The organism is Marinobacter sp. MDS2 (assembly GCF_030718085.1).
GTDB lineage: Bacteria > Pseudomonadota > Gammaproteobacteria > Pseudomonadales > Oleiphilaceae > Marinobacter.
In genome coordinates this window covers 230,686-346,028 of record NZ_JAVAJF010000002.1, presented here as the reverse complement: position 1 = coordinate 346,028, position 115,343 = coordinate 230,686, and the positions used below count along the sequence as shown (strand labels likewise).

At 54.6% G+C, this 115,343-nt stretch carries 107 protein-coding genes (2 of these 107 only partly in view); 43 read left to right on the top strand and 64 right to left on the bottom strand.

The window, feature by feature from the left end:
- Positions 1-740 carry the 3' end of a dihydroxy-acid dehydratase gene (gene ilvD, locus Q9245_RS12405; protein ID WP_305897485.1) on the top strand. The gene continues 937 nt to the left of window position 1, outside the view, so 740 of the gene's 1,677 nt are visible here — the last part of the coding sequence; the start codon falls outside the window, past its left edge; it ends in the stop codon at positions 738-740.
- Between the two features lie 49 nt (positions 741-789).
- Here the strand turns inward: ilvD and Q9245_RS12400 are convergent, their stop codons facing one another.
- From Q9245_RS12400 to Q9245_RS12390, 3 genes are all read right to left on the bottom strand, one after another.
- Positions 790-1,968 carry an acetyl-CoA C-acyltransferase gene (locus Q9245_RS12400; protein WP_305897484.1) on the bottom strand — a complete coding sequence of 393 codons (1,179 nt, stop codon included), beginning with the start codon at positions 1,966-1,968 and terminating at the stop codon, positions 790-792.
- 409 nt (positions 1,969-2,377) lie between these two features.
- A complete protein-coding gene (locus tag Q9245_RS12395; RefSeq protein ID WP_305897483.1) occupies positions 2,378-3,526 on the bottom strand; it encodes an acyl-CoA dehydrogenase family protein in 1,149 nt (382 codons plus the stop codon).
- Between the two features lie 23 nt (positions 3,527-3,549).
- Positions 3,550-4,311: an SDR family NAD(P)-dependent oxidoreductase gene (locus Q9245_RS12390; protein WP_305897482.1), complete on the bottom strand. Its 762-nt coding sequence runs from the start codon at positions 4,309-4,311 to the stop codon at positions 3,550-3,552.
- A gap of 309 nt (positions 4,312-4,620) precedes the next feature.
- On the opposite strand from Q9245_RS12390, the gene Q9245_RS12385 reads away from it, so the two are divergent.
- From Q9245_RS12385 to Q9245_RS12345, 9 genes are all read left to right on the top strand, one after another.
- Positions 4,621-5,520, top strand: a complete 900-nt coding sequence (locus Q9245_RS12385; RefSeq protein WP_305897481.1) for an AMP-binding protein — start codon at positions 4,621-4,623, stop codon at positions 5,518-5,520.
- 171 nt (positions 5,521-5,691) lie between these two features.
- Positions 5,692-6,144 (top strand): MerR family DNA-binding transcriptional regulator, encoded by a 453-nt coding sequence (locus Q9245_RS12380; protein ID WP_305897480.1) that lies wholly within the window; start codon positions 5,692-5,694, stop codon positions 6,142-6,144.
- Between the two features lie 36 nt (positions 6,145-6,180).
- Positions 6,181-7,347 (top strand): isovaleryl-CoA dehydrogenase, encoded by a 1,167-nt coding sequence (locus Q9245_RS12375; protein ID WP_305897479.1) that lies wholly within the window; start codon positions 6,181-6,183, stop codon positions 7,345-7,347.
- A 169-nt stretch (positions 7,348-7,516) separates the two neighbouring features.
- Positions 7,517-9,124: a carboxyl transferase domain-containing protein gene (locus Q9245_RS12370; RefSeq protein WP_305897478.1), complete on the top strand. Its 1,608-nt coding sequence runs from the start codon at positions 7,517-7,519 to the stop codon at positions 9,122-9,124.
- Positions 9,125-9,137: 13 nt separating this feature from the next.
- Positions 9,138-9,944: an enoyl-CoA hydratase/isomerase family protein gene (locus Q9245_RS12365; protein ID WP_305897477.1), complete on the top strand. Its 807-nt coding sequence runs from the start codon at positions 9,138-9,140 to the stop codon at positions 9,942-9,944.
- Positions 9,944-11,932, top strand: coding sequence for an acetyl/propionyl/methylcrotonyl-CoA carboxylase subunit alpha (locus Q9245_RS12360; protein ID WP_305897476.1), 1,989 nt, complete (start codon positions 9,944-9,946; stop codon positions 11,930-11,932). Before Q9245_RS12365 ends, Q9245_RS12360 begins: the two co-directional genes overlap by 1 nt.
- Positions 11,932-12,840 carry a hydroxymethylglutaryl-CoA lyase gene (locus Q9245_RS12355; RefSeq protein ID WP_305897475.1) on the top strand — a complete coding sequence of 303 codons (909 nt, stop codon included), beginning with the start codon at positions 11,932-11,934 and terminating at the stop codon, positions 12,838-12,840. The genes Q9245_RS12360 and Q9245_RS12355 overlap by 1 nt, the downstream gene beginning before the upstream one ends.
- On the top strand, positions 12,837-13,415 hold the full coding sequence (locus tag Q9245_RS12350) for a peroxidase-related enzyme (RefSeq protein WP_305897474.1): 579 nt from the start codon (positions 12,837-12,839) through the stop codon (positions 13,413-13,415). Before Q9245_RS12355 ends, Q9245_RS12350 begins: the two co-directional genes overlap by 4 nt.
- A gap of 57 nt (positions 13,416-13,472) precedes the next feature.
- Positions 13,473-15,155: an AMP-binding protein gene (locus Q9245_RS12345; protein ID WP_305897623.1), complete on the top strand. Its 1,683-nt coding sequence runs from the start codon at positions 13,473-13,475 to the stop codon at positions 15,153-15,155.
- A 54-nt stretch (positions 15,156-15,209) separates the two neighbouring features.
- Here Q9245_RS12345 and Q9245_RS12340 read toward each other — a convergent pair whose 3' ends face one another.
- On the bottom strand, positions 15,210-16,118 hold the full coding sequence (locus Q9245_RS12340; protein ID WP_305897473.1) for a bestrophin family protein: 909 nt from the start codon (positions 16,116-16,118) through the stop codon (positions 15,210-15,212).
- A gap of 163 nt (positions 16,119-16,281) precedes the next feature.
- Here Q9245_RS12340 and Q9245_RS12335 point away from each other — a divergent pair, with 163 nt between their 5' ends.
- Positions 16,282-16,995 (top strand): SGNH/GDSL hydrolase family protein, encoded by a 714-nt coding sequence (locus tag Q9245_RS12335; protein ID WP_305897472.1) that lies wholly within the window; start codon positions 16,282-16,284, stop codon positions 16,993-16,995.
- A gap of 107 nt (positions 16,996-17,102) precedes the next feature.
- Positions 17,103-18,410: a short-chain fatty acid transporter gene (locus tag Q9245_RS12330; protein WP_305897471.1), complete on the top strand. Its 1,308-nt coding sequence runs from the start codon at positions 17,103-17,105 to the stop codon at positions 18,408-18,410.
- Positions 18,411-18,560: 150 nt separating this feature from the next.
- On the opposite strand, the gene Q9245_RS12325 is transcribed toward Q9245_RS12330, so the two are convergent.
- The 16 genes from Q9245_RS12325 to Q9245_RS12250 form a co-directional block, all read right to left on the bottom strand.
- Complete coding sequence (locus Q9245_RS12325) at positions 18,561-19,184, bottom strand: class I SAM-dependent methyltransferase (protein ID WP_305897470.1); 624 nt, start codon at positions 19,182-19,184, stop codon at positions 18,561-18,563.
- 135 nt (positions 19,185-19,319) lie between these two features.
- Positions 19,320-20,045, bottom strand: coding sequence for an ABC transporter substrate-binding protein (locus tag Q9245_RS12320; RefSeq protein ID WP_305897469.1), 726 nt, complete (start codon positions 20,043-20,045; stop codon positions 19,320-19,322).
- Positions 20,046-20,143: 98 nt separating this feature from the next.
- Complete coding sequence (locus Q9245_RS12315; RefSeq protein ID WP_305897468.1) at positions 20,144-20,491, bottom strand: DUF1428 domain-containing protein; 348 nt, start codon at positions 20,489-20,491, stop codon at positions 20,144-20,146.
- 86 nt (positions 20,492-20,577) lie between these two features.
- Entirely contained in the window at positions 20,578-21,111 is a 534-nt protein-coding gene (locus tag Q9245_RS12310) for a GNAT family N-acetyltransferase (protein WP_305897467.1), read from the bottom strand.
- A 394-nt stretch (positions 21,112-21,505) separates the two neighbouring features.
- Positions 21,506-22,501: a branched-chain amino acid ABC transporter permease gene (locus tag Q9245_RS12305; protein ID WP_305897466.1), complete on the bottom strand. Its 996-nt coding sequence runs from the start codon at positions 22,499-22,501 to the stop codon at positions 21,506-21,508.
- A gap of 2 nt (positions 22,502-22,503) precedes the next feature.
- Entirely contained in the window at positions 22,504-23,391 is an 888-nt protein-coding gene (locus tag Q9245_RS12300) for a branched-chain amino acid ABC transporter permease (protein WP_133006144.1), read from the bottom strand.
- 105 nt (positions 23,392-23,496) lie between these two features.
- Positions 23,497-24,708 carry an ABC transporter substrate-binding protein gene (locus tag Q9245_RS12295; RefSeq protein WP_305897465.1) on the bottom strand — a complete coding sequence of 404 codons (1,212 nt, stop codon included), beginning with the start codon at positions 24,706-24,708 and terminating at the stop codon, positions 23,497-23,499.
- A 72-nt stretch (positions 24,709-24,780) separates the two neighbouring features.
- The gene (locus tag Q9245_RS12290; protein WP_305897464.1) at positions 24,781-25,491 is read right to left on the bottom strand and encodes an ABC transporter ATP-binding protein; all 711 of its coding nucleotides are present in this window, start codon (positions 25,489-25,491) and stop codon (positions 24,781-24,783) included.
- Complete coding sequence (locus Q9245_RS12285) at positions 25,488-26,294, bottom strand: ABC transporter ATP-binding protein (protein WP_305897463.1); 807 nt, start codon at positions 26,292-26,294, stop codon at positions 25,488-25,490. The genes Q9245_RS12290 and Q9245_RS12285 overlap by 4 nt, the downstream gene beginning before the upstream one ends.
- 76 nt (positions 26,295-26,370) lie before the next feature.
- Positions 26,371-26,796 (bottom strand): PaaI family thioesterase, encoded by a 426-nt coding sequence (locus Q9245_RS12280; RefSeq protein WP_305897462.1) that lies wholly within the window; start codon positions 26,794-26,796, stop codon positions 26,371-26,373.
- Positions 26,793-28,442 (bottom strand): AMP-binding protein, encoded by a 1,650-nt coding sequence (locus tag Q9245_RS12275; RefSeq protein ID WP_305897461.1) that lies wholly within the window; start codon positions 28,440-28,442, stop codon positions 26,793-26,795. Before Q9245_RS12275 ends, Q9245_RS12280 begins: the two co-directional genes overlap by 4 nt.
- Positions 28,443-28,568: 126 nt before the next feature.
- A complete protein-coding gene (mmsB, locus tag Q9245_RS12270) occupies positions 28,569-29,456 on the bottom strand; it encodes a 3-hydroxyisobutyrate dehydrogenase (RefSeq protein WP_305897460.1) in 888 nt (295 codons plus the stop codon).
- 39 nt (positions 29,457-29,495) lie between these two features.
- Positions 29,496-30,578, bottom strand: coding sequence for an enoyl-CoA hydratase/isomerase family protein (locus tag Q9245_RS12265; RefSeq protein WP_305897459.1), 1,083 nt, complete (start codon positions 30,576-30,578; stop codon positions 29,496-29,498).
- Between the two features lie 11 nt (positions 30,579-30,589).
- Positions 30,590-31,369 carry an enoyl-CoA hydratase gene (locus Q9245_RS12260; RefSeq protein ID WP_305897458.1) on the bottom strand — a complete coding sequence of 260 codons (780 nt, stop codon included), beginning with the start codon at positions 31,367-31,369 and terminating at the stop codon, positions 30,590-30,592.
- A gap of 30 nt (positions 31,370-31,399) precedes the next feature.
- Positions 31,400-32,566, bottom strand: coding sequence for an acyl-CoA dehydrogenase family protein (locus Q9245_RS12255; RefSeq protein ID WP_305897457.1), 1,167 nt, complete (start codon positions 32,564-32,566; stop codon positions 31,400-31,402).
- Positions 32,567-32,588: 22 nt separating this feature from the next.
- Positions 32,589-34,082 carry a CoA-acylating methylmalonate-semialdehyde dehydrogenase gene (locus tag Q9245_RS12250; RefSeq protein WP_305897456.1) on the bottom strand — a complete coding sequence of 498 codons (1,494 nt, stop codon included), beginning with the start codon at positions 34,080-34,082 and terminating at the stop codon, positions 32,589-32,591.
- Positions 34,083-34,225: 143 nt separating this feature from the next.
- Between Q9245_RS12250 and Q9245_RS12245 the strand changes: the two genes are divergently transcribed.
- Positions 34,226-35,128: an AraC family transcriptional regulator gene (locus Q9245_RS12245; RefSeq protein WP_305897455.1), complete on the top strand. Its 903-nt coding sequence runs from the start codon at positions 34,226-34,228 to the stop codon at positions 35,126-35,128.
- A gap of 100 nt (positions 35,129-35,228) precedes the next feature.
- Positions 35,229-36,218 carry an XdhC family protein gene (locus Q9245_RS12240; RefSeq protein ID WP_305897454.1) on the top strand — a complete coding sequence of 330 codons (990 nt, stop codon included), beginning with the start codon at positions 35,229-35,231 and terminating at the stop codon, positions 36,216-36,218.
- Here Q9245_RS12240 and Q9245_RS12235 read toward each other — a convergent pair.
- The 16 genes from Q9245_RS12235 to Q9245_RS12160 form a co-directional block, all read right to left on the bottom strand.
- Positions 36,190-38,229: a CocE/NonD family hydrolase gene (locus Q9245_RS12235; RefSeq protein WP_305897453.1), complete on the bottom strand. Its 2,040-nt coding sequence runs from the start codon at positions 38,227-38,229 to the stop codon at positions 36,190-36,192. The genes Q9245_RS12240 and Q9245_RS12235 overlap by 29 nt on opposite strands.
- Before the next feature lie 259 nt (positions 38,230-38,488).
- A complete protein-coding gene (locus tag Q9245_RS12230) occupies positions 38,489-38,857 on the bottom strand; it encodes an STAS domain-containing protein (RefSeq protein WP_305897452.1) in 369 nt (122 codons plus the stop codon).
- Positions 38,848-39,276: an ATP-binding protein gene (locus Q9245_RS12225; RefSeq protein WP_305897451.1), complete on the bottom strand. Its 429-nt coding sequence runs from the start codon at positions 39,274-39,276 to the stop codon at positions 38,848-38,850. Before Q9245_RS12225 ends, Q9245_RS12230 begins: the two co-directional genes overlap by 10 nt.
- Entirely contained in the window at positions 39,273-41,597 is a 2,325-nt protein-coding gene (locus Q9245_RS12220) for a GAF domain-containing SpoIIE family protein phosphatase (RefSeq protein ID WP_305897450.1), read from the bottom strand. The genes Q9245_RS12225 and Q9245_RS12220 overlap by 4 nt, the downstream gene beginning before the upstream one ends.
- 6 nt (positions 41,598-41,603) lie before the next feature.
- On the bottom strand, positions 41,604-42,806 hold the full coding sequence (locus Q9245_RS12215; protein ID WP_305897449.1) for a peptidoglycan-binding protein: 1,203 nt from the start codon (positions 42,804-42,806) through the stop codon (positions 41,604-41,606).
- Positions 42,807-42,883: 77 nt separating this feature from the next.
- Positions 42,884-44,683, bottom strand: a complete 1,800-nt coding sequence (locus Q9245_RS12210) for a pilus assembly protein TadG-related protein (RefSeq protein WP_305897448.1) — start codon at positions 44,681-44,683, stop codon at positions 42,884-42,886.
- Positions 44,676-44,948, bottom strand: coding sequence for a hypothetical protein (locus Q9245_RS12205; protein WP_305897447.1), 273 nt, complete (start codon positions 44,946-44,948; stop codon positions 44,676-44,678). The genes Q9245_RS12210 and Q9245_RS12205 overlap by 8 nt, the downstream gene beginning before the upstream one ends.
- Entirely contained in the window at positions 44,948-45,646 is a 699-nt protein-coding gene (locus tag Q9245_RS12200; protein ID WP_305897446.1) for a M48 family metallopeptidase, read from the bottom strand. The genes Q9245_RS12205 and Q9245_RS12200 overlap by 1 nt, the downstream gene beginning before the upstream one ends.
- Before the next feature lie 58 nt (positions 45,647-45,704).
- The gene (locus tag Q9245_RS12195; protein ID WP_305897445.1) at positions 45,705-46,577 is read right to left on the bottom strand and encodes a type II secretion system F family protein; all 873 of its coding nucleotides are present in this window, start codon (positions 46,575-46,577) and stop codon (positions 45,705-45,707) included.
- A complete protein-coding gene (locus Q9245_RS12190) occupies positions 46,570-47,487 on the bottom strand; it encodes a type II secretion system F family protein (protein ID WP_305897444.1) in 918 nt (305 codons plus the stop codon). The genes Q9245_RS12195 and Q9245_RS12190 overlap by 8 nt, the downstream gene beginning before the upstream one ends.
- Complete coding sequence (locus Q9245_RS12185) at positions 47,484-48,677, bottom strand: CpaF family protein (RefSeq protein WP_305897443.1); 1,194 nt, start codon at positions 48,675-48,677, stop codon at positions 47,484-47,486. The genes Q9245_RS12190 and Q9245_RS12185 overlap by 4 nt, the downstream gene beginning before the upstream one ends.
- 14 nt (positions 48,678-48,691) lie before the next feature.
- Positions 48,692-49,867: a response regulator receiver-like protein gene (locus Q9245_RS12180; RefSeq protein ID WP_305897442.1), complete on the bottom strand. Its 1,176-nt coding sequence runs from the start codon at positions 49,865-49,867 to the stop codon at positions 48,692-48,694.
- 13 nt (positions 49,868-49,880) lie between these two features.
- A complete protein-coding gene (locus tag Q9245_RS12175) occupies positions 49,881-51,068 on the bottom strand; it encodes a type II and III secretion system protein family protein (protein WP_305897441.1) in 1,188 nt (395 codons plus the stop codon).
- A complete protein-coding gene (gene cpaB, locus Q9245_RS12170) occupies positions 51,058-51,999 on the bottom strand; it encodes a Flp pilus assembly protein CpaB (RefSeq protein WP_305897440.1) in 942 nt (313 codons plus the stop codon). The genes Q9245_RS12175 and cpaB overlap by 11 nt, the downstream gene beginning before the upstream one ends.
- 52 nt (positions 52,000-52,051) lie before the next feature.
- The gene (locus Q9245_RS12165; protein WP_305897439.1) at positions 52,052-52,516 is read right to left on the bottom strand and encodes a TadE/TadG family type IV pilus assembly protein; all 465 of its coding nucleotides are present in this window, start codon (positions 52,514-52,516) and stop codon (positions 52,052-52,054) included.
- Positions 52,517-52,567: 51 nt separating this feature from the next.
- Entirely contained in the window at positions 52,568-52,786 is a 219-nt protein-coding gene (locus Q9245_RS12160; protein WP_305897438.1) for a hypothetical protein, read from the bottom strand.
- Positions 52,787-53,413: 627 nt separating this feature from the next.
- Between Q9245_RS12160 and Q9245_RS12155 the strand changes: the two genes are divergently transcribed.
- Together Q9245_RS12155 and Q9245_RS12150 are read left to right on the top strand one after the other, a co-directional pair.
- The gene (locus Q9245_RS12155; RefSeq protein ID WP_305897437.1) at positions 53,414-54,508 is read left to right on the top strand and encodes an OmpA family protein; all 1,095 of its coding nucleotides are present in this window, start codon (positions 53,414-53,416) and stop codon (positions 54,506-54,508) included.
- Positions 54,509-54,548: 40 nt separating this feature from the next.
- The gene (locus Q9245_RS12150) at positions 54,549-55,970 is read left to right on the top strand and encodes a thrombospondin type 3 repeat-containing protein (RefSeq protein WP_305897436.1); all 1,422 of its coding nucleotides are present in this window, start codon (positions 54,549-54,551) and stop codon (positions 55,968-55,970) included.
- Between the two features lie 64 nt (positions 55,971-56,034).
- On the opposite strand, the gene Q9245_RS12145 is transcribed toward Q9245_RS12150, so the two are convergent.
- The 5 genes from Q9245_RS12145 to Q9245_RS12125 form a co-directional block, all read right to left on the bottom strand.
- Complete coding sequence (locus tag Q9245_RS12145; RefSeq protein ID WP_305897435.1) at positions 56,035-59,028, bottom strand: parallel beta-helix domain-containing protein; 2,994 nt, start codon at positions 59,026-59,028, stop codon at positions 56,035-56,037.
- 45 nt (positions 59,029-59,073) lie between these two features.
- Complete coding sequence (locus Q9245_RS12140; protein ID WP_305897434.1) at positions 59,074-61,557, bottom strand: hypothetical protein; 2,484 nt, start codon at positions 61,555-61,557, stop codon at positions 59,074-59,076.
- A 315-nt stretch (positions 61,558-61,872) separates the two neighbouring features.
- Positions 61,873-62,976, bottom strand: a complete 1,104-nt coding sequence (locus tag Q9245_RS12135; protein ID WP_305897433.1) for an AI-2E family transporter — start codon at positions 62,974-62,976, stop codon at positions 61,873-61,875.
- A 286-nt stretch (positions 62,977-63,262) separates the two neighbouring features.
- Positions 63,263-64,168: a DNA-binding response regulator gene (locus Q9245_RS12130; RefSeq protein ID WP_305897432.1), complete on the bottom strand. Its 906-nt coding sequence runs from the start codon at positions 64,166-64,168 to the stop codon at positions 63,263-63,265.
- Positions 64,155-67,538, bottom strand: coding sequence for an ATP-binding protein (locus Q9245_RS12125; protein ID WP_305897431.1), 3,384 nt, complete (start codon positions 67,536-67,538; stop codon positions 64,155-64,157). Before Q9245_RS12125 ends, Q9245_RS12130 begins: the two co-directional genes overlap by 14 nt.
- Positions 67,539-67,917: 379 nt before the next feature.
- Between Q9245_RS12125 and urtA the strand changes: the two genes are divergently transcribed.
- The 10 genes from urtA to Q9245_RS12075 all read left to right on the top strand — a co-directional run bounded on the left by urtA (position 67,918) and on the right by Q9245_RS12075 (position 77,121).
- Positions 67,918-69,096, top strand: coding sequence for an urea ABC transporter substrate-binding protein (gene urtA, locus Q9245_RS12120; RefSeq protein ID WP_305897622.1), 1,179 nt, complete (start codon positions 67,918-67,920; stop codon positions 69,094-69,096).
- Between the two features lie 84 nt (positions 69,097-69,180).
- Positions 69,181-70,107 carry an urea ABC transporter permease subunit UrtB gene (gene urtB, locus Q9245_RS12115; protein WP_305897430.1) on the top strand — a complete coding sequence of 309 codons (927 nt, stop codon included), beginning with the start codon at positions 69,181-69,183 and terminating at the stop codon, positions 70,105-70,107.
- Positions 70,108-70,116: 9 nt separating this feature from the next.
- Positions 70,117-71,304: an urea ABC transporter permease subunit UrtC gene (gene urtC / locus Q9245_RS12110; RefSeq protein WP_305897429.1), complete on the top strand. Its 1,188-nt coding sequence runs from the start codon at positions 70,117-70,119 to the stop codon at positions 71,302-71,304.
- Positions 71,301-72,062 (top strand): urea ABC transporter ATP-binding protein UrtD, encoded by a 762-nt coding sequence (gene urtD / locus Q9245_RS12105; protein WP_371824815.1) that lies wholly within the window; start codon positions 71,301-71,303, stop codon positions 72,060-72,062. The genes urtC and urtD overlap by 4 nt, the downstream gene beginning before the upstream one ends.
- Before the next feature lie 2 nt (positions 72,063-72,064).
- Positions 72,065-72,754: an urea ABC transporter ATP-binding subunit UrtE gene (gene urtE, locus Q9245_RS12100; protein ID WP_305897428.1), complete on the top strand. Its 690-nt coding sequence runs from the start codon at positions 72,065-72,067 to the stop codon at positions 72,752-72,754.
- Positions 72,755-72,811: 57 nt separating this feature from the next.
- Positions 72,812-73,858 (top strand): aliphatic amidase, encoded by a 1,047-nt coding sequence (locus Q9245_RS12095; protein WP_305897427.1) that lies wholly within the window; start codon positions 72,812-72,814, stop codon positions 73,856-73,858.
- A gap of 15 nt (positions 73,859-73,873) precedes the next feature.
- Positions 73,874-74,917, top strand: coding sequence for an AAA family ATPase (locus tag Q9245_RS12090; protein ID WP_305897426.1), 1,044 nt, complete (start codon positions 73,874-73,876; stop codon positions 74,915-74,917).
- Between the two features lie 136 nt (positions 74,918-75,053).
- The gene (gene fmdA, locus Q9245_RS12085; RefSeq protein WP_305897425.1) at positions 75,054-76,286 is read left to right on the top strand and encodes a formamidase; all 1,233 of its coding nucleotides are present in this window, start codon (positions 75,054-75,056) and stop codon (positions 76,284-76,286) included.
- Positions 76,287-76,292: 6 nt separating this feature from the next.
- A complete protein-coding gene (locus tag Q9245_RS12080; protein ID WP_305897424.1) occupies positions 76,293-76,646 on the top strand; it encodes a zinc ribbon domain-containing protein in 354 nt (117 codons plus the stop codon).
- A gap of 112 nt (positions 76,647-76,758) precedes the next feature.
- Positions 76,759-77,121 carry a DUF3592 domain-containing protein gene (locus tag Q9245_RS12075; RefSeq protein ID WP_305897423.1) on the top strand — a complete coding sequence of 121 codons (363 nt, stop codon included), beginning with the start codon at positions 76,759-76,761 and terminating at the stop codon, positions 77,119-77,121.
- Here Q9245_RS12075 and Q9245_RS12070 read toward each other — a convergent pair.
- Positions 77,118-79,046, bottom strand: coding sequence for a type VI secretion system Vgr family protein (locus Q9245_RS12070; protein ID WP_305897422.1), 1,929 nt, complete (start codon positions 79,044-79,046; stop codon positions 77,118-77,120). The two genes, Q9245_RS12075 and Q9245_RS12070, sit on opposite strands and share 4 nt — an antisense overlap.
- Before the next feature lie 167 nt (positions 79,047-79,213).
- Between Q9245_RS12070 and Q9245_RS12065 the strand changes: the two genes are divergently transcribed.
- From Q9245_RS12065 to Q9245_RS12040, 6 genes are all read left to right on the top strand, one after another.
- Positions 79,214-79,642: an SRPBCC family protein gene (locus Q9245_RS12065; protein ID WP_305897421.1), complete on the top strand. Its 429-nt coding sequence runs from the start codon at positions 79,214-79,216 to the stop codon at positions 79,640-79,642.
- Between the two features lie 69 nt (positions 79,643-79,711).
- Entirely contained in the window at positions 79,712-80,437 is a 726-nt protein-coding gene (locus Q9245_RS12060; RefSeq protein ID WP_305897420.1) for a YebC/PmpR family DNA-binding transcriptional regulator, read from the top strand.
- A gap of 56 nt (positions 80,438-80,493) precedes the next feature.
- The gene (locus Q9245_RS12055; RefSeq protein ID WP_305897419.1) at positions 80,494-81,219 is read left to right on the top strand and encodes a glutamine amidotransferase; all 726 of its coding nucleotides are present in this window, start codon (positions 80,494-80,496) and stop codon (positions 81,217-81,219) included.
- Between the two features lie 40 nt (positions 81,220-81,259).
- On the top strand, positions 81,260-82,705 hold the full coding sequence (locus Q9245_RS12050) for a phospholipase D family protein (RefSeq protein WP_305897418.1): 1,446 nt from the start codon (positions 81,260-81,262) through the stop codon (positions 82,703-82,705).
- Between the two features lie 96 nt (positions 82,706-82,801).
- Positions 82,802-83,203, top strand: coding sequence for a PA2779 family protein (locus Q9245_RS12045; protein WP_305897417.1), 402 nt, complete (start codon positions 82,802-82,804; stop codon positions 83,201-83,203).
- Positions 83,191-84,210 (top strand): PA2778 family cysteine peptidase, encoded by a 1,020-nt coding sequence (locus Q9245_RS12040; protein WP_305897416.1) that lies wholly within the window; start codon positions 83,191-83,193, stop codon positions 84,208-84,210. The genes Q9245_RS12045 and Q9245_RS12040 overlap by 13 nt, the downstream gene beginning before the upstream one ends.
- 10 nt (positions 84,211-84,220) lie before the next feature.
- Here Q9245_RS12040 and Q9245_RS12035 read toward each other — a convergent pair whose 3' ends face one another.
- Complete coding sequence (locus Q9245_RS12035) at positions 84,221-84,760, bottom strand: class I SAM-dependent methyltransferase (RefSeq protein WP_305897620.1); 540 nt, start codon at positions 84,758-84,760, stop codon at positions 84,221-84,223.
- 285 nt (positions 84,761-85,045) lie between these two features.
- On the opposite strand from Q9245_RS12035, the gene Q9245_RS12030 reads away from it, so the two are divergent.
- The 3 genes from Q9245_RS12030 to Q9245_RS12020 all read left to right on the top strand — a co-directional run bounded on the left by Q9245_RS12030 (position 85,046) and on the right by Q9245_RS12020 (position 89,103).
- Positions 85,046-86,095, top strand: a complete 1,050-nt coding sequence (locus Q9245_RS12030; protein ID WP_305897415.1) for an AraC family transcriptional regulator — start codon at positions 85,046-85,048, stop codon at positions 86,093-86,095.
- 242 nt (positions 86,096-86,337) lie between these two features.
- Positions 86,338-88,158 (top strand): choice-of-anchor D domain-containing protein, encoded by a 1,821-nt coding sequence (locus tag Q9245_RS12025; RefSeq protein ID WP_305897414.1) that lies wholly within the window; start codon positions 86,338-86,340, stop codon positions 88,156-88,158.
- A 99-nt stretch (positions 88,159-88,257) separates the two neighbouring features.
- Positions 88,258-89,103, top strand: a complete 846-nt coding sequence (locus Q9245_RS12020) for a DUF6160 family protein (RefSeq protein WP_305897413.1) — start codon at positions 88,258-88,260, stop codon at positions 89,101-89,103.
- A gap of 36 nt (positions 89,104-89,139) precedes the next feature.
- Here Q9245_RS12020 and thpR read toward each other — a convergent pair whose 3' ends face one another.
- Positions 89,140-89,673 carry an RNA 2',3'-cyclic phosphodiesterase gene (gene thpR, locus Q9245_RS12015; RefSeq protein WP_305897412.1) on the bottom strand — a complete coding sequence of 178 codons (534 nt, stop codon included), beginning with the start codon at positions 89,671-89,673 and terminating at the stop codon, positions 89,140-89,142.
- A gap of 124 nt (positions 89,674-89,797) precedes the next feature.
- Here thpR and Q9245_RS12010 point away from each other — a divergent pair, with 124 nt between their 5' ends.
- Positions 89,798-90,853 (top strand): alpha/beta hydrolase, encoded by a 1,056-nt coding sequence (locus Q9245_RS12010; protein WP_305897411.1) that lies wholly within the window; start codon positions 89,798-89,800, stop codon positions 90,851-90,853.
- Between the two features lie 25 nt (positions 90,854-90,878).
- Here Q9245_RS12010 and Q9245_RS12005 read toward each other — a convergent pair whose 3' ends face one another.
- From Q9245_RS12005 to Q9245_RS11990, 4 genes are all read right to left on the bottom strand, one after another.
- The gene (locus Q9245_RS12005) at positions 90,879-91,364 is read right to left on the bottom strand and encodes a DUF4442 domain-containing protein (RefSeq protein ID WP_305897410.1); all 486 of its coding nucleotides are present in this window, start codon (positions 91,362-91,364) and stop codon (positions 90,879-90,881) included.
- A 101-nt stretch (positions 91,365-91,465) separates the two neighbouring features.
- Positions 91,466-92,074: a LysE/ArgO family amino acid transporter gene (locus tag Q9245_RS12000; RefSeq protein WP_305897409.1), complete on the bottom strand. Its 609-nt coding sequence runs from the start codon at positions 92,072-92,074 to the stop codon at positions 91,466-91,468.
- 34 nt (positions 92,075-92,108) lie between these two features.
- Positions 92,109-92,693 carry a CPBP family intramembrane glutamic endopeptidase gene (locus Q9245_RS11995; RefSeq protein ID WP_305897408.1) on the bottom strand — a complete coding sequence of 195 codons (585 nt, stop codon included), beginning with the start codon at positions 92,691-92,693 and terminating at the stop codon, positions 92,109-92,111.
- Positions 92,694-92,696: 3 nt separating this feature from the next.
- Positions 92,697-93,551, bottom strand: coding sequence for a crotonase/enoyl-CoA hydratase family protein (locus tag Q9245_RS11990; protein WP_305897407.1), 855 nt, complete (start codon positions 93,549-93,551; stop codon positions 92,697-92,699).
- 190 nt (positions 93,552-93,741) lie between these two features.
- Between Q9245_RS11990 and Q9245_RS11985 the strand changes: the two genes are divergently transcribed.
- Positions 93,742-94,161, top strand: a complete 420-nt coding sequence (locus Q9245_RS11985; protein ID WP_305897406.1) for a universal stress protein — start codon at positions 93,742-93,744, stop codon at positions 94,159-94,161.
- 4 nt (positions 94,162-94,165) lie between these two features.
- On the opposite strand, the gene Q9245_RS11980 is transcribed toward Q9245_RS11985, so the two are convergent.
- Entirely contained in the window at positions 94,166-94,393 is a 228-nt protein-coding gene (locus Q9245_RS11980) for a hypothetical protein (RefSeq protein WP_072677829.1), read from the bottom strand.
- A gap of 24 nt (positions 94,394-94,417) precedes the next feature.
- Between Q9245_RS11980 and Q9245_RS11975 the strand changes: the two genes are divergently transcribed.
- Complete coding sequence (locus Q9245_RS11975) at positions 94,418-96,604, top strand: OsmC domain/YcaO domain-containing protein (RefSeq protein ID WP_305897405.1); 2,187 nt, start codon at positions 94,418-94,420, stop codon at positions 96,602-96,604.
- 37 nt (positions 96,605-96,641) lie between these two features.
- On the opposite strand, the gene Q9245_RS11970 is transcribed toward Q9245_RS11975, so the two are convergent.
- Positions 96,642-97,526: a diacylglycerol kinase family protein gene (locus Q9245_RS11970; RefSeq protein WP_305897404.1), complete on the bottom strand. Its 885-nt coding sequence runs from the start codon at positions 97,524-97,526 to the stop codon at positions 96,642-96,644.
- Between the two features lie 80 nt (positions 97,527-97,606).
- Between Q9245_RS11970 and Q9245_RS11965 the strand changes: the two genes are divergently transcribed.
- The gene (locus Q9245_RS11965; protein ID WP_305897403.1) at positions 97,607-97,906 is read left to right on the top strand and encodes a SelT/SelW/SelH family protein; all 300 of its coding nucleotides are present in this window, start codon (positions 97,607-97,609) and stop codon (positions 97,904-97,906) included.
- 20 nt (positions 97,907-97,926) lie between these two features.
- Here the strand turns inward: Q9245_RS11965 and Q9245_RS11960 are convergent, their stop codons facing one another.
- The 5 genes from Q9245_RS11960 to Q9245_RS11940 form a co-directional block, all read right to left on the bottom strand.
- Complete coding sequence (locus Q9245_RS11960) at positions 97,927-98,445, bottom strand: copper chaperone PCu(A)C (protein WP_305897402.1); 519 nt, start codon at positions 98,443-98,445, stop codon at positions 97,927-97,929.
- 110 nt (positions 98,446-98,555) lie between these two features.
- The gene (locus tag Q9245_RS11955; protein ID WP_305897401.1) at positions 98,556-99,680 is read right to left on the bottom strand and encodes a dihydrolipoamide acetyltransferase family protein; all 1,125 of its coding nucleotides are present in this window, start codon (positions 99,678-99,680) and stop codon (positions 98,556-98,558) included.
- Positions 99,681-99,691: 11 nt separating this feature from the next.
- The gene (locus Q9245_RS11950) at positions 99,692-100,684 is read right to left on the bottom strand and encodes an alpha-ketoacid dehydrogenase subunit beta (RefSeq protein ID WP_305897400.1); all 993 of its coding nucleotides are present in this window, start codon (positions 100,682-100,684) and stop codon (positions 99,692-99,694) included.
- Positions 100,681-101,760 carry a pyruvate dehydrogenase (acetyl-transferring) E1 component subunit alpha gene (gene pdhA, locus Q9245_RS11945; protein WP_305897399.1) on the bottom strand — a complete coding sequence of 360 codons (1,080 nt, stop codon included), beginning with the start codon at positions 101,758-101,760 and terminating at the stop codon, positions 100,681-100,683. Before pdhA ends, Q9245_RS11950 begins: the two co-directional genes overlap by 4 nt.
- A 189-nt stretch (positions 101,761-101,949) precedes the next feature.
- A complete protein-coding gene (locus Q9245_RS11940) occupies positions 101,950-102,288 on the bottom strand; it encodes a zinc ribbon domain-containing protein YjdM (RefSeq protein ID WP_305897398.1) in 339 nt (112 codons plus the stop codon).
- Between the two features lie 119 nt (positions 102,289-102,407).
- On the opposite strand from Q9245_RS11940, the gene Q9245_RS11935 reads away from it, so the two are divergent.
- Positions 102,408-102,863 (top strand): YaiI/YqxD family protein, encoded by a 456-nt coding sequence (locus Q9245_RS11935; RefSeq protein WP_305897397.1) that lies wholly within the window; start codon positions 102,408-102,410, stop codon positions 102,861-102,863.
- A gap of 179 nt (positions 102,864-103,042) precedes the next feature.
- Here the strand turns inward: Q9245_RS11935 and Q9245_RS11930 are convergent, their stop codons facing one another.
- A complete protein-coding gene (locus Q9245_RS11930) occupies positions 103,043-103,456 on the bottom strand; it encodes a GFA family protein (RefSeq protein ID WP_305897396.1) in 414 nt (137 codons plus the stop codon).
- 90 nt (positions 103,457-103,546) lie between these two features.
- A complete protein-coding gene (locus tag Q9245_RS11925; protein WP_305897395.1) occupies positions 103,547-104,317 on the bottom strand; it encodes a glutathione S-transferase N-terminal domain-containing protein in 771 nt (256 codons plus the stop codon).
- 250 nt (positions 104,318-104,567) lie between these two features.
- Here Q9245_RS11925 and dacB point away from each other — a divergent pair, with 250 nt between their 5' ends.
- A complete protein-coding gene (gene dacB / locus Q9245_RS11920; protein ID WP_305897394.1) occupies positions 104,568-106,136 on the top strand; it encodes a D-alanyl-D-alanine carboxypeptidase/D-alanyl-D-alanine-endopeptidase in 1,569 nt (522 codons plus the stop codon).
- Between the two features lie 72 nt (positions 106,137-106,208).
- On the opposite strand, the gene Q9245_RS11915 is transcribed toward dacB, so the two are convergent.
- The 6 genes from Q9245_RS11915 to Q9245_RS11890 all read right to left on the bottom strand — a co-directional run bounded on the left by Q9245_RS11915 (position 106,209) and on the right by Q9245_RS11890 (position 112,675).
- A complete protein-coding gene (locus tag Q9245_RS11915) occupies positions 106,209-107,618 on the bottom strand; it encodes a DUF4397 domain-containing protein (protein ID WP_305897393.1) in 1,410 nt (469 codons plus the stop codon).
- A 243-nt stretch (positions 107,619-107,861) separates the two neighbouring features.
- Positions 107,862-108,632, bottom strand: coding sequence for an SDR family oxidoreductase (locus Q9245_RS11910; protein ID WP_305897392.1), 771 nt, complete (start codon positions 108,630-108,632; stop codon positions 107,862-107,864).
- Between the two features lie 15 nt (positions 108,633-108,647).
- Positions 108,648-109,337 carry a histidine phosphatase family protein gene (locus Q9245_RS11905; RefSeq protein ID WP_305897391.1) on the bottom strand — a complete coding sequence of 230 codons (690 nt, stop codon included), beginning with the start codon at positions 109,335-109,337 and terminating at the stop codon, positions 108,648-108,650.
- A complete protein-coding gene (locus tag Q9245_RS11900; protein WP_305897390.1) occupies positions 109,337-110,401 on the bottom strand; it encodes a phosphotransferase family protein in 1,065 nt (354 codons plus the stop codon). The genes Q9245_RS11905 and Q9245_RS11900 overlap by 1 nt, the downstream gene beginning before the upstream one ends.
- 37 nt (positions 110,402-110,438) lie before the next feature.
- Entirely contained in the window at positions 110,439-111,260 is an 822-nt protein-coding gene (locus Q9245_RS11895; RefSeq protein WP_305897389.1) for an SDR family oxidoreductase, read from the bottom strand.
- A 203-nt stretch (positions 111,261-111,463) separates the two neighbouring features.
- A complete protein-coding gene (locus tag Q9245_RS11890) occupies positions 111,464-112,675 on the bottom strand; it encodes an acyl-CoA dehydrogenase family protein (protein ID WP_305897388.1) in 1,212 nt (403 codons plus the stop codon).
- 150 nt (positions 112,676-112,825) lie between these two features.
- Here Q9245_RS11890 and Q9245_RS11885 point away from each other — a divergent pair, with 150 nt between their 5' ends.
- Positions 112,826-113,725: a LysR family transcriptional regulator gene (locus tag Q9245_RS11885; protein WP_305897387.1), complete on the top strand. Its 900-nt coding sequence runs from the start codon at positions 112,826-112,828 to the stop codon at positions 113,723-113,725.
- Here Q9245_RS11885 and Q9245_RS11880 read toward each other — a convergent pair.
- Positions 113,722-114,078: a hypothetical protein gene (locus Q9245_RS11880; RefSeq protein ID WP_305897386.1), complete on the bottom strand. Its 357-nt coding sequence runs from the start codon at positions 114,076-114,078 to the stop codon at positions 113,722-113,724. The genes Q9245_RS11885 and Q9245_RS11880 overlap by 4 nt on opposite strands.
- Positions 114,079-114,265: 187 nt before the next feature.
- On the opposite strand from Q9245_RS11880, the gene Q9245_RS11875 reads away from it, so the two are divergent.
- Positions 114,266-115,343 carry the 5' portion of an isocitrate/isopropylmalate dehydrogenase family protein gene (locus tag Q9245_RS11875; protein ID WP_305897385.1) on the top strand. It continues 77 nt past the right edge of the window, so only the first 1,078 of its 1,155 coding nucleotides appear in the window; the start codon lies at positions 114,266-114,268; its stop codon lies beyond the right edge, outside the window.

The window sequence follows — 115,343 nt, the reverse complement described above, 5'->3', positions numbered from 1 at the left end:
ACATGATGTCTGAGCTGGTGGCCATTGGCGGTATTCAGCCGCTCATGAAGATGCTGTTGGATCGCGGTATGCTGCACGGCGATTGCATGACGGTGACGGGGAAAACACTGGCGGAGAACCTGGCAAGCGTCACACCTTACCCCGAAGATCAGCAGATTATCCGGGCCTTCGAGAATCCGGTGAAAGCCGACAGCCATCTGCGCATTTTGTATGGCAACCTGGCACCGGAAGGCTCGGTGGCGAAAATCACCGGTAAAGAAGGCACGCACTTCTCAGGCCGGGCGCGGGTGTTTCATTCCGAAGAGGAAGCCCAAGAACGCATTCTGGATGGCAGCGTCGTTGCCGGGGATGTGCTGGTTATCCGTTACGAAGGCCCCAAAGGCGGCCCGGGTATGCGTGAAATGCTAAGCCCCACTTCGGCCATTATGGGCCGCGGTTTGGGCAGTGATGTGGCGTTGATTACCGATGGTCGCTTTTCAGGTGGTAGCCACGGTTTCGTGGTCGGGCACATCACTCCGGAAGCCGCGGTCGGTGGCCCAATCGCATTGGTGGAGGAAGGCGACACCATCACCATTGATGCGGTAAACAACTCCATTGTTCTGGAGATCCCTGAAGAAGAAATGGAGAAACGGCGCAAGGCCTGGAAGGCGCCAGAGCCCAGAGTCACTCGCGGTGTGTTGGCGAAATACGCCCGGACGGTGAGTTCAGCGTCTACCGGCGCAGTCACTGACCTGCCGTAACCCTGCACGGCTAAATGGCCGGACGTGTCCTGCGTCCGGCCACTCTTCTTTAAATCAGCTCAACCGCTACGGCCGTTCCTTCGCCACCACCAATACACAGTGATGCCACACCACGCTTGAGGCCACGCTGTTTCAGTGCATTGATCAAGGTGATCAGAATGCGGGAACCGGAAGACCCAATCGGATGCCCCAGTGCACAAGCGCCGCCGTGAACGTTGACCTTTTCGGCCGGCAGATTCAGCTCGTTGATCGCCGCCAGCGTAACCACCGCAAAGGCTTCGTTGATTTCAAATAGATCAACGTCGTCTACGCTCCAGCCTGCTTTCGCCAGCACCTTTTCGATAGAACCAATCGGCGCCAAGGTAAATTCAGCGGGCAACCGCGCATGGGTTGCATGGGCGACAATCCGGGCTTGAGGTGTCAGGCCACGTGCCTCGGCTTCAGCCGACGAAGCCAGCACCAACGCAGACGCACCGTCACTGATAGAACTGGAATTCGCTGCCGTTACCGAGCCATCTTTGGCAAACGCAGGCTTCAGATGGGGAATTTTCTCCGGCTTGGCATTACCGGGCTGTTCATCCGTATCCACTTCGGTATCACCGCCGCGGCCAGAGACAGTAACCGACGTAATCTCATCGCGGAACCAGCCATTCTCAATTGCGGCCAACGCTTTCTGCAGTGACCCGATCGCAAACGCGTCCATGTTTTCGCGAGTGATGTTGAACTTATCGGCCGTGCGCTGGGCGAATACGCCCATCAGACCACCTTCATAGGCGTCTTCCAGACCATCCAGGAACATGCTGTCCATCACCTGACCATGCCCCATGCGCATACCTGCGCGGGCTTTGGGCAACAGGTATGGTGCCTGGCTCATGTTCTCCATGCCGCCAGCAATCATGAAGTTGTTGGTGCCGGCTTTGATTTGGTCGTGAGCCATGATCACGGCCTGCATACCTGAGCCGCACATTTTGTTGATGGTGGTGCAGCCCGAGCTATCCGGAATGCCAGAAGCACGAGAAGCCTGGCGCGCAGGAGCCTGCCCCAACCCACCCGGCAGCACGCACCCCATGATCACTTCCTGAATATCGGCCGGCTGCAATCCGGACCGTTCAATGGCCGCCTTGATGGAGATAGCGCCCAGTTCAGGGGAACGTACTGAGCTCAAAGAGCCCATCATGCCGCCCATCGGTGTTCGAGCCGAGCCTGCTATTACGACATCGTTGTTCATGAGTGTTGTTCTCCTTAGTAATGAATAAAATTCGGCTAACAAAACCTGATCAATAGCTCATTCATTGTTCGTCAGGCCCGATTTCCGCTCCCAGACTTCCTGTTGTGCGGGCGGGCTTGCGCGCTGGCCTTTTCATTTTTTTTGAAAAAGAACTCGCTTCGCTCAGACATCATTTTCTGGCAAAAAATGAAAAGACCACCCCGCGCCGACGGGCATTGGCGGGTTCACCGGAAAATTTACTATTCCTGTGCTGCCCGTCGGTAGGGGGGGTGTGGGGTGCTTTTCTGGCAGGGAAAAAGATGTCTGAGCGAAGCGAGTTATTTTTCCCAGAAGAAAAACACCCCATACCCCGCGTACCCGCCCGCACACCTCAAAGGCTAGGAGCCCAAACCCAACCAACAGAACGCCCTCAGCGCCCCAGCACCGAACGGGCAATAATCTCTTTCATTACCTCAGATGTGCCGCCATAAATACGCTGCACCCGCGCATCAATAAAGTTCCGCGAAATCGGATACTCAGTGGTGTAACCGTAACCGCCAAACAGCTGCAAACAGCCGTCTGCCACGCGACACTGCATTTCCGTAGCGCTGTACTTCGCCATGGAAGCAGTAGGCGCATCCAGCTCGCCGGCCTCGTACTGGCGAATGCACTGATCCACGAAGGCCTTGTTGATGCGATAATCGGTTTCCATCCGGGCAATTTCGAAACGGGTGTTCTGAAGCTGGCTCAGCTTCTGGCCGAACAGCTCCCGTTCCTGAGTGTATTGGATGGTCATATCCAACGAACCGCGAGCAGCGGCAACACCCAATGCACCGATTACCAGGCGCTCACGGGGCAATTCACGCATCAGGTAGGCAAACCCCTTGCCTTCCTCACCTAGCAAAGCGGAAGCGGGAATGCGCATATCCGAGAAGAACAGCTCGGACGTGTCGCCCGAATGTTGGCCGATCTTGTCGATGTTCTGGCCACGGCTGAATCCCGGTAACGCGGTATCGACCAGAAACAGGCTAATACCCTTGGCACCGGCGCTGGGATCGGTTTTCGCAGCAACGATCACCATGTCGGCGTGTTGGCCATTGGTGATGAAGGTCTTGGAGCCGTTCAGCACGTACTCGTCGCCCTCTTTGGCCGCACTGGTGCGAATCGCCTGCAAGTCGCTGCCTGCGCCGGGTTCGGTCATGGCGATGGCACCCACAGCTTCACCGGACACCATCTTGGGTAGCCACTGCTGCTTTTGCTCGTCGTTGCCGATGTGAGAAAGGTACGGCGCTACGATGTCGGAATGCACCATCACGTTGGTGGAAAGCGCACCAAAGCCCAACCGAGCCAGCTCTTCGCCGACGACCACGGAATATTGAAAAGGCGCACCGCAACCGCCACAGTCTTCGGGCACATCAACACACAACATGCCGGCTTGGCCCAAGGTGTTCCACAACTCCCGCGGCACAATGCCATTCTTTTCCCAAGCTTCGTAATGCGGCGCAACTTCGGTTTCCAGCGCTTTGATCACCGAGTCCCGGAACAGGTTCAGCTCTTCTTGATCAACAGGGTTCGTCATACTTGTCACCTGTGGTTATTGTTTTATCGCGGCGCCATACGCAAAGCGCAGTCCAACCGAACAACTTCACCGTTCAGCAACGGGTTTCGTACCATTTGATCGACCATCATGCCGAACTCTTCGGGCTTGCCCAGACGTTTCGGGAACGGCAGCGTTGCCGCGAGGCTGTCCTGAACTTCCTGCGGCATGCCCGCCAGCATGGGTGTCATGAACAAGCCCGGTGCAATGGTGTTCACCCGGACACCTTCCCGCGCCAGTTCGCGAGCGGATTGCAGCGTCAACGCCACCACGCCACCTTTGGATGCGCTGTAGGCCGCCTGGCCAATCTGTCCTTCATATGCAGCAACCGACGCGGTATTGATGATCACCCCGCGCTCGCCATCGGCGTTAGGCTCGCGCTGCGCCATATCGGCTGCGGCCAACCGAAGAATGTTGAAGGTGCCGATCAGGTTCACCTGGATTACCCGATTAAAGTTTTCCAGCGGCATCACGCCTTCGCGGCCCAGAATTTTTTCAGCGGGGCCAATACCGGCACAGCTGATCGCAACACCGCAGGGGCCATGGGCTTCACGGGCCGCGTTGACGGCCGCTTCAGCACTATCCGAGGAGGAAACATCGCAGTGCAGAAAGATCCCACCAATCTCGGCAGCCACTTTTTCACCCTGCTCTTTGTTCACATCCAGAATGGCCACTTTGCAGCCCGCCGCTGCCAGTGCGCGAGCCGCGCCCTCACCCAAGCCGGAGGCTCCGCCGGTCACGATTGCCGGAACGTTTTTGAATTCCATAACCTGCTTTCCTGTTTATTTTGTTTAGTCACGTTGCGCCCTGTGCATTGAAACGCTCGGGGCACGCTTGCTTTTAAGTTTACGTTAACGTAAACATTAACCCGAATCCAGCGCCGGAAACAACTCCCGCTTTAGTCCTAACACAACCAATAACGTAAGGAGCTGGAATGACTTTTCTCGCAGAAACAACAATAAACAAAAGAGGTGGAACATGGATGACTCCGTAAACAGCCGGACCAACGGCAGCCAAACCGACGACCATGGAGTGATCGCTGCCTCGCGGCTTTACCGCTTTACCATTCAGCACAAATGCATGTGTTCATGATGCCCATGCTCCTGACCGGCGGTTACACGCGGCTGATCGACACCCCGACACCAGACGCCATTGTGTCCATGCTGATCAACGAGCAGCTGAACGCCTCCTTCGCGCCACCGACCGTCTGGATTGCGTTGCTGCAGTCTCCACTTTTTGACTCAGCAAAACTCCAGCACCTGTACAAGATCTACTACGGCGCATCCATCATGCCGGAGAAAATCGTCCGCGACCTCGCGGAACAATTGCCTAAGGCGGGGCTTTATAATTGCTACGGTCAGAGTGAAATCGCACCATTGGCAACCGTCCTGCTACCTCATGAACACGCAGATCGCCCCACCTCTGCCGGGCGCCCCCTGCAAACCGTCCGGACCCGCATCGTGGATCCGGTAACAGGGCGGGAGTGCCAGCCCGGGGAGCAAGGCGAAATTGTGCATCGATCCCCCCAACTGATGATCGGTTACTGGGATAAACCCGAAGCCACTGCAGAAGCATTTAAAGATGGCTGGTTCCACTCGGGCGACCTCGGCTACCAAGACGACGCCGGCTACCTCTACATCGTCGATCGCATCAAAGATGTGGTGAACACCGGCGGTGTCCTGGTGGCCAGCCGGGACGTTGAGGAAGCCCTTTACCAACACCCGTCTGTGGCGGAAGTAGCAGTTATTGGCGTGCCCGACGAGAAGTGGATCGAAGCCATCTGTGCCATCACGGTGCTTCGGGACGGCGCCCCTCGAGATGCCGACTCACTTCTGGCGCATGCCAAAACCCAACTGGCCGGATTCAAAATCCCCAAACACATACATTTTGTGGACGAGTTACCCAAAAACAGCGCGGGTAAACTGCTTAAGCGCAAATTGAGAGAGCAGTTTCTGAACCCATCCAGCGAAGCCTGAATCACACTTGGCACCCGGCAACGGGTGCCATCTCCTCTCCTCGCCCACCCAAACCAAGTACAATCCAAACCAATCAATGGCTTATCTCTTAAATCCAGCTTTAGCCCGAGAACACACTTTACGTTAACGTAAACTTCAACTAACCTAAGAAAAAATCTCACGAGAATGACCATGAGCGACAAACGAACCTTCAGCATCAGCGAGCTCTCTCAAGAGTTCGACATCACAACCCGGAGCATCCGCTTCTATGAAGACCAAGGCCTGCTGAAGCCTTCGCGGCGCGGCCAGACCCGTATCTTCAGTACCAAAGACAGGGTCCGCTTAAAGCTGATTCTACGCGGCAAACGCATGGGGTTTTCTCTGGGCCAGACCAAAGAGCTGTTTGACCTCTGGGACGAAACCCTCACTGGCAACGAGAAGCAGCTACTGAAAATGCTGGAAATCCTGGCCGATCGGCGAGCACATCTGGAGCAACAAAAAGCCGACCTCGCCATGGCCGAAATGGAAATAGACAACGCGGAAGCCAGGTGCCGAGAGGCGCTTGCAGACGTCAAGAAAAAGAAAGAAGCCCACGATCAGGGCGAACAAGTACTTGAGGATGCTGCCGCCGATAGCGGCAGATAACCGAAACCCAATATCAAAACAAAAAGGTAGCCGACCATGAAATCACAATACTCAGAGCTTAATTTCGGCCTTGGCGAAACCCTCGACATGCTGCGCGAACAGATCAACGGCTTCGCTGCTGCGGAAATTGCTCCACGAGCCGAAGAAATCGACCGCAACAACGAATTCCCCATGGATCTGTGGCGGAAAATGGGCGACATGGGCTTGCTGGGTATTACCGTCAAAGAAGAATACGGCGGGTCCGACATGGGCTACCTGGCGCACGTGATCGCCATGGAAGAAATCAGCCGTGCGTCCGCCTCTGTGGGCTTGTCCTACGGTGCCCACTCCAACTTGTGCGTGAACCAGATTCACCGTAACGGCACCGAAGAACAAAAACAGAAATACCTGCCCAAACTCGTCAGCGGCGAACACGTCGGTGCCCTCGCCATGTCTGAACCCAACGCCGGCTCCGACGTAATCTCAATGAAACTCCACGCCCGGGACGAAGGCAACCACTACGTCCTCAACGGCAACAAAATGTGGATCACCAACGGCCCGGACGCAAGCACCTACGTTATCTACGCCAAAACCGATCCGAAGGGCGGCTCCAAAGGCGTAACCGCCTTCATCGTAGAACGCGACTACCCTGGCTTTAGCCGCCATCAAAAACTCGACAAACTCGGCATGCGTGGTTCCAACACCTGTGAACTGGTGTTCCAGGACTGCAAAGTTCCGAAAGAAAACGTACTCGGCGGTGTCGGCAACGGCGCCAAAGTACTGATGAGCGGCCTCGACTACGAACGCCTCGTGCTATCGGGCGGCCCGCTGGGCATCATGCAAGCGGCCATGGACGTAACCGTGCCTTACATCCGCGAGCGCAAACAGTTCGGCCAGGCCATCGGCGAGTTCGAACTGGTACAGGGCAAAGTGGCCGACATGTACACCTGGATGAACAGCGCAAAATCTTACGTCTACATGGTCGCCATGTCCGCCGACCGCGGTGAAACCACCCGCAAAGACGCCGCCGGCGCCATCCTCTACTCCGCCGAGATGGCCACGAAACTGGCACTGGATTCCATCCAGCTGCTCGGCGGCAACGGCTACATCAACGAATACCCCACTGGCCGACTGCTGCGGGATGCCAAGCTGTACGAAATCGGAGCGGGTACGTCTGAAATCCGCCGCATGCTAATCGGCAGAGAGCTGTTCCTGAACAAGTAAAACCCAAAGACTCCAGCTCCCAATGTACGACAAGGGGCTGGAGGGGCGGCGTTCCGAAAATGTCGTAGGCCATGGATGGCCGAAGAGAAGCGCACACGGACGTGCTTGTAGCGGTTTTCGGAACGCCGCCCCTCCAGCCCTGCGCCCCCAACGCGAGGGACCACGACAAATGACAATTCTCCAAAACAAAATAAATCCAAGATCGGACGAATTCCTGGCCAATCAAGAGGCTATGCAACAAGCTGTCGCCGACCTCCGGAACAAAGTCGATAAAATCCACCAGGGCGGCGGGCCAGATTACCAAAAACGCCACACAGACCGAGGCAAACTCCTGCCCCGCGAGCGCATTAACCGCCTACTGGACGACGGCTCGCCCTTCCTCGAAATCGGCCAGTTCGCCGCCTACAACGTCTACGACGAAGAAGTCCCCGCCGCAGGCGTTGTTGCAGGCATCGGACGCGTATCCGGCACCGAATGCATGATCATCGCCAACGACGCCACCGTCAAAGGCGGCAGCTACTACCCGCTAACCGTCAAAAAACACCTGCGGGCACAAGAAATCGCCATGGAAAACCGCCTGCCCTGCATCTACCTGGTAGATTCCGGCGGCGCCAACCTGCCAAGGCAAGACGAAGTCTTCCCGGACCGCGACCATTTCGGCCGCATCTTCTACAACCAGGCCAGAATGTCCGCCGACGACATTCCCCAGATTGCCGTTGTTATGGGCCTGTGCACCGCAGGCGGCGCCTACGTGCCCGCCATGGCCGACGAATCCATCATCGTACGCAATCAAGGCACCATCTTTCTGGCCGGCCCACCACTGGTGAAAGCTGCCACCGGTGAAGTCGTCAGCGCCGAAGACCTCGGCGGAGCCGACGTCCACTGCAAAATCTCCGGTGTTGCCGACCACTACGCGGAAAACGATGCCCACGCACTGGAAATCGCGCGCCGCTGCGTTGCTAACCTGAACCGCCGCAAGCCTGTGCCGGTTGAGGTGCAAAAGCCCAAAGCACCGCTGTACGACCAAAACGAAATATACGGCATCGTCGGCACCGATTTGCGCAAACAGTTTGACGTACGAGACGTGATCTCCCGCATCGTAGACGGCTCAGAATTCGACGAATTCAAACGCTACTACGGTTCCACCCTAGTCACCGGCTTTGCTCACATACATGGCTACCCTGTAGGCATCATCGCCAACAACGGCATCCTGTTCAGCGAATCCGCTCAAAAAGGCGCCCACTTCGTCGAGCTCTGCTGCCAGCGCAATATTCCGCTGCTGTTCCTGCAAAACATCACCGGCTTTATGGTCGGGCAAAAACACGAAGCCGAAGGCATTGCCAAACACGGCGCCAAAATGGTGATGGCCGTGGCCTGCGCCAACGTACCCAAAATCACCGTCCTGATCGGTGGCAGCTACGGTGCCGGCAACTACGGCATGTGTGGCCGAGCCTACAGCCCGGACTTCCTGTGGATGTGGCCCAACGCCCGTATCTCCGTGATGGGCGGTGAACAGGCCGCTGGTGTACTGGCCCAGGTTCGTAGAGAAGGCATGGAGCGCAAAGGCCAGAGCTGGAGCGCCCAAGAAGAAGCCGAATTCAAAAAGCCGATCACCGAAACCTACGAGCACCAAGGCCACCCCTACTACGCCAGTGCGCGCCTGTGGGATGACGGCGTCATCGACCCGGCCCAGACACGCGAAGTGGTCGCCCTGAGCCTGTCAGCCACCCTCAACCGACCCGCCAAGCCCACGCGCTTTGGCGTGTTCCGCATGTAAAAGGAGCGCCGACATGTCACAACAACACTCAGCGGTTCTGATGCACCAGCGGGATAACGGTATCTCCGAAATCGTGCTCAACCGACCGGACAAACGCAATGCGTTCGACGATGCCATCATTCAACAGCTCATCCACGCTTTTGAATACGTTGACCGCGATCCGGAAACCCAGATTGTCATCCTGCGTTCCGAAGGCAAACACTTCTCCGCCGGCGCGGATTTAGGCTGGATGCGCCGCATGGCCGACAACACCCGTCAGGAAAACCTGGACGACTCCCGGGAACTGGCTCGGCTGATGAACACGCTTAACCACTTGTCCAAGCCGGTGATCGGTCTGGTGCAAGGCGCAGCCTTCGGCGGTGCGGTAGGCCTCGCAGCCTGTTGCGATATTGTGCTGGCCACCCAGTCCGCCAGCTTCTGCCTGAGCGAAGTCAAACTCGGCCTTATCCCCGCCGCCATCAGCCCATACGTAGTGCGGGCGATTGGCGAGCGACATGCACGGCGTTATTTCCTGTCGGCCGAAGTGTTCAGCGCGAGCGAAGCACAACAGTTCGGGCTGGTACACATTGTTTGCGACGACGAACAAGCCCTGCAGACCCGGTGCACCGAACTACTGAAACACATGGCCAATAACGGCCCCGAAGCCATGAAAGCCGCCAAGGACCTGGTCTTTGCCGTTAGCCACAAGCCCATCACCGCAGAATTGATCGACGACACCGCACAGCGCATCGCCGATATCCGCGTGGGTGAAGAAGGTCAGGAAGGGCTCAGCGCCTTCCTGAACAAACGAAAGGCCAGTTGGATTCCGGAGACACAATAATGTTTAACAAGATCCTGATTGCCAACCGGGGCGAAATCGCCTGCCGGATTATCCAAACCGCCCACCGCATGGGCATCCGATGTGTGGCTGTGTATTCCGAAGCGGATGCCCATGCACGGCACGTTGCCATGGCAGACGAAGCCTTTTTGATTGGCCCCGCCGCCAGTTCCGAGAGTTATCTGAAAGCCGACAAGATCATCGAGGTCGCTAAAGAAAGCGGCGCGCAGGCGGTCCATCCGGGCTATGGTTTCTTGTCTGAGAACACCGATTTCGCCGAAGCCTGCGAAGCCAACGGCATTGCCTTCATTGGCCCTCCGTCTTCCGCCATTGCCGCCATGGGCTCCAAGTCAGCTGCCAAGGCGATCATGGAAAAAGCCGGTGTGCCGCTGGTGCCGGGTTATCACGGCAGCGACCAAACCCCGGAGCTGCTGCGAGAAGAAGCCGAAAAGTGCGGCTTCCCGTTGCTGCTGAAAGCCGTCGCGGGTGGTGGCGGTAAAGGCATGCGAGTGGTCGAAAACATGGGTGAGTTTGACGACGCTCTGGCGGCTGCCAAGCGTGAGGCCAAGAACGCCTTCGGCAACCCCGACATGCTGATCGAACGCTACCTGACCCAGCCTCGGCACGTCGAGATTCAGGTGTTCTGCGACCAGCACGGTAACGGCATTTATCTGGCAGAGCGGGATTGCTCCGTACAGCGCCGGCACCAGAAAGTACTGGAAGAAGCCCCGGCCCCAGGCCTGAGCGAAGAAACCCGAAAAGCCATGGGTGACGCTGCCGTGCGGGCCGCCCAAGCTATCAACTATGTGGGTGCGGGCACCGTCGAATTTCTGTACGACGTGGACGGTTCGTTCTTCTTCATGGAAATGAACACCCGCCTGCAGGTAGAGCACCCGGTCACTGAAATGGTCACCGGGCAAGATCTGGTGGAATGGCAGCTAAAAGTAGCCTGGGGCGACGCCCTGCCCTTGGTTCAGGAACAGGTAAAAACCCGCGGCCACGCCATTGAAGCGCGTATCTATGCCGAAGATCCGGATCAGGACTTCCTGCCCGCTACAGGCACGCTTCGCTACCTGAGTACCCCGGCCGAATCCGCTCACGTGCGCGTGGATACCGGCGTAACCGAAGGCGACGAGATCAGCATCCATTACGACCCGATGATCGCCAAGCTGATCGTTTGGGACGAAACCCGGGATCAGGCGGTCAACCGCATGGTCCAGGCGCTGGAGCATTACCGCATTGCCGGTTTGAAAACCAACATCCGGTTTCTGCACGCAACCGTGGACAGCCAGCCTTTCCGTCAGGCTGATCTGACCACCAATTTTATTGCCACACACGAGTCGTTGCTGTTTCCGAAGCCCAAGCTGGATCTGGACAAGGCATTGGTGCTGGCAGCCGGCTTCATTCTGGAACACCGGAAATCCGTCGAACCGGTCACCGCTGACCCCTGGTCGCCGTTTGGCCGCAAGAACAGCTGGCGCATGAACTCAGAGTTCGCCCAACCTCTGTCCCTGCAGGTGGGCAATGACATTCACGAGCTGAAAATTCTGGAGCGGGACGACCGTTATCAGGTACTCGTCGATGATAGCGTCTATCACTTGAACGCCCGTCTGGATGAAGACTACCTGCAAGCAGTCCTCAACGGCCACCGGCTAAGTGTGCATGGCAACCTGCACAACCACGAACTGGTGCTGTTTTACGAGGGTGACACCTTCAAATGCACCGTTTATCAAGAGTCTTACGGCCTTGAAGACGTAGCTGGCGAAGGCAGTCTGGCCGCCCCCATGAACGGCGCCATTGTGGCCGTGCAAGCCAAAGTCGGCGACAAGGTAACCGCGGGGCAAAGCCTGGTGATCATGGAAGCCATGAAAATGGAGCACGCCATTAAAGCACCGGCCGATGGCGTGGTGAGCGACATTTTCTACGCCGAAGGGGATCAGGTTGCCGAGGGTGCGGAGTTGATTGCCATCGACACCGGGGAGGCAGAGTAATGGCCTTCCCGACACAGGTGCGGCTGGTGGAAATGAGCCCCCGGGACGGTCTTCAGAACGAACCCGGCGAGGTGATTGCCACCGCCATCAAAACAGGGTTGATTGACCGCTTGGCCGACTGCGGCTTAACCCACATTGAAGCCGCCAGCTTTGTGTCACCCAAATGGGTGCCGCAAATGGCGGATGCGGCCGACGTTATGGCACTCATCAACCGCAAAAACGGCGTTCGTTACTCGGCCCTCACCCCGAACCTGAAAGGGTTCGAAGGCGCACTGGCTGCAAAGGCCGATGAAGTGGCGGTATTCGGTGCCGCTTCAGAGTCGTTCACCCAAAAGAACATCAACTGCAGCATTGCCGAAAGTCTGGAACGGTTTGCCCCGGTTGTTGAAGAAGCCCGCAAACACGGCATCCCTGTACGCGGCTATGTATCAACGGTTATGGGCTGCCCATACGAAGGCGACATTGCGCCCGAAAAAGTCGCCACCGTGGCCAAAGCACTGTACGACATGGGCTGCCACGAGATTTCATTGGGTGACACCATCGGTGTCGGCACACCGCTGAAAGCCAAACGCATGCTGGAAGCGGTCGCAGCTGTCGTCCCAATGGACAAGCTGGCGGCTCACTTCCACGACACCTACGGACAGGCACTGGCCAATCTTTACGCCGTGCTCGAAGAAGGCGTCAGCGTGATCGATTCTTCGGTTGCAGGGTTAGGCGGCTGCCCCTACGCCAAAGGCGCATCCGGCAACGTCGCTACCGAAGACGTGCTATATCTTCTGAACGGATTGGGCATAGATACCGGCGTTGACCTGAACAAACTGGTTGCCACCGGAGACTGGATCAGCCAGCAACTAAACCGCCATAACGGCTCGAAAGTCGGTCAGGCATTAGGAGGACACTGCCAATGAACCAAAATAACAATGTGGTTGCTCTGGACCTGCCGATCCCCGAGATCAGCGATCTGCCCGAAGATACCAAAAAGTACTTTGAAATCTGCCAGGAAAAGCTGGGCATGGTTCCCAACGTGCTGACCGCCTACAGTCAAAACTTGCCCCAATTAGAAGGTTTCACCCGCCTGTACAACGAATTAATGTTGGGCGAAGGCGAACTCTCCAAGCTGGAGCGGGAAATGGTCGCGGTTGTGGTCTCTTCCGAAAACAAATGCTTTTACTGCTTGGTCGCCCACGGTGCCGCGGTGCGCGTACTCAGCGGTGACCCAACACTCGGCGAGCATCTGGTTATGAACTACCGCAGTGCCAAACTGGACCCGCGGCAGCGAGCGATGCTCGATTTCGCGTCCCATCTCACCCGCTCACCAGCCACAGTTGCTGAGCAGGAAATTCAAGCACTGCGAGATGCCGGTTTCAGCGATCGTGCCATTTGGGACCTTAGCAATCTGGTGGGTTTCTACAACATGTCTAACCGGGTTGCGATCGCCAGCGATATGCAGCCCAACCCTGAATATCACAGCCAGAGCCGCTAGCAAGCACGCAACTTGCCAGCCCTCGACTACAAAAACAATGGAGGCAGTGAGATGAGCATGACTCTTCCAAGTTACACCAGCGGCGTCGCCGAAAAGCCCCTTCTGGGCATGACCATCGGCGACATGCTGGACCGAACCGCCCAACAGTATCCAAACAACGAAGCCTTGGTGTGCCTGCATCAGGACATTCGCTGGACCTATCAAGAATTTGTCGACAAGGTAAACGAAGCCGCCCGCGCCTTCCTTGCCATTGGCGTGCAAAAAGGCGACCGGGTTGGTATCTGGTCACCCAACCGTTATGAGTGGACCGTCACCCAATTCGCCACCGCCAAAGTGGGCGCGATTCTGGTCAACATCAACCCCTCGTACGGGGTGCATGAACTGCAGTATGCCCTGAATCTAGCCGGCATCAGCGTGCTGGTGACCGCGGATAGCTTTAAAACATCCAATTACCGGGAAATGCTGTATCAGCTGGCGCCGGAACTGAAGCAAAGCGAACCCGGCAAACTGAACGCCAAAGACGTGCCGGATCTAAGGGCCGTGATCAACGTTCACGACGACAAACAGACCGGCATGTGGACTTGGCAGGAATTTCTCGGCTTTGCGGGCCAGGCATCGGCAGCAGACCTGGAAAAGCGCCAGAACCAACTTCAGTTCGATGACCCCATCAACATCCAGTTCACCTCCGGCACCACCGGCAATCCCAAAGGTGCCACCCTCACCCACCACAACATTCTGAACAACGGCTACTTCGTGGGTGAAAGCCAGCGCCTGACCGAGAAAGACCGCTTGGTGATCCCGGTGCCTCTGTATCACTGCTTCGGCATGGTCATGGGCAACCTTGGCTGCATCACCCACGGCAGCGCCATGATTTACCCGGGCGAAGGATTCGACCCCAAGACCGTCCTGCAAGCGGTACATCAGGAAAAAGCCACCGCACTCTACGGTGTGCCCACCATGTTCATCGCCGAGCTGGCAGAGCCGGATTTCGACAGCTACGACCTGTCCACGCTGCGCACCGGCATTATGGCCGGGTCCATCTGCCCGGCCGAGGTGATGAAGAAGGTCAACGGCAAAATGAACATGAAAGAAGTTCAGATTGCCTACGGCATGACAGAAACCAGCCCGGTGTCCACGCAGACCAGCTCCCTCGACCCGTTCGAAAAGCAGGTCACGACGGTAGGCCGTACTCAGCCTCACCTGGAAACCAAAATTGTCGATCCGGGCAACGGTCATGTCGTACCGCGGGGCGAAATCGGTGAACTGTGTACCCGCGGCTACAGCGTCATGCTGAAGTACTGGAACAACGAAGAGAAAACCCGCGAGGCCATCGACGAAAACGGCTGGATGCACACCGGCGATTTGGCCACCATGGACGACGAAGGCTACGTTCAGATTGTCGGCCGCATCAAGGACATGGTGATTCGAGGCGGTGAAAACATTTACCCGAAGGAAATCGAAGAGTTCTTCTACACCCATCCTGCCATCGAGGAAGTCCAGGTTACCGGCATTCCCGATGACAAGTACGGTGAAGAGCTGATCGCTTGGGTGAAGTTCCGGCCCGATGCCGAACCGGTCAGTGCCGACGACCTCCAGGCCTTCTGCAAGGGCAAAATCGCGCACTTCAAGATTCCACGCAACTACAAGTTTGTGGATGAATTCCCGATGACGGTCACCGGGAAAATCCAGAAATTCAAAATGCGGGAAGTGTCGATCGAAGAGTTGGGGCTGAAAAAATAGTCCGCCCACTCCCTGATGAAAATCAAAGGCCTCCGGAATGTCCGGGGGCCTTTTTTATTGCAGCTGAAACTCGACCGGCTGCAGCGGCTCGGGTGACGGTTCACCGAGCGCTTCGGCAATGCTGATTTCATGTATCCGGCAAATGGCATCCAATGGCAAGTCGTTCGCGTGGCGGCCAAACGGAAACTCCAACTGCTCTGACAGGCGGTCCAACCCAAAGAACGTATACGCCACAATCGCGGTGAACACCGGCGTAAACCAACCGGCAACTCCCACCAAGCCAAACGGCAGCATGTAGCAATACACGTAAGCCGTGCGGTGAGCCAACAAGGTATAGGCGAACGGTAAAGGCGTATGAGCAATCCGTTCCGAAGCCGCCTGAATACCCGCCAACTCATGCAGGTGCCGGTCTATGGCCGCAGCGCCGATCGAATCCAGATCTCCCGCTTGCAGCGCCTCCGCCACAACCTCTCCCGCCTTCTGCAGCATGAAAGCCGCTGGATTCTGCGTACGCAATGCCGCGTCTACTAATTCCTTTGACAGTGACGAGGGTAATTCCAAACGAACGTCTTCACTTCGCAGTTGCCCTCGCAGTAAATGCGTGTGCGCCAGGCTTCGCATCAGCAGTTCTCTGCGCCTTTCCGGGTTCAGGTAAATACCGCCGACCCTCGCCAGACTACGAATCTCGTAAACCATATGCCCCCAATGCTTACGGGCTTCCCACCAACGGTCGTACGTTGCAGTGTTGCGCACACTTAAAAAGATAGACAGCGCGATGCCCATGATGGTGAACGGCAGAAGGCTGTAGTCCACAATGCCATCCAGATAATGATGACGAGACACCCAGGTAACCCCGGCCGCAAACAGCCCTGCCAGCAGAATGTGAGGAAGGATATGAGGTACCACTGAGCCCTTCCACGCCAGCATTAATCGGAGGGCGCCCGGGCGATTACGTACAATCATTCAGCAAGTCTCCAATACGGGCCGAGACCCTATCGATAAGGCCAGAATTACACCACATCGCCGACGACAGCAGCAAAGCCTTTCACAAGTATGGGCAACGACTATCCCCTCACGACAGGCTTCGCGCTATGATGATTCCTCCCATCGTTTAGAAGGACTCCACATGCACGCACCGTTCTGGCTGACCACCGCCCTGCTGTCTCCGATATTGCTGTATCAAGGCAAACGAGCCCAGCGAGTCACCCCCAGGTTGCCAGAAGCAAGCGGAGCAAAGAGCGGCCAGTATGGCGAAGGGACGCCCGAGTTTCGCTTGCTGGTAATTGGTGAATCAACGGCTGCCGGAGTTGGGGTTGCCACCCACAGCGATGGCCTTGCCAGCCAGTTGGCCCTCCGGCTTAACCAGCGCACAGGCAAAACGATTGGCTGGCAAACCTTCGGCGTGAACGGTATTCGCCTCGGCAATCTTCTGCAAACCCTTGCCTCAGAAAACCTGCCACCCGCGGATTCGATCGTGTTGAGTATGGGCGTTAACGATACCACCGGCTTCACCACTCGAGCGCAATTCCGGCAGCATCTAAAAACATTACGCAGCGCAATCGCGCCACTCTCTCAGGCACCGATCACGTTGCTCAGCGTGCCACCCATGGAGAAATTCAGCACGCTGCCGTCACCGCTTCGACACGTTATGGGCTGGAGAGCACGACAGCTAGACAGAATTTACCAAGAACTTGCCCTACAAACGCCCGCCGATTTCCGCTACCTGAACTACCCGACCGTCGAAGATCCTTCCCTGCTTGCCAGCGATGGTTACCATCCCAGCCAACGGGGTTATCAGTTCATTGCAGAGGCTCTCGCGACGCGCGACTGGGGCGTTTAGCCCCGCTTTTAAGATCAGCGATTCCGATATTGGCCTTTGGTCGACGATACGCTCTCCTTGTTGCTTGCTAACATAGGCAAGTTAAAAAAATAACAATGGAGAACAGTATGTTAGAGCGCGCATCAAAACCCATGGTAAGTCTGGTGGAGAGGTATCTTCCAGACCCTTACCTGTTCGTGATTATCCTCACCCTGCTCACGTTTGTGTCGGCCATCCTCTTCGAAGGCCATGGCCCCATGGCGGTTGTCGAAATGTGGGGCAACAGCTTCTGGAACCTGCTGACGTTTTCCATGCAGATGCTGCTGGTACTGGTCACTGGCTTCATGATGGCCAGTACGCCTCTGGTTCGCGGAATTCTGAATCGCATTGCCAGTCTGGCAAAAACCCCGGGGCAAGCCATCGTTCTGGTGACCTTTGTTGCTTTGGTGGCAAGCTGGATTAACTGGGGTTTTGGCCTAGTGGTCGGCGCACTGTTCGCGAAGGCTCTGGCCCGCCAGATCCGGGTTCACTACCCGCTGCTGGTTGCCAGTGCTTACTCCGGCTTCATCGTGTGGCACGGTGGCCTGGCCGGCTCGATCCCTCTGACCATCGCCACTGATGGCCATTTCAGCGCAAGCGCGATCGGCATCATTGATACCAGCGAAACCATCTTCGCGTTCTTCAACTTGGCCATCGTTGTTGCGCTGTTCATCGTGGTACCGCTGGTGAATCGCCTGATGCTGCCGGCAGAGAGCGACAGCATTTATGTGGACCCCAAACTGCTGGATGACGAGCCCGATACGGCGGTGGTCATTAACCGCCCCGCCGACCATCTGGAGAACAGCCGGATACTGGCGTGGTTAATCGGCTTCAGCGGCCTGGCCTTCATCTTTCAGTATTTTCTGGATAACGGCGGCCTGAACCTGAACATCGTGAACTTCATGTTCCTGTTCATTGCGATCATCCTGCACCAAACGCCAAAGCGCTTGCTGGCTAGCCTGAATGAAGGTGTTAAAGGTGGAGCCGGTATTGTTATCCAGTTCCCCTTCTATGCCGGCATCATGGGTGTGATGACCGCATCCGGCCTGGCGGCCAGCATTTCTGCAGGCTTTGTTTCCTTCGCAACGGCAGAGAGCCTGCCGTTCTGGAGCTTTATCAGTGCGGGGCTGGTGAACATCTTCGTACCATCCGGTGGTGGCCAGTGGGCCGTGCAAGCGCCGGTGATGTTGCCAGTTGCTCAGGAACTCGGCGTGGAGATTCCCAGAGTCGCCATGGCCGTAGCCTGGGGTGATGCCTGGACCAACCTGCTGCAACCCTTCTGGGCGCTGCCGGTTCTGGCCATTGCCGGGCTAAAAGCCAAAGACATCATGGGCTACTGCCTGATGCTGTTGATCATTACCGGGGTCATCATCAGTGCCGGTCTGACTTGGCTCTGATAGGCCTTGCGTAGACAAAAACCGGGAGCCGTGGCTCCCGGTTTTTGTTGGTTCAACGTTTCTCGGGCTTTATCCCCGGCTCCAGAACCCAGCAACGGTCATTGTGCTTATACCCGATAGGTCCGTAGTAAGAATTCGCCGCGGGTGCTGTTATGCAGACTTTGCCACCAACATCTCAGTGGCGCCTTTTTGAAAACGATAGCTGACAGGCTGCAACGAAACAGCAACTCCATCTACAGATAATGCCGAGATAACGGAATCCAGGTGCTTTGAGGCTTTTCCGTCCAGCGAGGCAACAGGAAAGACGCGAACCTCCGAGGCAACTCTGCACAACTCCCGCATTGATGCGAGGTGGGTTTCCGCGTCCACATGGTCACTGTAGAGAAAAAGAAAGTGAGAGCAGAGTGCCAGATCAAACTCCGCGTCCGCGAATGGCAGCGTAGGCAAGGACGCTGATACGTAACGCCCTTGTCGGTAACCATCATCAAAATCAGACAGGAACCTCGACATAGCGTTCATCCGAACTTGGCCAAGCTGCTCAACGCTATCGAGCTCGTCCCAAATATATCCGTCTTCGGCTTGTTGCATCTTGGCCATGATTTCCGGGTACACTTGGTCGATTCGGCGACGCACTTCCTCAACTTTGAATTGATAGACCGGGTCACATGAGATGACTTCGCAGCCTTGCGCTGTCGCCTCAGCATTGAAGCTGGCCGGGCCATCGCCGCAACCTAGAATTCTCGTGTTCAAGTCATCATTCGATAGCTCAAACATCGCCCTATATTCCTTTAGCGATCGCCCCCACGGCACAACATTAGCTAACTCCAAAATGACCCTCCTTAGTCTGCGTTGCCTCAGTCGGCTTTACTCTATTGTTAAGTTCAACCGACATGAAATCCATTCACTACCCTACTTGTTCAACTGAATCAAAATGGGCCGATCTGGCGGTGGCAGTGTGGGCAACATGGCCTCCACGTCGATCTTGTGGTTCGCGAAGAAAGCTTCAGCAGCTTCAATCAGAGCCGCTTCGGTTTTCAGGATACCAAGATAGACCGGCCATTCAGCGTCTACCAAGTCCGTGGTGTAGAGTGTTTCATCGAAATTTCCCTGCAGCGCCAGAAACCGGAACTCCATTTCATTCATCACAACGTAATCACAACGTTTGAGCAGAAACATGCGAAGCATATGCTGGACATTGTTTGCGTTAAGGCGCACCAGGTCGGTACCGATCCTTCGGTCTAGTTGGTCACTGTAGACAAACCATTTCCGCAGACAAATGCGCCCCTGAAGATCATCGAATGAATTTGGCTGCAGGCCGGGTTGCGCGTACACACGGTCACGCCAGGTTAACACTGGCCCAACGGCGTGCATTCGTTCGGGCGCTGGCATCCATCGTGGGTTAGCGAAAACAGCATTGGCAAGCCCTTGTTCCAAGGCCCAGGCTTGGCGTTTACGGGCCATCACACGAAATTCGGCCGAAATGCCCGTCTTCGAGGCAAATTCGTTCATCGCCTCAACAAAAATGCCTTTGTTTAGATCTTTACCATAGTAAAACGGCAGAAAACCATCGTCTGCGCCCATAATCCGTAGCGATTGGGACGCTGCTGAAAGGGTCCACAAAGCTAAAATGATCATCAAGCCTATTCTCATTGGCCCCCCGTCAATGATGCAGCGCAGGCACGTTCACCAACAGCCACTGGTTATAGGATGGTAGCTCAATCTGGCAGTCACCCCTATTGGTCCACTATTATCTCGAAGCCGCCGTAAATCAACCGGCTTCCATCAAATGGCATGGGGTTATCCTGCATTCTCGGGTCTTCTTGAAGTGCTTTCATGCCAGCGTCCCTAACTTGTCTTGAGGGCCAGGTTACCCATGAAAAAACCACGGTTTCGTCCTCACGGCATTGGACTGCTTTGGGAAACGAAGTCTGCTCTCCTGGCGGTATGTCATCACCCCAACATTCGACCAAACGAATTGCGCCATGTTCTTTAAATAGCTGCGCTGCTTCGGTTGCGTGGCGGATGTATTCATCTTTATTTTTCGTGGGCACTGCGGCAACGAATCCTTCTACATACTCCATTGTTGTTCTCCTTTTTTCCTCATACCAACAAGCTAAGCGGCCGCCCGACAGGGGCATCCGGTGGAGCACCAGCTGGCCAGAACGCACTACAACAATATGTTATGCCGTGCCCAGTCGTCGCACGACATTCGATACACCCGCACAGGTCGGGCATGGAACTCTCGAATCGTATAATCTTCGAACCCGACCTTCTCCGTGACCCTGACCGAAGCTGTATGCTCCGGCTCGATAATAACAATTACCGACTCGCAGTGTTTTTGGTCGAAAGCATACTGGAGAACACCTTTTACAGCTTCTGTTGCATACCCCTGATGCCAGAACCTGCGCGCCAGACGATAACCTAGGTTGATCTCCTCAACATCGCCAACCAACTCCGGCCCAACGCCACAGAAGCCGATAAAACTCCCTGATTCTTTCTCACACAATGCCCATGGCCCTATTCCATGAGAGGCGTAACACTCAAGGCACCAATCAACGAATTTTCGGGTAGCTTCTTCGTCACAAACTCCGCGGACGGAGAACTTCATGACTTCTGGATCACTGAGCATTGCGGTGAGCGCCGGAACGTCTTGATGGGACAGCTTCCTTGCAATCAACCTCTCTGTTTCAAACAATGGCACTCATCTCTCCCTGTGCATAACAGCTAATTATACGAACGCGCTCGTAGTTCACTCATTCGTAAAACTCCATTCACGCTGGCATCGGAAAGGTCAGATCTATCAATGAAATTCATAACCTTACCAAAACTCTCCGAGGCAGCACTCGGAGTTAACGCCCCCTTTCAAGCCACTAACGCCCCTAAACCCGGGCGTATAACTCCCGTGGCCGTGATTTAATTTTTTAAACTTATCAGAAGGTTAGCAATGCTTTCTGCGAGGTTGACGGGGTTTTGCGAACGCGTTCATATAATTCCGTGAATTGGGCAGGTGTCGATCGTTGCACAGAGGGGGATTGCGGGGTGGCTCTGCCCCAACGGCACACCATTGCGTGCCGGAGAGGTCAGAACAGCTTCATTTAGCCAAGATTTTTCTTCATGAACTTCTGAATCTCACCCACGATACCGCTTCGGAAAGCCAGTACGGTGAGCACGAAGATGCCGCCAAGAATCGGGTCTACCCAATCCCGAAGCGGCCCCTGGGCCAACTGATATTCGACGTTGACCACGAAGGTAGCGCCAACAACGGGGCCAAGCAGTGTGCCCATGCCGCCAACCAGCGTCATCAGGATGACTTCACCCGACATGTGCCAGTGAGCGTCGTTCAGGGAGGCAAGCTGGAACACCACAGACTTCATGGAACCGGCCAGTCCGGCCAGTGCCGCCGAGATCACGAAGGCGAGGATTTTATAGCGATCCACGTTGTAGCCGAGCGATACCGCGCGCGGCTCGTTTTGTTTGATCGCCTTCAGCACCTGACCGTAAGGGCTACTGACAATGCGCTGCACCAAAAGATAACAGCCAATGAAGACCGCCAGCACGAAGTAATACATGTTCAGGTTGTCTTCCAGATCGAGCACCCCGAGTAGTTTGCCTCGCGGAATACCGTGCATGCCGTCTTCACCTCCGGTGAAATCCGACTGTACGTAGAAGAAGAACACGAGTTGCGCCAACGCCAGCGTGACCATCGCAAAGTAGATGCCCTGCCGGCGAATGGACAGCAACGCGAACGCCGTACCCATCACCGTTGCCGCTAAGGTACCGGCGATGATCCCCACCTCGGTCGTCAGCCCGGAATAATGGCTTAACAGATAACCGGTGGTGTATCCGCCGGTCGCCAGGAATGCAGCATGGCCAAACGACAACAAGCCGGTGAACCCGAACAACAAGTTGAAGGCCACTGCGAACAGCGCGAAGCACAGGATTTTCATCAAAAACACGGGGTAAAAAGCGAAAGGCGCTGCCAGCAACAGCAACAGCAAGACGCCGTTCACCATCATCTTCTTGCGGTCCTGGGCTTTTTGTTGCTCAACAATGACCTTGTGGATGTCGGCAGAGTTAACAGAGTTATTCACGGCTATGCCTCCTTACCGAACAGGCCGTTGGGGCGGAACATCAGTACAACAACCATCACAAGGAAGATGACAGCCGAGGACGCAGGCGGATAGAAGGTTTTGGTTAAGCCTTCAATAACCCCCATCAGGATACCCGTGATGATGGCGCCGCCAATGGACCCCATGCCACCGATAACCACCACCGCAAACACCACAATGAGTGTATTGGAGCCCATCACCGGCGTTACTGAGTATATAGGCGCTGCAAGCACACCCGCGAAGGCGGCCAGCATCACACCAAATCCGTAGGTCAGACTGACCAGAAGCGGTACGTTGATACCAAAGCCCTGCATGAGCTGAGAGTCTTCTGTGCCGGCTCGCAGATAGGCACCAAGTTTGGTTTTCTCGATGACGAACCAGGTTCCGAAGCACACCAGCAAGGCCACTACGATTACCCACGCTCGATAGTAGGGCAAAAACATGAAGCCGAGATTGATGCCTCCTTTAAACAAGTCTGGCATGGAATACCGCAAGCCCGATACGCCGTAGATGTTGGTTAACACGCCCTGAATAATCAGCGCGACACCGAATGTCAGGAGCAGACTGTAGATATGATCCTGACCGGCGATGCGCCGAAGCAAAAAATATTCGATGAGTATGCCGAAGGCACCCACCAGCAACGGGGCAACGAAGAGTGCTACCCAGTAGTTGACTCCCATCAGATCGAATAGAACGACGGTCACCAAAGCACCAAGCATGTACATGGCACCGTGGGCAAAGTTAATAATCTTCAAAAGGCCAAAAATGACTGCGAGGCCAAGGCTCAACAGGGCGTAAAAAGCGCCGTTGATAACGCCGATCAATAGCTGGCCGGAAAGCACAGCAAGGGGGACGCCGAAAATCATGGTCATATTGCTTACTCCACAAGCAGTGCAGGCGTTGTTGTTATTCTGTCAATCAACCGATCGCTGTCCGGCGAAGCCTGCAATGAGGCTGGCCGGACACCGTTTGGCGACTTACATATTCACCAGTTTGCACTTGCTCTCCGACAGCGGGCGGTATGCTTCATCAGCCGGAATGGTTCTCAGGATTTTGTACAGATCCCATTCGGACTTGGATTCCGCCGGCGTTTTTACTTCCGCAAGATACATATCGTGCACCATGCGGCCATCGACACGGATCTTGCCGTTCTTGGCAAACATGTCATTAATCGGCATATCCATCATCTGCTTGCGCACGGTCTGCGCATCGTCAGAACCCGCTGCCGCCACCGAATTCAGGTAATGCAGAGTACTGGAATAGATACCGGCGTGAACCATGGTCGGGCGTACACCGGTTTCTTCCATGAAGCGATCAGACCATTCACGGGTTTCAGTGTTCATGTCCCAGTACCAACCCGTTGTCAGCTGGATACCCTGTGCCGTTTCAGCGCCCAGTGCGTGAACGTCGGTCAGGAACAGCAACAGTGCAGCGAGGGTTTGGCCAGACTGAGTCAACCCGAATTCACTGGCGGTGGTGATGGCGTTGGTGGTGTCAGAACCGGCGTTCGCCAAGCCCACCACATCTGCACCTGAAGCCTGTGCCTGCAGAATAAAGGATGAGAAATCCTGGGTCGGGAACGGGTGGCGCACCGCTCCGATTACCTCACCGCCGTTTGCCTCAACGACCTGCCGGACGTCACTCTCCAACGCATGGCCAAAGGCGTAGTCAGCGGTCAGCATGTACCAGGTCTTGCCGCCTTCTTTGACCACGGCACTGGCGGTACCGTTGGCCAGCGGATAGGTGTCGTAAACGTAGTGAATGTGGTTGGGCGTGCAGTGCTCGTTAGTGATGCTTGAGGCCGCCGAGCCGGAAATAATTCCTAGCCGATCGTTCTCTTCCAGAATCTTACTGACGGCAATTGATACCGAGGATGCCACCATACCGGCAACCAGATCGACATCTTCATTCTCAACCCAGCGTCTAACCGTGCTTGAAGAGGTGTCCGGACTGTTGCGGTCGTCGGCGCTCACCACTTCAATCTTGGCACCGTTCACCTTGCCGCCGAAATCTTTGATGGCCATTTCCAGTGCTTTCAAGCCATTCGGGCCAGCCAGATCGCGGTAGGTGCCAGACATATCAGCCAGATAGCCGATCTTTACCGTGTTGTTCGAGATGTCTGCCTGGGCGCCGCCCACCATCAAAGCTGATGCAACGGCTGAAGCAAGAAGCTTTTTCATCATTGTCATTGTTATATCTCCGATACTGTCTTGCATTGGTTCGTTTTGTTGTTGCTTTTGTTGCTCTCGATCTTTCCGGGTTCAGACCCCCAGATAGCCATCCAGCACCGACTGCTTGGCAGCAAGTTCGTTGGCGTGAATTTCTTCTACAATTTGGCCATGCTCCATCACGTAATGCCGGTCGGCCAGCGGCGCTGCAAAATGGAAGTTTTGCTCGACCAGAACGATGGTCAGGCCTTTATTTTTAAGCGCGATTAACACTTCACCGAGTTTTTCGACGATGACGGGTGCAAGCCCTTCAGTGATTTCGTCCAGCAACAGCATGTTGGCCCCCGTGCGCAGAATTCGCGCCATAGCCAGCATTTGCTGCTCACCTCCCGATAGTTTGGTACCTTGACTGAACCGGCGCTCGTAAAGATTCGGGAACATGCTGTAAATTTCTTCCAGGCTTAGCCCGCCACTCCTAACAACCGGCGGCAGCGTCAGGTTCTCCTGCACGCTGAGCGACGCGAAGATGCCCCTGTGTTCAGGACAATACCCCACGCCCAACCGGGCAATGTGGTGAGGTGCGCACCGCATGGTGTCTTCGCCGTTGATCGAAATAGTGCCGGTACGCCGTCCCACCATGTTCATGATGGCCTTCAGGGTAGTACTTCGCCCTGCACCATTGCGGCCAAGCAAGGTCACCAGCTCGCCTCGATTCACCACCATGTCGATGCCGTGCAGAATGTGCGATTCGCCGTAAAAAGCGTGCAGCCCTGAAAGGCGCAGTTGTTCATAATCGCGACTCATTGGGCAGCCTCCAGATTGTCATCTTCGGCGTCAGCAACGCCGCGCTCACCACTGCCATCGCTGCCCATATACACTTCTCTGACCTTCGGGTCGGCGGAAACGGTCTGATAATCGCCTTCCGTCAGAACAGCACCTTGGGCAAGCACGGTGATCCGATCACACAATTTGCTCACCACGCTGAGGTTATGTTCCACCATCAACACGGTGCGGCCTTGGGCGGCCTTACGAACGAGCTCGACAACTCTGTCCACATCCTCGGAGCCCATGCCTTGCGTAGGTTCATCCAACAGCAGCAATTCCGGCTCCATTGCCAGAGTGGTTGCCAGTTCCAGCGCCCGCTTTCGGCCATAGGCCAACTCTACGGTCGTGGTATTGGCGTATTCCGCCAGACCAACCGATTCCAGCAATTCCATACTGCGTTCATTGAGCTTGTTCAGAGAATTGCCGCTTTTCCAAAAGCTGAAGGACGTACCTTCGGCGGTTTGCAGCGCAACCCGAATATTCTCAAGTGCCGTCATGTGCGGAAATACAGCAGAAATCTGGAAGGAACGGATGATGCCCTTCCGGGCAATGGCGGGCGATTTCAACGACGTAATGTCTTCACCCTTGTAAAGAATCTGACCGCGGGTGGGGATCAGGAATTTGGTGAGCAAGTTGAACACCGTGGTCTTCCCGGCCCCGTTAGGTCCGATAAGAGCATGGATGTCTCCCTGGCGGATCTTCAGATTGACGTCATTAACGGCAATGAAGCCCTTGAATTCCTTGATCAGGTTGCGGGTCTCGAGAACGTACGGTTCACTCATGAGCCACTCGACCTTTTTATTGTTGTCTTTATGAACTAACCACAGGTTAGATTTACGTGCACGTAAACGTCAAGAACTAATTTTGGTTTCTATTTGGCGGAATCGAATAGGTAAGGGTGGAGTGGGCCACCGGCTCCTTCAGTCCCTCTGAATAGATAAAAACATCACCAACCGCCATGGTTCGGCCAACCTTGAGCAATGACGCTCTCGCCCGAATGGGCACATGGGCGACCGGTTTTCGCAGGAAGTTAATATTAAGATTAGTCGTTACCGCCAAAGGCACCAGTCCAATTTGGCCTAGCAACGCGGCATACATTGCCACATCAGCTAAGGCCATCATGGCGGGCCCGGAAACCGTCCCTCCCGGGCGCAGATGATCCTCATCCACCTCCAGCACCATCTCCGCCCAACCATCACCAAGATCCGCCAAGGTGCCGTAAGCGGCACCCTGGGGAAAGTGGTCCACGAGGAAGGCGTTCAGCTCCTCGAAGCTAACCTTCATGCCGAAACCTCTTCCTCTGCCCGATTTCGCAGCATAAAGCGCTGAATCTTGCCGCTGGGCGTTTTGGGCAACTCATCCACGAATTCAATTTCCCGAGGGAAGGCGTGGGTCGACAAGCGTCTGCGTACCAGCTCCTGAAGCTCATCCTTCAGACTTTGCTCTTCAACGGGCTCCTGCCCCGCTTTGATCACCACATACGCTTTGATGATGGAGCCGCGCTTTTCATCCGGTTTCGCAACCACCCCAGACTCGGCCACGGCGGCATGTTCTAACAGAGTGCTTTCCACATCTGCCGGGCCAACCCGGTAACCTGCGGTGGTGATGATGTCGTCGTCCCGGCCGCTGAAGGAGAAACTGCCATCGCCATGGCACGCCACCATGTCGCCAGTCAGATAGTAGCCGTTTGCGAACGGATCTTTTTCGCCCCAGGTATAACCGTCGAAATGGAACAATGGCGAAGATTTGGTGTCGACCGCCAGCTGCCCGACCTCTCCTGCTGGCACTTCTTCGTATTTGGTGTTCAGCGCAACCACACGATGACCCGGGGAGGCATACCCCATGGCACCGTCTCGCATCGGGTGCTCCATCGCGTGGAAATTACAGCAAGTCATACCGGTTTCGGTCTGACCGTAATGGTCTTTCACCGGGCAGCCAAAACGGCGGTCTATCCAGTTCACTACCTCGGGGTTCAGCGGCTCACCGGCGCTGCTGCACACCCGCAAACCGAGCGTTTCCCCTTCCGGCAGCACTTGGTCGTTGGCTTTCAGCAAACGGTATGCGGTTGGAGCAGCCGCCAGGTTGGTGATCCCGTACTTGCGGATCATGTCGTAGGTGGATTCCGGCGTGAACGCATTGGGGTTGAAGTGGGTGGCGTGGCCCATCAACAGCGGACCGGTCACGGCATAGTAAAGACCATAGGCCCAGCCGGGGTCAGCCACGTTCCAGAACACGTCGTCTTCACGCAAATCAATGGCGTACTTCATGTAAACGTAGAAGGCCAGCAGGGCTTTGGCAGGCACAGCAACGCCCTTGGCCTTACCTACGGTTCCAGAGGTAAACATCTGCAAGAAGGGATCGTTTCCGGTGATCATCACCGGTTCGAATTGATCGGACTGAGCGCTCAGCACTTGTTCGAAATCGGGCACATCGTCGCCGGTTGCCGCTGCGTTGCGGCACAGCACGGGCGGGCAGCCTTTCACATCGCCCAGCTTGGGGTAGTTATCCGGGTCGGTGACCACCAGACGGGTACCGGCTCTTTCCAGCCGATATTCAATTGCACCAGAGCCAAAGGCGGTAAACAGCGGTTGATACACGGCACCCAAACGTAAAGTACCGGCAATGACGATCAACAACTCGGGGCCGCGTGGCAACAAGCCCGCGACGCGGTCGCCTTTGCTGACACCGAGAGACTGAAGATAGTTTGCGAAACGCGCGGAAGCCGCCTTAAGCTCGGCGAACGTGAGCGCTCCATCGCCGCCATCGGTTTTCTCGTAGTAGAGCGCAACCTTTTTCGGGTCGGTGGCCCACTTGTCACAAATTTCGTGGCAAACGTTCAAGCCACTATCCAACCGGCCGTCCAGGACCTCTGCCTCCAGTGCGGCCGCATCGAAGTTGCTGTACACATCATTGTAGTTCGGAAGGCTCATCGTCCACTCCTATTGTTGTTGTGTTCACGTTCACATGCTTCGTACAGATTTAGCACGACATACATTTTACGTAAAGGTAAACTTTAGGCTAAAAGAAAAGGGCGAAACAAAGCCGCCCTCCCCGAATTACTCTGGCTGAAACAGCCTCAAGATGCTGGAGAAGTCCAGCTCCCCGTTGCCTTGCCCGGCATGCAACTGGAACAAGTTGCGGGCTAAAGATCCCATGGGAATCGATGCCTGATTCGTGACGGCGTTATCAAATGCCAGTCCCAGATCTTTCGCCATCAGGTTCACCAAAAAGCCACCCTCATAATTCCGTGATGCGGGTACCCCTTCCATCACTCCCGGCCAGGGGTTGTACACATTCAATGCCCAGTTGCCACCCGAACTTTGTTTCATGACTTCGGACAATACCGCTGGGTCAAGGCCGTTTTTGGCACCCAGAGCCAACGCTTCGCTGGTACCGGCCATCAGGATAGCCAACAGCATGTTGTTGCAAATCTTGGCCACTTGCCCCGCACCAAAAGGCCCGGCGTGGAAGATGTTTTTGCCCATATCTTCGAGAATCGGCTTGGCCTTCTCGAACGTATCGGCTTCTCCACCGCAGATAAATGTCAACGTACCGGCTTTCGCGCCGCCCACTCCGCCTGATACCGGGGCATCGATAAACGCCAGCCCCTTGGCGGTTGCTGCCTCGGCGACACTCCGGGCGGTTTCCGGCGCGATGGTCGAGGAATCAATCACCAGCGTGCCTTCGGGTAAGGCTGACAGCAGTCCGTCTTCGCCCAGATAAACGGCTTCGACATGCTTGCCTGCAGGCAACATGGTGATGACGCACTCGGCCCCTTCGGCAGCCGCTCTCCCGCTCTCGGCGCTGCTGGCACCTTCGGAAACCAGTGCCTCAACAGCCGATGCCGACAAATCAAATACAGTCACCTGGTGCCCGGCTTTAACCAGATTGGAGGCCATCGGCGCCCCCATATTACCGAGACCAATAAACGTGATCTTCGCCATAGTGCTTCTCCTTGTTATTGTTGCAATCCGCCGGGGGTGTTACCCGGCGTTCAGGCTAAAAAATTCATCAATCCACTGGCTGTCCATCTCCGCCAATGAGGCGTAGCGCCACCGTGGTTGCATATCTTTATCAATCAACAAGGCCCGAATGCCTTCGGCAAACTCACCCTTCTTCAGGCAGTTCGTAGACAACACCAGTTCGTTATCCAACACCTGTTTCAAACCATCCAGCTTGCTTCGGTGGTAATGCCGCCAGGTCAACGCGAGTGCGGTTGGCGAGGCTTTTGCTACACCTTTAACGGTTTTACCCAACCAGTCTTCACGGCTACCGAGTTCCTGAAGCTGCGCCACGACTTGCTCTAATGAGCCGGCATCGGTGACTTGCTGAATCTCGTCAAAGTGCTTGCGAATCGGAGATTCCGGCAACGCCTCGGCACTTTGTTGCTCAAACTGTTTCAGCACGCCACTGACGACATGATGGCTATTATCGTTTTGCCAACTTACCGCCTTCAGTGCGTCGATTACTTGAGCTTTTCGATCCTGGGATATGAACCGGTCGGCCATGTTCACAAACAGCGCATCCGAAGCGTTCATGCGCGCGCCGGTCAGCCCGAGAAACAGGCCCGTTCGCATGGGCATCCTGTTCAGGAACCAGCCTGCACCAATATCCGGATATAAGCCGATGCTGACTTCCGGCATGGCCAACTTAGAATTTTCGGTCACCACTCGGTGAGAAGCACCGACCATCAAGCCAATACCGCCACCCATGACGATGCCGTTGCCCCAACACACGATGGGTTTGGGGAAGGTATGGATCAGGTAATCCAGCTCATACTCTTCCGTAAAAAACTGCTCACCTTCCCCCAGCTTGCCGGGCTCGGTCATGCTTCGGTACAGAGACACAATATCGCCGCCCGCGCAGAAGGCTTTTTCGCCCTCCGCTTCCAGCCAAACCGCACGGACACTTGCGTCTTCGGCCCAACGCTTCAACTGCGGGGTCAACAAACGGATCATATCCATGGACAACGAGTTGAGGTTGCGTGGCGTATTCAGCCGGGCCACGGCGATGCGTGCACCGTCGCTGGTGTTCCACTCTTCAAATACTATTGGTTGATCGCTCATAACGGCCCCGGTTATTGGTTTTTCCATTCCGGCTTACGCTTTTCCAGAAACGCGTTGACGCCTTCTTTTTGGTCTTCGGTGTGGAACAGCTCGACGAACAGTTCACGCTCCATGCGCCAGCCGTCACTGTGGCTGCGGCCATCGCGCGCACTCATCACCAACTGTTTGCAGCGCGCGATTGATGACGGGCTTTGCTTGCAGGCGCCTTCCGCCAACTGCAATGCTTTTTCCAGCGATTGGCCAGAGGGCACAACTTCTTCAACCAATCCAATTTGCTGTGCTTTTTCCGCCGTTACGCGCTCACCGCACAGGATCATGCGCTTAGCCCAGCCCTCGCCAACCAGCCACGGCAGGTTTTGGGTACCACCGGCACAGGGCAACAGGCCCACACTGGCTTCAGGCAGTGCCATTTGAGCGTGTTCTTCGGCAATGCGGATATCGCAGGACAACGCACACTCCAGGCCGCCGCCCATGGCGTAGCCGTTAATGGCGGCAATGGAAACGCCCCGAAAGCCGGTCAACGCCGCGAACGCTTCACCAAAACGCTGAGCCATTTCATTCGCTCGGGCCCGGTCACCGTCTGCGAAGGTTTTCAGGTCCGCGCCGGCGGAGAAGAACTTCTCGCCCTGCCCGGTTACCACCAACGCATAAATATTCTGATCGTCATTAAGCTCTGCGATGGTCTTTTTCAGAGCGGCTAATGAATCCACCGTCCAGGTGTTGGCCGGGGGATTGGCAATGGTAAGAATCGCAATATGGTCGCGTTTTTCGAGTTGGATCAGTTCACTCATCATTGAATCCTTTTGTTATCTGTTTGCCCGTTACTGGATGGCTTCGGCCACGCCATCATCCAGCAATCGGCGAGCAATGATCATGCGCATGATTTCATTAGTGCCTTCCAGAATCTGGTGCACTCGCAAATCTCTGACATACCGTTCCAGAGGGTATTCCCGAATATAACCATACCCACCATGCAACTGCAGCGCTTCATTGGCCACTTCAAAGCAGGCATCGGTGGCGAAGCGTTTGGCCATGGCGCAGTGCAGCGTGGCCTCCGGGTCTTTGCTATCCAACTTGAAAGCTCCTAAGCGCACCATTTGCCGCGCCGCCACCAGATTGGTGGCCATGTCTGCCAGCTTGAACTGCAGCGCCTGAAACGCCGCCAATGGCTTGCCGAATTGCTGGCGTTCGTGCAGGTAATTGCGGGCTCGGAGAAGCGCGGCCTGCGCGCCGCCCAACGAACAGGTAGCAATGTTCAAACGACCACCATCCAGCCCTTTCATGGCAATGGCAAAACCGTCGCCTTCTTCGCCCACGCGGTTACTGGCTGGAATGCGAACGTCTTCAAGAGTGACCATTCGGGTCGGCTGACTATGCCACCCCATCTTTTCTTCATTTTTGCCGTAGGAAACACCTTCAGCATCCGCCGGAATTACGAAGGTGGATATGCCTTTGGCTCCGCTGTCTGCGTCGCCTGTGCGGGCCATCAGCACCAGCACGTCGGTATCTCCGGCCCCTGAGATAAACATCTTGCTGCCGTTGATTACATAGCTATCGCCGTCGCGAATCGCTTTGGTGCGAAGGCTGGCCGCGTCTGAACCGGCGCCCGGCTCCGTCAGACAATACGAGGCCAGCCACTCTCCGCTCGCCATCTTCGGCACAAACTTTTGTTTAAGCGCGTCATCGGCGAAGCTGGCGACCATCCAAGTGGCCATGTTGTGGATGGTGATGAACGCGGCCGTGGAAGGGCAAGCCATGGCAAGCTCTTCCACAATCACCGAGGTGTCCATCCGGGACAGCCCCATGCCACCGAGGGCTTCCGGGGTGTAAATCCCCATGAAGCCCATCTCGCCAGCCTGCTTCATTACCTCCACCGGGAAGGTGTGGTCTACGTCCCACTGCCCCGCGAACGGGGCCATGGTTTTCTCGGCAAAAGCCTTTGCCGCTTCCCGAAACGCTAGCTGGTCTTCCGTCAGGTTGAAATCCATGACTCGACTCCTGACTGCGCTATTAGCGCAGCTGAATAGAGAAGTTGGCTTCTGACGACGTGGCTTCGCTGTTGAACCAGCGGGAGGTCACGGTTTTGGTTTCGGTGTAGAAGCGAACCGCCTGCTTACCGTACGCGTGCTGATCACCGTAGAACGAGCCCTTCCAGCCAGTGAACGAGAAGAACGGCATGGGCACAGGGATGGGGATATTGACACCCACCTGACCAACCTCGATTTCGTGCTGGAAGCGACGTGCTGCGCCACCGTGGTTGGTAAAGATCGAGGTGCCGTTACCGTAGGGGCTGTTGTTGATCAGCTCAATCGCATCGCCCAGTGAGTCGGCGTTCATGCAACACAGCACAGGACCAAAGATTTCTTCATTGTAGATATCCATCTCGGTGGTCACTTCGCTGAACAAGGTTGGCCCAACCCAGTGGCCTTCGGGGAAACCTTCAACAGTGCATCCACGGCCATCCAGTACCAGCTTCGCACCTTGGGCTTCACCCGTGGCGATCAGAGATTCAACCCGCTCTTTGGCTTTGGCACTGATAACCGGGCCGTAGCTGGCGCCGGAATCGTTCCAGGCGCCCGGACGAATCTTGGCCATGGCTTCTTTCAGTTCCGGAATCCACTCTTGGGCTGCGCCCACGAACACCGCAACGGAGATCGCCATGCAACGCTGACCGGCCGCGCCCACAGAGGCACCCACAAGCGCGTTCAATACTTGCTGCTTGTCTGCATCCGGCATGATAACCATATGGTTCTTGGCACCGGCGAAGCTCTGAACCCGCTTCATGTTGCTGGTACCGGTTTCATAGATATAACGACCAACAGGTACAGAGCCTACGAACGAAATGGCTTTGATGGCCGGGTCGTGCAGGAGCGTATCTACCTGTTCTTTGGCACCGTGGACCACCTGCAGAACACCTTTAGGGGCACCGGCTTCTTCAAACAGTTCCGCCAAACGCATGGGCGTGAGGGGGTCTTGCTCGGACGGCTTCAGGATGAAGGTGTTACCGCAGGCGATGGCCATGGGGAACATCCACAGCGGAATCATCGCCGGGAAGTTAAAAGGCGTGATACCGGCACAAACACCCAGCGGCTGAATCCAGGAGTGTGTATCGACTTCGCGGGCCACGTTTTCGACCGTTTCGCCCATCATCATGGAAGCGACGTTCGCGGCGTGCTCAACCACTTCAATACCGCGCCACACATCACCCTTGGCATCATCAAACGTCTTGCCGGTTTCCTGTGACAGGATTTCGGCAATCTCGTCGTGATGTTCTTTCAGCAATGCCTGGTAACGGAGCATCACCCGCGCTCGCTCGGAAATCGGCGTTTCTTTCCAGCTTTTGAACACTTCGCCGGCGTTGTCGATGGCCTGACGCATTTCGTCAGTAGTTGCACAAGGCACCTGAGCGATCACTTCGTTGGTTGCAGGGTTGGTTACATCGATCCAGTTCTGGGTCTGGCTCTGCGCAAATTCACCGGCAATATACTGAGGTACTTTCTTCATGATGCTGTCCCGTGGTTGTTGTTATCCGGAACGCCTCGGTGGTCGTCTACCAACCACACCAAGGCGATGATTTACCCACAGACTAGCACGCACACCAACAATAGGTGATTGACTAAATTTCGCTCTTGATGGATTATTTTTCGATGCCAAGAAAAACAAATCTTTCTCAATCGACACAAACCTCGCAATGGCCGGTGCCAGCGGACAGCGTTCGATACGTGATTCCAGAGCCTATCGTGCGCCTGCTCGCCAGTCATGACCTGACCCGAGAGCTTTACCCCCTTGCTTTTGGCCACTACCGAAAGGCCATCGGGCATCATATGCACCGGGAGCATCACCGCGACAATCTTTTGATCTATTGCACGGATGGAAACGCGTTCCTTAACGTAGAAGGTGTGCCCCACACCGTTGGCTCTGGCGATTTGCTGCTCTTGCCCGCCGGAGCCAGCCACCGGTACACCGCAGACCCGAACAACCCGTGGTCCATTCACTGGGTTCACTACTCCGGCCCCTTAGCGGAAGCATTTCGGCAACACATGGGCTTCACCAACGGCACCTACATTCGCCATTTGGGCCGGCAACCGCGTTTGCTGGTGGATTTCAACGGCTTGTTGTCGGTGCGCCAAACCGGGTTTCGCACCCAAGGCCTGATTCATGCCAGCAACCGATTACGACAACTGCTGGCAGCAGTTCCGATCAATGCTGACGAAACCGGGCAAGCCCGGCAGGCTGAGCTCGAGGTTATTCACAACTACATGCGGGAACACCTTGAAGAACGGCTGACACTGAATGAGTTGGCGGAACTCGCCGGCCTGTCCCCCGCACATTTTGCCACCCGCTATCGCGAGCAAACCGGCACTGCTCCCATCCAGCATTTTTTGCACCTGAAGGTGGAACGGGCGTGCGAACTGCTGGACACCACCAGCCAAACGTTTGCGGATATCAGCCGCCAACTGGGCTACGACGACGCCTACTACTTTTCTCGCCTGTTCAAAAAAGTGATGGGGAAATCACCCAGCGACTATCGCCACACCGCAAGGCATTGATTATTGCCTGTCACCCACTCATGCTTGGCCCCTGATATAGTTGGCGCAGCCTAGAGTTTTGAATAAGAACATCGTTTAAACAACGTTTCGGGAGACACCCATGCAGCCGCTGGACATTCAGGTTGTTGAGCATGCCATCCGCTGGAGCAAAGCCAGCGAGGATTTCTGGCTGTGTACCGTACTGAGTACCTTTGGCTCATCGCCGCGAGCACCGGGTTCCTGGTTGATCGCAAAAGCCGACGGTGATCATTGCGGGTCGCTGTCTGGCGGCTGTGTAGAGGAAGATTTTCTCTCCCGATTGAGTGAAGGGGAATTCCGGGGGCCCGTAAACCGGATCCGATACGGCGCCTCAGACGGCCCGGATAACCCTCGTGTCAGCCTTCCTTGCGGTGGTGTTCTGGATGTACTGGTGGAACACTGGCCGGCCAACGAACAGACAATCGAGCACTTTCTGGCCTTGAAACAAGCACTGGGGGGTGCCGGGGCTCTGGTTCGTGATGTATGCCTGGAATCCGGCTGTGTTGAACTGATCCCGGACCACAGCCTGGGCAGCAAAGTTGAGGAAGTCGCAGAGCAACAGCGCGTACGTTTGCGCGTCGGGCCCGTTTCGCGATTGTTGATTGCCGGGCTTTCGCCGGTCTCCACCGTGTGCGCAAGCTTCGCTCACAGCCTGGGCTTCGAGGTTATCGTTTGCGATCCAAGGCCGGAGGAGGTGCGCCACTTCAACGTGCCGGGCGTCACCCTGCGTCAGGAACTGCCCTCGGTATGGATTGCCCGTGAAGGTTGTCACCGCGCAACCGCAGTCGTTGCACTCACTCATGATCCTAAAATAGACGACACGGCACTTATTGAAGCGGTCAAAACCGAAGCGTTCTATATCGGCGTTATGGGTTCACAAAAAACCTCCGAGAAACGCCGAGAGCGCTTACTGCGCATTGGAGGGTTAACCGAAGCTCAGGCCGATCGCATTCACATGCCCATCGGCCTGAACATCGGCAGTAAAACGCCCGCCGAGATCGCCCTTTCGGTGATGGCGGACGTGGTCAGAGTGCGCGAGGGCGTTACCGCGCCTGCATTGCATCCAGCTTAGCCGATGGTACAACGGGCAGAACCACGCTCGAAGGCGTTTCGGGCCCGGTGTGCAACGTCATCACGCCCAACAACGAATTGAGCGCGGTGAGCAGCGGCGGCAACCCTTGCGCAATATTGCTGGTGTTCACCGACACTCTCAAACTGGACCCCGGCGGCACATACGCACTGCTTGCGAAGATTTCTACCGACACCTTACGCACTTCTCCGGGCTCATAGGGCTGAACGTCGTCCAGGCGGAAGGTATGCCAAGGTTGAATCATTTCCCCGTTTACGAATCGCGAGCGGGTTTCATCCACCGAGTTCAGACCTGCCGTCATCAAACCGTTTGTTACCGGGGTGGTGGTGCCGTTCGGGTTAACAATGTCCAACCTTACAGAAACCTGCACATCTTGGGCGGTGGTCGAAACCCATAGGTCGGCTTGCATGGGACCATTCAGATACAGACCATCTTCGCCAGCCTGCAGCTCATATTTGGCGGCTGCAAGTTCTGCCAACGAATTGTCTTGAACGCACGGAAGAGGAAGCATGCCGCCCAACCCTGCTGTCCACTGATCAAGACTGGACGAGCACAGCCCGTTTAACGGGTGTTGGGCCACCAGCGCTGTTCCAGCATCTTCCGGAGCCTCTGGCTGCATCTGACCAATACGAGCGAAACCTTCCGCCGGGCTCAAATAGTAACGTTCAGCCTTCATATCCGGGTGAGGCCAATGACTGGTGGTGTCGTATTCGTCTAACCCGAGCACATACTGGGTAACATCCGGCTGATTCTGAACGCCGGTGTCCAGCCCCATAACGTACTCGTCAAACCATTGCAGGCGCAAAGTATCCAGATCCGGCACACCGTGCTGATCTGCCTCGCCACCGCTCAGAAAACCGACACCCGCGGCACCAACGTGATCCCAGGGTCCGATCAGCAGTTTGGTGTCTACCCGGCCATTCAACTGTTCAAACCAGAGTGGCTCGCTGCGCTGAAACAGGTCAAATAATCCACCCACAATAAAGGTCGGCACGTTGATTTTATCGGCGCCTTCAAGCGGAGAGCGAATCGCCCAAAAATCGCCGTCGTAAGCCGTTTCAGGTACACCGGTAAGGGCATTAACAATCGTGGGCACCTGGAAACCCGTCAAAGCGCCCACTATGCGTTCAGGTATCGCTTTCAAAAAGGCTTCCGGATCAACCGCCGCCATCTCTGCTGGAATAATACCGAAACCGGTCACCATACCGAGCCAGAGCGGAATGAACGTGGCGTTCACATTACCACCGGTAAAGACAATGTCCCGATACCCATCCCCGATCGGCACGATGGGGAACGCCGCCTTTACCGCGGGATGGTTGTGCTGCGCGGTCAGTACCGAGGTAATACCCAAATAGGAAATACCTTCCAGACCAATACGGTCTTGGGCCCAGTCTTGAGCCACGACCCAGTTCAGCACTTCCAGATAATCCTGCTGCTCTCGCTCGTCGAACGCAGCCCAGCTTCCACCGGAATTGCCAGTGCCCCGAACATCCACTACCACATGAGCATAACCGCGCTTGACCAGAAACTCGTTGGCACCACCAATTTGAGGCACATACTGCCCGAACGACGTGTTATAGGAAGTCTGTGTGAGCACTACCGGAAATGGACCGTCTGCCGCCTCACCTTCACCGAATCCAGGCAGCGTGACTTTGGCGAACAGCTGTGTGCCATCAGACAGGGTGATCGTCTGGCCTTCGGAGGCGACGGCATGGGTAAACTCAGGTGCTCGATCATAGGGCTGCCATTGGCGCCCATCATCGGCGTAGACATCAACGAGGCGCGATTCAGACTGCCGGTTGCCTAGCGTCATGCTTTGGCCAACTACTTTTCTGGAATCGAGCGTATCCGAAGCGCTTTCATCACTGATTTCAGATCCAGCAGAAGACCCCGCACCGTCCTCTGAACTGTCGGAAGATTCTCCGCCACACCCTGAAAGCACTAACATTAAAGAAAGCATCCAAGGCATTAGGTGCTTGTGTTTTACGATCATTCCCCACTCCCACTCCCTACAAAGGTTAAACCCACCACACCGACACGACTCCGCATTTGTGACAGGGTTCGCTTGACACACCCTATCAGTACAATTACGTATGGCATTGGCTCTACTGACAGCAGGTTTCAGTGAAAGTCGTTAAGAAAAGCAACGGTTGAAGGGGGACAGCCCGCCAAAGGACTTACGCAGAAAGGCCACGTCTTCGGGCTCGGCTGGAATGTCTGACTGGCCGGGATGAATTACTCCGGCCAGTGCACTAACTATTCTGCTGGTTTTGGAGGGATGTCAGGTACTCATCCATTTCTGCGGAACTGCCAAACACAGAGAGGTCCGGCATGAGTTTAACCACTTCAAACACCTTCTCAACGCCGGGATTCATTTCTGTGACCATCAATTGGCCGTCTCTCGCCTTCATTTTCTTGAGCATTTTGAACACAACCCGTAAACCCGCCGAACTGATGAAGCTGACGCCCGACATGTTCAACGCCAGGTAAGTTACTGATGAATGAACCATCTCATCCAACTTCGCCTCCAGCTCTGGCGCGGTGTCACTATCGACAGCGCCATCCAGCCTCAACCCAAGCGCTTCATCACTCTGCTGAATCACCGAAATCTCTAACGACATAGTCTGTTTTCCTGTGAGTCGCCCTTCAAATTCCATCTGACAATCATGGTATTGATACCGTCCTGGTAGTTATAGTGAAATTCATCGCTAAGAGCGGAGATCAAGTGCAGCCCCATCCCCCCATCCGCGCGGGCACCGAGAGAGTCACCCGACATTGGTTTCGCATTGGTTGGATCAAAGTATGGGCCGGGGTATTCCACCACCAATTCCAAACACTCTGCGCCCACCTCGACCAATAACGTCCAATTCAAATTTGGATTATCCTCGGCCACATGCATTCTGATATTGGCATGAATTTCGTCAACAATGACATTTAAGTCATGCACCAATGTGCCCTGTATGCCTTGCAGCCGTACTTCTTCAGCTACGGCCGTTAACACACGGCTGACCGGTTCTTTTGCACTTACCTGTAGCTTCATGATCCTTGGCGGCTCAATATCATTATTGTTATGTCGTCGGACTGCTCCGCCCCGGCCGTATACTCCACCAAACGCTCACGAATGTTGGTTAAAAAGCATTCGTCGTGACCGCGAGGCCTACCACCAAGACTCAAAAGACGCTGCTCTCCGAATTCTTCGCCAGCAGCATTGAACGCTTCTGTAACTCCATCCGAGTATAGTACAAGGCTTCCGCCCGTGGGGATTTCCAGAAACTCCGTGGCCGGCACTATGTTTTCGTAAAGTCCAAGAGGAGCAATCGTCTCACCACTCCACAGGTGAGGCGGCCGATCGCGAAATCCCTGCATCGGCATGGTGTGCCCGGCGTTCATCATTTCAACCCTGCCGGTATCCTTCTCGACGAGGACCATCACCAACGTCACAAACATACACGCATCGTTGCCTCGGCAAAGCTCCTGGTTCAAAGCCGAGGTAATGCTTTTTAGATCACCATCTTTGTTGTGTGCCAAAAAATTCAACAAGCTGATGGTCTTGGCCATGAACAGAGCTGCCGGAACACCTTTGTCTGAAACATCACCCACCGCCGCAAGAAACCGCCCTCGAGATAACGGGATGACTTCATATAAGTCTCCACCTACGGCGCTGGCCGGGTTCAACCAGGATTCGACTCGCCAGTTCCGAAGCTCTTTGAAATAAGACCCGTTGCCCGGAACCATCGACATCTGAATGCTCTTCGCAACAGCCAACTCGCTCTCTAGCTTCTTTCTTGCCCGACGCTCTGTATCCGCCGTGTCTGCCAAATGCTCAACCAAACGCTGGTTGATCAAGCTGGTTTTCATCACTGAACCGATCACACTCAAGTGCTCAATCGTCGATTTCTCCACGTACTGAAACTTCGGTTCAACAACCAGAATGCCCAGCAGATACCCTTTCAACGAATCACTGTGAAGGGGTACAACCAGCACAGGTTTGGATTTCTTATGGGTTTTCAGCAAACCATACAAATCGTCTTGAGGAGTTACATACTTCGAATCTCGATTCGGGAACAGATCGTTGAACCGCTCCAGAGCGATGGACGACCGTTCACTTCCCTCGGCGGGTTCCTCAAGGTCTACATCCGTGCTGGAGACAGGAACGATCAAATCCCGCTCTGTGTCTACCCGCCACACCTCGATAGAGCCCAGATCGTATTTTGATTTAATACCCTGAATCACACAGGTCAGCCCAGAAGAGAACCCTTCCGAGGGAACGTTCACAATCGAAACGCTGACCTCACGAACATAGCGCTCATTCTCTGACGAGGCTTCGAGCTCAAGCCGCCACTGCTCTCGTTCAATGGCGAGACCAATCAACGAAACCGCAAACGAAAAGTGGCCGACCACTTCATTGTCCGGGCGTTTGGGTACATCACTGAACAGTGTTATCACAGCCTTCAGGTCACCGGCTTCTCCCAATACCGGTTCAGACCATGCCGACACAACCCCCAAGGAACGCAGCACATCGGCGTACCCCTGCCACTGCAAGTCGTCGGTAAGGGACTCGCAAATCACGCTTTGACGCGTATGAGCAGCGGAACCAATGGAAGTGGCGCCAAAACGCGCTGACACCGAAGGAACGTCGGAGCAAAAAGCCTCTGCAAACTCCCCCACTCCCTGAGTGATCAGGCTGTCTTTTTGCTCGTCATACAAAGAAATAACGCAATGCGTGCCGGGAATCTGGGTTTCAAGCAGTTTAGATACCCGCTCGATAATGCTTTCAAGCGAACTGCCATCGTTCACACTGAAAAGCGCCCGTTGACGCAGGTTATCGGCAATGCTTTGCAGCTTCCGATGGTGAATATTGACGCCCGAAAAGATCATTGCCGGTTCACCGGCAAACATCGAGAGCGTTACCTCGCAGTCCATCCACAAGCTCTGATCTGGCCCTGCTGAGAAACGCCATTCTCTGCGCTCAACGCCTAGCTCGCGCGTTCGAGACAACAACTCTTCGAAATCTAACAAACTGTGCGGAGCCGATAACCAGGCATCAGGCTGGCTGAACACTTTATCCATCAACTCTTGCTCACTGCTGCAACCGAAAAGCTCTAACGCTTGACGGTTAGCAAACAAAAGCTTTGGCCAGTGGCGCTCAAAAATCAGGACAACATCGGGGAGCTTGTTAAGCAGTGCGCGGCTATCTTCGAGAGAGGAGTTATATTGACGACGGAATTCTTGAAGGCGGGAAGCTAGTGATTGATATCGCGCGGCTTCCCGTTTTCGGAAACGTACATGCACCAGAAGCACAACGACTGCTATGGCTAAGGCACTCCCCAACAACGGCAACACAAGTGCTTCTGGTAGCATTACTTTTTATTCCATTAGTTCAAGGTGCTCTAGCGTTTCAATCGTTATCGCACCAGAGGCCAATCCATTTTCCCGCTGGTAAAGCGTCAGGGCGTCCAGGGTTGCAGGGCCAAGCAGCCCATCATGCTCGCCCGGTGCGTAGCCCAGTGCTGCCAACTGCTGCTGCATCTTCAAGACCATATCGCTGGTCAGATTACGGTCGCACACAGCTTGTCTGGCTACGATCTTTGGCTTGCCTTCGTAGCGTTTTACATTCATTGAAAGCACTTCGGCCGGCACTTGCTGCTGAACCGTTTCGGCCGGCTTTACCAACTCGGCAATCTCAAGAGCGTCTATCTCGTCTTGCATGGTGACCGGAATAACTTCTGCCGGCTCATCAACCACCCAACGGGTAACAGTTTTATACTCGGCCGGGATGACTTCCGTCCGGGTTGATTCCGGCTTGACCAGCTTGGTTACTGTGACCGTTTTGGTTTTCGCGGGTATTTCTTTGGCGCAGAAACCGAAGGCAGAAGATGCTCTGGCATAGGCTGCAGCCCCCGACGTCCGGCAAGGCTCTAACTCAGTTCGAGCTTCTTCCAGCACCACTTCTTCTTCCACATCTTCATAGACAGCAGGCTCTACCACCAAGCGCGTTGTTTCTGGCTTCACTTCAACCTTCTCAACCACTTCTTTGTAGGTGGCAGGTTTTACACGGTACGTTTTGGTGCCCTGCTTCGTAACCACTTTCTTAATCCCGCGACGAAACTCTGCCGGCGTGATTTCCAGCCGTACCTCGGAGTCTCGAACCTTTACTTCCAGATTATCTTCGACAGAACGAGGATGGATTTGCGCGTACACCCAGCACTGACCAGGCTGGATATCCATCACAGGCTCACCGACTGCTTGTATTTTGTTCTCGGCAGCCTCGGCCTTCGCGCTATTCTGAACCGGGGCCGCTGTGCGGTCGGGCTCTGCAGTTGTCTTGGTTTGTGCAGCCCGTTGAGGTGCGGGGTCTGCCACAGTTTCTTCGGGACGGCGGTCCGAGGTTTTGGAAACGGCTTTTGCTTGATTCTGAGGCTGAGCCACGACACGGGGAGCCTCGTTTCCACGTGCGCCAACCTCATAGGCATAAATGCCACTGACGGATTGTTCCTCGACCCGAGGCTCTAATGCACACCCTGAAACAGTGATGGCCAATACTGGTAACCAAGAATATTTACGTAACACGCGCCTGCCTTTGTTCATCGTTTGTGTTGTATTGCCACTTTCAAAGCAGCTTAAAATTGTCTGGCTGGACAAATATATCAGTTTTTAAGTTCAACATTCTCAATCAACTGAGTACTAAGCTGATCGGCTCCTGTCATGGTAATTTCCAAGCCGGAAAGATCGACCCCCAATGCCATTAAAAGTGGCGACACGATTCCCTGAAGCAAAACTGTGGTGACAAGATTAACCAGCACTTCCACGACCGGTTCCAGCAGCTTGATGATCGGGTTCAAAATACTGAGGACGGAATTAGACTCGCCGCAATCCAAAGCCAAATTCTGGATATCAAGATCCAGCCCTTGGATCCAGGTCGGCTGACTGTTGGTCAGCTTCTTTGCGCATTGTCCGTCCGGACAATACAACGGTACGCCGGTCAATGAATGGGTTTGCTCTGCAACCGGGATATTGACGCCGAGATCTGCATCCACACACACGTTGAGCAGTGGCTGCGAAAGCAAGGCGAGCTTGAGAATCGTTGCGTGAATCGGCTCTCTCGCAACCTCGCCATCAGACTGAATCGTGCCTGTTTCTATGCTGGCCACCGACGGATGTGCCAGAACTTCTATGTCGATCTCGTTATTTTTACCTCGGGCACAGCTGGCGCCCACAAACTCTGCGCGACCGCCTCCTACTTTGACCGCTAGCGGAACACGAATGCTATCCAGCAGCTCGACCTGAACGAGCCCCAAGGTTAATCCCGAAATCAAATCGCCGATAAAACCGATGGACAGTTCTAAATCGACAAGGGCCTCCAACGATACGTCTGAGGAATGAATCTCCGTCATCCACTGGTTATCGCTTCCGTAGCGGGCCGGACCAATTACAACTGGCGCGGGGTTATCCACCCCCAACTTTAACGTAAGATCCAGATCTCCTAACAATCCATTATCAAGCAACGGTTTCAGGGCAGGCGCATCAGCAGTATCGATATTCAATCCAAGCAATCCGGTGCCACTGGCCTTCCCGATCTGGTGCGCGCTATTCAGAACCACGCTCATGATGAAATCGTAAAGCGGGAACTCTGCACTTCGGGCGGCCTCTTTATTGCCCTTTACCTCAAGCACTGACGACAGTTTCAGTCCGGTTAGCCCTGCAGCCCCCGTGAGGTCGTCAACCAATCCGCCAACAGGCGTTGTGACGCCACCTACAACGTCAACGACAGCGTCCAATACCTCAATCAAGGGGCGGTCCAGCAATGCCGTAACATTGTTAACCCCGAGATTGGACAGAAGATCCCCGACCCCCATCAACGTGGACTCAAGGCTGGTCAGGCTAGTCGGATCAAGAGAGTAATTGCTTTGCCCCAGGACTCCCCCAAGCAGGTTCCCCAATAGTCCGTTGGTCACTTTTACGGTCGAACTATTGGCGCTCAGAGTGGCATAAAGCTCTTTTCGCGCGGCGGCGTTTACAGAGATTTCGACCGGTTCAAAGAAGGTTTCCGGAAGCAACCAGGACACCCGCTCTTTTCGCGTGTAGCGAACGACGGCCGCATTACTCTGGTTAGGGGGTGTTTCTGTAAATTTGAGCTCGCTGGTATCGGTATCGCCCGGATCGATAACGCCGACAATCAATTCAAGTTCGCTATTGTCGCCGTCAAACCCGGCCTGCTTCGCCGCAGCCAATGCGCGCGCGCGCATTAAACTCACATCGCCAACACCACAAGCCATCGCCTCGTCAGCCGCAGCAGTGGCCGCGGCATTCACGACGGATTGCATGTCATCTTTAACGCTGTAAAGCCGCGTTGCATCCATCGCTAAGGTCGCTACCACGGCAATAGCGACCAGAATAAAGGGCATCAGGAAAATCAATACGCCCTTTTGGCGATTACGATTATTCACCGCTAGAGGACTCGCCAATACGATCAGGCATCGGCTGGTCAAACGACTCAGCCAATCGCTTCTGGGTCTTTGCGTAAAGAGCCATACTCAGTTCGCCGCCCCCGGCTTTTTGCCGAGCCTGGTTATCGAAGATTTTTCTGACATCAGTTCGGGTATCACGCTCTAGCTGAACACCTGTTAAGCCAAGGTCGGTATCAGGCTCCGTCGCCATGGCATTAGAGGCAAACAACGCCAGAACAGCTAAAACACCGGCTTTCACATTCATCAGACACCTCCAGAAAAGCGCTTCGAAAACTCTATACCCGCCGACACTGCTTCATTGCTCAGTCCTAGCTCACGCTGAAGCTTGGCAACTGAGTCGTCACCACCTTGCAAATAATAGGCAGCGATCATATTTCTGCCCACCGATTCCTTCTTGCCTGAAAGTTCGTAGGCGGTGCGCAATTCAAATGCCGCCTGACCGAAGAATCCGCCTTGCATCAGCACAACCCCAAAGTCATTTCGCATGTCTGCGGATGCGGGCTTTTTCGCTTTTGCCGTGCCTAGCGCCTTGAGCCCTTCTTCAATCTTGCCACCCTTAACATAGACCACCCCTAGACCATGATAGGCCTGCGCGCTGTCACAGGTTTCAGCAATCTCCTGATACACCTCTTCGGAATAATCCAGTTGCTCTACTTTTGCGAGCAACTGAGCCCATCGCAACCAATGATGCTGAGTCTGGAACGATAGCGCCTCTAGCCGCGCCAATGCCGCATAGTTTTCAGACCCGTTCATCATCGAATCGATCGCATCTAATTCCACGCGATGTTCAGGGGTCATGTTGGTGGAGCAATTAATCTGTAAATGACTGCCGGACGTCCGCGATTCCATTTCGGAGTCTTGTACTGGCGGAAGAGAACAACCCGAGACCAGTGCTGCAGTAAAAAATGCTGTCGAAACCAGGCTGGCCTGCTTGTACTTCATCTGTTGCTCCTCGAAATAAATACAATCACGTTCAGTTTTTTTCAGACCCCGTAACGCACTACCGCTGGAGTGCGTCCATAATCGATAGCACGGCAGGCCCGCCAATTAATATAAACAAAGACGGCAGCATAAAGACCATCATGATAATTGTCATTCGGGCGCCAACTTTATTGGTTTCTTCTTTGAGCTTGCTGCGCTCTTCATGGTGAGCTTCGGCAATAATTTGCTCCAGCGCTCCCGACACCCCGGACCCAAGCGTTCCCGCCTGTTTCATGAGCGTTACATAGCTTCGCAAAACGGTTAGGTTGCGATTTCGGCCCAGCTCATCCAGTGCTCGACTACGATCTGCCCCGCTTTCCATGACTCGATTAAATCGATCGATCCGAGCGACCAACAAAGGCATCAATTCTCTGGCTTGATGGGAGATCAGCTTCAGCGACCGTTCCGGGCTAAGACCAGCTTCCATCAGCATCCGTGTCATCTGACAAAGCTCTATAGATTCACGATTCTGTTGTTTTTCAGCCGTCCGCCCTGAACTGCGAATATACTGCCGTGATAGATAAAACGACATCATGAAGGTGACAGCTGTAACCATCATGCCCGAGAATATAATCGCGGCCAGCGTCAGAATGAAGGGCACCACCCAGCACGCAAAAACATAATACTGGCGAGCTCTGTAAGGTGATTTACCCGTTGCATCCAAGGCCGGCTCCAGCTCTTTAAAATCACCTGCCAGCAGGGGCCGGTTTACCAACCAATACACGAACGTTTCCAAAGGCGGGCTACCGGCGTCATCTTCTGTGGTCAATTGTCGATGAGACAAGCGAGCCCGAACCCGCGATTGCAACGCCCATGAAGGCGCCCAGACCCACAGATACAACACCGAAGCAATCGCCAGAACGATCGCGCCTACAAACCAAAGGTTAACCACGGCCCACCCCCCTGATGAGGTTCCAGACCAAAACCGTTCCCACCACTTGCAACACACCCGCCGTCATCATCATGGTATGCCCCGCCGCGGTATTTAGAAGCGCTTCGGAAAACTCTTCGTTCATCAAAACAACGTAAGCCCCCAACCCCGGCGGCATGATGGCAAATACAATGGCGGTGAAACGGGTTTCCGCGGTCGCCGCCATAAACTCACGACGCAACTCTTCGCGAGACCGTATTGCTTTAGACACTTCTTGAAGAACCGGCCGAACCGGCGAGCCAAAGCGAGCCGATGTTCTCAATGCAATCGCCATTTGGGTCAGCGGTGGAATGCTGTACAAATCCGCAAAACCATCAAGCACCAGCGTGTAATCACGGCCCTGGCTGATAGCACCTCGGAGCCGAAAGCATAAGGGCTCAAACGCCTCTGACGCGTCATCAAATGCGACTAACATACTTTGCTCAACCGAACGGCCTGCTGAAAGAGAACGCAATACAGCATCCACAATGCCCGGAAGCTCTTCAAAAATCTGGCGACGCATCCGTTCAAACTTTACTCGCCAGAGCGTGACAGCAATCAAGATGAACGCAATCACCGCAACGATGGCCTCGAGCAAACCTCGAACCACAACGATCGCGGCAATGACGCTGAGCAATACCACAAGCAACATGAACATTCGGGAAACAGAGGCCTGAATACCCGCCTTTATCATCAACTGCTCAATGGGCCCTAACCGAATGCCGGCAACGGTTTTCTCTTCAACAACATCTTGCGGTGCCAACCGGCGCAAACTCTGCTTTTGCAGGTTCGCCATGCCTCGATAGTAGCCAACCACAAATTGCAGCAAAACCACGACAACGGCTAAAAAGCCCAGGCCCAAGGCTCCTAGCCACAGGATCTGGACGTTCACTGCGCTTCAACCTCTAGTATTTCATCCCTGATGTCCGGGGCTTGATAGAGGATATTCATCTGGTACGGGTTTGATTTGGTCGGTGTCATCTCGACGACTTCACTCACTATACGACGGCCATTGGAAAGCCGTTTGAGCTGGACAAGCACGTCTAAAGAAGAACCGATCAAACGACCAATCGCTTGCTCGCCGGCGTCATATCCGTTTACCGCCAGCAATGTTTCGATTCGGATCATTGCGTCTTTGGACGAGTTGGCATGAATCGTACTCATTGAACCCTCGTGCCCGGTGTTCATTGCTTGCATGAGCTCGATGATTTCACCGGCACGCACCTCACCGACAATGACCCGGTCGGGGCGCATTCGAAGCGCGTTGATAACCAGCTCACGGGCACTGATACGACCGGAACCTTCGGCATTGGCGGGCCGGGTTTCCAGCCGGACAATATGCGGGTGGCCAAGCTGAAGTTCAGCGGAATCCTCGATCGTCACAATCCGCTCATCCTTTGGGATGAACTGACTGAGCAGGTTAAGAATCGTGGTTTTTCCTGTACCCGTGCCGCCGCTGACGAGCAGATTTCGGCGTCCCTGCACGATTTTCACCAGCAGGTCCAAGCACTCTCGTGTTAAAGACCCGAGATTCACCAAGTCTGATGCAGCCAAGTGCTTCTGGGTAAACTTTCGAATTGAAATGGACGGCCCATCAAGCGCGATGGGCGGGATAATGGCATTCACCCGGGAGCCGTCCTGGAGCCGGGCATCCACCATGGGGCTACTCTCATCCAATCGTCGCCCCAATGGCGCCAGTATCCTGCGGATGATGCGCATCACATGGTCATCATCGATAAACCGGGTTTGCGCCTTTTGCAGTACACCGGCCACTTCCACGAAAACATTCAAGGGTCCGTTGACGAGGATGTCGTTCACTTGCGCATCAGCCAGTAGCGGCTCGAGGGGCCCCAGCCCGACTATTTCATCCAGGGTTTCCCGGGCCAGCATAGTCTGCTCGGCGGTGGCCAGAGGTATACGGTGATTCGCAATGTACTGGTTAACGTTAATCTCTACGAACTTTTCCAGTTGGCTGATTTCGGTTCGCTCTACCTCAAACCCTTCCTCATCCAACCGCTCGATCAGGTGCGCGTGGACCTGTTTTTTTAGTTGCTGATACTCTTCATCGACACGAGTTGCCACGATTTAAATGCCCCTCAGCGTTTTTTGAAGAAAGCGAACGGCCTTTTCGCCCTGTGCGCATCTATATAATGCTTGTGCACAAAATCGACCAGTCGTTTCTGGTAGGGAGATGATCGCGGCAAAGTCCCCAACGGCACGCCCGCGTTTATGGAATCCAAACGATTGAGCCATTCAACAGGAAGACGAAGGCTTGCCTCGCGCCCTATATTCTTTTCGATATCCTCCAGCTTTAACGTCGCCCCCTTCCGATAACCATCTATGACGACCAAGCTTTCACAATTCGCTCCCAGCCATTTTCGACTCTGCTGGAGCATGGCTTCGGTATACTGGACCTGGTCTACCACGGGATGCGCCAAAATCACCAGCTTGGTGATATCCGACCCGAGAATTTTTAACCAAGCCTTAGCCTGATGCTCCACCACCCGGATCACCATGTGGTCAAACAATTCCGCCAATCTCGATACCGCGATAAACAAGTCTGCTGCGTCATCTCCGGTAAGCGTTTCAGCCATAATGTTTCCTGACAGCAAACGCAGCCCCGGGGAATACTCTTCAAGAGCGGTATTAACAAACGCCTGGTCAATCGCATCGGTTCGTTTGACCAGGTCGTTTAAGCTTAATCTGTTCAGGCTATCCAGATAGAAGGACCGGTTTTCCGTCGCCATGGTATCAATGGCAAGAACCGATCCTGACGACTGCTGACGACTCAGTTCGCACGCCAGGTTTTGAGCAAAAAAACGCGTATCAACAACCGACGCAGCGCCCAGCACCAGCGTTAACGATCCGGCCGCACGCTCTGGTTTAGATGCCGGATCAACACCGGACAATTGCGAAAGTGCCAAAATTCGTTCATTGGCCCTATCGCCATCGACTCCCGTAATCAGGCAATCCCGGGCACCGGCTCTCATGACTTCCAGCAACAACTCCTGCGAGATATGCTGGGCTACGGCAACCAAGCTTACTGCAGGGTTCGACGTTAGAATTGCAGAAAAAAGCTTTGCAGAACGCCCCTGCTCCGTCTCGTTAACGGCCGCAATGACGACCTTAGCCTGACTCGCCTGAATCAATCGATTCACTCGCGACAAATCACCTGCGGAAACAAACTCCAGGGTCCAGGTGTCACCCAATACCCGTTCAAGCCAGGCGCGCAGACCCACTTCCTCTGCAATACAGACCAGTGTTTCACTCATACTACCCGGCTCCTTACCAGCTTAAGCCACTTTCCAGAGGCTCAGTACCGTCCCGTGAGTTAATCAACATATCGCCCCACTCAGTACTGCTGTACTCATACTTTTTCCCGAAGCTCTTAACCTCTTCAGACAACTCTTTTGTCGCGCTTACAAATCGGGGCGTTACGACCATGATAAGTTCTCGATCGTCGCTGGAGATACGGTCTGAACGGAACAACGCTCCGAGAATCGGAATGTTCCCCAACCCGGGCAATTTGTCACTGTTATTAAATGTGGAACGACTCACCAGGCCACTGATTACAAAGCTTTCGCCCGGTGCCATAGAAACCATGGTTTCGGTTCGACGCACGCGCAACCCCGGAACAGAAACCCCTCCAGTTGTGGTAACGCCCGAGGTAAAGTCGAGGTCACTTACTTCCGGCGCCACTTTGAGTATGATTTGGTTTTCATCAACGACCGTTGGTGTCAGTGAAAGACTCACACCAAATTCCTTGTACTCAATCTGCACCTCACCATCGCTGCCGGAAATCGGCACCGGAAACTCACCGCCGGATAAGAAGGTCGCATTTTGACCACTCAGACTCACCAGTGAAGGTTCCGCCAAGGTGTAAGCAAAGCCGCCGGATTCGAGGGCATTGATGATGCTCAGGTGATTGGAGCCGAAGCTGAACAGGTTAAACCCATCCGCGCCAATGCCGGCGGCGCTCCCGGGAACACCGCCCGGACTCGTAAAACTGCCACCATTGGGCGAAATTCCGAATGCATTGTCGCCACCGTTGAACAGTTTCGCGTAATGGAAACCCAACGTATTTAACTGCTGGCGACTCACCTCGACCACCCGAATGTCGGTTTGCACCTGCATGGGTACCGGGTGGCGCTCACCAGCCGTGGAACTTACCAGATATTCTGTTGTGCTCGGAGAAGACTTGCCTTTCAGCCAAACCCTGACTGTGACAGTACCTGTCCCTTTGGCTGTAACCAGGACTTCCTTTTCTCCGCTGGCTTGCACCGAAGCCACTTCCGGATTCGATACCGCCACTTTTTCAAGCTTCTGGGTAAACGCAATAATGTGCTGCTGCCCCGGCGCTAACGCTACGACTTCAGAGCTATTAGCAAAGACCGCCTGTGATCCGAACACCCCCATCAACAATGCGCAGATGGCAATCACTGAACGGGCTGCAAATATCGTGTTAGCGAACATACACTGTCCTTGTTTCTGAACCTTCAAAAACCTGCACTTTTAGCCCCGGCTGCTCTTCTTTTTTCGCCTGTTTCCGGCGGGCCTTTTCCTCTTCCGCTTTTCTTGCCTTGGCGTCCGGAGAAAGCGGCCGAATGTCGGCAAGGAAGACAACGTCTTCCTGACGATCATCGGATTTGATAGCGGCTTCAGCCTCAACACCTGCCTCAGCTGCAGGCCCTGACGCAATCACACTCCCCCCATGACTCGTCGCCACAAACTTCAAACTCGCTTCGGAGGCTGCCAACGCCAACCGCCCAACTTGCTGATCGGGAACCGCCAAGACCATGGTGGCGTTTCTGCGGCGTTCATCTTCTGAGGTTAATTGGGCAGGATCTGTTGCACCTTTAACCGCAAGCACTTCAATTTCACGAAGTATGGTTAACGAGGATGGGCCATCTTGAGAATCCCCCCGAAAGGTGGCGACCACATCAACCACATCTCCTGGCTGCAACAAACCACCAATGCTGGAAATAGGGTTAAAATCGAAAGCGACAGCCCGCATACCTTCATCAAGGATGGCCTGCAGTGTACTGGCGTTTTCCAGGGTGGACTGACCGAGAGGGTTGCCTGCCCGAAGGGAAGTTGTGGTCGTTTCGCCAAAGGGCTCATCATCAACGGTAAGCATTCCCGGCAACTGAACCGTGGTTTCAACCTCTGCGAACAATTCCGGTACCAATTCCGTACCGGCTTCAATATCTTCAAGGGCAAAGAGATAGCGGTAGGTAGGAAGCGATGGTTCGTTGACTTCCGTGGAAGTAGCGGGCTCGGATAAAAGGCCAGTCGAAACAGAGGATTGTTCTTGATTGTATCTAACCAGACCAACAATCGCCAAGACTACAGCAGCCGATGCAAGCAAAAGCGCAGGCAAGGCCGTGACAAGTTTCGCCCTCATTATTATTTCTATCCTTGTAAGCTTTTTGTAAAACTTCTGAACGCTAGCAGTTTTAAAACGCTACAGCTGCTGTTACGGACAGCTTCTCGGGCTGGGGCGGGAAGCTACCTAAGAATCCCAACTTTAGCTGCGGCAAAAACGCCTTGGTGCCATCCGCACTGAGTCGGCATTCCAACAGACCTACGCCATTTTCCACCACATTCTGACAAACTTTGTCCGAATCCGATATGCGTCCCTGAAGTCGTGCCGGCAGTCTTTCCACTAACATATCAAGCCGTGCATTGCTATGGGCCACCACTGTGGCACTATAACTTTCCGCCTCGCCTTTCTTATAACTGGGGTAATCCCGGCGATCCAAATTAAAAACCGAGGCAGCAGCTTGGCTTACGGCATTTTGCATTTCCTGTTTATGGAAGAACAGCAAAGCATATACCAGGCTGCCGTATAGGAGACCAATCAGCAGAGGTAGAATAAAGATGAACTCCAAGGCCACAACCCCGGAGTTTTTGTTCGACATAGGGCTATTCAAAAACAAACCCGGAGCGCAACAAATCTTATAGACATCTGATCAACCGCCACCCGTACCCGTACCTGAAGTGTCTGTCGCAGTACTAAAGATGCCGTCAAAAAAAGCTGTGACTTTGTCACCCAAGTCAGTGGTAGACAACAGTGCAAGGACGCCAACCAACACTGCCGCCAACATAATGTACTCGAGGGATGAAGCACCTTTCTGCTTTTTAGGAGCTGCATTTTTTATCCGAGCTTCTACTACCTTATCAAGCTTCATTAAATTTTCCTCTAACTGCTGGGGCTTTTATTTTCAATTGAGAGAAGTAGGAACTTCTCGATCAGTTCAGGCTCCTTCCCAAAAGACCCAACCAGAGCTATCTCCGGCATTTTCTCAGGGCCTTTTAAGTTAGATACTACCACTACATGCACTTTGCATTCTTTAGCATTTTCACCGAAACAATGAAACAAAACGGTAAAAAAACGTAACTATTCATCTCGTTTAATCAATATAAGCGAACCGTGTCACAAATCAATACTACTTTAGAGTGTTTTTGGCGACCGGGACAGTCTCGTCAAAGCTCGCTCAAGTCATCACAACCGATTGTCAGATATACTTTTTACCTACAAACCTAAAGAATGATCAGCAAATTATCAAACATAGAATAGCCCGGCGCATGCACTTTCCTAAATTGTATCCGTTGCCGATAACGGCCCGAACAATGGCCTGATATAACAAGACAGAACACTACTTCTCACTATCACACGACGAACGGAAACTCACGTTATCTCGCTGGACAAAATTAGTGCTATATCCACCCCAGTACTTTGAGGTACTCGAGTGATGGTTATAGTATGTCCAATAATATGCTTTGAAATTACCTGTAGATAACAAAAGGACCCCTGCATGTTCTCGCCCCGGCATACCACATTAGTTGTCGCACTTACCCTGCCAGTCATGGCGATGGCATCCCAATCTTTCCCTGAAAGCTATAGCAGCCTTGGCCTTGAAGCGGGGTATGTCGATTCTGGTAATTCAAAGGACAAATCCGGCGCTACCGACGATTTAGAAAATTACGGGGAGTTTGGGCTGAACTTCACCCACCAGTTTAACCCTCGAGTGAGCATGCTGATTCAAGCCAGCCATGCAAACACCGAAACCCGTAATTTCAATCAAGATGCAGACATCCTTAGAGGCTCGATTGGAGCACGATATCACCCCAGGTTTTATCGCCTAGGCGATTGGCGCCCCTTTGTAGGCGCCGGTTACAGCCATGCCAACATTGATCTTGAATCTTATGGCTCAGAAAGTGAGGACATGCTCTACGGAGAAACCGGCCTTCAGAACATGATCGCACCCCGTTTTATTGCCGAAGTCGGCGTTCGCGGCCGGATTGAGGTTGAAGACCAATATGTCGACGCACAAGCCTTTGCCGGGTTGCATTATGTGTTCGGCAGAGAGTTCTCAGCGGCTCCCACTAACCGAACACCATTGGACTTTTCAAAGCTATCGGTTTCGCGAGCTGACTCGGACGGTGACGGGGTGCCTGATGAGCAAGACAAATGCCCAGATACGCCGAAGGGCGCCTTGGTGGATGAAAACGGCTGCGCCAAAGAACTCACTCGAGAGATCAAAGAAACTCTGTACGTAGAGTTCGAACACGATAAAACAGAGGTAACAAAGCTCTACTACCCGAAACTCCAGAATCTTGTCACGACTCTAAAGCAGTACCCCACATCGCGGATACTTCTGGAAGGCCACACAGACAGTACCGGGCCCTCTTCGTATAACCAAAAACTGTCAAAAAGCCGCGCCGATGCTGTCATGAAAGTTCTTATCGACCATTTCGGCATACATGCAGATCGAATCCGCACCACGGGAATGGGGGAGTCACAACCGATCGCGTCGAACGATACAAAAGATGGCCGTGGTAAAAACCGCCGAGTCGAGGCGATCGTGTCGGGCGAACACAAAGAAATAATGAAAAAGCCGACAAAATAGAAAATCTGGCTTTTACATTGATCGAAACGGAGTATTCACCATGATAAAGCTATTCAGAAATCTGTTTTTGGTGCTTGTTGTAGCCGCTCTGGTCGCAGGCTGCCGAAGCGACGAAAGTGAAGGACGGGTCATCCCACAGGTTAGCGGTTATTCGTTTGATCCGTTCAATCTGCAACCTAGTGATAAGGATTTCGATGGCGACGGCGTACTGAACAGTAAAGATGCCTGCCTCTACGTTCCCGGCAACGATCCGAAGCTATGCGACAGCACTGTAGACTCTGATGGAGATGGGATACCGGACAAATACCCTGCCATCGAACCCTACATTTTCAAAGACATGGTCAACTCGCCGTGGGACAACTGCCCTGACGATCCCAATGAAAAACAAGAAGACCTAGATGGCGATGGCGTGGGAGACGCCTGTGATCCCGATATAGATGGGGACGGCACCGTAAACGAGCAAGACCCATGCCCAACCGATGCCAGCAACGAGTGCGATCCCGACACAGGCAACCCCACTTACGACCCGTTTGACCTGAACCCCACTGAAACCGACCTGGATGGTGACGGGGTTGAAAATAGCGAAGATCCCTGCCCGCGGGTACCTGGCTTTAACCCGGCTCACTGCGACGCAAAAGCCGACCCGGATGGCGACGGCATACCCTCCGTTTACCCCTCGATTGAGCCTTTTCTAACCGAGAACAAAGCCGGTAACGCGTGGGACAATTGCGCTAATGTGGCGAACCCGGGACAAGAAGATTTCAACAACAACGGCGTAGGCGATGCTTGCGAGGATAGTGATGGTGATGGGTCAAATGACATCAGCGATCCATGCCCAAGCGACCCGACCGATTCTTGTGGCGCAGAAGTGCCTGAAGATGTCGTATTCGCGTGCACCACAGATGGGTCGTCCAGCTTTTCTCCGATGCTGGCAACCGACAGCGTTGCGCCCGCTGCAACCTACACACGCATTAAAAACTGCCTGCTCGACGAAGCGCTTTGCGGTGTCAATAACCCCAACTATGCTATCGATGGCAACTCAAACAGCTCGGCAGAGATTTTTAACACCAACTTGCTGGGCATTTCCTCTGTCGCTCTTGGGGTCCAAGTAGCGCCCAACTCAGATTTCATATACCCGAGCGCCAACCGGATTGGCATTTTGTTCGAGGATGTTCCTCAGCTGCTTGAATTAGGGCTATTTAACAACGGGGGCATTCAGGTCCGCACACTTCTAAACGGAGAGGTTCAGCAAGACAGCGGCGGCGAACTTGGGGTAGCACTTGATCTCTTGGGCTTGTCGCAGATCTTTGGGTTAGATGACCCGCAATACCTGCTATTCCGTACGTCTAAACAGTTCGATGCTATCGAAATCTACAGCGGCGGTTTTAAGCTTGTCTCTCTATTGGAACGCTTCCGGGTGAGGCAGGTTTGTACATCAAAAACTCCGTTGCCAACTCCTTAAACACGAAAATGGGCCCCGTGCATCGTCGATAGCGATGCACGGGGCTCATCCAATTTTTGCGCTTTTACGGCGTCACAGATTTAAAAATGCCCAAACCATCACCACAGGCATCTGCATTCTCGTAGCTGTCGTCAACCACATTGGCAATCCAGCTGTTGAGCAACTCAACACCTTCCACATGCACCACACTTTTCGCGATGGGCGGCATGTTTTTCTGCGGATCATCGGCGCTCGCCACACGGCAAGACACTATTGAGCTTCCCGGTTCGCCAGGCACGACAACATGCTGCTTGCCACAGGAACCACCACCGGTTGCCGTCGGCTTCTTACAGATACCGTAACCGGCGTCAATTTTGCGGTAATGATCCAGGTAGTAGCCTGTATTGGAAGCTGCGCCTTTATCGTTATGGCAGTGCTGGCAGTTCACTTCCAGGTAGGCGCGCAGTCGATCTTCGATGTCGGCATCAGATCCTGCCATTGCCCCACTATCGCCTGGCACACTCCAACGCGGAAGACGCTCAAGGTTGGTCGCCACGCCATTAACAATTCGCCCATAATCAGGAACGTTGGTCAGCAAACCACGATCTACCCAATCCTTAAGCTGGTTCTCCGGATTAGGCACACCCTGCCCTCGGTTCCCCATGAAACTGGACTCAGGCTTGTAGTCCCGGTTCATGTTTCTCGGCTTAGGCCCAATCGGCGCGGCACCCGCTTCCAGATCATCGTTGGAGTGACAGGTGATGCACTGGTTCTGATTGGGGATAGCATAGCTATCGGACGAACCGGACAACACTTTACCCGTATGCTGGTCCTGGTAATGCCAGCTCACACTGCGCGTTTCCCCTCCCGGGACGAGTGTAGCTACTTTCTTGCCACTGGCATCCGTGCTCCAACTGTAGGCCGGACCACTCCAGACCGCTTTGCCACTTTGCGAAATCCGCTTGATCAATAGGCGCGTTTCGATCAGCTCTTCAGTGCCTTTGCTTTCATCAGTGAACGCGAAGGTTTTGGCGATAACCGTGCCATTCGGGAAATGGATAGAACCGTTGAGATTACCGCCACCCTGGCCGTCCTTATACACCGCCTTGGTTCCCGGCGGGATAAACGCAACCCGGTACTTGGTGGCATAGTCAGAGAACAACTTGGAGTTCAGCACATAAGGAACGCCTCCCTCATTGGGTGTACTGCGCGGGTCCTGATCGTCAGCAAACAGGTTGTACTGGTCCAGACGCGGGCAATCTACGGCCAATGCCTTCCGGTTAATTTCACCAGGCTTCACAGGCGCTTTGCACAATTGATTGATGTACTCTTGGCTCGGTGCGGGATCAACAGCACCGCTGCGCTTAAACGGTGGAATCGTTACACGAGGCAGGCTTTCCAAGGTGCGGCCATACAACTTTTCACAGTCGTGATCTTCCAATTTGGTGTCTGCGAAAAACTCCAACGGCCCCGTCAAGACATTCATCATACCTTCCCAAGAGAAGATTCCGGACAGATCAGTATCTGCCGCAGCTCTAACCAGCTCTAGCCCACGCATTCCGTGAAAATTGATGTATGCCTGCCCGTCATCCATGTCATTGTTGGCAATGCATGAACCCCATTCAGGTAGTTTCCGATTACCTTCGCCGTCGAACTTGTACTTGTTGTAATGACAAGAAGGATTGGGATGCTGGTTCGTATGGATAGGTTTGCCGCTCTCATCCTTAGGCACCGGCTGACCGTTGGCATCTACGGGATACGGGCACGTGTCGTCGAGGTCATCCAACAGACCATCCCAAACGATGTGGGCTCCCTTGCCTGGGTTCTCAATGTTTTTGATCCCTATGAGCGTGGGCAGAAGGGTTTCCACCTGACCCGCTGCAACCTGCTCCATATTTGGCGGCGGCAGATCAAAGCCCGAATTTCTCATCACGTTGTTATGGATGTTCAACCCTTCAGTATACGGATCCAGCTTTTTATCGGTCGTCTTGCCTTCTCCATCCAATAGCTCATAACTGGTGTAGATAATCGCGGCAGTGCTGTTGTCCTCAAAGACGTTGTCGTAAATCTCGATGTTGTCGTAACCGAGGGTAATGAAACCCGTACCGCGAGGCACGGCAGACACTATGCCGCTGTGGGCAAAGTTGTAGGTGTTGTTGTTACGGGAGATGTTGTTCAGCATCACCGAGGTGTCACCGTATTGGGTGATGTTTTCCAGATCGTAGATCAGGAAACCACCGGTATTACACTCGGCAAGGTTGCTGTCGTATTCGCCACCCTGAACGTTTTCAATCTCGAAGCCCATTACGTTATAGGCCGCGCGACTGTTCTTGATAATGGCGTTATTGGTCTGCCCCACATAAATGCCGGCATCGGATGCCCCGATGGATTCAGAGTTATCCACCAAGATATTCTCGGACTCCACCGGGTAAATGCCATAACGGCCAGCAGAAGAACTCGGAATGTAGTCGGGTGTTGGATCGCCCTTATCCATCGGAGGGCTGGTACATGCGACCTTCAAACGATCGGTATAGTTTGCCTCGGTAATCGGCTCTCCACCGCCAGACCAAATTGCTCTGACGTTCAGCAGAGTGCCCCACTTCACGCCTTTCAATTTGAAAGCATCACCCGGGGAATCGAGGATGGTCAGGTCCTTAACAGTAATGCCGCGGACGTTCAGCGCTTCAAGGCCCGTTACGTTGTCGCTTTCACGGAAGTTCAAAACGGTTTCATCTTTACCGCAACCGCGAATCTCTACATCTTCCGTGGCCTGAATAAGTAGGCCGTGATACAGCTCGAAATAGCCGCAGCCAAATTCAAGCGTATCGCCCGGGCGCAACTGAATCATGGCGGTGACCATGTCATCGGTGGCGAATTCACCCGGGTTTACCGTGAAGGTGCGCCCTTCACTGAATCGGTCTACCAGCTCTTGATCGTCTTTGGGATTCTCCGCTTTCGCTGAAGGTTTATCAGACCCTCCTGAGCCACCAAAACACCCAGCCATCGAGAGCATGGCCGCCATGCCGAGCACCATCACCCCAGCCCGCCACGGGGTGGGCATTGTTTTTATAGTTTCCATCACAGCTACTTCCTTTCTTTTGCTTGTTGTCTAACTTGCCAAAGACTACAAAGGAGCGTTTTCTATACGTTCCCACATCCTTAGATAGGCCTCCGCTGAGGTGAACAGCTGATTCACGGCTTCGTCCACGCTTTCTTTGGGGCGGTCAGCATTCAGGATCATGTCGGCGATTTGGTCGGGGTAGAGCCCGTAGTGGGCAATGCCGCGACCATCGTAGAGCCCAAACTCACGGTCACCGGTTTTTTGTTTGTTCAAGATCACACGACCGTCCACGGATTCGAACGGATACAGGCGAGCATCTTCTTCAGGTGAGCCCGGGTTGCCAGGCAGTGCTGCAATACCGTTAACGTCCGTGGCGAAGCCTGCGCCTCCAAACGGGCCAACCTTGAATTCATCGGGCCGTGGACGATTGCCGTTCTGCAGCAAGGAATCCACCCACCCTTCACGGGTGCCACCAAAGGATGCGGCGATACCGCCCTGTTCCGCGATGCGGTCACGAAGGGCTTCGGTGCCGCCCCAGCCGCCGTGACTGTTAATCACTGGGTAGTTCAATCGACCGGTGATATCGAGAATGCGAGCAGCGGCTTTCCGGCTGATGTGGTCGGTTTCGATCATCATCTTGCGGCGCACCAGCTCTTGAATCAGGAAGTCGCCCAAATCCGTCAAACCACGACGGTTGCATAGGTGGTCGGTGCCTCTCCGAGGGTCCATTTCCTTCAATTCTTCGGGAGTTTCCGGGAAGCGGTCACCGAAATAATCCAATTGGAACAACAGCTGATCGATGATTCCGAAAGGTTGCATGGCAGCATTCTGGTCGGGCTCATCACCCACAAACTCCGTCCCTTCCGGGCACTCTTCAAACTCGATGGGGTGGCCTGTTTCCCCTAAATTTCCGACAGCCAGAACCGGACCAATACCTATCCCAGAGCTAAGGTCAGGAAGGTGTCCACCGAAGGCGTTATCAAATTTATGGACAGGGAATATGTTTCGAACACCTAGCTGATAAAGCTGATCCAAGCCTTCAACAACATCCTGGCGAGTACACTCAGGAACACCCAGGAACTCACCGCAATTGAGCACTTTGGACATTTCGACCCCAAGTACCACGGCCAGCTTGCCGTCGGCAATAACACTCCGGGCCTGCCCCGGGCTCGTTACAATCTGGAACCACCCCTCACCCGGGCCACCATGCTGAGCATCAATGTAATCCTGCATTTCGTACATCCGCTGGATCTGCAGCAGTATGGCTTCCATCGGGTCACAGTCGTTTTGTTTTTGCGGGTTTATGCCGCACAGAATTTCGTTGTGAACCAGATGGTTAACAAGAATCTTCATACCGGATAGATGAGCTCGTTCCATCCACCGGTAATAGCTCTGGTGATGCTGCAATGAATTGTGACGAGGCCAGTCATTAAAACTCGGCCAACCTTGAGTATCGTGCGGGCCGGAACCACTGGTCACCGCTTCCACCAAACCAGTCGTGCCGCCGGGGCCATGCGCTATGGCACAGTCCTCCAGCGCGTGGGTCACGCCAAACTTGTGGAACGGATCACCGTAGTTAACTCGTCCCCCAATGAATTCATAGGCAGAGATATGGGAGTGGGTATCGACATAACCAAAGACGTCATCGTTATCGAGCCCCTTAACATTTTTGAAGCGGTCCACCTCTTTGAGGTAGATCGCAGGGCCGCGCTCATCGACAATTTCCAAACCCAAATCAGCTTCTGGATAAGCCTCGCACCCCTTTGCTTCAAGCAGGGTAAAGGTGTTCCTCGAATCCCGGAGTGATGGGGACTTTAGAGTCAACCCGTCTTCCGACGCGGTAAGAAGCAATCCGGTAACGTCTGAAGCCAGAGTATAGGTATCGGTACCTTCGAATTTATTGAGATTCCAAACGGCCAGATCGTTTGGGCTATTCACTGCAGCCAGAGTGGGTTGCACATCCGTGTTTGCCAACTGCCCGCCGGTGAAATCCAGGCTCTCGCCCAAATCGCGCAAAATCCCGCCAAGTGGGGCTATAGGATCAAGCACCAGATTGAGGGTATCGCCCAGACCTGCAACCAAATAACTCAACTCACCAATAAACCGGCCACTCGCGTCAAGAAACTCACCACCGGGATCGCTGATGCCCAACAGCTCAAACGCCCCAACCTGGGTTTCTTCGCGAGAAAAATCAGACATCAACAGGTAGGAGCCCAACCGCGTGGGCCGCATGGTGAAGCTTGCCGCTTCGGAAGGGTTCGTAGTGACACCGTATTCACCGCCCTCCATTTTACCGACGTACACGCCATCGGCCTGAAGGCTGTAACAGCCATTGGCGAACTGATAGCGCGTATTTTCCCATTGGTAAACAGCCTTTCGAGGCTCATCTTTGGAAGGCGGGGCCACCTCAGGGGCCACAGGGTTATCCGCGCCGGGAGTTACTTGCGTTCCCGTGCCGCCATCGTCACCGCCACACCCGGACAGCGACAACACCATTCCGGTAAACGCAAGACATGCCAAACCACGCTGGCGAGAGTTCTCAGCCACTGCACACTCCTTTTGGGGGTATCCCCTTATTGTTTTATTCAACGCTACGAACTGTCAGCTTTCGGCGCAGTATAATCTCACTCGGCCCAGCGACGCTTACTTTTTAAGCGATTTTTCCGGTCATATCAGGCCTAATCGGCGAAAATGACCCAAAACTTGTGATACAGTCGGTGGAAAACCGAAAAATAATAGCTGGCCGATTGGGTGTTTTCAGTTATTCAGGAGCGAATAGCCGGCGGCTTGGAGGCATTCGAAATGGAGGCTGAATTTGAGAGGGAGGGGGCGGCCAGCGGAGCCGGCCTGAGCCCCCGAGGGTCATCGAGCGATGACTTTGTATACGGGGCGAAGTTTCGGAATTTGTTTAAGCACTACCTGAATGACGGTCATCAAGGGAACGGCAAGAAGAACGCCTACTGGCCCCCATAACCATCCCCAAAAGAAGATAGAAATGAAAATAATGACGGGATTAATCGCCATGCGGAAGCCATGAATCCAGGGCTCAAGGAAAAAACCGACAATGGTGGTGAGCAGGATAAAGCTGAGTGGCGCCAGCGCCATCATCCACAAGGTGTCGAGCGTCACCGCGGACACCAAGGTTAACAACGCAATGGTCAGCATATTACCCAAATACGGAATAAATCTGGCCAAGCCTGCCACCAGCCCCCACATTGCCGGATCAGGCAAACCGATAGCCCAACAGATCAATGCCGTCAGCACACCGACCGAGGTATTACTCACGCCCAAAACGGCGAGATACTGGGCGATCTCCACCTGAGAGTAATAGGTAATACGCAAAACCGTTCTGCGCTGAGGGTTCGGCAACTGCCTGGCGAAATTGCGAATTAACCGATCGCCGCTGACTAGCAAGAAATAGGTTAGCGCAAGCGCCAATGCCAATCCCGCGACCCCGTCCCGCACCTTGGACACCATCTGGCTGCGCCAGGAATCAGTGGCCAGCACCACGGTTTTTGGCTTTTCCTGACCACTGTCAGACAACCCTTCAACCGATTTCTCCACCTGTTCGGCCGAACGGTTCACTTTATCGATCTGGCGTTTAATCTGACTGTCGCCCACTAGCAGGCGGGATATGCCCTGCGGCGCTTTCTGAGCCCATTCTAAGGCCGGCGTTGCCACGGCAGCGCCAACCCCGACAATGCCTGCCAACACGAGCAACACCAAAAACAAAGAGCTGACGGCTTTCGGAATCCGGAATTTCAGATACGCCCGATGGACGAAAGGTGACAAAAACAAACTGGCCAGCACGGCCAACACAATCGGCAATACGATTTGATGCGCAACGTACAAGGTGTACAGAATACCCAGCGCGAACAGTCCATAAATCGGTGTGGACAAGCCAGCAAAAGCGCTGTTTTTCCGCTGAGGCTCAGCGGCATTGCCGGTATGTGGCGACTCTTCCATGAAACACTGTCTCCTGTAGTGGATTCCGGATGATAAACACAGTCTAACGCTCCCGGTCACTCAGCGCATTGATGATTTTGGCGAGCGACCAACTTCGGATGGGCTGACGCATATATCCAATAGTTCGTAAAATTCCTTTCAACGATCAATACCGACACAACGTTATGAATATTGTCGTCACTCGGATCAAACCAGAGACTATCAGGCAGGAAAGGGTGAACTTTCTGTGCTTGGGCGCACTTCCGCCGCTCCCGAATGCGGTGATTATAAAAATGCAGAGTTGCAGTTACTGTGTGGCTAGCAAGCGAATGGCGCTGGCAGCTGCAGAGGTTCGGTTTTCAACACCCAGCTTTCGAAATACTTGCTCCAGGTGCTTGTTCACAGTTCGCGGGCTCATCTCTAGAATTTGTGCTATCTCCCGGTTGGTCTTGCCATTAGCGATCCACAACAAGACGTCGGACTCCCTAAGTGTCAGCTGGAAGCGTTCTCTCAAGGCCGCGGTGGCGTTGGATTGGTTCTGTGGTGTTTTCAGCCGAAGCAGATACTCGCGACCATCCACCAATGCCAAGTACTCGACTGAATGCTCGGCATCCATAGTCTGTAGCGGCATTTGATGCCCAGCTTCCAGGTTGTGGCCGAGCCATTCTGCGAGCTTGGTCCGGATTGTTTCGAAGTCCGGGTGGCCGGTGTCGGGCAGACATCGACATACATGGGGAGTACCCCAAAGCAAATTCCCGTCCCGGTCCACTGCAAAGAGATTCTGGCCAGCCGTATCCAGCGCCGTCCGCGCGCTTCGGGTCATCCGGGCGTTGGCCAGATGCACATCCATGCGTGCCATAAGCTCAGTGGTGTTGATGGGCTTGGTGGCGTAGTCGACCCCCCCGGCTTTCAGTCCCATCACCACATGCTCGGTATCACTCAGGCCGGTCATAAAAATGATGGGAATATCAGTGAAGGCCGGATTTTCTTTCAGTCGCCTGCAGGTTTCGAAGCCATCCATGTTAGGCATGAGTGCATCCATGAGCACAACATCCGGGGTGATGTTCTGGCTAATGGTCAGGGCCTGGTTGCCTTCCAGCGCCACCAGCACAGTCATACCCGCTTCCTCGAGCGCATCGCTGATCATTCGGATAGAGTCAATCGCATCATCCACGACCATAACAACGGTTTTCCTGTCATCATGAGGCTTCATGTTCAGCTACCTTCAAAAGTTCAATTATTTTCGCAAACTGGAAATCGTTGGTAAGGCTGGTCAGCTCACGAGTGAAACGCTCGTCAGCCTCACCGTTGTGTTTCAAACCATGCAGGGTTTCCAGAAGGCCCTTGCGATGGCCAATTCGAGCCAGGTTAGCCAGCGTTACCCGTTGCGCCATTTCCGGGAGCGGAAAATCGCCGTCTTCGTGCAGTTCGAGTGAAGCCAATGGCTCAGCGCACTTTTCGAAGCACCATTCCACGCCCAGCACACGAGCAATGACGTCTAGAAGTAAGTTCAGTCGCACGGGCTTGATGATGTAGTCATCATAGAGTGGTGTAGATTCCACTGGGTGATGCCCTTCGTTAGCATCGGCGGACACCATGACGACCGGCATAGTATACGTCTGTGCGCGTAACTGCTCGAGAACTTGCCAGCCTGTCTGCCCCGGCATGGACACGTCCATCAGAACCAGGTCCGGTCGTTCTGTTTCAACAGTCTCCAGAACTTTAAGAGCGTTGCCGGTATCGCTAATTTCGAAGCCAAGGGGCGACAACATAGCGCGAATAACCTGGCGGCTTGAGGGATCGTCGTCAACCAGAAGGACTTTGCGCCGGACTCCATGATAACCAAAAAACCGGCGGGCCGGTGCGGAGATAGAGCGCGGGGAAAAACTGTGAACGCTGGATAGCATCAGACTGACCTTGAAGGTGCTGCCAACACCCAACTCACTGTCAACGTTAATGTCACCACCCATAATTTCAGTGAGAAGGCGAGTGATCGTAAGGCCGAGGCCAGTGCCTATACGGCTTTCCCCGGGGATACGAATACGCTCAAAGGGTCGGAAAATACGTTCCATGTTCTCTGTTGCAATGCCCTCACCTGAGTCCCGAACGGTAAATTCTGCCACCTGACTGCGGTAACGCAATGTCAAAGAAACGGTTCCGCGATCCGTATACTTGATGGCGTTGGACAGCAGGTTGATCAGTATCTGGCGTAGACGCTTTTCATCCGTGGTCACCACTTCCGGCAATGGGTACGGGCAGTGATAGTCGAATTTCAATCCCTTCTCTTCAGCCTGCAAGCGGAACATAGTAACCAGTTGCTCCATGAGCAGTCCGATACGCACCTGATCCCGATGAAGATCAAGCCGCCCGGCTTCGATCTTGGAAATGTCCAGAAGCCCCTCAATCAAGTCGGCCAGGTATTCTCCGCTATTGCGAATAACGCCCACGGCCTCTTTCCGGTGAGGTGGTATGGTTTCATCGTGCTCCAGCAACTGGGCATAGCCCAGGATTGAATTGAGCGGGGACCGAAGTTCGTGGCTTATACCGGTCAGGTAACGACTCTTGGCACCATTAGCTGCCTCCGCTTGTTCTTTAGCCTCCTGTAAAGCTTGATCAGTTCTTTTGTGAGCACCGATTTCTTCCGTTAGCAACCGGTTTTGCCGCCGAGATTCTTCCTCAGCGACCACCCTGCTCTCGTGGGCTAGCACAAAGAGCCAGCAGACCACTCCGGTAACGATGAGAAGTATGAAGAAGACCTTCCACAAGGTAATTGATAGCACCAGAGCTTCAGGTGCCGATGCGACGGGTGTTTTAAGATAAATGAGCGACAACAGCAGCCCTGATAGACCATTAATCATCAGGAGAAGTGTCAGAAAATGACCAAGGCGAGAGCGCAGCTGGTTCAGAATAGCCTGCGGAAGCAGCCCGCTCAAAAACCCCTGAAGCTGATCATGATACCCCGCTCCAGGCTTACAGGCGTCGCCACAGCGAGCGTCCAACGAACAACACAAAGAGCATATCGTGCCAGCGTACACGGGGCAGTTGGTAACATCCTCAGGTTCGAAGTTGTGCTCACAAATGGTGCATTGCACCAATTGCTGGTCGGTGGCAAGAAGCTCAAAAGGGCGAGCGGTATAAAATCGCCCTTTCGTTTTCCAGGCAATCAGCGGTGCCGTTGCCAGGGCTACGCCCAGGGCAATAAAGTGCGACAGTGCCTGAGCATAGGTTCCAAAGACGCCAGTATGGCAGGTAACACCTATCACCGAGGCCGCCAGCATAGCGCCCACACCTACGGGATTGATGTCATACAGGTGTGCTCGCTTGAACTCGATATGCGGAGGGCTAAGGCCGAGCGGTTTGTTGATCACCAGGTCTGCCACCAATGCGCCGACCCAGGCGATAGCTATGATGCCGTAGAAACCTAATGTTTCCTCAAGTGCCCGATATACGCCCAATTCCATAACCAGCAACGCAAGCGCCACGTTGAAGAATAGCCAGACCACGCGCCCCGGGTGACTGTGGGTGAGGCGCGAGAAAAAGTTTGACCAGGCAATAGAGCCGGCGTAGGCGTTCGTCACATTGATTTTCAATTGGCATAAAATCACGAAAATTCCCGCCATGGCCAAAGCAACTTCCGGAGAATCTGTGACGTAATTAAACGCCACTAGATACATCTGAGTTGGGTCGGCCGCCTCTGTTGCGGAAATGCCGTGATGCAGTGCCAATACCGCCAGAAATGAACCGGCCAGAATCTTGATCATCCCGATGACAATCCAGCCTGGCCCACCGGCCATGACGGCCAACCACCAGCGCCGCTTCTCCGGGGAATTTTTCGGTTCTGGAATAAAGCGAAGAAAGTCCACCTGTTCGCCAACCTGTGCGATCAACGAAAAAACAACCGCCGCGGCCGCACCGAAGGAGATGATATTAAGCCCTTGCCCGGCGACCGTGTTCAGCCCCTCGAACCGTGTCCAATCGCTGACGGAGGAGGCGTCTGCATAGATGATGAAGACGAACGGCGTCAGTTGTAACAGGATCCATGCGGGCTGAGTCCAGACCTGAAATCGGCTGATCGTGGTAATGCCATGTATGACCAGGGGAATAATAACCACAGCGCAGATCAGATAGCCGAACACCAAGGGAATATCGAAAAGCATTTCGAGAGCCATGGCCATGATGGCAGCCTCGATAGCGAAAAATATGAACGTGAAACTGGCGTAGATCAGCGATGTGATGGTTGATCCGATATAGCCAAATCCGGCGCCCCGCGTGAGGAGGTCAATATCCACCCCGTAGCGGGCCGCGTAGTAGCTGATTGGGATCACCGTCAAAAAGATCACGAGACTGACCGCAAGAATGGCAGCCACCGCATTATCAAAGCCGTAGTACAAGGTGATGGAGCCGCCAATTGCTTCTAGGGCCAGGAATGAAATCGCGCCCAGAGCGGTGTTGGAAACCCGCGCTGCAGACCAACGCCGGGCACTCTTGGCGGTAAAGCGCAGAGCGTAGTCCTCGAGAGTTTGATTAGCGACCCATTGGTTATATCGGCGCCTAACCCGGAAAATATTTTGTCGTGCGGCCATTGTTACCTTGCCCGATTTTGGTGCAGCTCTGTGATTCGGTGTGCTGGAATTGAAAATCAATTCAAGTTCCGTGCCATAGCCTGCGCACCAAAAAAAACGGTCTCTTGGGCCTTGAGACTCCGCGTTTTAGCCTGTGTTATCCGCCATCGGAATGCGTCAAATGACGTAGTTCGCTGGGGCGATTGCCGAATGGGCTCCAATAAAGGGGCCAAGCAGAATGTTTGGGGTGGGCGCTGTGCTTCCGAATGGATACGCAGCACCGGCTTTTCAAACACTGTGAGGATTCACCATGGGTACAACAGATACAACCGCCATCGGGCGGTCAGATGGGAAGGGGTCAGGGTTTCGAAAGAGCCTGATGACACTGGCGGCGTCCGTCATGCTGGCCACATCTGTACAAGCGGCCACTCCAAGCACCGCTGAGGTCAACACCACAGGGTTAGCGGTTACGGACGACACGGTCACGGTCGGCATACTGCACTCGATTACCGGCACGATGGCAATCAGCGAAATTGGCTCAGTGCAGGCAGAAAAGCTCGCCATCGAACAGATTAACGCCTCCGGCGGTGTACTCGGTCGCCAGATTGAATTTGTCCAGGAAGACGGGGCCAGTGACTGGCCTACTTTTGCAGAAAAAACCCGTAAGTTGCTGCGTCAGGACAATGTAGCGGCTATTTTCGGTGCTTGGACCTCCGCATCCCGTAAAGCCATCCTGCCAGTGATTGAGCAGTTCAACGGCATGCTGTACTACCCCACTTTCTACGAGGGCCTGGAACAGTCCCCCAACGTTGTCTACACCGGGCAGGAAGCTACTCAGCAGATTCTCGCGAGCATCGACTGGGCAGTTGAAACCAAAGGTGCCAAGTCATTCTATCTGTTGGGTTCAGATTACATCTGGCCACGCACCTCCAACAAGATTGCCCGCAAGCACATCGACAAGCTGGGCCTGAAAGTTGTGGGTGAAGAGTATTACCCACTGGGCCACACCCAGTTCAACTCGGTTATCAACAAAATCAAGCTCAAGAAGCCGGACGTTATCTTTGCGTCAGTCGTGGGCGGCTCCAACGTAGCTTTCTACAAGCAAATGAAAGCCGCTGGTGTTGATTTCACCGATGAGAAGCCCCTCCTGCTGACCATCTCTGTGACCGAGGACGAAATCCGCGGTATCGGCGGTGAAAACGTCGAAGGTATCTATGCCTCCATGAAGTACTTCCAGAGCCTGGACAACGCCAACAACAAAGGCTTCGTAGCAGCCTTCAAGGAAGCCTACGGCGAGGACATGGTGATCGGTGATGTTACCCAGGCAGCTTACCTCGGCCCATGGTTGTGGAAAGCAGCGGTTGAAAAGGCCGGTTCCTTCGATATCGACAAGATCCGCGAAGAGTTCGCTGGCATTGAATTTGACAAGGCGCCAGAAGGCTATGTGCGTATCCACGAGAACCATCACCTGTGGTCCAAGACCCGCATCGGTCAGGCCCAGCTTGATGGCCAGTACAAAGTGGTTCACGAAACTGAAGAGCTGATGGAACCCGACCCGTTCCCTGAAGGTTACCAGTAAGTTTGGATAGCCGGCACCCTTTGGCGCCGGCATCTATTGCCTCTAAAACGTTAAGCATATTGGTTTGATCGGGGAGTAAGCGTCATGTTCGATGGCTACACCAGCAGTGAATTGATGTCGATATTTGCCATGCAGGGGTTTGCCGGGCTCTCCCTGTTTTCAGTGTTCGTGCTGATGGCTCTGGGCCTTGCGATCATCTTTGGACAGATGGGGGTGATCAACATGGCCCACGGGGAGTTCATGATCCTCGGTGCCTACACAACCTATCTGACATCCGGTTTTTTCCAATCCTATCTTCCAGGTTTTTTCGGCGGGTACTTCTTTATCGCCATGATTCTGGCCTTCTTGATTTGTGCTGCATTGGGAGCACTCGTTGAGTGGCTCATGATAAGGCATCTCTACCACCGACCACTCGACACTCTGCTCGCCACATGGGGCCTGAGCCTGATCATGCAGCAGGCTTACCGCTCCATCTTTGGCGCCCGGGAGGTGGGCGTTGATCTACCGGAGTGGATGATGGGTGCTATTCAGGTGACCGACATGGTCGACCTGCCAATTAACGGACTGTTTGTCATGGTCATTGCCCTGTCGGTTGCCGTGGGTGTGTATTTGCTTATGTACCGCTCCGGCTATGGCAAAAAGGTTCGCGCCGTAGTCCAGAATCGGCCGATGGCAGAATCCGTGGGTATCAACAGCGCAGGCATAGACCGGGCTACCTTTGCTCTCGGCTGTGGCATCGCCGGTATTGCCGGTGCCGCATTCACCATGATCGGGTCGACCGGCCCTTCATCAGGCCAGGCTTACATCGTCGATACCTTCCTCGTTGTGGTATTTGGCGGCGCCCAAAGCCTGATCGGCACAATCATATCTGCCTTCGGTATCTCACAGGCTCAGTCCACCATGGAGTTCTTCCTCAGTGGGTCCATGGCCAAGGTACTCACCCTGCTGGTTGTGATCGGAATTCTGATGATACGTCCGGAAGGACTCATGGCCTTGAAGGTCCGTCGCTAGGAGATTGTCATGAAGCATTCATCCCTTATGAAATGGTTTGTTTCCCGAGAGGGGCTGTATTACCTCGCACTGGCTTTCCTGCTGGTGGTTATCCTGCCGCTTACCCTGGATTCGTTCCGCTTGAACATGGTGGGCAAGTATCTGACATACGCCTTCGTCGCTATTGGCCTGGTCATGTGCTGGGGTAAAGCGGGCATCCTCAGTCTTGGCCAGGGTGTGTTCTTTGGCCTGGGCGGATACTGCATGGCCATGTTCCTGAAGCTGGAGGCCTCCACACCGGAGGCCACGGCCATTCAGTCCACGCCCGGTATCCCGGATTTTATGGACTGGAACCAGCTCACCGAGCTGCCGTGGTTCTGGGAACCGTTCCATAGTTTCTCGTTCACCTTGCTGGCGGTAATTGGTGTGCCGGTTTTGCTGGCGTTCGTCATCGGCATTGCTATGTTCACCCGACGCGTGGGCGGCGTTTATTTCGCCATCATCACTCAGGCCATTGCGGCGGTGCTGACCATCCTGATTATCGGACAACAGGGCTATACCGGTGGTGTGAACGGCATTACCGACTTGCAGACTTTGATGGGCTGGGACATCCGTACCGATGAGGCCAGAGATATTCTGTACTTCGTCTGCGTCGGCATGCTCTTTCTTTGCCTGTTCGCAGCGCGCCTTGTTCAAAACCGGAAGCTGGGCCGCATCCTCGTCGCCATGAACGCACAGGAAATGCGGGTGCGCTTCTCTGGCTATGACGTGGCAGCCTTCAAAATCTTTGTATTCTGCCTAGCTGCGGCGTTCGCCGGTATTGGCGGCGCTCTGTTCACCCTTTTGGTGGGCTTCATGTCGCCATCGTTCATCGGCATCGTTGCCTCCATCGAGATGGTCATCTTCTGCGCCCTCGGCGGCCGCTTGTCCATCCTGGGTGCTGTCTACGGCGCCCTACTGGTCAACGCCGCCAAGAGTGGTTTCTCCGAATCCTTCCCGGAGCTTTGGCCTTTTGCCATGGGTGCCTTGTTCATTGGTGTGGTGCTGGCTTTCCCGAACGGTCTGGCGGGGCTCTACAAGAGCTACGTTATGCCTCTGGAAAATAAGGTCTTCAAACGCAGCAAGAGTAAAACCGTACCTGTGGTGGCCAAGCCGGCTACTGAACAGGCCGAGGGTTTTAGTCCGATGGCAGGCACCTACAGTTCGGAGAATTCATGATGAGTATAAGCAAGAGCAACAGTGGGGATTTTCTACTGGCGGTTGAGGGCCTGACTGTCTCCTTCGATGGCTTCAAGGCAGTCGACGACTTGTCCTTCTATCTCGACCCCAAGGAAATCAGGGTCATCATTGGCCCCAACGGCGCGGGTAAGACGACGGTACTGGATCTGATCTGCGGCAAAACCAAGGCGACATCCGGTTCTATCAAGTTTGCAGGCAAGGAGCTGACCAAACTCAAAGAGCACCAGATTGTCCATTCGGGCGTGGGCCGGAAATTTCAGACTCCCTCTGTCTTCGAGGACCTGACGGTGTTTGAGAACCTTGAGGTGTCTTATCCCCAAGGCCACAGCGTTATGGGTGCACTGGCTTTTAAGCGGGATGAGGCGGTTATTGAGGCGGTGGAAGATGTGGCGAAAACCATCTTCCTCACCGAAGCCCTACATGAACCTGCCGCACTGCTCAGCCACGGCCAGAAACAGTGGCTGGAGATCGGCATGCTTCTGATTCAGAAACCGGACCTGTTGATGCTGGATGAACCGGTGGCAGGCATGTCTGTGGCGGAAAGGAAGAAGACGGCGGAGTTGCTCCGGGTGATTACCAAGAGCCATACGGTTCTGGTGATTGAGCATGACATGCAGTTTGTCGGCGACATCGCCGACCGGGTCACCGTCATGCATCAGGGCAAGGTTCTCTCGGAAGGGTCCATCAATCATGTGAAATCGGACCCTAAAGTCATCGAAGTCTATCTGGGGCACTGATCATGTTGAGCATCAAACATCATTTGGTGGCTTACGGCCAAAGTACCATCATCCAGGACCTGAACCTGGATGTGAAAAAGAACGAAATTGTCGCTGTGGTTGGCCGCAATGGTATGGGTAAAACCACGCTGATGAAGTCCCTTATTGGCATGACTCCAACCAAAGGTGGCGAAGTCAGCCTGGATGGCACGGATCTGACCCGACTTAAAAGTTATCAGCGTGTACGCGCTGGTCTCGGTTTTGTCCCTCAGGGGCGGATGATCTTCCCAACCCTCACGGTGAGGGAAAACATTGAAACTGGCCTCGCCGCGGTCGGGGAGAAGAAGGTGCCAGAAGATCTGTACGAGATGTTCCCGGTGCTCAAGGAAATGCAAAACCGACGCGGCGGCAACCTGTCTGGCGGCCAGCAGCAACAGTTGGCCATTGCGCGCGCACTGGCCACCCGGCCCAAGGTACTGCTGCTTGATGAACCTACTGAAGGCATTCAGCCCAACATCATCAAGGAAATCGCACAGACGCTGCGGCGCATCCGCGATGAGCGAGGGCTGTCGATTGTGGTGTCAGAGCAGGTATTGAGTTTTGTGATGGATGCTGCGGACCGGATTCTGGTGATCGAGAAAGGCGCCATCGTCCACGAAGAGAGCCGGGCCGAGGCGGATCAGGAGAAGATTGCCAGTTATCTGGCCGTTTAGTTTGATGCAAACCGCTGCGGCCCAAAATTCTGAGTAAGATTTTCGAGAGAGTAACTTATGAGACACGGTGATATTTCCAGCAGTAACGATACCGTCGGCGTGGCGGTAGTGAATTACAAGATGCCCCGACTACACACCAAAGCCGAGGTGTTAGACAACGCCCGTAATATTGCGGAAATGATCAAGGGTATGAAACTTGGTTTGCCCGGCATGGATCTGGTGGTGTTCCCGGAATACAGCACCATGGGCATCATGTACGACAACGATGAGATGATGGAAACCGCCGCCACGATTCCCGGTGACGAAACGGCCATTTTCTCCGCAGCCTGCCGTGAGGCCAATACCTGGGGCATTTTTTCCCTGACCGGTGAGCGCCATGAGGATCACCCGAACAAGGCGCCTTACAACACTCTGATTCTCATCAATAACGAAGGTGAGATTGTTCAGAAATACCGCAAGTGTGTGCCTTGGTGTCCGATTGAGGGCTGGTATCCGGGTGATACCACTTACGTCAGCGAAGGTCCGAAGGGTATGAAGATCAGCCTGATCATCTGTGATGACGGCAACTACCCGGAAATCTGGCGGGATTGCGCCATGAAGGGTGCCGAGCTGATCGTCCGTTGCCAGGGCTATATGTACCCGGCCAAGGAGCAGCAGGTGCTGATGTCCAAGAGCATGGCCTGGGCGAATAACTGCTATGTGGCGGTTGCGAACGCATCCGGCTTCGACGGTGTCTATTCCTACTTTGGACATTCGGCAATCATCGGCTTTGATGGTCGCACTTTGGGTGAATGTGGTGAGGAAGATCTGGGGATTCAGTATGCCCAGCTTTCTATCAGCCAGATTCGCGATGCCCGAGCCAATGATCAGTCCCAGAACCACCTGTTCAAACTGCTGCACCGGGGTTACGCCGGTGTTCACAACTCCGGTGACGGCGACAAAGGGGTTGCAGACTGCCCGTTCGATTTTTATCGCACCTGGGTAATGGATGCTCAGAAAGCTCAGGAAAATGTTGAGGCAATGACCAGGAAGACCGTCGGCACCGCTGAGTGCCCGGTGGGTTCCTTGCCGTTCGACGGCAAAGAAAAGTCTGCAGGAGTTTAAAGCCGGGAGGCGCTGATGCCGTTTATTAATGAGCGGCTGGAAGCCAATCGGGAATCCATTGAAAAGAACCGGGCCGCTTCAGGCCCGGTTCGTGTTTCCCGGTTTCGCTTTGAGCCAGATGTTGTTATGTCCCGCCTGCGGGAGAACATTGTGGGACAGGATGAAGCCCTGACTGCAATGGAATCCATGCTAGTGCGGGTGAAGGCCGATATCGGTGAGGAAAATCGACCGCTGGCGGTTCACCTGTTCCTTGGCCCCACCGGGGTTGGTAAAACCGAAACCGTACGCCTCATCGCCGAAGCCATTCATGGCAACCGGGATGGGCTGTGTCGTATCGATATGAACACCCTGGCCCAGGAACACTACGCGGCTGCACTTACCGGTGCACCGCCAGGCTACGTGGGTAGTAAAGAAGGCCACAGCCTGTTTGATCTAGACAAGGTTCAGGGCTCGTTCAGCAAGCCAGGCATAGTGCTTTTCGATGAAATCGAGAAAGCCAGCAAAGAGGTGGCCCGCACCCTGCTAAACGTACTGGACACCGGCCGGTTGGTACTCCCCTCCGGCAATCGGGAGATCGATTTTCGCAACACCCTTATTTTCATGACCAGCAACGCCGGCGCACTGGATGCCGAGGCGCATCGCCAACGTTATCAAACGGGCTGGCGCCGTTGGTTCGGATTATCACCTGATCAGGGAGAGTCCCTACGTGATACCGCCCTGCGTCGTCATTTTGATCCGGAGTTTCTGAACCGGATTGATCAGATTCTTACATTCAACAGTCTTACGGATAACTGGCTGGAAGCTTTGCTGGACATCGAATTGGCGGGCCTTAATCGGCGGCTGGGCAAAAAACACGCCGAGTTGTCTCTGTCGACGGAGCTTCGGACCGAACTGTCCCGCGGCTACGATGCCCGTTACGGCGCCCGGGAGATGTTGCGAGCTTTTCGCCAGCGTCTGGAACCGGCGGTAGCCAGAGCCCTGCTGGCGCATCCTGGCTGCAAACGATTTGAAGCCAACGTACAGAACAGGACCGTTACTGTGCACCAATACGTCGAATGACGTAGGCGCTGGGGGCATTTCGCGAATACCACCACAGGCGGCGATCGCCGATAGTGAATTACGTCAGCGCAGAAGCCATCAGGCACTGCGTATCACCGGTTTGAACCCTGAAGTCAAGAAACTAGGAGCGCCCGTTATGGCCGAAACCCTTATCAAGATCGACAGAAGCAAATCCGCCTACGAGAATGAGCAAATTCATAACCGTTGGCACCCGGACATCCCCATGGCGGCGACGGTCAAGCCGGGGGACGATTTCGTTCTGGAATGCTACGACTGGACCGGTGGGCAAATCAAAAACGACGACTGTGCTGACGATATCCGGGACGTGGATCTGACTCAGGTGCATTTCCTGTCTGGACCCGTTGCCGTCGAAGGCGCTGAGCCGGGCGATTTGTTAGAAGTGGACATTCTCGACATTGGCGCGTTCCAAGACAGCCAGTGGGGCTTTAACGGCTTCTTCGCCAAGAAAAATGGTGGTGGCTTCCTGACAGAGCATTTTCCAGAGGCCCAGAAATCCATCTGGGACTTCAACGGCATGTTCACCAAATCCCGCCACATCCCGAATGTGGAATTCGCCGGCATGATCCACCCCGGCCTGATCGGTTGTCTGCCGTCCAAAGAAATGTTGATGGAATGGAATCGTCGGGAGAAAGAACTCTACGACACCGAGCCAAATCGCGTACCCGGGCTGGCCAACATGCCATTCGCCGATACGGCGCACCTGGGCAAACTTGCCGGTGACGCCGCCAAGGAAGCCGCAACCGAAGCCGCCCGTACCGTTCCGCCTCGCGAGCACGGTGGTAACTGTGACATCAAGGATTTGTCCCGGGGCTCCAAGGCCTACTTCCCGGTGTATGTAAAAGGTGCCGGCTTGTCAGTAGGCGATCTGCACTTCAGCCAGGGCGACGGTGAAATTACGTTCTGTGGAGCGATTGAGATGGCCGGCTGGATTCACCTGCGGGTTAATCTGATTAAAGATGGCATGTCCAAGTACGGCATCAAGAACCCGGTGTTCAAGCCCAGTACCATCAAGCCTCGCTACGAAGACTATGTCATCTTTGAAGGCATTTCGGTGGATGAGGAAGGCCAGCAACATTACTTGGATGTGCAGGTAGCCTATCGCCAAGCTTGCCTGAATGCCATCGAATACCTGACCAAATTTGGTTATACACCGGCCCAAGGCTATGCACTGCTCGGCTGCGCGCCGGTGGAAGGCCATATCAGTGGTGTGGTGGACGTACCCAATGCCTGTGCAACCTTGTGGCTGCCAACGGAAATCTTCGACTTCGACATCAACCCCACGGCTGAAGGTCCGAAGAAGATGGTTACCCCCGGCACCGACGTGCCTCTGTCACCAGACAAGGAGTAATAAACCATGCCGTTGTACGACTACAAATGCCAGGAGCACGGTTTATTCCAGGAACTGGGCACCGCGGCAGAAGCCGGACATCCGGCAAACTGTCCTGAATGCAAGGTGCTGTCACCACGGGTAATTGTGTTGCCACCGGAGATACTGGCCATGGACCCGGCTCGGCGCAAGGCTCAGGACCGCAATGAGAAAGCGAGGCATGAGCCGATCATCTCCACTGCCGACCAGCGTGCACGGGACGCGGAGCACCGGAAAAGTTGCGGTTGCAAGAAGAAGTCAGCCGGCAAACACATGCTGTTCTATACCGCTGACGGGAAAAAGATGTTCCCTTCCATGCGCCCCTGGATGATCAGTCATTGATTGATCGCGTGTAATCGACCACTTAATTAGCCCCTTCGGGGGCTTTTTTTCCTTCGCGCCCGTTTTCTAAACAAAAGAATTTGCGAATTAGTGTGCAGGATTTCGTCAGCATTTGACGGTAGAATGGCGCACGCAAATAAACCGCCCCAAGGTTAGGGGCGCTGAAGCCTTTATCTCAACGTTTAAAAAGGAAGATATCGTTGAAGACTTCACGGTAATCAAATACGTTTTCTCCATTGTTGGTGCTGCACTACTGGCTGGTGCGATCATTCTATACAACAACACCACTTCATTTCTCGAGCGCTCCGAAACCGCCCAAGGTACCGTCGTTGAGCTGATACGCTCCCGTTCCAGTGACTCTACCAGCTACTACCCTGTTGTTCAGTTCGCGGGCGCCGAGGCTGCAGAAAGCCCCGCTGTCGCTCTAGTGCCAGTTTCTGCCAACTGCTCAGGGCCATCGTTGGCCGCAAATTAATTCAAGCTGTCGGGCAACAACGGCCCCTTCACCCCAACCTCACTCCCACTCCCCGGCCCACCCCCGGAATTCATCCGCACCAAAGGCCCGGAAACCGTCACGCCACCAGGATCCACCTTCAAAAAGCTGCCCCCCGCTTTCAGCGTCACCTCGGCTCCGGCTTCGATCACTATTTTCATACCGGCCTTGTGATGGATTTCGGTGCCGGCTTCCACCAGCTGGTTTTTGCCCTGCTTGCTATGGTGGCTGCCGTTTACGGTGAGGCTGTAGTCGGCGCCGATACTCTCGCGATGTTCGCCATCTGTGGTGTGGTGGCGGTTGCCTTTAGTATGGCTGAAGCGGTTGTTTTCCACCGTCAGGTGGCTGTCGTTCCTGATGACTTCGGTACGGTTGTTTTCTGCCACCAGGTCCAGGTCTTTCTGGGCATGAACGTAAATCTGCTCTTCACCGGCTTCGTCTTCAAACCGCAGCTCGTTACTGCCTTCACCCTTGTGGGTTTTGGTCTTCAGGGTGGTGCGGGTTTTGTGTTCCGGCAGCGCGTAGGGTGGTGTGTTGGTAGCGTTGTAGGTTCGGCCGGTGATGATCGGCTGATCCGGGTCGCCATCGAGGAAGCTGACAATCACTTCATTGCCGATTCGGGGCAAGGCCATAAAGCCATACTGGCCGCCAGCCCAGCCTTGGGATACGCGCAGCCAAGCACTGCTGTGTTCATCGTTGTTCGAGTAGCGGTCCCAGGGGAATCTTACTTTCACCCGGCCGTATTGGTCGCAGTGGATTTCTTCGCCTTCCGGACCGGTCACGATGGCCATTTGGGGGCCGTCCATCATGGGTTTGTGGTTGCACAGCGGCCGCCAGATTTTATCGGCGGGAATGGCGGTGAATTCGTTGGTATAGCTGGTGGGATCGCTGCCGCCCTCTTCTTCCAGTGCTTGCGGTTGTTTGCCGGTGTGGGTGATGGCGGTCAGCAGCCATTCCCGGTTCAGGCTTTGGCTGTCGTGATCTTGCAGTTCCACTTTGGCTCCGGCGGCAAAATCCGGGCGGTTGCTTTTGCCTTTGGCGACGGAAGCGTCGTTTCTGAGTGCCTCTAATCGGGTCTGAGTAAACGGCTGGCCGCTGGCGTCGGCTTTGTAGCGGCCGGGGTAGTCGTAGTGTTGGTAATCGTCGCGATGGTTCACGCCGCCGGCGCTCTGTTCATGCATCAGGGCGTAAGCCGGGTTCTTGAAGGTATAGTCCTTCATCGCCACCGATGAAGCCCGTACCCTTTCTTCGTAGGCGAAGCTGAAGATGCAGGCCTGTCGGGTGCTGCTGCCCGCTTTGGTATTGCACTCTACCGGGGCGAGTTTGGGCGCATCACCGTGATGGTCGGCGATGACTAACGCTGGCTGTTCTTCACCGTCCACGCTGCCGTGCTGATAGCGGAAGTGCCAGCCTTCTTCGGCGGCCAGTCGTTCGACAAATTGCAGGTCGCTTTCGCGGTGCTGGACGCAGTATTCCCGTTCTTCGGGGGAACGCTTTAAATCAAACACCGTATCCCCAATGCCCCGCTCTTCCAGCAGCGTGCGCACAATGGCATCGGTGGTCTGTGCCTGATAAATCCGGCTGTTGTGCATCAAACCTAAACGCCACACCGGAGGTTGGATCACCACTTCGTAATGGGTGCGGCGGTGGCCGGTGTTGCCTCGTACAAACTCGTTCACCACGCCGGTAAAGCGGCGCAATGGCTGGCCATCTTGCCACACCACCAGATCCACCGGCTGCTCCAGCACATCGGGTGCTTGCACATCGGGGTCGGTGCTGGCCAGTTTCACGCGGCCATGGGAGAGCGTGGATAACCCTTCGGTGAGCACAAAGCTGGCGACCAAGAAGTGGTCTGAGGGGAATTCGCCAACACGGGCGGTGTACTGCAATCCGCTTGCCTGGGGCATAACTTCAATCCCTGAAGTGTGTGATTTTGATCTGCTCGTCCTGAGCAAAAAGGATTATAACGAGAGCGCCCCTCAACACCAACCTCCCACTCGGCCCACCTGGCATCTTTTGTTAAACACTGTGAACCGTTACTCTTGGGCCAACATCAAAGAACAAGAGAAGCAACATGGCTGTTTACACAATAGAGATCGATGAAACCTTTGGCGTGCCGCGAAAAAAAGTATTTGCGCTGTTTGCGGACCACCATCGCTTTGGGAAAATGATTGGCGCCCCGGTCAAACGTATCAAGGATAGCGACCAAGCCGACCCAAATGGCGCAGGGTCGGTCCGTAGAGTTGGTCTGGGGCCTTTAAGCATCGAAGAAACCGTTCTTGAGTTCGAGCCCTATACGCTGATCGAATACACCATTACCAGTGCCGGTCCGATCAAAAACCACATAGGCCGCATTCACTTCAGTGACACCAACGACGGTAAAACACGCCTTCGATACATCATCAGCTTTGAAGATATCGTGCCGTTTTCCGGCAAACTGATTCGCTCCTCACTGGAGCTGGGCCTTCGCCGTGGCATCCGACGAGTTCCCGAACTGGCGTAACAAAGCTGTTGTATTGTCGTCAGGTTCAGTAAAATCACGCTCTTTATAGCAAGCAAGGGGCACAGAAATATGGGCAGAGCCTATCAGAATCGCAAAGAGTCCATGGCCAAAACGGCCGCGGCAAAAACCAAGGTCTATAGCAAATACGGTCGTGAAATCTACATGTCGGCCAAATCGGGCGGCGTTGACCCTCAGGCCAATCTATCTCTGCGAGGGCTGATTGAGCGCGCGAAAAAAGACCAGGTTCCTACCCACGTTATTGAAAAAGCCATTGATAAGGCTAAAGGTGGCGCCGGCGAAGACTACTCCACCGCTCGCTACGAAGGTTATGGCCCGGGCAACTGCATGGTGATCGTAGACTGTCTGACTGATAACCCGAACCGCACCTTCGGTGATGTTCGTCTGGCTTTCACCAAAACCAAATGCAAAATCGGCACCCCCGGCGCCGTTGCTCACATGTTCGATCACTGCGCTATTTTTGTATTCAAAGGCCAGGACGAAGAAGCTGTTCTTGAAGCCTTGATGGAAGCCGATGTGGATGTCACCGACATCGAAAATGAAGACGACACCATCACCGTATTCACCCCGAACACCGAGTACGCCAAAGCCAAGCAAGCCTTGGAAGATGCTTTCGAGGGCATTGAGTTTGAGGTAGATGAAATCCAGTTCCTGCCGAAAACCACCACGCCTGTAGAAGGCGATGACATCCCGATGTTCGAAAAATTTATGGATATGCTGAACGATCTCGACGATGTTCAAAACGTATTTCATAACGCAGAACTGCCGCAAGAATAATCTGCGCAAGGCTTTGGCTTCTTATGAGGTAACACATGGCTGGTACAGATGAGGGAATGAAACCTCGTGTCGTGATCCTGAAAACGGGCACAACCTACCCTCAAATCAGAGATCAGTTTGGAGATTTTGAAGACTGGTTTGTGAGCAAACTGTCCAGCCAACTGGACCTTACCATCGCCGACGCCACGCAGGCGCCGCCCCCCGGTCAGCCGGATGAGTGGCACGGAGTGGTCATCACCGGCTCTCCGGCCATGGTGAGCGATCGTGAACCTTGGAGCGAGCAAGCGGCAGACTGGGTAAAAGGTGCCGTTCAGGCCAACATCCCGACCTTCGGTGTTTGTTACGGTCACCAGCTACTCGCCCACGCTCTGGGCGGTAAGGTCGGCTACCATCCGAAGGGACGGGAAACCGGCACTCACAACGTCACTCTATTCGAGAGCGCTCAGACTGACCCTCTGTTCCGCCACCTTCCGCAACAGTTTGCGGCGCAACTAACCCACAAGCAGTCAGTGCTGGAACTACCTCCCGGGGCGGTCTTGCTCGGCGCAACCGATTTTGAACCCCATCAAGCCTTTCGGGTTGGTGAGAATGCCTGGGGTGTCCAGTTCCACCCCGAATTTTCTGATGATGTGATGCGAAGCTATCTTCGGGTTCAGCAACCGGAACTGGAAAAAGAAGGACTGGAAACTCAGTCGCTCCTGAACCTGGTAAAACCTGCGCCCCATGCCACCCAACTGCTGGAACTCTTCTCCGAGTGGGTTATCAACCAACAACGCGAATAAAAGGTTCCTTGCCGGGCCGATTCGAGGGATCGAAACGACTATGACTATGAAGTTAGTAGCCTGCCTCTTGCTGTTGGCATTAATCGGTCTGGGAGTGTGGCATTCCTACAAACCCCTTCCCGAAGGAATCCGATTTGCAGGCAATCCGGCCCCGCTCATGTCCCCTCGCCTGCTAACCGATACCACCCGGCACTTTCCAAACGGCGAAGCAAAACTGGACCACGAAATCTTTGATGAGGCTCTCCGGCTGATTGCTCAAGCCGAGCGGCTCGTCCTGATCGACATGTTCCTTTACAACAGCACAGGCTCTGAGGATACGGAGCCGCGCCCTCTTGCCCGTCAACTGACAGAAGCGTTGATCGGAAAAAAGCGTGCCACCCCCGACATCGACATCGTGGTGATATCAGACCCTCTGAACACCTTCTACGGCGGCAACCGCTCCCCAGAATTTGACGCACTGAAAGAAGCCGGCATTGAAGTCATTATCACCAGACTCGAGCCACTTCGGGACAGCAATCCTGCCTGGTCCGCGCTCTGGCGAGTATGCTGCCAATGGCTCGGGAACAACCCTGACGGTGGCTGGTTGCCAAACGCGCTCGGCAATGAAAAAACCACGCTACGCAGCTATCTTGCTCTGCCCAATTTCAAAGCCAATCATCGTAAAGTGTTGGTCACTGATGCAAGCGATCAGTTCCGGGCGCTCATTACTTCTGCCAACCCACACAACGGCAGTAGCCGGCACAGCAACATCGGGCTCACGTTTGGCGGGCCAGCGGTAAGAGATGTAATCAAGAGCGAGCGTGCCGTCGCCCAAATGTCCGGAGCCAACACGCAAACGTTTGACCGCTGGCTCAACCAATTGGCCACTACCGATCACACCGCACCCGAAACATCAGAGGCCATAAAATTACTCACCGAGTCCGCCATTCGCGATCAGGCGCTGGATATGATCAACCGCAGCCGCCACGGTGAAGCCATAGACATCGCCATGTTCTATTTCTCGCACCGGCCGATCATTGAGGCGCTGAAAGGCGCTCAACAACGAGGCGTGCGTATCCGATTGTTGCTGGATGCTAACAAGGACGCCTTCGGGCATGAAAAGAATGGCATACCGAATCGCCCGGTTGGCCACGAGCTGCACCAAGCCGGCATTCCTGTACGCTGGTGCAACACCCAAGGTGAGCAATGCCACAGCAAGTTGCTCATTTACACACCGGAAACCGGAATCCAGGAACTATTGTTGGGTTCCGCCAACTTCACCCGACGAAATCTGGACGATCTCAACCTCGAATCCAATATTTGGCTGAGCATAGCCAACGAACACCCTGTCGCCCAAAAAGCCACTGCGTTCTTCAACGACCATTGGGAGGGCGAATACCAAAGCCACTTGCCGCTCAGCTTGCCCTATTCCGAGTGGGCCGATGGTTCGCGCCTGAAATACTGGCAATATCGGCTTATGGAAGCCACCGGCCTTTCAACCTTCTGATCACCAAGCAAGTGTCCATGAACGTTTTGTATGTTGAATGATGGGGCCGGGCGTTCTAGGGTTAAGTTAACTAAACAAACGAGAAAGGAGTCTGCAATGAACGGCATTCGACGCTATGCCAAGCAGTTTTCGCTTGTAATGGCCATTCTGATGGCTTTTGCCACCACGTTTTCCGTATCCGCACACGCGGGCATGGTCGGGACCGGTGAGTTGATCCAACAGCAACAGGTCAACCTGGATCGTCAACAACTACTGGACATGCTCGAGCAGCAAGACGTTAAAGACAAGCTTGCCGAGCTGGGCGTCAGCGAAGACCAGGTGGCTGAGCGCATCCAAAATCTGACCCCCGCCGAATTGGCCGATTTTGAACAACAGTTGGCTGAAGCCCCCACCGGCGAAGGTGTTGTCGGGATTATCGTGCTATTCCTGTTGGTCTTCATTATCACCGACATGCTTTGTGCAACTAACCTGTTCTCCTTTATCAATTGCATTCGCTAGTCCCCCTCATTTTTCAGTCGATCATCTCTCGATGTAGCAGACTGGCAGCCCTTCTGGGGCTGCTTCTGCTCGTCGGCTGTGCAACCACCCCGCCTTGGCCCGACCCGGCCATTGCCGGTCAGACTGACATTCAACCTCAGCAACTGTTGGTTGATGTTCCCTTTTTTCCTCAGGAGAAGTACCAGTGTGGTCCGGCGTCTTTGGCCACCATGCTGAATAGCCAAGGGCTCAACACTGATCCGGAAATTCTGAAAGAACTGGTCTACCTCCCCGGACGGGAAGGCTCGTTGCAGGTCGAAATGGTAGCCGGTGCACGCTCACACAACATGGTGGTTTACCCACTAAAGCCCGACATCGAATCGCTTCTCACCGAAGTGTCAGCGGGAAATCCCGTGCTGGTCATGCAAAACCTGGGATTCAGCTGGTGGCCACAATGGCACTTTGCGGTGGTGGTCGGCTACGATCATCAGGACGAAACCCTGATACTCAATACCGATACCCGAAAGCATAACCGCCAACCTTACGAAGTCTTCCACAACACATGGAACCGAGCTGACCGCTGGGCAATGGTGATTCTGCCGCCTGATCAATTACCGGCAACCGCAGAACTTCTTACCTGGCTGCGGGCAGCCCATGATCTGGAAACCACTGGCCACACGCTCGCGGCAGAAACCGCCTACCGCACCGCAGAAAACCATTGGATGAACGAGCCTGCACCGCTTTTGGCCTTGGGCAACCTGGCCTATGCGCAAAAGCGTTTTAAAGCCGCCGCCAATCACCTGATCCGCGCAACCGAGCGGTTTCCCGAGTTCGCTGAAGGCTGGAACAATCTGGCTTACGCACTTTCAGCGGCAGATTGCTCTGAACAGGCTACTCATGCCTTGGCCTGCGCAGCTAATCTGGCGTCTGAGCGCTTTCAGGTAGAAGACTTCCAATCAGACACTCCAGCACCTGTGAACGGCTTCACGTGCCCGAGCCTTCCGGCCTGCCCGGTCAAGAACAACTAGCCAAACAGGGTCAAACGGGCTTATGCAAAAGCACAACATCTTTAGCCGGAATCTCCAGCCGCCAGCCATAATGCGAGGCCAACCATTTAAAGGTGTCTTCCCGGTAGAACACCACGTGTGTCGGGTCGCGTCGATAGTGCCAGTTGTCAAAACGATCATCGTCGGTTTGAAAACAGGTCATCAGACCGAGCAACCCGCCAGGCTTCAACAGCTGATCAAACCGGGCAAACACCTCGGCCGGGTGAAACAGGTGCTCCACCACTTCGGTGCAGGTAACGAAATCGTAGCGTGTCTCCAGCGCAGCATGCTCGGGGTAAAAGAACAGATCGTACAGCGCCATCGAGAAGCCCGCTTCTTCAAACATCCTTGCCAACGCCGGGCCCGGACCACAACCAAAGTCCAAACCAGCCGCACCCTGGGGTAAGGCAGCCATCATAGGCTCTGCCAGTCTGGACAGAAAGCGCCGGTAACCGGCATCGCTCGGATCGTTGTCATGCAACTGATACACCGCGCGTTCTTCATCGGGGGGCAAACGGCATTCCGGTGCCATAACCGTTGCTTTACAGGTGCGACAACGCAGATAGCGCTTTTGCGCGATCTCTCGGAACGGCCCCAGTTCAGCCTGTTGGCACACCGGACACGGAACGGACGTTTTCTTCACCAAAACACCTCAATGACTGAATACATACAACCCTTCCACGTTTCGCAAAATTCCTTTTGTCATATTCGGCCATGCGGCCAGATTGTGACTTGTCACCACAATGCTCTCAGAGACAGCTGCCTATACTGGCGCAAAAACAGCCTCCAAAGGCTGGATAATAACAAGCGCTGTTCAATGACGAATACCCTGAGAGACACTCATATGGATATGTCGACGCCCCTTGCATTGGAGGTGCCGATCATTTCGGCACGTTATGCTCGCCGTTTTGTTCAGTTTATGGAGAAGCGCGGCGTAAAACGAAACACCATTCTGACGAAAACCGGCATTACCGATGAACTGCTCAACAATCCTGAAGCCAGCCTGTCTATGACGCAGGTGCTTGAGCTGCTCCGACAGGCCGACTGGCTAATGGCCGATGAGCGTGCGCCCTTTGAATTTGGCAAACAACTGGACCTGCCCTGCCACGGACTTCTAGGGTTCGCCATGCTGGAACAAGAAAACCCCAGGCGCCTGGTCAGCATGATCGTACAATACTTGCGCGTCGGGCTTCCCCTCATGGATATGGAGCTGGCATCAACCGGCTCCACCTTTCGTTTGAAGGTGATCGACAGCTGGGGCGTGGGTGATCTCAAAGCCTGTCTGGTGAAAATCTACATGGGCAGTATTTATCGTGTTTCGTGCCAGGTCTGTAGCCACTTCACCTTCCGGTTCGATTTCCCTAGCAACCTTCCGCTGGAAAACTGGGAACTGCTCGCACCAAATTGCGAGTTCATCTTTGACGCCAACACCAACGAAGTCACCATCCCCTTAAAAGGCGCGCCGGTTCGAAAAGACGATTCTAATCTGGAATTTCTGGTCGCGAGAACCCGCCACTCCCAGTCACAAAAACGGGTGGAATGTGATGAAACCGTGCAACAGGTCCGGGAACTGATTATGAGTCAGCCCGGCCGCCCCTGCACCACCCAAAACCTTGCTCGCCGGCTGGACATGAGCCCAAGAACACTTCGCCAGCACTTGGCGAAGGCCGGCACATCATTCCGCGAGCTTCGGAACGAAATACGTGAAAGCTTTGCCACTTTGTATTTAAAAGACACCAACGTATCGCTGGAATCCATCTCTGAAAAACTGGGGTTCAGTGATCAAGCCGGCTTCACCAAAGCGTACCGATCCTGGACAGGGCAAACCCCCGGTGATGTCCGAAAGAAAGCCCGAAACAAAAAGTGAGCAAAGTCTCTTCACCTTGATGTCGTTCACGGTTTGAGCAAAATCCTGCCCCCACTACCGCTTTAGACAAAAATGGTGCCGTCACCCGCAATGACGGCACCTCCTCCTTCCCCGTCTAATAACCCTGCAATTGTGGGCTCAACGCCTATGACCAAGGGAACTACGCAAGTCCGATCGAATGCCCTCATCGGTGATGTCTGCAACCTAACGACAACAATGACCGCAAGACAGAGGACGAATGAATGAAACTCAGTAACCTCAATACCAACGTGCGCAAGCTCGGCCCCGCCGTAGCCGCTGCAGCACTGATGGCTGGTGGTGCGAGCAACGCAGCAGCAGAACAAGTCTCAACCGAACTGGCCTTTGAATGTCCGTTTCCGCTGATTGGCACCCAACCCATTCGCGCGCAAATCAGTGCTGACATTCCCGCCGTAGCATCTGTGGGTGAACCAACCCCACAATTTGAAGTGACTGCGATTACCGTGGTCAATGACGATGCCCGCACCGGTTTGAAACTCGTTGGCTCCGAAACCGTCGAAGGCGTCGCCACAAGCACAAACAACATCATTACGGCTGGCCGTGCTCTGGAGCAAATTGTCACCCTGCAGATTCCGCCTACCGCTATTCCTGCCGAAACTGGCGAGTTCAATGTGCCAGCCTCGGGTGTGGCGCCCGAAATCCTGTTCACCGCCGATGACATCGGCCAGGCTGAAATTCGCGTTGGCGCTTTACAGCTCGAGCTGATCGCGCGTACCGCGAACGGTGACATTGCTCCAGCACCCATCGGTGAAATCACCACCGACTGTGTGCAGCTGCCGAACCAGAACAACCTTCTACAAACCATCACCGTCGCTGGTGAGGTCGTCGAAACACCACGCATCAGCGTGGATACTCAAGAACTGGCCTTTGGTTCCGTACAGGCAGGTTTGAGCGCTCAGCAGTCTGTTTCTATCCTCAGCACCGGCAGTGCCGCGCTGGGTATCAACAACATCAGCATCAGCGGCCCTGATGCGCAACTGTTTACCCAAACCAGTGATTGCGGCTCTTCCCTGGCTCCAGATGCATCTTGTAGCGTTAACGTAACCTTCGCACCAAGCACCGACGGCACGCGTAACGCCACTCTCACCATTGAGTCTACCGATGCCGACAAGCCAAGCATCGACGTTGCCCTATCAGGCCGAGGCACTCTGGCACCTACACCTGAAATTGCCGTTACCCCGGGTTCTGTAGATTTGGGCCGCGTCCAGGTTGGCACCAGCAAATCAGAGCAAGTGAGCATTGCCAACAACGGCAACGCCGCTTTGCAGATCGACAGCATTGCGCTGACAGGCTCCAATGCCAGCGACTTCACCCAAACCAACAACTGCACCACGGTCGCTGCGGGTGCTAGCTGCTCTGTCGAGCTGAACTACACAGCGGGCGCTGCTGGCGTGAGCACCGCAGCCCTGGTGATCCGCTCCAGCGATACCGAAAATGCCGAAGTGACTGTACCTGTCACCGTTGAAGCCTTTGAAGAACCCACAGGCGGCACTGAGCTTGAGCTGCTATTGGGCCTTGAAGGTTCCACTCTAATCGCCGCGAATGGTGGCAGCCTGCCACTGAACGGCACTATCGCCACGTTGCTTGATCTGGCCTCTGGTACTTTCGAAGCAGACACGCAGGTGAACCCAACGTCTGGCAACTTCACCATCAAGGTACTGTGGAGCAAGATGCACGCAGCGGCCAACGTTGAATTCGAGCAAGCCGGGCTGACCACCGGCTCTCTGGTCGATGGCAAGCTGACCGCTAACTCCCCGCTTTACGTGAAAGTGCCCAAGGTTGCGATCAAACTCTTCGGCCTGCCAGTGCGCATCGGTGGGGGCGATCAGTGCCGCACCAGCACTCCAGTTGATATTCAGCTAACCAGCCCCGAAGGCTCCAACTTCTCGCCAGCAACCGGCGGCAACGTAACCGGTGTTTACGACCTGCCACCGCTCGAGAACTGTGGCCTGCTGACCAGCCTGCTAAACAAGTTCATGTCTGGCCCGGGTAATACCATCAGCCTGAACCTGACTCCGCAATAAGTTCTGAAAGTTCCGGCCATGCCGGGAATCGGGCACAAACGGCAAAGCCGTTTGTGCCCCACAAGCACGACAAAAAAATCAATAACAAGGGATACTGATATGAAAAGCCTGAAAAAAACCGCGTTGGTGCTGGCTGTCGCCGGGCTCCCGTTAGCTGCCCAAGCTGACCTAAAGCCACTTGAAGACGCTCACATGAGTAATGTTACCGGCCAGGCCGGTGTCACCATCGAGCTGGAAACTAAACTCTCCATCGACGAATTCATCTACACCGATGAAGGCTCATTCTCCATCAAGGACATCAAAATTGGTGGTGCAAACCGTACCGATCTGTTTGAAGAAATCACCAATTTCCGCGACGTGCTGTTTGGCGGGGCTAACGATCTGATCGACAACATCAAGATCGATATCGACGTGGCTGCAGACGGCGATGCCATCATCAATATCTGGCCCATCACCGCCGCCCCGATCGATTTTGGCGTTAGTACCGGCAACTGGTCGCTGCAAGGCGCCACCGATTCTACCCTGCTGGCAAGCAACTTCAGCATGGTGGGTGCGTTCACCAAGGTCGGCCTCCATATCGATACAGCGACCGATACACTTAACCTGAAAACACAGGTCGGCATTTCAGATCTGGATGTCGATGTTGATTTTCTGGCACTGGGCATCCGCGATTTGAAAATGACCGGCGCGGACTACATGGGCACCAAGCTTGATGGGTCAGCAGCGAATCCCAGCGTTTTGACACTGGGTGCCAACATCGACATGGATATATACAAATCCACTCGTTTGGCCGACCCCACTCAAGATGCATTGGCGATTGATCTGAACACCTTTGCGGCAGACATGTCGATTGGCGATGTTCTGGTTGGCGGAACCTCGATCGGCTCCGTCATGCTCGACAACCTGGTGGTTGAGAACACCACCATGCGGATTTACGGTCACTAAAACACAGTCAGAGGGCTCGGCCGTCCCGAGCCCTCGTTACATCAAAGGAAAACGCTGCAAAACAGTGTAAACCGAACCGTTTGGCCCTTGGTTACTTTCATACAACACAAATTCCGGAACGGACATAGTGCCGAACTCTTCCTCACCGCGCGTCTCAATGAACTCCTTAACCGAGCCCGCGTCGCGCCCAAATCGGCTTAACGTAATGTGCGGCTGGAAATGACGATGCTCGACACTGGTGCCCTCTGTTTGCAACTTATCCCGCAATTGCCGATGCAGATTAACCAACGGTGATTCCGGCGCCACGCCCGCCCAGAGAATCTTCGGTCGCTCTGGTGAGCCAAAACACCCCAACCCTCTGACCGTTAATTCAAACGATGACTCCACTACAGAAGTTGCCGCGCCAACCAAGCCGGGTACCGCATCATCTGCAACATTTCCCAAAAACACCAACGTCAGATGCAGCTGCTCATAACTCTGCCAGCGCGCAGACTGCACCGGCACTTGAACCTTCAGCAAGCGCTGTTTGATGTCCGGCGCAATTTCAACTCCGAAAAACACCTTGGGCATACCCAGCCTCCTAAGGGCAATTGAGCCAATGGCAACACGCTTTCACTCTGAAATAGTTGCCATCATAACGACATAACGCCAGCATAATACGTTCACGTAAACGTGGCACTCAAAAGGAACAACCATGCTTTGGATCTTACTCGCCATCGTTGCACTGCTCATTGTTGCCACCTTTGTATTGTTCCGGGTTCATGATCTGTCTCACCTGGACGGACACGAATGGGCAACTAACGAAGTTTCCCCACACCCCTCCCATGACGAAGTCATCACGCGTATCAAGGAAATGGGCCGCGCGTCCAAAGGGCTGAAAGGCAAGGCTCGGCTCATGGCATTGCGCAAACATCTGGACAGCTTGGGGGAAGACGCCGTCATCGAGTCCGACGTCCGACCTTGCCTGCACCCCAAAGGAGAATGGGTGATTGCTCCCGGAGCAGACTCGAAACGGCGGGTACTCTACATTCATGGAGGTGCCTGGACAGCGGGCAGCCCAAAGAGCCACCGAGCGGTGACCAACCGGTTCTCCCGGCTCGCCAATGCAGCCGTCTTTGCCGTGGATTACCGCTTGATGCCCGAGCACCGCTTCATAGACGGTATCATCGATTGTCGGGAAGCCTATACCTGGCTGCTGGATCATGGGCCTGAAGGGAAAGCGAAAGCCGAGTTTGTGGTCGTGGCCGGGGATTCTGCCGGCGGCAGCCACACGCTGTCGCTTATCGCCTGGTTGCGGGACAACGGCATTCGCATGCCGGATGCGGCGATCGCCCTGTCCCCATCCACCGATCTGACACTGACCGCGCCAAGCAATCGCGACAACATTCGAACCGATTTGATGCTCGGGCCGGTGTTCGGCGGATTGTCGAAAATCCCTTTACCGGTGGTTTGGTGGGGAACGCTTGCAGCCTTCCGCTTGTCTCCGACCAATCCCGTGGCATCCCCGCTGCGCGGCAACCTTGCTGACTTGCCACCCACCCTGATTCACGCCAGCACCACGGAAATGCTGCTGGACAACGCAGCGCGATACGCCGCCAAAGCGAAAGCGGAGGGATCACCCGTGGAGCTGCATACCTGGCAAAACATGGTGCACGTTTGGCACATGTTTACCCCTCTGTTACCGCAGGCCGAAGAAGCGTTTGAAGATATTGCCCAATTTCTGAAGCGGGTAGAATCCGGAACGGCCTGACGACCTGCAGCAACGATCGCTCGGGTCAGCTCTTGGCCCGGGCTTTCTTCTTGCGGACGTACAGCACTTTATTGACTCTGGCGACAACCTCCCCGGAATCATCAACAACATCGAGGGTCCATTCAGGCAGGTACTTATCACCGTCTGCGGTTGCCTGCCGGATCTCCTCGAGCTTTTCATCGGTCAGCTCAAAGTGAGCCGTAACACGCCCCTTCCCCGGCCTGACAAATTCAATGCTCGCCGCTTTGTCCCACACCACATAATCATTGCCCAATTTGCGCATGAGCAGCAGCATGTACATCGGATCAACCATGCTGTAGAGCGAACCACCAAAGTGGGTTCCCACATAGTTGGTGTTATACCAACGTTGCTTCATTTCCACCGTGGCGGTGGAGAAGTCATCCGCAATATGGGTGGCCTTGATGCCGGCCCCCAGGTAGGGCGCAAACGTATTCATCACGTGACGCATGGAGCTGGCACTGGCAAACCAGCGTCGAATTGTTGAATTCATCAGGTTCCTCGGCGTATTGAAAGTATTGCAGACGTTTTAACGCGCGCTATCTTCCAGCAAGATAATCGAGGACTCAACCTAATTTCATACAACCGTTTGAATTATTGCAGCCCCATTAGCGCTAACTGCATTGCAATCACAAGCATCATCACGCCGATCAAGCCGTCGATAACGCGCCAAACCCTCGGGCGAGACAGAATCGGCGCCATCGACGACCCGAACCACGCCAGCCCACCGAACCACAACACAGACGCACTGCTGGCACCGACCAAAAACCCGTTGGTACTTGACTGTTGAGCTCCCACCGCAGGCACTAACAGCAAGGTGTCTAAATACACCTGTGGATTCAGCAGTGTCACTGCCAGTGTGGTCAGCAAGACGCCTTTCAAACTGCGCCCTTCTTGCTGCTTTGCGGTCAGCGCCGCTCGCCCCCAGCCAACCCGAATGAATGCCTGAACCGCCAGCCAGCCTAAAAACACCACACCCAACCAACGCAGAATCTCCAGCCCCTGCGGCATGGCTGTCAACGCGGCGGATACACCAAACATTCCGAGCGTAAACAACACAATATCCGATATTGTGCACACCCCGGCCGACCACCAATGATGCTCTCGACGAATGGACTGACTGAGCACATAGGCATTCTGGGCACCGATAGCCACGATAAGGCCACCACCCACAAACAAACCGGTCAAATAGCTTTCAAACACGCGTCATTCCAAATGTCAGGAGTCTAAAAAGGGGTTATCGGCGAACGCCAAACCAAGAAGGGTAATTCAACAGAAAATACAGTGCCAGGATATCGTAAACCGCATGCCAAACCATCACCATAATCAAACTGCCACTGAGCTGATAGCTGGCGCCCAAGATCAATCCCAACCCGGTAGCCATAACGAAATACGTCAGAGAAACGTAGTGCACCAGACCAAACAACAGTGACGCGGCCATCACCGAGGTCCAGGGCCCGGTATGCTGCAACAACCAACCCTGTATGGCACCTCGAAATAACAATTCTTCCCCGACACCGGCCAGCAACGACAACAACACGAGCGTCGGCCAACGGTAACTCCCGGCAAACTCATACAGCGCCTGCATTTGCTCACTGAGGTTATCCGGGAACAGCCAGGTGAGTTTGGTGAGCTGCAACAGGAACAGGTATGTGACCATGGCCCCGACAGCGCCGAAGGCGAACGATTTCACCAGGCCCAAATCTGCCGTCAGGAGCGGGATGTCAAACAGCCATATTGCCAAGGCTCCGACCACTCCAATACCGCCCTGAAATAACAGGGCGGTGACGGGGGAGATGGAAGAGCCTTGGCGCTGGGTCATAACTCAGTTAGCGAACAGATCCTTGATCGGGAACAGATCGTCATAGTCCGGCGCCTGCTTCTGGGCTTTGGCCTGGAAGGTTTTCATCATATCGGTCGGACGGAACATACCCGCCTGCCAGGTGGCCATGTACTTCAGGCTGTCTTCAACACTGTGGTCACGGCTGAAGTTCAGCATTTCCTTGCAGCCGGTCACCGCCAGCGGCGAATTGGCAGCAATTTGTGCGGCGATCCCCAGCACGGCCTCGACCATTTCTTCCTGACTGTCGTACACACTGTTCACAAAACCAAGACGCTGGGCTTCTTCGGCACCAAACTTCCGGCCGGTGTAGGCCAGCTCGCGCACGACACCTTCAGGCATCAACTTCGGAAGACGCTGCAGCGTACCCACGTCAGCCGTCATGCCGAGCTCGGTTTCTTTAATGGTGAAATAGGCATCTTTGGTGCAGTAACGGCTGTCCGCCGCACACACCAAATCCAGCGCGCCACCAATACATCCACCGTGAACCGCCGCCAACACAGGTAAACGCACCTTTTCCAGAGACGTCAGTGTATCTTGCAGCTGCAGCACCACACGGCGCAGGTTTTCTGCCATACGACCGGGATCACCGCTCATCGGTACGGATTTCGGATCGGAGAACACGGCCAGATCCATGCCGGCAGAAAAATGCTTACCCGTAGAAGAAATAACGATCACCCGGGCGTTGGTGCTGGCTTCAATATCTTGCACGCAGCGAGGCAGCTCCAACCAGAAGGCCTTGTTCATGGAGTTCATGGCTTCTGGGCGACTGAACTGCACGTGCGCAACGTGGTCTTTGACTTCAACATTAAAGCTTTCGTAGTTGGCGAGTTCCGACACGGTGTGGCTCCTTTAAATGTATGTCCGAGGATGTTTTTATTGCTGGCTGATATTCAGCTCTGTATTCGGTAGCACGCACATTACCTCGAAACGAGTTCCTAGGGAACGCCCTCCAAACTTGCGGATCACAGAGGTCATGGTCCAGACTCACCATTGATAGTTCAAATTTTGAACAGAAGGAGATCGAGCCATGTACCAGAACATTCTCGTTCCTGTTGACCTCAGCCACTTGGACAAACTGGCGAAAACCCTCAACACCGCCATCGACATGGCCAAGCATTATCAAGCCAGGCTCTGCTACGTCTCCGTCACAAACAGCACGCCCGGCGCAGCAGCTCATAACCCAAAGGAACTCGCCAGCAAACTCAGCGAGTTTGCCGATGAACAAGGGGCATCTCACGGTATACAAGCCAGTGCCATGGTACTTGAATCGGTGGATACCGCTGTCGAGCTCGATGACAAGCTGCTACAGGCGATTAAAGATACGGACACCGATCTTGTTGTCATGGCGTCACACCCACCGGGGTTGGGTGATGCGCTGCACCTGCTGAGATCTAACGCGGCCGAGATCGTCAAGCACAGCAAAATCTCGGTGTTCGTGGTGCGCTAATAAACTAACGACCATCGCCTTTTACACCGAGCCGATCCAGATACAGATGCAACTCCTGCTCGCTGATGTTCACGTATTCCAGCACCCGGCCGTAAAGCATCACTGTGGGCACGTTGCGCCCTCCCAGTTCCTTTTGGGTTTCACTGAGGACGTAGAGTATCGTCCTCTCTGTTTTTGTGAGACCATCCCGCGCATCGGGGATAACCTCGTCTATTCCGCGTAAACTGCTCATATTTCTGAATCCGGTAAGCTGCCCATGGAAATCAAAGTCAATTATCTCGACAACCTGAGGCTCGAGGCCAAATTCGACGACTTTACCGTCGTCTCAGACCAGCCTGTTCGCTACAAAGGGGATGGATCTGCGCCCGGCCCGTTTGATTATTTTCTGGCTTCTTCAGCCATGTGTGCCGCTTACTTTGTAAAGGTTTACTGCAACGCCCGGGACATCCCGACCGACAACATCCGTCTGTCCCAGAACAATATTGTAGACCCGGAAAACCGCTACAAACAGATCTTCAAAATCCAGGTGGAGTTGCCGGAAGACATTTCCGACAAAGACCGCCAGGGCATTATCCGCTCCATCGACCGCTGTACCGTAAAGAAAGTGGTACAAACCGGCCCGGACTTTCAGATTGAAGTGGTGGAAAACCTGGATGAAGACGCCCAGTCCCTGCTGAACGTTGGCTCCAGCGACAATACAAGTACCTACATTGAAGGCAAAGATCTGCCCCTTGAGCAGACCATTGCCAACATGACCGGCATCCTTGCGGATCTGGGCATGAAGATCGAGATCGCTTCCTGGCGCAACATAGTGCCCCACGTTTGGTCTTTGCACGTTCGCGATACGGCGGCGCACATGTGCTTCACCAATGGCAAAGGTGCCACCAAAGAAGCCGCGCTGGCATCCGCACTGGGCGAGTTCATCGAGCGCTTGAATTGCAACTTCTTCTATAACGACCAGTACTTCGGTCAGGACGTTGCCAACAGCGAGTTCGTGCATTACCCGAACGAGAAGTGGTTCCAGCCGGGTCCCGAGGGCGAACTGCCTGAAGGCATTCTGGACGACTACTGCCTGGGCATCTACAACCCCGACGGCGAATTGCTGGGCACACATCTGTTCGACACCAACTCAGGCACACCTGAACGTGGCATTTGCAGCATTCCCTATGTGCGCCAGTCCGACGGAGAAACCGTTTATTTCCCGTCTAACCTGATCGAGAACCTGTTCCTAAGCAACGGCATGAGCGCCGGTAACACATTGCAGGAAGCGCAGGTCCAATGCCTGTCAGAAATCCTCGAGCGCGCCGTCAAGAAAGAGATCATCGAGAACGAAATCGCTCTACCGGACGTGCCGGATGAAGTGCTGGCCAAATACCCGGATATCGTGGAAGGCCTGAATGCGCTGGAAGAACAGGGTTTTCCGGTGTTGGTCAAAGACGCCTCTCTGGGCGGCCAATTCCCGGTTATCTCGGTCACGGTGATGAATCCGAAAACCGGCGGTGTCTTTGCCTGCTTTGGCGCCCACCCCAGTTTCCAGGTGGCACTGGAGCGCAGCCTCACTGAATTGATGCAGGGCCGAAGCTTTGAAGGTCTGAACGATCTGCCGGCACCCACCTTCAATACCATGGCGGTCACGGAACCCAACAACTACGTGGAACACTTCATCGATTCCAGCGGTGTCGTGTCCTGGCGTTTTTTCAGTGCCAAATCCGACTACGACTTTGTGGAATGGGACTTCTCCGGCACCAACGAAGAAGAAGCCAAAGCGCTGTTCGGTATCCTCTCCGACATGGGCAAGGAATGCTACATGGCAGTCTTTGAAGACCTTGGCGCTCCGGTTTGCCGGATTCTGGTACCCGGGTACTCCGAAGTGTACCCGGTGGAAGACCTGGTCTGGGACAACACCAACATGGCGCTGGCCTTCCGGGAAGACATTCTCAACCTGCACCGCTTGAACGAAGACGAGTTAACGAGTCTGGTGGAGCGTTTGGAAGAAGCCGAGCTGGATGTCTACATGACGATCGTTACGCTGATCGGCATCGAGTTTGATGAGAACACCGTGTGGGGCCAGCTCACTATTCTGGAGCTGAAACTGCTGATCTATCTGGCTCTGGGTGAACTCGAAGAAGCACTGGAACTGGTCGAGATGTTCCGACAGTTTAACGACAACACGGTGGAGCGCGGCTTGTTCTATCAGGCCATGCAGGCCGCTCTGGAAGCCACACTGGACGAAGAACTGGAATTGGAAGATTACCTGTATAACTTCCGCCGCATGTTCGGCAGCGAAGTGATGGATGCGGTAGTCGGCTCCATCGATGGTTCAGTTCGCTTCTACGGGCTGGAAGAAACCAGCATGAACCTGGAAGGCCTGGACAGGCATTTGAAGATGATCGAGAGCTACAAGAAGCTGCACGCGGCAAGAGCCAAAGCCGCAGGCATTTAACTTCTGCAGCACCGCTTTATAACGCCGGAAAGGCGCCTTAGCGCGTATTTCCGGCCTGCACCACTTCCCTTCCAATCACTCTTAGCACGCCTTGTTTACAGACCGCTTCGAACGGTGTGGTACCGGCTTCGTCGCCATCCACGGTAACGGGTTTCGTTTGTTGCGTGTGCACCTGGCACACCGGGCTTTTCACCTGAACCACGGTACTGGTTCGTCTTGGTGTTTCTCCGTTCAGCCGAACCATCAAGAAGGCAAAGAGTAACTGCAACATGGGCCTCGGTTTCACCGCCACGATATTCAATTGACCATCGTTGGCGGCGGCTTCGGGAATTTCATGCCCGCCACCAAAAAAAGCGCCCGAGGCGATCGCAATCGACAACCAGCGACCTTTCATCGCCGATTTATCCGTTTGTATTTCCGCGTGAAACCCTCGCTGTTCACCAATCTGACGAAAAAGCGTGGCCATATAACTGAACTGGCCCAACCATTTTTTAGTCGGTGAATCCGCCTCGCGGGCCGGCAAGGTACCCAGCCCGATGTGGGCAACGTTCAAAAACATCCGCTCGCCAGCCACGGCAACATCAACCTTTTGGATCGGCCCGTCAGCAACCAGCCTGGCAATTTGCTCCGGCTCTGCCGGGATGTTCAGGTTCCTGGCAAAATCGTTGGCCGTTCCGGACGGCAGCACGGCCAAAATCGCATCGGCTTCCAGACAAATTTCAGCGACACCGTTAACCGTGCCATCGCCTCCGGCCGCCATCAGGCAATCGCCTTTAGACACCCGGCCGCGCCACTTCTCCTGCTCATCCAGATGGCAAACTTCGACATCGGTTATCCCCTGCGCTTGCAAATGCTCAAGCCAGAAATCTGCATTCCGGGTTCCGTCTCCAGACCCGGGACTGTCCACAAGCCAATGGGCCATCACGTCCTCTCTAGTAAGAATTAGCCATCCTTATTTGATAGCATGAATAGCTCATTTATTCCTGCAGGAACGATTACCGTATGGCAACGCGCGTCACGCTTCACTATTGCACCGGCTGCAACTGGCTATTGCGCTCGGCCTGGATGGCCCAGGAGCTGCTAACCACCTTCGACGGAATGATTGACGAACTCACCCTGAAACCGGGCACGGGCGGTATTTTCGAGGTGTATGTCAACGACACCCGAATCTGGTCGCGCAAAGAGCAAGGGGGCTTTCCGGACATCAAACAGCTGAAACAACGGGTTCGCGATCAGATCGCCCCGGAGCACTCTCTGGGGCATACCGATGCCCACTCACCGCAATCAGGCTCTACCCCCTGAGCGGGGAATGCCACCGAAACTCAGTGATCCATCCCTGAATGATGCGAGTGATCCATGACCTTGGCATCTAAGGGCTGAACGTCCAGCTTGACGGTAACATCTTCCGCATTTTCGAAATCCAGCTGGACCGGAATCGCTTCACCTTCCATCAGGGGCTTTGTCAGCTGCTCCAGCATCAGGTGGTAACTGCGGGGCTTTAACTCCACCGTGCTGCCTGCCGGAATTTCCAAACCGTTGGCAAGCGTTTGCATACGCATCATACCTTCATGCATCGAGGTTTCGTGGATCGAGACATGGCCAGCTCGGGGGCTTTCCGCCCCGACCAGTCGCACTTCGTCAGCTCCGTTATTTGTGATGGTCATGTAACCCACGCCCATTGGCGTGCCCGGAGGTGTCGGGCGGCTCCAGGCATTATGAACTTCGATGGCACCGTTTGCAGGGTGACCATTATGATGCTGATGATCTGCTGCCACGGCCTGGGGTGCCAGAATGGAACAGGACAGCAATAAGGCGGTTGTCAGGGAATTCCGTTGGATCATGATGTCTCGCGCAGTCGAAGGTAACTTTATAGGTGCCCCCTAGTGTTGTTGTCTCCAGTACATTTGGCAAGACGTGCACACTGACCGGCGGGGCTCTGCCCGCCGGATTTTCAGCTAGCTTTACTCAAAGCATCAACCAGCGCTCCAAGAAACCGCGAGGCTTCCCCGCCCGTTGCCGCCCGGTGATCGAAGGTAAGCGACAAGGGAAGAATGCGACGAATAGTCGCAGCACCCTTGTAAGGAACAACCTTGTCTCGCATGCGGCCCGCGCCGACAATCGCTACCTGAGGCGGACTGACGATGGGGTTGGCGTACTGCCCGGTCATAGTGCCGAAATTAGATAAGGTAATGGTCGCGCCCTGCATTTCCTTCGGGGGAATCTTCCGCGAGGCAACCGACTCTCTAAGATTTTCCAAGCCTTGTCTCAAATCTTTTAAGCTGCGATGCGTAATATCCCTCAACACCGGCACAAACAAGCCTTCAGGGGTATCAACCGCAATTCCAACATGCACTTCGTCCAGCAGTTGGCGGCTCAAGTTGTCGCCGTCAAACCAGCAATTGAGTTCCGGAACCGCGGCACAGGCTTTGCCAATGGCCTGCACCAGCCGCATGGTGGTGTCTGTACCTTTCTTCCAGTCGCCGACATCCACATCCTCAAAAATCGACACAGGTACAACCTGGGCATGGGACAGTGCCATGTTCTTGGCCATAGTTCGGCGGGTGCCTCGCAACGCTTCGGCATCACCCAGCTGTTTCTGATGGCTGGCTTGCTTGTATACGTCATCGTTGGTGATCAACCCGCCCGGGCCACTGCCTTTGATGCTTTCCAGGCTAACCCCAAGCTGCTGAGCCAGTGCCCGGACTCCCGGCGTCGCGCGATTCGACCGAGCCCGCTTGCTGGACGCAGCCGCGCCGACAATGAAGGTATCCTGCTGCGCCGTTTTACCCTCCCCCTTTGCTGACGATTCCAGCTTGCCCACAACGGTTCCGGAATCTTCATCATCACCTTCATAGGCCAGCAAGGGTTCACCGGTATGAATGATGTCGCCAGCCTCGCCATAGAGCTTGGCAATCACACCCGCTTGCGGCGAAGGCACTTCGACAATGGCTTTGGCGGTTTCCACACTGACCAACACCTGATCCACCTCTACGGTATCGCCCACTTTCACGTGCCACTCAACAATTTCGGCTTCCGGTAGGCCTTCACCCAGATCTGGGAGTCTGAAATTTTTCATTCTTATCGCTCCTACAACCCGATCACCTGCTCAACGGCGTGCACGATGTCTTCTACTTTTGGCAAATAATTCTGTTCGTTCCGGTAGTAAGGCATCACCGTGTCGTAGCCGGTCACTCTGATGACCGGCGCCTGTAAATCCAGAAAAGCGGATTCCGCAATAGACGCGGCAATCTCGGCACCGACACCCCCATTGCGGCACGCTTCATGGACGATCACCGCCCTGCCCGTTTTAGCCACCGAGCAAAGTAACGTTTCCCGATCCAACGGGCTGACGGTCGCCACGTCGATCACCTCACACCCCACACCTTGTTCGGCTAATTTATCAGCCGCTTGAAGAGATTCCATGACACACGGGCCCCAGGTAATCAGGGTGACGTCGTCGCCTTCTCGCAAGGTAAAACACGTGTCCAGTGGCAGCGCTTCGCCATTGTTATCAACGCTTTGGGTAACAGCCCGGTAAATCCGTTTAGGCTCAAGGAAGATCACCGGGTCCGGATCTCGAATGGCCGCCAGCAAAAGGCCGTATGCACGCTGCGGAGAACTGGGAATCACCACCCTCAAGCCGGGGATATGGGCGAATAACGCTTCGGTACTTTCGGAATGGTGTTCCGGAGCATGAATGCCACCGCCGAACGGGGCCCGGAACACCAGCGGGCAATGCAGCCGCCCTCGGGTGCGATTGCGCATACGGCTGGCGTGACAAACGATCTGCTCCATCGCCGGATAGATGAATCCCATAAACTGGAATTCCGCTACTGGCTTCAAGCCCTGTGTTGACATGCCAATCGCGGTACCGGCAATCAGGTTTTCCGCCAGCGGTGTATCCATCACCCGCTTGAAACCGAAAGCGTCTTTCAGGCCCAAGGTCGCCCGGAACACCCCGCCATTGGTCGCAATGTCTTCGCCCAACACCACCACGTTTTCGTCTTGCGCCATTTCCCAGTGCAAAGCCATATTGACCGCTTCGACCAGGGTCACATCACGAACGTCTGACTGGCTCATGCCGGACCTCCACGATACTTGTTGGCGATCTGTTCCCGCTGCCCTTGCAACGCCGTCGGCAGGCTTTCAAACAAATAGTCGAGCATTGCGGTGGGTGGTTCGGCCTCTGTCGCCAAATAGGCTTCTACGGCCTCATCGATCGTCTTTTTGGTTTCGGCCTGCAACGCCTTTTCCTGATCCGGGCTCCACAGATCATTGCTGTACAACCAGTTTTGCAGGCGTTTGACTCCGTCCTTTTCCCAAGCCTGCTTAAGCTCTTCGGCACTGCGGTAACGAGTAGCGTCGTCGGCGGTGGTGTGGTCACCCAGCCGATAGGTTACGGCTTCAATAACAGCGGCTCCCTTGCCGTCGTGGGCGCGTTTGAGGGCGTTTTCTAAAGCTTCTGCGCAGGCGAAGTAATCGTTGCCATCGACAATGTGGCCGGGCAATCCGGCGCCAATGGCTTTCTGGGCGATGGTTTCAGCGCCGCTTTGCAGACTGCGCGGGGTCGAAATGGCCCATTGGTTGTTAATAACAACGAAGACCACGGGTAAATGCCAGGCGCCGGCCAGATTCAGGCTTTCCATAAAGTCGCCTTTCGAGGTGCCGCCATCGCCGATGCAACAAACAACGGCCCGGTTCTCGCCGCGAATGCGAAATGCCGATGCAACGCCCACGGCGTGGCCGCACTGAGTGGCAATCGGAACAGCAATGGGTAAATCTTCGGGGCAGTTCTGCCACGCACACCCGCGCTCGTCGCCCCCCCAATACAGCAACAATTCTTTCAGCGATACGCCCCGAAGAAGATGGGCAGCTTGATCGCGATAATAGGGTACAAAGACATCGGTCTTGGCCATGCTCTGGCCAATGGCCGTGCCAATCACTTCATGGCCAAGCACAGAAGGATAAGTACCACATTTGCCGGTACGTTGAAGCGCAATCGCTTTGGAATCCAAGGTGCGTGCCAGCACCATATTTCGGTAGGCAGCCAGCACACGCTCTGTGTTACCGGCCTGGCTCGGCAAGTCACCGAGTGGCGTGCCGTCATCATCCAGATAGCGCGTGCTATCCACATGAAACTCAAGAATTTCTCTCATCCCATCCTCCTGCCACGGCTGTAAGATATAAGCCTGACCGAATCCATGCCTGCTTGTGGCGGGCACGTCCAGCGTTGGAGTGTTCGTCTTGTTTTTAGCGTGGGTTGCACGCTGCGGGATTAAACAGAGTGTCCACGACACTCTGTTTAATATTTAGACGATGGGGTGAAATAGATCAAATAGGGGCGTTCAGGCTTTCTTGACGAACTCGGATTTCAGTTTCATCGGGCCGATGCCGTCTACCTTGCAGTCAATATCGTGATCGCCATCGACCAAACGGATGTTTTTCACTTTGGTACCCACTTTTACAACAGAGCTGGAACCTTTTACCTTCAGATCTTTGATCACGGTAACCGTATCACCATCCTGCAGTTCGTTTCCGTTGGCGTCCCGAATGACCTTTCCGGCGTCGGCCTCCGCCTGCTCCGCTTCCGTCCATTCGTGGGCGCACTCCGGACAAACCAGTTGAACGCCGTCTTCATAGGTGAATTCAGAATCGCACTTAGGGCACGGAGGCAGCTGAGACATTAGCATTTCCTGTTAATTAAATGAGATCAGGATTATAACACCACTCGAAAAGTTGTTCTCACAGACGAAGCCATAACAGGTAAACTGCCCCGTAAGCCAACGAACGCAAGGAAACCGACATGCCGATCTGGGTTGACGCCGACGCCTGCCCCGTCCCTATCAGGGAAATCATCTGCCGCGCAGCCATCCGCTGGAAGGTTCAGACCACGTTCATTGCGAACCATGTGATTACGCTGCCACCAAGCCCGTTTATCAGCCGCCGTCAGGTGCCTCAGGGTTTCGACGTTGCCGATAACGAGATTATGGATCAGATGACAAAAGGCGATCTGGTCATCACCCAGGATATCCCACTGGCGGCGGAAGCCATCGAAAAAGGGGCAACCGTGTTTAACCCACGGGGACAGGCCTTTACGAAAGAAAATATTCGCCAGCGCTTGGCGATGCGGAACTTTATGGAAGAAATGCGGAATGCGGGACAGGTCACTGGTGGGCCGGCACCATTCGGCCAGGCTGACCGCAAAGAGTTTGCCAATCAGCTGGATCGATGGCTGCAGAAGAATACTCGAAAAAACTGATCAGATGAGCGCCATTAGCGCTGCGGCGAACACGGCCAATGCTACGGCACAGGCAGCCAGTTTAATCCCTTCTAATGCTTCCTGCTGCATACTGCCTCCTCGACAATGCTCAAGCCAACTCACAAATGATAATCAATATCATTTGTGAGAGCAAGTCAATCGCCTCCAGAAAAGCAGTCTCAGAATGGGTCGTTGGTGCGTTCTGTTTTGTCGAACTGCGGAAGCGCGTCAGTAATATCAAACCACTCCGCTTTCGACCCAACATAGATATGCCGAGCCGGCTTGGTCGAAATAGGCTCATTGATCACACCGATGCGCAGGCGAAGAATGCCTGAAATAGCATCCAGCCGGCTGTACAGGTGGCTGCCGCAACGGCTGCAGAAAGCGCGATATTTGCCCGGACGGGACTCGTACTCGGTCACCAGCTCTTCGCCCGTCACATAACGAAAACGCACTTTCTGAACCGGCGCACTGGCCGAGAAGGCGCTGCCATGAGCCCGGCGGCATTGTCTGCAATGGCACAGAGAAATCGGGCCAAGGGCACCTTCATATTCGAACCGAACATCGCCACACAAGCACCGACCTGTATACATCACCTTCTCCCGCACCATCTGAAATAACCGGCGCAGATCATACCGGCTCAGGGCTGAATTACTAGCCCGACGCCAGATTAATCTATGCGCTTACAATGCGTATTCGTTATCCAGGTAATCCAGAATCTGCTTGGACTCAAATAACTTCACACCGGTGTTCGGGTCTTCCAGATACGGCACCTGAACCCGACCGTGTTGTTGGAAGAATGCATCCCGTTTACCGCCCGGAGCAGGCTTGTACGGGCCCGGCTTGATCCGCTGAAATGCGGGACCGGCCTCGGTCCAGTGCTCTTTACCTAAATTGTGCAGGGTATATGGAAGCTCGAATTCGCAGAGTTTTTCTCGAACCAGACGCGAGAACGGGCTACCTTCGAAGCTCCACAGGTGCAAACTCTGCTCCGGCCGCTTGGCACGCTCTACTCGCATGCCTCTAAGCTCGCTGCTCGCAGACCCTGCCGCCCCCCATATAAATTGCCCCGCTTTCTCCTCGTAATACCCCGGCACCGGCCGGCCACCGTATTGACGGAACAGGTACTCGACGATCTGTGCAGATTCGTACATAACCTGCTCTGTATTCGGATCCACCAACAACGGGAACTGCTGCTTTCCGCCCAGCGTCTCGGCCTCACCCCGAAATATCTGGCCACCTTTCGGGCATGGCCGTATATCCACATCCAGATGGAGCGCGGTGAACACTTCACGCACCTTTCGGCAGTATGGGCAGGCTTCAATATCGTATAAAACCAACGGCTTTTCCGGCTGAACAGCCGGCTTCACAACCAGGCATCCCCGCCAGCCAGCGAAGGACGACGTTGCAACAGACTCCAGCACGTTAATGGAATGTTTGATGGATCGAAGCATGGTAAATGACCTTAAACAAGAAGATTTCAGCCATTCTCACACAATTGACTCCGGAACCATTGGCCCCAGAGGCCATCCGTTGGTTCCCCGTAACTCACTGATTCACAAAAACTTGCCGGAGCGCCCAACAAAAACCTTCAGAAACAATACACATAACGTCATTTTTTAACGTCACGTGTAATGTTTCTACATAGTAGAAATAGATGGAATAAGCTATGGTTAGAAAAAACACTACTCACGAGTTCAAGGTATGCAGCGGCGGCATTCACAGGCTAAGACTCGCCTGCAGAGGACACTATCCTCCCCCAAAAACCTGTTGGCAGCGCTGACCGTGCTCGGCACGTTGGCCGGTCCGGCTCTGGCACAAGGTAGCAGCACCACAGATACCTACGCCAACACCCGGCTCTGGGCCTCGGAAATCCGAGCCTATGCCGAGAAATCCCTGAACAACGAAGACTCGCTAAGTGTCGCCGCCATCCCGCTAAACGGCCCGGGCATCGAGCAGTATGTAAACGCTGACCAACTCATGAGCCCAGGCTCTATCATGAAGCTGGTGACTACCTATGCAGCACTGGAACTCTTAGGGCCTACTCATCACTGGAATACTGATTTTCTTACCGATGGCAACATGGTTGGTGACACCCTGGAAGGCGACCTGTACGTTCGTTTTGGTGGAGACCCGAAACTGAACCTTGAGCGCCTGTGGAGCACACTGCGCGAACTCAAAGACATGGGCATTCGTCAGATCACAGGCGACCTTGTTCTGGATGACAGCTATTTCCAGATCGATGGCGGGCTTCCGGTCTTTCATGACAACGGTAACAATCCACACGCGCCATTTCTGGTGGAACCCTCCGGCTATCTAACCAACTTCAACCTGGTGCATCTTCAGGTGAGAGCAGACGAACGCGGCACCCAGGCCTGGGCAACGCCGAACTTACCCGAAGTCACGATTGATAACCGGATAACCGCAGTAGCTGAGGGCCCTTGCCCTTCCCGACGAAACTTTAAGTGGCAACCGGTATTTCACGGCGACCAGAAAGTAACGGTAAAGGTAACCGGTGAATTGCCACAAGGGTGCCGGGCCACGAGTTATATGTCGCTGCTCCCTCAGGATCGTTACTCCGCTTCCACGATCCGCACCTTGTTCTCCGAACTGGGTGTTGTGGTTCATGGTGGCAACCGGTTTGAAGAGACACCTGAAAACGCCCACCTGGTGATGCGGACCACGTCACCCGATTTGGTCACCATGGTGCGGGATATCAATAAATGGAGCAGCAACGTAATGGCTCGACAAATGCTGCTTACCATCGGTGCTGAGCTACGGAAAGAAGATGAGCTGGACGATCGCGTAGCGGGCATTCGCGCCATCTACGAATGGCTTGAAGAAAAAGGCATCAACACCAATGGCATGGTGATCGACAACGGTGCCGGTCTTACCCGCCATGGCCGTATTTCTGCACGGCAAGGCGCGCAGATTCTGCTGCACGCATGGAACAGTCGTTACGCATCGGATCTGATGACTTCTATGCCGATCATCGCGATGGACGGCACGATGGCACGCAGACTGAGGAACACGGGGCTAAGAGGCGAAGGTCGCATCAAAACCGGTTACCTGCAGGATGTTCGCTCAATTGCCGGTTTTGCCAGAGACAATAACAATACCACGTGGGCCGTGGTCGGCATGGTGAACAATGATCCGGCCTGGAATGGTGGGGCGGTACTTGATCGAGTTCTGCATTCATTGCATTACCGGCCGCCTGTAGGCACGTCGCTGTCCCAATCGCCGGTTACCAGCCAGTCGTCCTCTATTCAGTAACTCTCCAGTCTGCGACTCATAACGTAAGCCGCCCCGCTGACCGGGGCGGCTCAGGCCACCGACGCCAAGTGATTACGGCGTCACAAAGTCATCCAGCAAGGTCAGTCCCGCAACGCCCGTTTCTGCCAATGTCGCTAGTCGGGCAACCGCCGTATACACCCCATTTGCCAACAGACGAATGGTGCCAGACTTGAACAACACTGACGCCCCATCGGCGGAGGTGATAAACACCACATAATCCCCTTCCGAGACACTCAGATAGCCTGATGACTCACCGTACTCGAAATCGTTCAGCACAGGTTCTGCATCGCCCTGATTGCTGCCCGCACTGGCTGCCGGCACCAGAAATACGTCAACAACCTGGGCCTCGACTGCACCGTGCAGGATTCTGAGCTTCGCTTCGGTCGCTATTCGGCGATTATCGTCGGCAAATACCAGCACATCCAGACCGCTCGCCAGCTCACCCGCCGCGATCACCGTTCTAAGGTCACCGTTAGCCAACGTCAGTGTCGCATCAATGGCAATGGGCGAGATGGCCAGCTCAGGCGTCACTGCGATCCGGGTATCGCCAACCGCCACTTCGACGTAATTCCCGGTGGTTGCGGCACCCGGCACCGTTTGGGTATAGGACACCCCACCCACCGCAGGACTGGCGTTCGGATCGACATTCAGATAAATATCCACGTTGGGCGTAGGCGCCGAAGAATTATGCACAGCACGAAATCCCGCACCGGAATCCTTGTCTAGTATTTCCGACGATTCACTACCATCGACGACTAACAGACTGATAGGGGAATCCCCTTTAACAGTGTTGTCGATCGCGGCGATCAGCAAATCGGAGGCCGCAGGCAAATCGATGGGGCCGCTGTCATAAACAACATTAGTGCTGTCCTTCGGGGTTACACGAATCTGATAGGTCCCTGCCGCAAGTTCCAAAGGGCCGACCGTTTCTCTCAAAGCGAGACTGAAATCCGGCTCAGATGGCAGCGCCGCGCCATCCGCGGTGAGGTAGACCGATACTTCCGTGGCAGCGTCCTCGGCAGCCGGTGAAAGATGCACCACCCGAAGACGCGCGGAATTTTCACTTTCACGCTCGCCACTATCGGTGAGAATCAAAGGTGAAATGCTCTCTGAAACCAACCCCGTCGCAATGACGTCATAACGGGCTCCAGCATCGAACCGGGTGTTCCCAACGGAACTGACCGTCGATTCATCGTCGTCCGGGAGCTGGGCATTCACTTCCACCGAATAATCCCCACTCTCCGGAGTAATTGCTGCCGCTTGTTTGAAACTGGCATCCATGACCAGAGTTTCACCATTGAAGTTTACGCTTACAGAAGGCGCATCGGATACCGCATGCAGCACCCGGATATCCGTAAGAGGTACGCTCGTTCGTTCGGAGCTACCCGAAGACCCATCCGAGCAGCCAGCAAGCATCAATAATCCCGCTAGAATAACGGGTAGGACGGCGATATTTCTCATGATCAGTTTTCCTCGCATCAATAGGAAGGAGCTTAAGGCTTAAGACTTAAAGCAATCGCAAACCGACACTGATTCAATCCATGAGTCATGCGTTAAAGCTAATTACGGCGAGGGCAAGAGAACGGACTTACATTATTTTACATTTTAAATAATAGTGATTTCAGGGTACTCCAGTCGTTTATCTAAAACGAAAAAGGCCGGAAGGGTGATCACCCTTCCGGCCTTTTCACTACAACACCCCACTTAGACGGTCAGATAACCGCCGTCCGCATTGATGCACGCACCTGTGGTGTAGCTGGACGCATTCGATACCAGATACAGAACGGTACCCGCCATTTCGTCAGGATCGGCCACGCGCTTCATGGGGATGTGGGCCATGGCTTGCTTCTTGATGGCTTCGTTGGTGGTCAAGGCACTGGCGAATTTGGTGTCCGTCAAGCCGGGCAATAAGGCGTTAACCCGCACATTCTGCTGCCCCAACTCCATGGCGAACGATTTGGTCATCGAGATCACGGCAGCCTTGGTGACGGAGTAAATGCCCTGAAAATGCCCCGGATTCACACCGTTCACAGACGCTACGTTAACGATAGAGCCACCGCCATTTTTCTTCATCAGCTGCGCACCGCGGGCGCACATGAAGAAATAACCACGAATGTTCACGTCCACCGTTTTCTGGAAAGCACCTAGATCGGTGTCTTCGACCGGGCCAAAGTACGGGTTGGCCGCCGCGTTATTCACCAGAATATCCAGTTTACCGTGGGCCTTGGCGATGTGTTCCCACGTGGTTTCGATCTGGTCCATCTCACCAATGTGGCAAGCAACGGCTTCGGCACTGCCACCCGCTTCGCGAATGCTGCTGGCAACGGTTTCACAATCATCAATTTTACGGCTGCTGACAATCACGTGGGCACCGTAGGTGGCCAAAGTACGGGCAATACTTTCGCCGATGCCACGGCTGGCGCCGGTTACTAAAGCGACTTTGCCAGTCAGATCAAACAGGTTCGCGTTGCTCATAGTTGTTCCTCACTCTTATCGGAAGGTCACCAAAGCGGGGTTTTCCGCTTCGAGGTGGCTATAGTTGTTAAATACGGCCAGGCTGCGCCGGGCACCGGAATACAGAATTCGGGATACGCTGGTGTTGGCAATCACGCTGTTTACTTCCAGCGTTTTTCGGTCGGACAGCTCCAGCAAATTTTGAGCGATCACGGCAATCGGCCCACCCGAGGTGGAAACCACCACATCCGCGCCATCGGCTACCTCGATCAGCTGATCCAGCGCTTGGTTTACCCGCTGCTTAAAGTTTTGCCAGGTTTCGGCGTACTCGTTATCGAACTCGCCGCTCACCCAGCGTTCGACGGCCTTTTCAAAAGCCATCTGAAACGCCCGGGCCGGCTTGGGGAAACTCGCCAAATCCCGCGCCATTGCCTGCTTGTCAGCCCATTCCGGGCGCAGGCGCTCTACAACCTCGACATGATCAAACTCGTTCAAGCCTTCGAGTACCTGCATGTCTGGAAGGGTTGCGCCATAACCGGTCGCCAGTGCTTCTACGGTTTCCCGGTGACGCTTGAGATTGCCACCGAAAATGGCTCCCGGCGCTACCTTGCCCGCCAGCCACCGACCCAGCACTTTACCTTGCTCCCAACCGCGCTTGGAAAGCTGATCGTAATTTTCCTTGCCAAAACTTGCCTGGCCGTGTCGCACCAGATAAATCGTTGCCATTACAGACGGCTCTCGCTGATCAGGCGCAAACACCGCTTTTCGAGATAATTAGCGGCATGGCCGAAGGCCGCAAAACGCTTGTCTTTGGTCTGGCCGTTGTAGAAGCGGTAATAAATCTGCTGAACAATCACCGCCAACCGGAACAAGCCGTAGATTTCATAGAAATCAAAGTTATCGGCCCGGAACCCGGATTTTTCCATGTAGTACTCCACCACTTCCTTACGGGTCAGCATGCCCGGCTGGTGGGTGGGCTGGCGGCGCAGCATCTGGAACGGGCCTTCATCATCGGCCTCAATCCAATAGGCCAACGTATTACCCAAATCCATCAACGGGTCGCCAATGGTGGCCATTTCCCAGTCCAATACACCGATCACCTCAAACGGGTTGTCGGGGTTCAACACCACGTTGTCGAAGCGGTAGTCATTGTGGATAACCACTTGGGCAATGTCGTCGGGCATTTTGTCGTTCAGCCAGCTCATCACGGCCTCGAAGTCGCCAACGTCTTCGGTGCGAGCCTTGCGGAACCGGTCGCTCCATCCACCAATCTGGCGCTGAACGTATCCGGCACCCTTGCCGAGCGTATCCAAGCCAGCGGCTTTCGCATCAACGGTGTGAAGATCAACCAGTTTGTCGATCACGTTCAAGCACAGCTTGCGGGTATCCGCCTCGCTGAGCTCAAGGTCACTGGGGAAATCCTGACGCAATATGATGCCTTTCAGCCGCTCCATCACATAAAAATCGCAACCCAGTACGCTATGATCGTCACAGATGGCGACAATGTTCGGCACGTAGGGATAAACCGGCTTCAACGCTTCCATCACCCGCGCTTCGCGCAGCATGTCGTGAGCAGATTTGGCGATCTTTCCAAACGGCGGCCGACGCAGTACGTAGGACTGGTCACCGTAGTCCACTTGATAGGTCAGGTTCGATGCCCCACCCGGGTATTGCTTGATGGTGGGCTGGCCTTCCAAACCGGGAATGGCCTGCTTCATGAACTGCTCAACTACCTGAATATCCAGCTCTTCGCCTTCCCGAATGGCTACGGCCTGATCAATCTGTGTCATTCATTCTCTCCTGTGATCCTGTGGCTAGCTTGGCCACTCAGGCGTTGCTTTTGCTTCCCATCTTACTCATCCAGCGTTTGGTTTCCTGGTGCATTAGCCAGTCAAACGCTTTCGGGGCATGGCGCTTGAGTATCCACATACGGCGCTCTTTAACGTGCGGCAGCACCCAGAAATCTTTGTCTTTCACGCTGCGGAAGATATCGTCCGCAACATCGTCGGCGGTGATGCTGGAACGTTTCATCAGTTTGTTAACGTTCTGCTGTATGCCCGGAATATCCGAGCGCATTCCATTAGTGAGATTGGTCTGGAAAAACGCCGGGCATACGCAGCTTACGTGTATTCCGGAATCCCGTAGTTCCTGGCTCAGGGTTTCGGACAGCGCAATCACGCCCGCTTTGGAAACGTTGTAGCTGTTCATCAATGGCGCCAGCATCAGCCCGGCCATAGAGGCGATGTTCACAAACGTGCCAGACTTCTGTTCTTTGAACAGCGGCGTGAACGCCTTACAGCCCCGCACAACACCCAGTACGTTGATGTCGAGTATCCATTCCCAGTCGCCAATGGTGGTGTCTTCAATCGCCCCTGCGGAGGCTACGCCAGCATTGTTGACCACAACATCGACACCGCCCCACTTTTCCACCAGATCATCCCGGACTTTCTCGAAATCGCTCAGGCGGCGAACATCGCACTCAACGAAGTAACCTTCGCCACCGGCGTTGTTCAGTTCTTTCTCAACCGCGATGCCCTGCTCCGGGTTTATGTCGCCAATGCAGACCTTGGCACCTTCTTTCGCGTACCGCAATGCAATCGCCCGGCCCAAGCCACTGGCTCCGCCGGTTATGAATACTCGTTGTGTCATTCGTGTTTTTCTCCGTTTTGGTATGGAGTTTATTATCTTCGTTCGAGTAAGAGCTGGTGCCGGATAGAGCTTTCCAAAAACCGCTACGAGCACATCCATGTGCGCTTCTCTCCGGCCATCCATGGCCTACGAAATTTTTGGAAAGCTCTATCCGGCACCAACTCCCAAATCTTTCAGTAAAGAAGACCCCATACTCCCAAATCTCAAGACTTATATTTACGAAGCTCAAGGCGAGCCACCATCGCCCGATGCACCTCGTCAGGACCATCAGCCAATCGCAAAACCCGAGCATAAGCAAACAGCGCGGTCAGCGGGAAATCGTCATCGCTGACGCCACCGCCACCGTGCATCTGAATCGCATCATCCACAATCTGCTGCAACATCGCAGGCACCACCGCCTTGATCATCGACACTTCCTGCAAGGCACCAAGAATACCCTTGGTATCCAACGCCCAGGCACACTTCAGGGTCAACAACCGCGCCTGCTCGATGTTCATCCGGGCATTCGCAATCACATCCGGGTTGCCACCGAGTTTCGCCAGCGGGCGGCCGAAGGCTTCACGGCTCATGGAACGCTTAACCATCAATTCCAGCGTACGCTCGGCAGCGCCGATTGCGCGCATGCAGTGGTGTACCCGGCCCGGCCCCAAACGACCTTGGGCAATTTCGAATCCACGGCCCGGGCCGGCGATGATCGCGCTTTTCGGCAAACGGACGTTTTCGAACAAGACCTGACCATGACCATAAGGCTCATCGTAAGCCCCAAAAACCGGCAGCATGCGCTCAATGGTGATGCCCGAGGTATCCATAGGCACCAGCACCATAGAATGACGGCGATGTTTATGAGCGTCAGGATCGGTGACCGCCATGAAAATGCCCACTTTGCAGTCGGGATGACCAACCCCCGTACTCCACCACTTGCGCCCATTGAGAACCACTTCATCGCCCTCAACCACCGCAGTCGCTTCCATGTTGGTTGCATCGGAAGAGGCAACCGCCGGTTCAGTCATAAAGAACGCGGAGCGGGCTTCACCACTCATCAATTGAGGCAACCACTCTGCTTTCTGTTTTTCTGAGCCGTAGTGGATCAGCACTTCCATATTGCCGGTGTCGGGTGCGTTGCAGTTGAAGATTTCTGGAGCAATAAAGCTGCGGCCGGTTTCTTCGGCAATCAGGGCATAGTCAGAGTTCAGCAAGCCACAGCCATGCTTTTCATCCGGGAAGAACATGTTCCACAGGCCCTGGGCCTTGGCTTTTTCTTTCAGCTCTTTGATGATCGGAAGAACAACCCAGCGGTTCTCCTGAGCGGCCAGTTCTTTATGGTATTGCTCTTCAATCGGGTAGATTTCGTCACGCATGAACGCTTTCACACGCTTCAGATAATCTTGGCCTTTCTCGGAAATATTGAAATCCATGCTGCAGCTCCTCGCGCTTACCGGCCCCATATTCCAGGGCGCACTTTCGATCAGATGGCAAACAGTCTAGGAGGCAATGCGCTATTACGCGACTGAATTGTTCTTATCGTTTATCATTACCCATACTTATTCTGAAACCGGATATCCACCATGGCCCTGAATCGACTCGACCTGAACCTTCTGCACGTGTTCGACACGATTTACCGGGAAGGCAGCCTGACCCGTGCGGCCAAGGCTCTGCACCTGACTCAGCCTGCGGTGAGCCATTCACTCGCCCGGTTGCGAGAGCACTTTGATGACCCTCTGTTTACCCGTCAGGGCAATCAAATGGTGCCCACCCCGTTGGCTCGGCGTTTTCTGGAATCCATGCGGCCCGGCCTGAACCAGGTGCAAAGTGCGGTCAATCAGTTTCATGCCTTTGATCCCGCCAGTCAGCGGAAAACCTATGCGCTGGGATTACGAGACGTTCTGGAATCGACGTTTCTACCGGAACTGATGAATCGTTTGGCGCCCTACCCTGATATGGAAATTTCCAGCCAACGGGTGGCCAGACGGGAAATGGAAAGCCAGTTAGCGGCAGGCAAGCTGGATTTTGCCATTGATGTTTTGCTGCCCGTCAGCAACCAGACCAGTCACGAGTTACTGCGGCAAGACAGACTTGTGGTATTGGCCCGCAAAAAGCACCCGGTGCTTGAGAAAGGGCTGACCATGGCATCCTATCTGGATGCCAAGCACGTTCTGGTTTCGTCCCGGAGCGAAGGTCCCGGCTTGGAAGATTTCGCGCTGTCTCGCCAGGGCGCGCAGCGGGATATCCGCTTGCGCTGCCAGCATTACTATGCGGCTTGCCGCGTTGTTGAAGCTTCAGACTTGCTGTTAACCATGCCGGAAACTTACGCCAAGATTATTGCCGAGCGCGCAGAGGTTGACGTCATGGCCCCTCCTGGCGAAATGCCGTCGATCGACGTGCATTTGTACTGGCACAAAGCCTACGAACAGGAGCCTGCGCTGGTGTGGTTCCGGGCTTTACTGCGCGATCTTCAGGAAAGCTAGTAGGCTCCCACCAGCATCAAAAAGCCCATAAAGCTGGCTGCGGTTATGGCTAACGACACCGCGACTATTCCAAAGCCCCACCAAATCGCTGCGCCACTGGAGACGTTCACGTTATGGCCCAGCAGCGTGCGATAGAACGCCCAAGGCCCGAGAACAAAAGCTCCGACCACAGCAAACACCAGGCCGATGGCAATGCCGGCAAAGGTCCAGGTAGCCAGTGCGGTGGCTCGCTCTGATACCTGATCCTTCACACCGTGATGCTCAAGGAACTTCTTGCAGAAGAACCAGATCAATCCAAACAACGCAGCCACAAAGACGAGTGCACCAATAAGCGTGACAATCCGATAGAGCACTTGAAGATCCTGTTTTCGGGAGATTAATAGAGGCCTGAGCCAATCGTTCAGCCACTATAACCATCATCCGTCACAAGGCACAACAGAGCCTTGATTTCCTTGCTTCCGAGAACTGGCATATAGTCGCGTCAGGGCTACACTGGGGTTGTTGAATCCGCTTACCCTACACCGTTCAGGAGGTTCGGGAATGACCCAAACCACCCGTATCGCCGTTACCCCCGGCGATGGCATTGGCCCGGAAGTTGTTTCTGCAGCCGTTCACTGCCTGGAAACGCTGCGCACAAAACATCAATTGGCTTTGGAGTGGACCCGCTTTCCGTGGCCGTCGCATGCCTGGCACGAAGAGTACGGAGAAAGCTGGCCCGCCGATGCACTGGCGCAGCTCAAAGCCTACGATGCCATTTTGCTGGGCGCACTGGGCGACCCCGGCCCGCTCAATGACCCTGACCGCTATTTACTGTCAGACAGCGCTTCCCTTTCGCCGCTTCTTGAAATGCGCAAAGGCTTTGACCAATGGGTGTGCGAGCGCCCGGCCCGTCTTCTGCCCGGCGCTCGCCAATACCTGAAAGACGAGCGGGCCAAAGATATCGACATGCTGGTGATCCGGGAAAACAGCGAAGGCGAGTACGTCAGTCAGGGTGGCCGCTTACGTCAGGGGACCGCCGACGAAGTTGCGACGCAAATGGAAGTCTTTACCCGTCGCGCGACGGAACGAATTATCCGTTACGGCTTCGAACAAGCCAGAAAACGCGCGACCGAACGTTCGCAAAGCGGCAGTGCCCGCACCTTCAAAACGCTCGATGGTCGCAACTGCGCAAGCCAGGTTTGCGTGATCACCAAACGCAATGCACTGAGGCACTGGGGTGATCTGTATACCGAAGTCTTCGAGGCGGTCAGCAAAGAGTACCCCGATGTCGCCACCCATCACGAACTTGTCGATGCAGCTTGTATGAAATTCGTCCAGTGCCCCTGGGCCTTTGACGTTGTGGTTGCCAGCAATTTGCAGGGTGACATTCTCACCGATCTGGCCGCTGTGCTATCCGGCGGTATGGGCGTCGCTCCGTCTTGCAACCTGAACCCCACCAACCTCGAGATGCCATCGATGTTCGAGCCGACACATGGCAGTGCCCCGGACATTGCCGGTAAGGGGATCGCCGATCCCACCGCCATGCTGTTCACCACCGCACGCATGCTGGAATGGCTGGGGCAAAAAGACACCAAGCTCGCGGCCGCCGGTAAAGAACTGTTTGAGGCCGTGGCCGCTG

Bases quoted from the DNA above. Each gene is read 5' to 3' on its own strand.
- Q9245_RS12400 (WP_305897484.1), bottom strand. From the start codon at position 1,968: ATGAACAACGATGTCGTAATAGCAGGCTCGGCTCGAACACCGATGGGC.
- Q9245_RS12395 (WP_305897483.1), bottom strand. From the start codon at position 3,526: ATGACGAACCCTGTTGATCAAGAAGAGCTGAACCTGTTCCGGGACTCG.
- Q9245_RS12390 (WP_305897482.1), bottom strand. From the start codon at position 4,311: ATGGAATTCAAAAACGTTCCGGCAATCGTGACCGGCGGAGCCTCCGGC.
- Q9245_RS12385 (WP_305897481.1), top strand. From the start codon at position 4,621: ATGCATGTGTTCATGATGCCCATGCTCCTGACCGGCGGTTACACGCGG.
- Q9245_RS12380 (WP_305897480.1), top strand. From the start codon at position 5,692: ATGAGCGACAAACGAACCTTCAGCATCAGCGAGCTCTCTCAAGAGTTC.
- Q9245_RS12375 (WP_305897479.1), top strand. From the start codon at position 6,181: ATGAAATCACAATACTCAGAGCTTAATTTCGGCCTTGGCGAAACCCTC.
- Q9245_RS12370 (WP_305897478.1), top strand. From the start codon at position 7,517: ATGACAATTCTCCAAAACAAAATAAATCCAAGATCGGACGAATTCCTG.
- Q9245_RS12365 (WP_305897477.1), top strand. From the start codon at position 9,138: ATGTCACAACAACACTCAGCGGTTCTGATGCACCAGCGGGATAACGGT.
- Q9245_RS12360 (WP_305897476.1), top strand. From the start codon at position 9,944: ATGTTTAACAAGATCCTGATTGCCAACCGGGGCGAAATCGCCTGCCGG.
- Q9245_RS12355 (WP_305897475.1), top strand. From the start codon at position 11,932: ATGGCCTTCCCGACACAGGTGCGGCTGGTGGAAATGAGCCCCCGGGAC.
- Q9245_RS12350 (WP_305897474.1), top strand. From the start codon at position 12,837: ATGAACCAAAATAACAATGTGGTTGCTCTGGACCTGCCGATCCCCGAG.
- Q9245_RS12345 (WP_305897623.1), top strand. From the start codon at position 13,473: ATGACTCTTCCAAGTTACACCAGCGGCGTCGCCGAAAAGCCCCTTCTG.
- Q9245_RS12340 (WP_305897473.1), bottom strand. From the start codon at position 16,118: ATGATTGTACGTAATCGCCCGGGCGCCCTCCGATTAATGCTGGCGTGG.
- Q9245_RS12335 (WP_305897472.1), top strand. From the start codon at position 16,282: ATGCACGCACCGTTCTGGCTGACCACCGCCCTGCTGTCTCCGATATTG.
- Q9245_RS12330 (WP_305897471.1), top strand. From the start codon at position 17,103: ATGTTAGAGCGCGCATCAAAACCCATGGTAAGTCTGGTGGAGAGGTAT.
- Q9245_RS12325 (WP_305897470.1), bottom strand. From the start codon at position 19,184: ATGTTTGAGCTATCGAATGATGACTTGAACACGAGAATTCTAGGTTGC.
- Q9245_RS12320 (WP_305897469.1), bottom strand. From the start codon at position 20,045: ATGATCATTTTAGCTTTGTGGACCCTTTCAGCAGCGTCCCAATCGCTA.
- Q9245_RS12315 (WP_305897468.1), bottom strand. From the start codon at position 20,491: ATGGAGTATGTAGAAGGATTCGTTGCCGCAGTGCCCACGAAAAATAAA.
- Q9245_RS12300 (WP_133006144.1), bottom strand. From the start codon at position 23,391: ATGACCATGATTTTCGGCGTCCCCCTTGCTGTGCTTTCCGGCCAGCTA.
- Q9245_RS12295 (WP_305897465.1), bottom strand. From the start codon at position 24,708: ATGACAATGATGAAAAAGCTTCTTGCTTCAGCCGTTGCATCAGCTTTG.
- Q9245_RS12290 (WP_305897464.1), bottom strand. From the start codon at position 25,491: ATGAGTCGCGATTATGAACAACTGCGCCTTTCAGGGCTGCACGCTTTT.
- Q9245_RS12285 (WP_305897463.1), bottom strand. From the start codon at position 26,294: ATGAGTGAACCGTACGTTCTCGAGACCCGCAACCTGATCAAGGAATTC.
- Q9245_RS12280 (WP_305897462.1), bottom strand. From the start codon at position 26,796: ATGAAGGTTAGCTTCGAGGAGCTGAACGCCTTCCTCGTGGACCACTTT.
- Q9245_RS12275 (WP_305897461.1), bottom strand. From the start codon at position 28,442: ATGAGCCTTCCGAACTACAATGATGTGTACAGCAACTTCGATGCGGCC.
- mmsB (WP_305897460.1), bottom strand. From the start codon at position 29,456: ATGGCGAAGATCACGTTTATTGGTCTCGGTAATATGGGGGCGCCGATG.
- Q9245_RS12265 (WP_305897459.1), bottom strand. From the start codon at position 30,578: ATGAGCGATCAACCAATAGTATTTGAAGAGTGGAACACCAGCGACGGT.
- Q9245_RS12260 (WP_305897458.1), bottom strand. From the start codon at position 31,369: ATGAGTGAACTGATCCAACTCGAAAAACGCGACCATATTGCGATTCTT.
- Q9245_RS12255 (WP_305897457.1), bottom strand. From the start codon at position 32,566: ATGGATTTCAACCTGACGGAAGACCAGCTAGCGTTTCGGGAAGCGGCA.
- Q9245_RS12250 (WP_305897456.1), bottom strand. From the start codon at position 34,082: ATGAAGAAAGTACCTCAGTATATTGCCGGTGAATTTGCGCAGAGCCAG.
- Q9245_RS12245 (WP_305897455.1), top strand. From the start codon at position 34,226: ATGCCAAGAAAAACAAATCTTTCTCAATCGACACAAACCTCGCAATGG.
- Q9245_RS12240 (WP_305897454.1), top strand. From the start codon at position 35,229: ATGCAGCCGCTGGACATTCAGGTTGTTGAGCATGCCATCCGCTGGAGC.
- Q9245_RS12235 (WP_305897453.1), bottom strand. From the start codon at position 38,229: ATGATCGTAAAACACAAGCACCTAATGCCTTGGATGCTTTCTTTAATG.
- Q9245_RS12230 (WP_305897452.1), bottom strand. From the start codon at position 38,857: ATGTCGTTAGAGATTTCGGTGATTCAGCAGAGTGATGAAGCGCTTGGG.
- Q9245_RS12225 (WP_305897451.1), bottom strand. From the start codon at position 39,276: ATGAAGCTACAGGTAAGTGCAAAAGAACCGGTCAGCCGTGTGTTAACG.
- Q9245_RS12220 (WP_305897450.1), bottom strand. From the start codon at position 41,597: ATGCTACCAGAAGCACTTGTGTTGCCGTTGTTGGGGAGTGCCTTAGCC.
- Q9245_RS12205 (WP_305897447.1), bottom strand. From the start codon at position 44,948: ATGAATGTGAAAGCCGGTGTTTTAGCTGTTCTGGCGTTGTTTGCCTCT.
- Q9245_RS12200 (WP_305897446.1), bottom strand. From the start codon at position 45,646: ATGAAGTACAAGCAGGCCAGCCTGGTTTCGACAGCATTTTTTACTGCA.
- Q9245_RS12180 (WP_305897442.1), bottom strand. From the start codon at position 49,867: ATGAGTGAAACACTGGTCTGTATTGCAGAGGAAGTGGGTCTGCGCGCC.
- Q9245_RS12175 (WP_305897441.1), bottom strand. From the start codon at position 51,068: ATGTTCGCTAACACGATATTTGCAGCCCGTTCAGTGATTGCCATCTGC.
- cpaB (WP_305897440.1), bottom strand. From the start codon at position 51,999: ATGAGGGCGAAACTTGTCACGGCCTTGCCTGCGCTTTTGCTTGCATCG.
- Q9245_RS12165 (WP_305897439.1), bottom strand. From the start codon at position 52,516: ATGTCGAACAAAAACTCCGGGGTTGTGGCCTTGGAGTTCATCTTTATT.
- Q9245_RS12160 (WP_305897438.1), bottom strand. From the start codon at position 52,786: ATGAAGCTTGATAAGGTAGTAGAAGCTCGGATAAAAAATGCAGCTCCT.
- Q9245_RS12155 (WP_305897437.1), top strand. From the start codon at position 53,414: ATGTTCTCGCCCCGGCATACCACATTAGTTGTCGCACTTACCCTGCCA.
- Q9245_RS12150 (WP_305897436.1), top strand. From the start codon at position 54,549: ATGATAAAGCTATTCAGAAATCTGTTTTTGGTGCTTGTTGTAGCCGCT.
- Q9245_RS12145 (WP_305897435.1), bottom strand. From the start codon at position 59,028: ATGGAAACTATAAAAACAATGCCCACCCCGTGGCGGGCTGGGGTGATG.
- Q9245_RS12135 (WP_305897433.1), bottom strand. From the start codon at position 62,976: ATGGAAGAGTCGCCACATACCGGCAATGCCGCTGAGCCTCAGCGGAAA.
- Q9245_RS12130 (WP_305897432.1), bottom strand. From the start codon at position 64,168: ATGAAGCCTCATGATGACAGGAAAACCGTTGTTATGGTCGTGGATGAT.
- Q9245_RS12125 (WP_305897431.1), bottom strand. From the start codon at position 67,538: ATGGCCGCACGACAAAATATTTTCCGGGTTAGGCGCCGATATAACCAA.
- urtA (WP_305897622.1), top strand. From the start codon at position 67,918: ATGCTGGCCACATCTGTACAAGCGGCCACTCCAAGCACCGCTGAGGTC.
- urtB (WP_305897430.1), top strand. From the start codon at position 69,181: ATGTTCGATGGCTACACCAGCAGTGAATTGATGTCGATATTTGCCATG.
- urtC (WP_305897429.1), top strand. From the start codon at position 70,117: ATGAAGCATTCATCCCTTATGAAATGGTTTGTTTCCCGAGAGGGGCTG.
- urtD (WP_371824815.1), top strand. From the start codon at position 71,301: ATGATGAGTATAAGCAAGAGCAACAGTGGGGATTTTCTACTGGCGGTT.
- urtE (WP_305897428.1), top strand. From the start codon at position 72,065: ATGTTGAGCATCAAACATCATTTGGTGGCTTACGGCCAAAGTACCATC.
- Q9245_RS12095 (WP_305897427.1), top strand. From the start codon at position 72,812: ATGAGACACGGTGATATTTCCAGCAGTAACGATACCGTCGGCGTGGCG.
- Q9245_RS12090 (WP_305897426.1), top strand. From the start codon at position 73,874: ATGCCGTTTATTAATGAGCGGCTGGAAGCCAATCGGGAATCCATTGAA.
- fmdA (WP_305897425.1), top strand. From the start codon at position 75,054: ATGGCCGAAACCCTTATCAAGATCGACAGAAGCAAATCCGCCTACGAG.
- Q9245_RS12080 (WP_305897424.1), top strand. From the start codon at position 76,293: ATGCCGTTGTACGACTACAAATGCCAGGAGCACGGTTTATTCCAGGAA.
- Q9245_RS12070 (WP_305897422.1), bottom strand. From the start codon at position 79,046: ATGCCCCAGGCAAGCGGATTGCAGTACACCGCCCGTGTTGGCGAATTC.
- Q9245_RS12065 (WP_305897421.1), top strand. From the start codon at position 79,214: ATGGCTGTTTACACAATAGAGATCGATGAAACCTTTGGCGTGCCGCGA.
- Q9245_RS12060 (WP_305897420.1), top strand. From the start codon at position 79,712: ATGGGCAGAGCCTATCAGAATCGCAAAGAGTCCATGGCCAAAACGGCC.
- Q9245_RS12055 (WP_305897419.1), top strand. From the start codon at position 80,494: ATGAAACCTCGTGTCGTGATCCTGAAAACGGGCACAACCTACCCTCAA.
- Q9245_RS12050 (WP_305897418.1), top strand. From the start codon at position 81,260: ATGACTATGAAGTTAGTAGCCTGCCTCTTGCTGTTGGCATTAATCGGT.
- Q9245_RS12045 (WP_305897417.1), top strand. From the start codon at position 82,802: ATGAACGGCATTCGACGCTATGCCAAGCAGTTTTCGCTTGTAATGGCC.
- Q9245_RS12035 (WP_305897620.1), bottom strand. From the start codon at position 84,760: ATGGCACCGGAATGCCGTTTGCCCCCCGATGAAGAACGCGCGGTGTAT.
- Q9245_RS12030 (WP_305897415.1), top strand. From the start codon at position 85,046: ATGACGAATACCCTGAGAGACACTCATATGGATATGTCGACGCCCCTT.
- Q9245_RS12025 (WP_305897414.1), top strand. From the start codon at position 86,338: ATGAAACTCAGTAACCTCAATACCAACGTGCGCAAGCTCGGCCCCGCC.
- Q9245_RS12020 (WP_305897413.1), top strand. From the start codon at position 88,258: ATGAAAAGCCTGAAAAAAACCGCGTTGGTGCTGGCTGTCGCCGGGCTC.
- thpR (WP_305897412.1), bottom strand. From the start codon at position 89,673: ATGCCCAAGGTGTTTTTCGGAGTTGAAATTGCGCCGGACATCAAACAG.
- Q9245_RS12010 (WP_305897411.1), top strand. From the start codon at position 89,798: ATGCTTTGGATCTTACTCGCCATCGTTGCACTGCTCATTGTTGCCACC.
- Q9245_RS12005 (WP_305897410.1), bottom strand. From the start codon at position 91,364: ATGAATTCAACAATTCGACGCTGGTTTGCCAGTGCCAGCTCCATGCGT.
- Q9245_RS11995 (WP_305897408.1), bottom strand. From the start codon at position 92,693: ATGACCCAGCGCCAAGGCTCTTCCATCTCCCCCGTCACCGCCCTGTTA.
- Q9245_RS11985 (WP_305897406.1), top strand. From the start codon at position 93,742: ATGTACCAGAACATTCTCGTTCCTGTTGACCTCAGCCACTTGGACAAA.
- Q9245_RS11980 (WP_072677829.1), bottom strand. From the start codon at position 94,393: ATGAGCAGTTTACGCGGAATAGACGAGGTTATCCCCGATGCGCGGGAT.
- Q9245_RS11975 (WP_305897405.1), top strand. From the start codon at position 94,418: ATGGAAATCAAAGTCAATTATCTCGACAACCTGAGGCTCGAGGCCAAA.
- Q9245_RS11970 (WP_305897404.1), bottom strand. From the start codon at position 97,526: ATGGCCCATTGGCTTGTGGACAGTCCCGGGTCTGGAGACGGAACCCGG.
- Q9245_RS11965 (WP_305897403.1), top strand. From the start codon at position 97,607: ATGGCAACGCGCGTCACGCTTCACTATTGCACCGGCTGCAACTGGCTA.
- Q9245_RS11960 (WP_305897402.1), bottom strand. From the start codon at position 98,445: ATGATCCAACGGAATTCCCTGACAACCGCCTTATTGCTGTCCTGTTCC.
- Q9245_RS11955 (WP_305897401.1), bottom strand. From the start codon at position 99,680: ATGAAAAATTTCAGACTCCCAGATCTGGGTGAAGGCCTACCGGAAGCC.
- Q9245_RS11950 (WP_305897400.1), bottom strand. From the start codon at position 100,684: ATGAGCCAGTCAGACGTTCGTGATGTGACCCTGGTCGAAGCGGTCAAT.
- pdhA (WP_305897399.1), bottom strand. From the start codon at position 101,760: ATGAGAGAAATTCTTGAGTTTCATGTGGATAGCACGCGCTATCTGGAT.
- Q9245_RS11940 (WP_305897398.1), bottom strand. From the start codon at position 102,288: ATGTCTCAGCTGCCTCCGTGCCCTAAGTGCGATTCTGAATTCACCTAT.
- Q9245_RS11935 (WP_305897397.1), top strand. From the start codon at position 102,408: ATGCCGATCTGGGTTGACGCCGACGCCTGCCCCGTCCCTATCAGGGAA.
- Q9245_RS11930 (WP_305897396.1), bottom strand. From the start codon at position 103,456: ATGTATACAGGTCGGTGCTTGTGTGGCGATGTTCGGTTCGAATATGAA.
- Q9245_RS11925 (WP_305897395.1), bottom strand. From the start codon at position 104,317: ATGCTTCGATCCATCAAACATTCCATTAACGTGCTGGAGTCTGTTGCA.
- dacB (WP_305897394.1), top strand. From the start codon at position 104,568: ATGCAGCGGCGGCATTCACAGGCTAAGACTCGCCTGCAGAGGACACTA.
- Q9245_RS11915 (WP_305897393.1), bottom strand. From the start codon at position 107,618: ATGAGAAATATCGCCGTCCTACCCGTTATTCTAGCGGGATTATTGATG.
- Q9245_RS11910 (WP_305897392.1), bottom strand. From the start codon at position 108,632: ATGAGCAACGCGAACCTGTTTGATCTGACTGGCAAAGTCGCTTTAGTA.
- Q9245_RS11905 (WP_305897391.1), bottom strand. From the start codon at position 109,337: ATGGCAACGATTTATCTGGTGCGACACGGCCAGGCAAGTTTTGGCAAG.
- Q9245_RS11900 (WP_305897390.1), bottom strand. From the start codon at position 110,401: ATGACACAGATTGATCAGGCCGTAGCCATTCGGGAAGGCGAAGAGCTG.
- Q9245_RS11895 (WP_305897389.1), bottom strand. From the start codon at position 111,260: ATGACACAACGAGTATTCATAACCGGCGGAGCCAGTGGCTTGGGCCGG.
- Q9245_RS11890 (WP_305897388.1), bottom strand. From the start codon at position 112,675: ATGGATTTCAATATTTCCGAGAAAGGCCAAGATTATCTGAAGCGTGTG.
- Q9245_RS11885 (WP_305897387.1), top strand. From the start codon at position 112,826: ATGGCCCTGAATCGACTCGACCTGAACCTTCTGCACGTGTTCGACACG.